We start from the raw sequence: 88,871 nt of genomic DNA, 5'->3' as shown, positions 1-88,871 counted from the left end.
TGCTGTTTTACTGAGTTTCGCACTTTTACTCGTGAATTATGCTGTTTTACTCGTGAATTCCACTTATCCACTTTTGCACGGGTAAGGGCGAAAATAAAAAGCAACCTGCATTAGGCTGCTCTTTTCGGCTCTAAATTATACCCACCATAAATCAGTTGGACTTTCGTTGATGAGTACAGTTTTCAGATTGGTTACGGCCCGTTGGAATCCTTCTTCAACTGACATCAGCGGATCTTCGTGTTCGATGCTGACGACGTAATCGTAACCGTATGTGCGAAGGGCGCTCATGATGTCGGACCACTCTTGCAGGCTGTGGCCGCATCCTACAGAGCGGAAGTTCCAGGCACGGCTCTGGATATTGCCATAAGGCTGCATGTCGGTCAATCCATACATATTGATGTTATCCTGATCCAGGTATGTGTCTTTTGCGTGGAAGTGGTAGATTGCTCCCGCTTTCCCTAGGATTTTGATGGCTCCGACTGGTTCGATGCCCTGCCACCAAAGATGGCTTGGATCAAGGTTGGCGCCTATTGCATCGGATGTAGCTTCCCGCAGTTTTAACAAGGTGTAGGGTGTGTGGACGAGAAAGCCCCCATGCAGTTCAAGGCCGATTTTTATATTGTGTTCATCGGCAATGGCGGCCACTTTCTTCCAATAGGGGATCAATTTTTCTTCCCATTGCCATTTCAGCACATCTGTATACTCATTCGGCCATGGGGCTACGGGCCAGTTTGGATATTTAGCTCCTTCGTGATCACCCGCTGTACCAGAAAAGGTATTGACGACCGGGACGTTCAGTAAGGATGCAAGTTTGATTGTTTTGATCAGTGTTTCATCACTTTCTTTAGCGAAGGTTTCATCAGGAGAGATTGGATTGCCATGGCAGCTGAATGCACTGATCGTTAACCCTCTTGTTTGAACGGCTTCGAGGTATTTTTGGCGCTTTTCTTCACTTTCGAGCAGTTCATCGAGTGGACAATGGATATTCCCTGGATACCCGCCTGTACCGATTTCAACTGTTTTTAATCCGGAATCCGCGACATAATCAAGCATATCCTCGAATGATTTTTGAGCAAATAGCACTGTAAAGACCCCTAATTTCACATGCCCCACCTCACCTTTTCATTAATTTATGCTCATGACCTTCCCACTTGCCGAGCTTTGATAGATGGCTTCGATTATTTTCGAAACTTTCATGGCTTCCGATGGTTTTACCAATGGTTCCGCTAACCCCAGGCAGCTGTTGATAAAGTTCTCTGCCTGTTGCAGGTCTGGTGTATCCTCTCCTGGCATCCATACAGCCTCACTGTTTAAAAGCATGCCGTGCTTAGCCTGATTCAAGACCAGCGGAAATACATCAAGTCCGCCCTGCGTTCCGGATAAACTCAAAACAGTTGCTTCTTCACGGATATTCGCGGCCCAAGATGTTTCGAATAATAGAGATGCTCCGTTGGCAAATTTGATATATGCCGTGGCATGGTCATCCACTTCAAATACCGAGGCATCGAAATTGCCCCATAAATTGACCTGATCGACACCCTTACTGACATAATTATATGTCGAACCTACGATTTCAATCGGTTCTGGGTCATCCATCAGCCATAATGCCAAATCGAGCAAATGGCAGCCGTAATCGATCACGCTTCCCCCGCCTTGCAATTCCTTGCTTGTAAAAACTCCCCAGCCAGGGACTTTGCGCCGCCTGATTGCCTGTACACGCGCTACATACGGTTCACCGATTTCACCGGCCTGAATCATTTTCTTTGCAGCCTGGGCTTCCTTCATGAAGCGGTAATGATAGGCAGTCGATAACACTTTACCGGATATGTTCGCAGCCTCGGTTATCGCTAAACATTCCTCGGTTGTAATGGCCATCGGCTTTTCGCATAACACATGTACACCCGCTTGCAGGGCAGCAATGGAAATCTCAGCGTGAAACTTGTTTGGCGTTGCGATTGTAACAGCATCCACTTCAGCAAACATTTCTTCATAATTCGTGAAAACCTTCTCGATATGAAATTCCCGCGCCACTTCCCGCGCCTTCATTTCATCTATATCCTGAATGGCGTATAAAACCACTTTATCTTGAAATTTTTGAAAAGCTGGGATATGCCTTTTTTGGGCAATTCCGCCAGCACCGATAATACCCATTTTTAATTTGTACATGATGACTTTTAACCCCTTTATAAGCGGATGATTTTTCGGGATGCATTTGATTCCATCGCGCCAAGAATGACTTTTAATGATTTTAACCCTTCAACTCCTGAGACAAGAGGCTCCTCATTGTCCACCACACATTTTACAAAGTGGCTGATCACTTCGGAATCATGCTGTCCTTCTGAGTCATTAGTCTGGATGCTTCCTAATTGGATGGTTTCTGTCTTTCCATTATCATGATGGATGATCAGTGAGTATTTCGGATCGTCTTCAAGGCGCAATACCGCTTTTTCCGCATAAATGACGGTAGAATTGTCTTCTTTTGCATAAGACCAGCTGGCGGTAAGAGTTCCGATGATACCGTTCTCCGTCCGGAGGATACAGGCCGCACTATCATCAACGTCCGTGTTTTTCTTGGCAGTCGTTTCCACAAAGGCTCCCACTTCAACAAATTCTTCTCCAAGGATATACCGTAATAAATCAGCTTTATGAACGCCTAAATCGCCCATTGCACCAATGACCGCCTGATCTTTTTTAAAAAACCAGCTTTCCAGTCCGTCCACGCTCCAGGTTTCCGGCCCGGAATGTCCAAAAGCCGTCCGGAAGCTATAGATCTTCCCTAGCTCCCCGCTCTCAATAAGCTGTTTCGCTTTTTGATGAGAGGGAACAAATCGCTGATTATGGCCAATCATTAGTATTTTGCCGCTTTTCGCTGCTGCTTCATTCATTTTTTCAGCGTCTGCTAAAGAAGTAGCCATTGGTTTCTCACATAGGACATGCTTACCCGCTTCCAAGGCCGCAACCGTGATGCGTGCATGCAGGTAATTCGGTGTACACACACTGATCGCTTCAATCTCCTCATTCTTCAAAAGTTCTATATAATCAGTATATGCTTGCGCTCCATACCTTTGTGCTGCTGCATTCGCCCGGTCCGGCACAATATCACAAACGGCAATGATCTCCGTTTCCTGATGTGATTCATACTCCGGAAAATGCCTGTTTTTTGCGATACTCCCGCATCCAATGACTCCTACCTTCACTATGCCCATTTTGTTCTCTCCTTCACTTCAGCTCTTTGGATGAGATGGATTCCAACGGTTCGGCTTTACCATAGTTCGTTGCGATTCCGAATTCCGGCTTGACCCAATCAACGGCATTTTTAATCACACGTTGAATCTCCGGATTATGGTAGGTAGGATATGTTTCATGTCCTGGACGGAAATAGAAAATCCTCCCTTTACCCCGCTGATACGTGCAACCGCTTCTGAATATCTCCCCGCCTTCAAACCAACTGACGAATATTAATTGATCTGGTGCAGGAATATCAAAATGTTCCCCGTACATCTCTTCCTTTTCAAGCTCGATATATTCTCCGATTCCATCAACGATAGGGTGACTAGGATCGACTACCCAAAGCCGTTCCCTTTCATCCGCCACCCGCCATTTCAAATCACAAGTCGTTCCCATCAATCGTTTGAAGATCTTTGAAAAATGACCAGAATGGAGGACGATGAGACCCATTCCCTCAAGTACTCGCTTGTGAACCCTTGCAATGATTTCATCCTGAACTACATCATGTGCAACATGACCCCACCAAAGCAGTACATCGGTTCGTTCCAGTACTTCCTCGGTTAATCCGTGCTCTTCTTCATCGAGAGTAGCGGTCCTCACTTCGACCTGTTCACTTTGTAAAAAGCCGGCAATTGCACCATGGATGCCATCCGGATATACTTTTGCTACTTCAGGCTTTGTTTTCTCGTGGCGAAACTCATTCCATACAAGGACTCTCATGAACAACCTCCTCCATTCAAGAATTTCACGGCAACTTGTTTTGATGTTTAACTATTACCTCTTTATTCAAAACGCAAACGTTTGCGTTAGGGATGATCAAAATATAAGAACATACTTATCGACCTTAGAAAGTATGAATTTTCAAAAATAATAGTGATAATCTATATTGTAAATTTATGTTAGCAAAAATCAAGCTTTAATTGGTAAAACATTTCTACAATTTTCATTTAATTTCCTTTTCAGCAACAAAATGCGACTCCCGCTTTATGATTTTGGTAGGAATGCTGATGCTCTTTTCCATCATTTCCGGATTCGCAATAAGATCGAAAACGCATTTTGCGGCTTCATACCCTAACTGATACGTATGGATATCAACCGTTGTCAGCGGGGTACTTAAAAATTCTATGAATTCTGAGTGGTTAAAACAGACGACGCTTATTTGCTGCGGCACTTTCAAGTTCTTTTCGGCTAACACTCCAAGTAAGAGCACACCCAATAAAAGATCCATAACCAAAAAAGCGGTTGGTGCCTCCTTCAATTCCAGCAATTCGTCAATCGCCTTTATTCCATCCGTTCGATTTAAAGGAATCAATTTGATATATTCCTGTCGCACATCCACCTCGGCCTGTTCCATCGCTTGTTGAAAGCCTGTCAAGCGGTCCTGGATCACTTCAAACTCGGGGCTGCCTCCTAAAAAGGCGATTCGCTCATGTCCAAGATTGATTACAAACTCCGATACTTCCCTGGCCGCTTGAACATTATCGTTATCAATGAATGTGATACCGCTCATGTTCGTACTTGGCTTCCCGATCAAAACGAACGGGAAGCCCTGCTTCAATAAATACGGCACCACTTTATCGTCCTTTTTAGAGTACAAAACAATCATGCCATCCACTCTTCTGCCCTGGACCATTTTCACGACATCCTCAAAGATGGCATCCTCCGTCTCGCCGGTAGTCAGAGAAAGACTGTACCCTTCTTTATTACAGAAATCTCCGATGCCCCGGATCACTTCGGGAAAAAAGGGATTATAAAGTGATTCCCTTGCCGAACTTTTCATGACGATCCCAATGGCCTTAGTTGACTTCGTGACTAAGTTCCGGGCATTTTCATTCATATGATAGCCCATTTCCTTTAATACCTTGCGTACCTTGCGCTTGGTCTTTTCACTGATTGTCGGGCTGTTATGGATTACACGCGATACCGTTGATGGAGCGACATTTGCTTTTTTGGCAACGTCTTTTATAGTAACAGACAAATTCATCAACACTCCTCGTTCACCGCACATGGTTTAATATTCCCTATATTTAAATAGTTATTTAACGGCTCCATCTGCAATTCCTTTAATAATTTGCCTCTGAGCAAAAAAGTACGCAATGATGACTGGAATGATGGATAAAGTAAGTCCAGCCAAGGCGAGATGCCATTGCTTCGTATATTGTCCGAAGAAGAAGAATAATTTAAGTGGAATGGTCTCCGATCCCGCGCCGCCAATAACAAGGGATGGCAGCAAATAGTCGTTCCATATCCAAATGACATTCAAGATCCCAACAGTAATGGACATCGGCTTTAATAATGGAAATATGATATACCAAAATACTTGAAATCGGTTTGCACCATCAATCTTTGCTGCCTCATCTAGTGAGAGGGGAATCCCTTTTAAGGTACCATGATATAGGAATATGGATAGACTGCAGCCAAAACCTAAATACATGAAAATCAGTCCAGCCTTGTTCAGCATCCCAAGCTGTCCGAATTGGGCAACGAGCGGTATCATCACAGACTGAAACGGGATCAGCATGGCTGCTACGAACACAAAGAAAAGCAGGGAACTTATTTTACTTTTATTTCGGGAAAGAGCGTATGCTGCCATCGCAGAAAAAATGATGATGATGACTACACTGACGCCCGATATCAATAAAGAATTGAATAAAGTCCGGAGGAAATCCAATTGCTCGAAAGCTTGAGTGAAGTTTTCCAATGTCCAGGTTTCAGGCAGTCCCAATGTATCGGCAAATATATCCCGTTTCATTTTAAAAGCATTAACAAGCATTAAATAAAACGGAGTGAGCCATAATATGGCCAAAATGAATCCGATGAATCCAATCAGCCACAATTTCCATTTTCCCTTCATTACAGCTCAACCTCCCGTTTTTTATTGAAATAGACTTGTGTCAGCGAAACGACCGCCACGATTACGAAAAAGATAACGGCTTTTGCCTGTGCATATGCCATATCGTTTTCGGTGAAGGCGGATTTTACAATGTTCATCGCAACCATTTCAGTTGAATTATAGGGAGCTCCATTCGTCAAGGAAAGGTTTTGATCGTAGATCTTGAACGAGTGGGAAAGCGTCAAAAACAAACTGACGGTAAAAGCAGGTGCCACTAGCGGAAAAATTATATGGCGAAAGCGCTGGAAACTGTTAGCTCCGTCAATTTTTGCCGCTTCGATCAAGTCTTCAGGAACTGCCTGCAGATAGGCGATATAAATGATCATGATATATCCGGCCATTTGCCAGGACGTTAAAATGATCAATCCCCAAAAACCTGTATCAGTCGTCGATAACCAACCATTAAATGCTTCGATCCCCGTCAAGTCACCAATCGCACCGAAGACCTTAATAAAAATGAACTGCCAAATAAAGCCGAGTATCAAGCCGCCAATTAAATTGGGCATAAAGAAAACTGTCCGCAATATGTTGCTTGATTTAATTTTCGAAGTCACGATGAGAGCCAAACTTAATCCGATGATATTAATTACCACAATTGCCGCTACGGAAAATTTAATCGTGAACCAAAATGTATCAAGGAACCCTTTATCCGTAAACAAGTCTATATAATTCTTAAAACCGATGAAATCCGGTGTCCCTAAACCGTTCCAATTCGTAAAGGAATAATAAAATCCGTAGATGAGTGGCACGATCACAACCAAAATGAGTGCAGCAAGAACAGGTGTCAAAAACAGCCAATATGCGGCATCCCGATTTCTCAACGAAACCGACCTCCTTGAAATGATTTAATAGTTAATGGGTTAGATCATGACTGGGTTATTTGATGAATCCCTTAGCGGCTTTTCTATAATAAGGAACAACCAATCGACACGTTTTTCTTGCCGATTGGTCACTTGCATTCCCCAACACTTATTTGCTATGAATCTTCTCCCAATTTTCAATGTTCTGTTGGACAAGTTCCTCCCAAGTCAATTTACCAGTTACGTATTTTTGGACACTTGCACCAAGATCATCATTCCAACCGACCGGATATCCATTAAACACCCATCCAATCGTATTTCCTTCTTGAGAGTATTTATAAATTTCTTTTGAAATTGGATCGGCAATTTTTTCTACATCATATCCTTCATAAGCAGGAATGAATTTAAAATCTTCCAAAACGGCTTTTTTCCCTGCTTCGGATGTATACATCCAGTCCAGGAACTTCTTCGCTGCTTCCTGTACCTTTTCATCCGATTTCTTGTTCACTGCCCAATAGTTCGGTACACCGACCGGCATGCCTGCATTGTCTCCATTTGGAATCGGGATGATGCCAATTCCCTTTTCAGCTAACTCAGGATCCATATCATAGACTGTGTTATACACCCAGTTACCTTGCTGAATGATCGCAACCTTTTCAAGCGAGAACAGCTCCTCCACTTGTTGGGAGTAATCAAGACTTGCTGTCGGCTGGACGGAATACTCATTTTGGATATCGACCAATTGTTTAAACTTGTCACCATCCGTGAATTTAACCGTTGGTGCCTTACTTGCTTCTAACACATTCCCATCAAACTCCGGTGATAAGAATACATTGGATAAATGGTTTCCTGTCACCCACTTCTCTTTGACCGGATAAGCGAAAACTGCATCGATTTTCAATTTGTCTTTTTGTGAATCGATTTTCTTAACTGCCGCCTCTAAGGCTTCATAACTTGTAATTTCATCAGGATTGATTCCGGCTTCTTTAAATATCCGTTTGTTATAAATCAAGCCGTATCCTTCCTGGTTAAATGGAAGTCCAAGGACTTGCCCGTCCTCTTCCACGCCATCCAAAGTACCGTCAAGTGCTGCAGCAGCAGCCTTCGTGTCCTTTAAATCTGTTAATCTATCTTTATATTGTGCGACATCTACCGGCCCGCCAATGTTAAACACCGCTGGCTCCTCACCTGAAGCGAACTTTGCCGTAATGGCTGATTTATAATCATTTCCGCCGCCGACTGTCGATACCTTGATCTTCACATTTGGATTTTCTTTTTCATATTGTTTTGCCAATGTCTCGAATTGCGACTTGAATTCTACCTTGAATTGAAATATATCCAGCGTCACGACATCCTTTGAGTCGCTGTTTCCGCCAGTTGAAGAAGAGCATCCAGCCAAAATCACACTAAAAATCAATAAAACAGTAAGAATTCCCCCGTACCATTTTTTACGCTTCATGCCTACCCACTCTCCCTTTTTCTCATAATATTCATGCAATTTTAAGAAAACGTTTGCATAAAATTAGTAAAATAAAAGCCATTCATTCTATAAAATTCATAGTCTATCGTACTTCTTTTACATCACCTCCTCACAAAAACATTGCAAACGTTTACATTTATGCGCTTTATATTACCACCAAATTCCATACTTTACAATAAAATTGTAGTATATTGTAAAAAAAGGATGTTAAGAACTCTCTTAAACTAATTATATGATTCAGAAACCTTTGATTATTCCTTTATCCGATTATTTATTGTACGGGCATTTTCATTCCCGGCATTATACGAAAAAAGGGAAACCCGTCGGTCCCCTTCTTTTCACTTCAATATCATCTTCACATTGGAAGGACCGTATTCATCCTTCAATTCATAATATTTATCGCTTGCTTGTCCAAATTCCTTAAACACACCGCTAATGATCAATTCATTCGTTTCCTTATCAACGACACTGTACTTGATATTGCTTTTCCCAAACTTTCTGTCATCCACTTTTAAAAGGATCATCTTGGACACCTCCACATTTAATGGCTGCACTCCTCAGGGTGTGTGGTTTCTTACTTACATAATATAACAAATTATTCAGAATTTATAGATTTTTCGCCATGCAAAATAAAAAAGCCTAATTAGGCTTTTTCATTTCGCTTATACATTATTACCATCAGGACTTCGAGATATCCAGGAAACCTTCACCGAATACGTCCCGAACATCATGTATGGCTATAAAAGCATTGCTATCCGTTGACTGCACTATTCTCTTTAACTTCAGTACCTCTTGCTTACTTATAACGATATATAAAATATCCTTGGATTCTTTTGTATAGTATCCATGACCACTAAAAACAGTGACCCCCCGGTCCATCAATTCGGTTACTTGTTTTGCAATCTGGTCCGCTTCTTTTGAAATGATGGTGATCGCTTTTTTCGGATTCAATCCCTCAATGATGAATTCCATCGTTTTTGTTCCAATATAAAGCATTAGTATAGTGAGCATCAGACCTTCTGCGCCAATGATGAAATAAGATGAGAACGCAACGATTAAATCGAAAAACAGAAGTCCGTAGCTTAAGCTCCATCCCAAATACTTATTCGTAATTCGGGCAAGGATCGTCGTACCGGCAGTAGTGCCTCCAACACGAATGATCATGCCAATTCCTGCACCGGCAAAAACCCCGCCAAATATCGCATTGATGACCAATTCATCTGAAGATATCGTCCAGCTTTCGGTTAAATGGAGGAAAAGTGAATTAAAGGCAACGGCTACGATTGTATATACCGTTGTCATTTTCGACAAAAATTTATAACCGACAATGAGCAGGACAGCGTTAATGATCAAACTTAACAGTCCTGGAGACCATTCAAAAAGATAAAACAGAATGATGGTTATCCCTGTGACTCCTCCCTCACCAAGCTCATTGGGAATGACGAAAAGATTTATTGCCAAAGCGAAAATAAAAGCTCCTATTAATATAAAGAAAACATCCAAAGAAATCTTTTTCATATTTATACCCTTCCTTTATGTAATGGTTAATGTGAATTCTGTTAAATTTCACTGCTCTATAGTAACATGGAATCCCATTTAATCCTTCAAAGATTTGAAGGTTTAACAAAAAGACTACCTTGGAAGTTAGATTATCTTCAATGAATGAGCTTAATACATATTTTTATACATTAACTTAACAAAACCACCGCTGCCCGATTCTCCTTAAACTGATTTTTCTGGTTAGATTCATGTTCCTGGCTGGTATCTAAATAATCCACCAGCCTTTTCCGACCCTTGAATTCTCCCAAATTAATGGAGCATTACTTTATTCTCATGCTCGTTTTCAAAGCTTGACAGTTTCATTGAGTCATGATTAGAATAATTTATATGTTAACCTACAGTTAATTTTAGTTGACATATAAAAAAGGAGAATGGCCATGCACAGTGAAAAACGTTTACCATGTTGGGAAGAAAAAATAAAAAAAGAACTGGCTCATTTAGAAGAGATTTCGCAAAAGCGTGAACTCGTATCAACCGAATGTGCCGAGCAGCCTTGGCTTACGATCAACGGGTGCAGGATGCTTAATCTAGCTTCTAATAACTATTTAGGATATGCAGGAGATGAGCGGCTGAAAAAGGCTATGGTTGATGCCGTACATACATATGGTGCAGGAGCAACGGCTTCACGTTTAATTGTTGGCAATCATCCTCTTTATGAGCAGGCGGAACAAGCTCTTGTCAATTGGAAGAAGGCTGAAGCAGGACTCATCATCAACAGTGGTTATAACGCGAACCTTGGAATAATCTCCACCCTGCTGTCCCGTAACGATATTATTTATAGCGATAAATTGAATCATGCAAGCATTGTCGATGGAGCTCTTTTAAGCAGAGCAAAGCATGTACGCTATCGTCATAATGATTTAGATCATTTAGAAGCATTTTTGAAAAAATCACCGATTGAAGCACGTAAATTAATCGTGACGGATACGGTCTTCAGCATGGATGGTGACTTCGCTTATCTAGAAGACCTAGTTCGGTTAAAGGAACGTTATAACGCAATGTTAATGACAGATGAAGCACATGGAAGCGGCATTTACGGTAAAAACGGTGAAGGCTATGCCGGTCATCTCCATCTTCAAAATAAAATAGATATCCAAATGGGAACATTCAGTAAAGCGCTTGGTTCATTCGGGGCCTATGTTGTCGGGAAAGAATGGCTCATCGACTATTTAAAAAATCGCATGCGCGGATTCATCTATTCAACTGCACTTCCCCCTGCCATACTCGGTGCTATAAAAACAGCGATTGAACTTGTACAGCAAGAACCAGAACGCCGCTCACTGCTCCAAACACATTCAGAATACTTTAGAGAAGAACTCACAAATTACGGGTTTAACATTTGCGGAAGCCGATCACAAATTGTTCCTATCGTCATCGGGGAAAACGAAAAAGCGATGGAATTTGCTGCACGTTTGCAAAAAGAAGGAATTGCTGCTATTGCTGTCAGGCCGCCGACCGTTCCTGAAAATGAAGCGAGAATCCGGTTTACCGTAACAGCTCTCCACGATAAAAAAGATCTTGATTGGGCAGTTCAAAAAGTTTCGATCATTGGAAAAGAAATGGGTGTTGTTGAATGAAGCAGCCGAATTTAGTCGTGCTTCCTGGCTGGGGAATGGAAAAAGAGGCGTTTCAACCGTTAATCAAACCGCTGTCAGAACTATTTCACCTTTCATTTATAGATTGGAGAGATATGAAGGCACTAAATGACTTTGAAGAACGGGTCATAAACACAATCGCTTCCATCGATGGTCCTGTTTATTTATTGGGCTGGTCATTAGGATCACTAGTATCACTTGAACTTTCAAGTTCTTTTCGAGAAAGAATAAAAGGTTTTATCCTTTTTGGCGCAACAAGTCGGTTCACTACAGGAGAAAATTATTCATTTGGCTGGGATCCGCGAATGGTCGAGCGCATGAAGAAAAAACTGACGCGCAATAAAGAGAAGACTTTGACTTCCTTCTATGAAGCGATGTTTTCCGATGCTGAAAAAGAAGCAGGTTTTTATCATCAATTCACCAAGACCAGTCAAAGCGAGTTTCATGGAGATGATGTGTTTTCGCTTCTGATTGGATTGGATTATTTACTTCAGAAAGATGCTCGAGCAAGACTCGACCGGATTGAAGTCCCCTTTTTAATGCTTCATGGGAGGGAAGACAAAATTTGTCCACTTGAAGCCTCATCTTTCATTAAAGAAAAGTTGGGCGGGAAAGCCGAGGTTCGTATTATCGAAGGTGCTGGTCATATTCCATTTTTCACAAAACCAAAGGAATGTATGGAGCATATAAAAACATTTATTCAAAAGGAGTACGTCCATGATAGATAAACGATTGTTAAGCAAGCGATTCAGTGAACACGCGCAAACATATGATGCGTATGCAAATGTTCAAAAAAACATGGCAAAGCAATTAGTGGATTTGCTTCCTCAAAAAAACACCAATCATAAAATCAATATTCTTGAAATCGGCTGCGGCACCGGTTACTTAACCAGGTTACTCGTCAAAACATTCCCTAATGCCGCCATTACGGCTGTTGATTTGGCACCCGGTATGGTTGAAGTGGCAAAAGGATTGACAAAGGAAGACCGTGTTACATTTTTATGTACGGACATCGAAGAAATGGCACTAAATGAAAATTACGACTTGATTATTTCCAATGCAACGTTTCAATGGCTGAATGATCTTCCTGCAACCCTTGAAAAACTTTTTACACGATTAACGGCGGAAGGAAGCCTGATATTTTCAACGTTCGGAATAGATACCTTTCAAGAGCTTCATAGATCATATGAACAAGCGAAAGAAAAGCTTCAACTTTCCATGGATAGTTCACCAGGCCAAACGTTTTACACTCTGGAAGAATTATCCCAAGTTTGCGAAGCAGCAATCCCCTATTCAGCAGCAGCTCCAATCGAGATTACAAAAATAGAACAGCTTAAACTGGAGTACTTTCAGACAGTACGTGAATTTTTCACTTCAATCAAAAAGATTGGCGCTGCTAACAGCAACAAAGAAAACTACTGCCAGCGCCCTTCCTTTTTTCGAGAGTTAATCAACATATACGACACAGAATACCGAAATGATTCAGGTGTGAAAGCAACCTATCACTGTTTGTTCTTTAAAATAAAAAAACATGATTAATCCGAGAATAACCATCTGGGATACAATCGCAAATCGTTTATATAAAGTAACGACTAGTATCCCATCCGCTTACTGTCGGTTATCCATCCCCTTCAAGCAATTCAGGCCGCCGCAACTCCTAATTCCTTTGGAGAGGCGGCGGCCTTTTTACGTATAAATTCATCCAAATACCTTGCCATCCGTAATATTGACCACTCGATCACATAAATCCAACATTCTTTCATCATGCGTTACCATGATGGCCGCTTTATTTCTTGATTTCACCTCATGTGCAAGCATTTCAACAACATCCCTGCCTCTTTTGGAATCAAGACTTGCGGTCGGTTCATCCGCTAAAATGATTTCTGGATCATTCATCAGCGAACGGGCGATTGCTACACGCTGCCGTTCACCGCCCGACAGTGCTTCGGGCAGGTGATCTGTCCGATGTCCAAGTCCAAGGTGGCTAAGCAATTCGTCCGCTTTTTTCACAGTTGCTTTATCTCGCTTGCCCATCAATTCGGAAAGCAGCAGGAGCTGATCTCGTACGGAGAGATATGGCACAAGATTCGACGATTGGAATACAAACCCGATCTTTTCAAGGCGCACCCGAGTCAATTCTTTTGGGGATAGTGTTGTAATATCCTCACCATTCAGCAGTAAGCGGCCTTTGCTCGGGGATAGTAAAGCACCTGCTATCGAAAGAAAAGTACTTTTTCCTGAACCTGAAGGACCGACGATGGCGACGAATTCCCCCGCTCTCACATTCAGGGAAATATCATCAAGGGCTTTCACCTTATTATCGCCTTCCCCATAAACCTTACTGACGTTTTCAAATAATAGTTTATCCCCCATCATGATACCCTCCCTATTGCTTCGATCGCATCTATCTTCGCTACTCGGTATAGTGATAGCAGCGAACCCAATACGGATACAGCCAAAAGTAATACGGAATATTTAATGACCAAATCGGCACTCAATTCAAATGGCATTCCTTCTGGCATGATTAAAGTGACGCCGAATGTCAGGGCAACACTGATGGCTATGCATGTCACGGCAAGCAGCATTACTTGACCAACGATGCTTTTTGCCAGGTAGCCCGTATTGGCCCCCAGTGCTTTAAGGACTCCAAATTGATTCGTCTTCTGCAAAGTAATCACATAAAAGAATACGGCCAAAACGAAAGCTGCAATGACAAACAAAAAGGCAATCATCATCGTCAATGTCCCCTGTTCCTCCTTGAACCCTGGTATACTCTGAAGTGATTCTTCTTTAGAAATGAGCGTTACACCTTCAGGCAATGATTCACGTACATTCTCTTCTGACTTCGAATCCATTTGCACGGCTATTGCGCTGATTGAGTCTTTACCTTGATTTTTCAATCCAGGATTAATCTCCTGCCACCCCTTAACATTCATGTAAACTGCCGGTGTATGGCTGTAAGACTGCTTTTCAGTAAAACCAACAATGGTGAAAACCTTACCTGATAGGTCATCTTTAAGTGAATCACCCAATTTATAACCGACTTCTTTTAAAGAACGATCTGCAACGACTTCACCTTGTTTCTTATTGTCATAGCTCGTTCCTTCTATGACCTTCGGTGCTAAAATCCCACTGGCATTAGTCGCAAAAATCGTGACATCCGTTTTCTCCGAAGAGCCGATTTTATTCAATGTGATCATCATTTGCCCAAGTCCTTCGGCTGCTTTAACATCCGATATAGCCCGGATTTCATCCAGCTTTTCCATCGATATGATCGATCGATTCAATTTATTTTTAGAGTCATGCTCCATGACGAAATAGTCAGCCTTCATGTTTTGTATGGATGAAGCATTATCTGATGAAAGTCCATTAGCTAATCCTGAAATGATAAAGACAAGCAAAGCGACCAATATCATGATCAGTCCAATCAGCAGATAACGTAACTTTGAATGCTTTAGTTCACGTATTGCCAAAAACATCATTTCATCTCCCTTTTCTTTTGTTTACCAATCAAGTCCTGCTTCAATCGGTATGACTCGATTGTAAACACTCAATATGAATGGAAGATGAACAACTGATTACATAAAGGGCAGCCGTATATAAAAAGTGGTCCCTTTACCAAGTTCACTTTGGACTTCAATCGTTCCTCCATGAAGATCAACCGTCTTTTTCGTGATCGAAAGTCCTAATCCGCTGCCTGTTTCACTCCTGTTCCTCACTTTGTCGACTTTATAAAAGCGATCAAGGATAAAAGGGAGGTCTTCTTCTGGAATACCGATGCCCGTATCCGCGATCATCACTTCAACAGTACTGCCTATACTTTTAATCCGAATATGGATCGAACTGCCGCTTTCCGAGTATTTAATGCTATTGGTTATCAAATTCGTCCAAACTTGATTTAAAAGTTTCTCATCTGCAGAAATGACGATTGACGGCAAATCCATTTCGATCACCATATCTTTTTCCCGCCAATTCCATTCCAGCATGAACAACACCTGCCGGATTTGCTGCGCTAAATCAAACTTTGACCGCTGCAGTGGATCTTCTACCTTATCCAACGAAGCAAGCATGAGCAGCTGTTTGCTTAACGACGACATGCGCCTGCTTTCTTTTTCAATGATGGACAAGTACTGATTTCTTTGTTCTTTTGTTAATTCCTCCGATTGGAGGGTTTGGGAAAAACCTTGGATGGATGCAAGTGGAGATTGAATTTCATGAGATACATTCGATACGAACTCCTGCCTCATATCATCCAACCGCTGTATGCTTTGAGTCATTTTCGAGAAATGCTGGGCCAAATCCCCTATTTCATCGCTTCGGGTGACATTCAATTCACTACTATAATCCCCATCGGCGATTCTTTTTGCAGCTTCCGTTAATTTCGTAATTGGCTTAACGATGAAGCGTGTATTAATGATCACAAATAAAAAACTAAGAAGTAGCGTCAGTACGAGCAAAACTGCAAGGAAAAAGCGAAATTCGCCAAACTGCAGCTCTATATTGGGCCTTACAAACAATGCATGCTTTTCGCCATTCACGTTAATCGGGACCCCAATGCTATTAATTAATACATCTTCAAAAAAACCGGTAATAAACAACCCATTATTATAATTGGCGATCCCTTGATAGGTATTTCCATTCAAAACTTCGGAAATCGTGTCGCGGTCCAAACTCGTATCCCGAAACGGCTCACCATATAAAGTTCCTTCACCCTGTTCATTAAATAGATACATTTGATAGTGCAAACCTGCAATATGATTTAAATACGCATCAATATCCTGATCAGGATTCTCCTCATATAAGGAGACGATCTCATTTGCGACTTTGCTTATCTTCTCACCATTGTTGGGTTTTTGAACCTGATGATAATAAACATTGGAAATTAAAAAAGCGATGACACTGGCAAGCACCATGATCAAAATGGTTTGAATAACTATCCTGAAATAAAGTGTTTTCACTTCTTGTTGACCTCCAGTTTATAACCTAAGCCACGGACAGTCGTTATGACAAAGTCATCGGTCCGGCCGGCAAAACGTTCCCTCAACCGTTTAATATGGACATCGACCGTTCGATCATCCCCTGCAAAATCGGCACCCCAAACCAGTTCAATAAGCTGCTCACGCGTAAAGACCTGATCAGGAAAACTCCCCAGCTGGGCCAGCAGCTCAAATTCCTTAAGCGGCAGGAGCAGCGTATTCCCCTTTATTCGCACTTCGTAACTTTTACGGTCAATCACCGTTTGATTCAATGAGATGGATTCAGAATTCACCATACGGTATCTTCGCAATAGCGCTTTTATTCGAAATAGAAGCTCCCTTGGCTCAAATGGCTTCACGAGGTAATCATCCGTACCCGCAAAGTACCCCTTTTCCTTATCGATAAGTTGATCTTTAGCTGTCAATAAAATGACGGGCAGATCATATTGATCCCGGATTTCCTTACAAAGATCCAGTCCGTTTTTATACGGCATCATTATATCGACAACAGCCAGATGGATCCGTTCCTTCTCCAGTAACAAGGAAGCTTCATTACCGTCCTTCGCTTCCGATACCATGTACCCTTCCTTTTCCAAGTGAAATTTAAGCAACTCCCGAATATGCCGATCATCATCCGCAATTAATATATGTATCAAAGAAACCACATCTCCACTTCTTTTATAGCCCTGGCTAAACATACAATAGCAATAATTAAACCTGTAAAACAACAAATACTAATTCAATTTCCGGTTCCTTATAAACTAGTTTGCCACTAATTTCGATTCATATTGAAATGCTTTATAAAGTGTCATTACTTAATAAGTGTTTTCCCATTCTCAAATAAATGAACTTACTGCCTTTGTTGGGAGTATTTTTTTGAACTACCTGCTATACTACTACTAGATAAAAGTAAGACATTAAACATATGGATGATTCGTTAATAGTAATTGAATTTCATTTTAAGGATGAGAGAATATAATGTCACCAAAAATAAAATCGTCAAGAAAAATAGCTAGATATTCACTAATTATCATGGGGGCGGGTTATATTGCAACCACTCCATTTCAAGGTTCATTGCCTTTAGATTTATTAAATGGAGGGTTTGAAGCTGGTTTAGTCGGCGGATTGGCAGACTGGTTTGCAGTCACTGCATTATTCCGCCATCCGCTTGGATTACCAATCCCCCATACAGCGCTTTTGCCCAACAATCGTAAAAGAATGACAAATGCACTTGTATCGATGTTAAAAAACGACTGGCTTTCTAAGGAAAGCATTCAGGACAAAGTAAAGCATATTCCATTTACTGAAAAATTGATCCCTATTTTAGGAAAAGAGATTGAAAGTGATACTTTTAGAAAAGTCCTGATTAAACTGATCAAGCAAATGATTGGTTATATAGATATAGAAAAGATTACACCTTTCGTTGCAAAAAAAATTAAAGCATCACTTTCTAGCATAGACATGAGCAAGATTCTACATTTAGTAAGTTCAGAGTTACTTAACGAAGAATTTGATAAGAAGGCTTTGGATCATGTTTTGAAAAAAGCGGAAGATTGGTTAGGAAAAAAAGAAACCAGTCACCGACTTGGCACTGTTTCCATGGATGTACTCAGCAAGATTGAACTGGAAGGTATGCTTCAGTTCGCCGTTAAATCCATTCAAAGTCTACTTAACGAAGAGAAACTTGGGAATATCATCCAAAACCTGCTATTAAGTGTCGTAAATAATTTACAAAACGAGAAAGAACCAAATAGAGAGGCTTTAATCTTATATATCAGGAAAGAGATACAAGGCATTAACCATAACCGGGAACTGTTAGAAGGAGTTGAAAAATGGAAAAAACAACTTCTGACAAAATGGGAGCCCGAAGCGACAATAGAGGGAAGCCTAAAACAAATTCAACAAGAAGCATTGGATTTCGTCGAAGATGAACATTTCATGGATACTTACCTGACTCCAATGATTCATCATATACTGGACAATATTAAGGAAAATAGCACCCGCATCGATCAATGGATACAGAAACAAATTACTGTTCTCATTGAAAAAAATCATACGCAAATCGGCAATCTTGTACAAGAAAATTTAGATAAGCTAGACAATGAAACGCTGATTGATATGATGGAAAATGGTGTAGGAAAAGATTTACAATGGATTCGTGTGAACGGAGCGGTCTGCGGTTTTATCATAGGGCTTATCCTAACAGGTGTACAGGCTCTGCTTAGGCTATTATAATCCAGCCACCTTCGGGCGATTTGGTAACGGCAGGATACTGTTGTTACCAAATCAACTGGGACTGATTCGTTTTTCTGAAAATGAAGAGATAAACAAAAAGCCAGCCAAGGTTTTCATGAAACACCTCGGCTAGCTTTTCCTTTTTATCAATAGACTTAGATTACAGGTACACATATAAATCAAAGCTCCACTTAAAGCAGGGCTTCAATTAACTAAGGGTTGGATTGCTGATCACTAAGCCAGCCATCAATATGATCCAAATTAAAAATCAGCAAATTATCGATGGGTCTGAGGTGGGGTATCTTTTTATTCAATATTAGATCATTGATTTCCTCTTCCGTAATTGGATAATTTACCGACTCAAAGTAAATCATCAAACTTTTTATACCATAGGCTTTCCTCATTTAATCACCTCCCACCAAATTCTCCTTATTCAATATAAAGAAAACTTAGTGCTAGATATTAAATGGAAGACCGCTTAATACTATATACCCACTTTTTGAAGAAATAATCGCTTTTACTTTATGTAGGCGCTTTAAATCAGGAAATTAATCTAATATATAGGGTTTCCTCTCCTCGATTATTTTCACTTCATCCCATTCCACAGATTTGGAGTACATAAATTTATCTGTTCGTTCAAACCCCATCTTTTTAGCAAGTTCAGTGTTTGTTGTATCCAACAATACTTTTCCAGTTCTTCTTTCTTCAGATGCTGTAAAGAACTCTCCCTTATATATTGCCTTCGAATTTATCTTAAATAAATTTTCTACCTCTTCTACAGAAACATTTTTTATATAGATATTTTCATCTAAATGTTTGAAACCTTGAGATAGATCAGCATGCTTATTACTTATTAACCTTATAGACTTATCTTCCAGTAGACTAAAACTATACTCGCTACCATTATGTATTGCATACTTTCCTTTTCTTATCATAGGTTCCTCCAGATAAGTATTTATCATCAAAATTAAATTGCATTCATATACTATTCAACTTTATTATATAGTCTCTAACTTCTCCCCTAGGTATAACCTTCCTGCTTTCAGGTAAATCTTCAAATATTAATAGTGGTTTTTTCACCTCAATAATCGATTCTATGTCGTTAAGAGGCACGTCCTTTTTAAAAACAAATTGCTCTTGCTTTTCGAATTCATAGCAGTCTACATCATTACTATCCATACTAAATAACGAAATCTCATTTTCATCCAAGATATGCCTGCCTAATGAATATGGCTCAAACTCTTTACCTTTGTAAGCTACCAAAAACTTTAGTTCATAAACTAAATCAACTTCTTCTTTAGTCACATCCTTGATAAATAGATTTGTCTTATTCCCTGTTTGATCAAAAACTTCACGAAATCCTTGTTCAGGTTCATGGGTTCTTAGTCTTAACCTGTCGTTACGGATATTTAAGAGGTAATCCTTATGATTATATATGGCATATTTCACCTTTAGCTTCACCTCGTCTAACTTGATCTTATTTAATATTTTATAATGTCACTTGTATTGAAGAATGAATATTAATTCAGAAGTTCCAAAATTGTTTTATAAAAATATTCACATGCATCATCTTCTGTATCAAATTTCTTTAAATTTGATTTCAACCCACGTTCACTATAATAGACTTCCAAAATATTATCTCTTTTATTTAAGTAAAGTACCTCATTATGTAGTCCACCATTAAGGCTATATAGATTTTTGGAACATTATCTTTAATTAATAATTTCTCCAATTCCAACTTTTTCAAATTAATTCCCTTCCCGTCTAATTATGTACATTTTCTTTTATATACTTAACCTCAAGAAATATATAATCCGAGTTATCTTCTTACACGATTCAGATATACACCTTTTTCTTTTTATCTTTTAAAATATAGTATGCTGATTCCTGCATCACATGACCTTGGATCATACCATTGCGTAATCTTACCCCATTCAAAAACATTTTCAGACAATATACCATCTGGATACCCAATTTTCTCTGTAAGCCATGCACCATGCTGAGATAGTTTTTCTTCATAGTCCCATTGGTTAATGGATGGATCATTTACTTTCAAATAAACTCCCGATATTAAATTATTTTCAAATGATAATCGGACATTAAAATATTTGCTACCTAATTTAGGTGCCTTTAAAAACCTTAAAGATTCATTATGACTATCAAGGGTTATAGATTTAAACATACTTGAAGATTCTTTTGTTTTTATATCATCCAATTTACAGTTAGGAAAAATAAAAACACCTTCTATTTCCAACTCTCCCTTTTTCAGATTACTCATCCCTTAATCCCCTTCTGTATCCTTTAAAAAAATTCAAAATTTTTTGATCTGTAATCTTTTTCTTAAGTTAATTTAAATCTTTCATTTTGATAACACTTGTATCCTGTATCTCTTCGTAAGTCTTACTAATTGTAACGATTTATTTTTAATCAAACGAAAACAGTTTTCGCTCTTCTATTATTTCAACTTCATCTAAATTTACATTTTTAGAATAAAGATATTTATCTGTACGTTTAAAGCCATATCTTTCAGCTAGTTTTAAATGAGGAGTTGATAGAAGAATTTTTCCATTCTCGCCATTAGAAGCTCCAAACAACTCTCCTTTATATTTTGCAAAAGAATGAATTAAAAATAGCTTTTCTACTTCATTTAAGGAAATAACTTTTGTATAAATATTATCTTTATAATGGGTAAATCCATAATTCATGTCTTCCTTGTTATTGCTTATTAGTTCTATAAATCCTTTGCTTTTAGATTCTATGAATCTATACTCTTTCCCATTATAGATCGTATACTCACCTTTTCTTATCATTTTCCCACTCCATTATTTAATTTTCCATCACCAATAATAAACTGCTTCGCTTCCCGTTTAACATAGCATATACTGGATACTGGACATAAAAAACCCCTATAAAAGTCTTTTATAGGGGTTTTTTTATAGTTAATATGGGTGATTTACATCAATCTCCATACTTTTCTTTAATGGCTTTATCTGCACAAAAACTATGGAATTGGTTGATTAATTCATCAATATCTTCTTTTCTGATGATTTTCTCAAGCCATTCTTTAGGAATGTCGTCCATTTTATAGTACATACCTGCCATTGTCCCTGTAATGGCACCTACTGTATCCGTATCATCCCCTAGATTCACTGCTGTTAAAACGGCATCGCTAAACGAATTTGAATTTCCTAAACACCAAATGGCTGCTTCCAACGTATGAACGACATAACCATCTGACTGAATTTCTTCTTGTGGTAATGAAAAGAAATCTTCCTCAAAAATCCTTGAATAGGATTGCAGCTCTTTTTGGTATATATGATGTTTATCAAAATTCTCATCAAAAAGTTTTTTTGTTTGTCTTATTGCATCTTCGGGAGAATTATTATAATAAAGTCTAAGTAAAAACTCGACATAAATAATGGAACCTACCACAGAACGCGGATGTGCATGTGTTACTTCCGTATACTTTTTAATGGTTTGGATTTTTTCAATGAAATTAAAGTTATTAAAAAGGATAAATGCCACGGGAGCAACCCTCATCAACGCTCCATTCCCATTATCAAACATGGCATTTCCGCCACATTCTGGCGCTGGGGCTCCATTTTTAAACTTGATTATGGCTTCACTGGTCGTTCTGCCAATATCGAACATTTCATGATGTGGTGTCCAATAACCAGATTCCATATACTGAACGAATTTTTGCATGAGCTCAGCTGAATCGCCTTTTTCAATTAAGTTTTCAATTAAACATAAAGTTAACGAAGTATCATCCGACCAAGTGCCTGGCGGCTGATTATAGGTTCCATATCCCGTTATATCATTAATAGCAAAAGTTCCTCTTTTTTTAAATTCAACTGGAACACCAAGCAAGTCTCCAACAATACCGCCATACAGGCTTGGTAATACTCTTTTCTTAATGGCTAAACTCATAAACATCTTGTTATCGTCTTCCCATCTGTCTACCATTCTTCTGCCTGTCATTCTTTACACCTACTTTTTGTTTAAGTACCATTTTGTCTGCTTCTGTACTCCTTGCTTAATTAATTGTGCTTCTATACTAACACTATAATATTTTTCCATTTAATCACAAAGGAAAATCATAAAGTATTTCAAATTAATTGCTTATATTTCACATACAAAAATTTATACTGTCAATGTCATAAAAAAACCTTGAAAGGCATAAAGCCAATCAAGGTCTAAGTTAAGGCATAAAGTTAACTCTAGTTAATTTTGTAACAACTATTTTTATAATAATTCTTTATTTAATTTTTCAGCTTTATGTAACTCTCCTAATAGTGGATTTTGATAGTCACTATAACTATCCATATAAGCCCTTATGCCACCAATTATATTTAATTCTCTAATATCTTTATTATTCTCCAATACTGTCAATGCATTCTTATATCTTTTATATATAAGTTGTAAAACTCCACTAGTAATTTCATTATAATAATCATTTTCAAGATTATTTATTACAACTTTTATTTGGTTGATTAACTGTTTTTTCTTATCCATTTTATCCCCCTATCTACTTGGAACCCCTCTAATTTCCTTTATCCATTCTGAAGACCACCCTTGGGGTAATAGTATTTGATCTCCATCACCTTCTAGTAATGCTCCTGATTTTGTATATTGCTTTTCAACTCTACCTATATTTAAAACTTGTCCCTTCGGTACTTCTATAACAGCTTCATATTGTCTAGAATTTTTCCAATCAGGTACTAATGCAGTATTTATTTTTGCATTTATTCTATTTCCAGCTGGACTAGTAGTGACAAATGCTCCATTAACTTTTGCTCCACCACCATAAGTTCTATAAAATGTAATATTTTCTTCTGTAATTACAGTTCTATAAATACCATCAGTAAATGATTCACTTATCCAATCAGGTAAATCTACTTTTTCAATTACTTTAACCTTTTCATCGATATTCGTTGAATATTTACCAAAGGTTTCAACTTTACCCGTACCCTTAGGAATACTCTCCCCAGAAACACCCTCTACTTTGCTATCCTTCACCGTAAATTTCTGATAGGCTTCCTTAATTGTCTGCTTTTCCATCATAACTTGGCGAAGGGTTTGTCCTCCTGCAAGGGATACTTGTTCCATACTTATCCGTTTAGGGATTTCTTTTTTACCGATTTGTTCACCTATATTTTTTAACGTGTTTTTTCCTGATCTCGCTATGTCAGTTATTGTAGTTTTTGCGTACTGAACCTGCTTTTGCGCAAATTCCTTACTGTAAGGGACGAACTTTGTACTACTTGCTACTTTATCGGCAACCTTCGCCGCACCTGCCACACCGCCGATGCCAAGTGCCATCAACAGCCCGTTCTGGCGCTGTTCCTCGGTTAACTGGTTGCCGAACATGTCTTTGCCGGTGGCTGCTTCGCCGAGGCCGTTGGCTGCGAGGAGTCCATATATTCCGTATTCGGTTTTCTGGAGGAGGCTAAAGCCTTTTGTCGTTTTATAGGCATCGAGCGCGTGGTCCGCTGCGTTGAGCCCTTTGGCCGTTTTGTATAGGGCGCTGCCGCCTTTGATGGCCCGGCCGGCCCAGCCGACGACGGGGATGAATCCAGCGGCTGCCATGGCGCCGGCGGCGATTCGTTCAGCATCGGACAGCTTGCGGCCCGTTACTGGATCGACTCCGGTTGAGGCCCTGATTGAATCATAATATCCCGTGAATTCCCCTGTAAAGGTTTTTGTCGTATCCCAGGCTTTTTCGTACCATGGACGATTTTCGAGTTCTTCCATTTCCTGTTCGATTTTCCGGGCTTCTGCTTGTTCCTTTTTGAAGGTTTGATAGTCTTTCATCTGACCGGCGACTTCATCCTTTACTTGATAGACGTCACTGCTCTTGAATGCCGATTGGTTGAATGTCATCGGCGAAATGTTGCCGTCCTGTTTGGTCGCATCAAGCAAGGCACGGAAGAGGCCAACGGCCACGTTTTCCTGCCCGATGGACACATCATATTCCTCGACCAATTGCCGGTCGACATTCTCGACCTTTGTCACGGTGTCATCCAGCCTGTGCCCGGCCAGCGTGATTTTTTCATTAAAGTCCTTTTGGTCGAACATATCAAGAGTCAGGATATCGTCAATGCTGCTCAGGATCCTTTGAAGATCGTTCGCTTGTTGATCAACAAGCGACTTCGCTTGGTTGATGCCGTTTGAGACTTCGCCATCTAAAAAGGGGACCTCGACCACCGTATTTCCGGAGAGGTCCGCTTCTTCCAGACTGGCCGGTATGCCTTCCAAAAAACTGATCTGGGTCGTGAATAGTTCCATCCAGGCGTCCGCCACCTCGATTTGTGCTTCATAGAAGCTTTTGATGGCGGTAGCACCGGCTCCCTGGAACTCGTCATCCAGGCCGACGATGCCCTGAAATTCCTTTTTCAGGGCTGTGACTTCCTTCTTTAGTTCTTCATATTGCTTGGCGCGCGACTTGGTTGCGGCCGTCAATGTCTCGGCTTCATATATCTTCATCGCTGATACCCATGTGAAGACGTATGGGCGATGGCTTCATCCTGTTCTTTTAATAAGTCAATGTTGGCACGGGTATCTTCCACATTTTTCTGGACGATTTTGATATATTGCTCGAAGACCTTCTCCAGGTTCGTTTCGCGGTCGATCCATTTCGAAGTGAATTCCAATTTATTGTTGCCAAGCTCGCCTGCCGGCAAATTTCCAAGCGTGACTGTACCAAGTGCCGTCTTCACTTGATCGACTTGCTTCGTTACGGCAGGATGATTCAGTTTGATTGTCGTCATTAAAACAACCACCCTTTTAAATATGATATTTTGCTTTCCAATTGATCTATGACGGCTTCTCCTTTGCCTAAAAGAACATCCGCTTCATGTGCTATCGTACCTGCTGCACTCAGAGCCTTTTTCTCTATATTAAGCATTATGATTTTACCGTCGATTTTCTCTTGATAGTCATCATAATCATCATGAATGATCGTTGACATTGCCTTGTATGCATCACTGCGTGCATCTTGAAAGTCTTCTGCACGGTTTCCCGTCCAGCTTTTTGCCAAGTCCGGATTTTTAATTTTATCTATTTCCCCAAGACAAGCATTCTGTTCTTCTTTGATTTGTCTTTTTGCCTGCTCCAAACGATTGATTTTTTCATTCACATCGGAAGTTTTACTAGAGAGGGCAGAGTGAATTTCACTCAATGAATTTGCATACACCTAAAAAATCACCTCAAACATACTATTCTCATTATGTAGACTGTCATATTTTTCATAATTTTTATTATAAGGATTATAGTCTTAGAGTTAAATAGGGATAAATAAGCTATTTATGCTACGGAATTAGGAAATTCAGCCCGCACACTCCAATTCCAAATTAGACTTTTTACCCTCGCATTTCCATTTTTAAACATAAAGAAAGGGTGCAGGCTGCACCCTCTGAATATTTACTGCATTATTTGAATTCCTTTTCGCCAAATAAATGCGGAACTTTCACCTTTTTCCCTTTTTTATGATTGAAATCAGGTTTTTTAGCTTCGATTTTTGCTTGGTCATAGACAGCTGTGCCGACAATTTCAGCAACATCTTGAAGCTTTTCTTTTGAGATTTTATCAATGGTATCATCAGGAGTATGATACCAGGGCTCTGATGGACTGTGGATGAATAAAGCAGCGGGTATTCCAGCCTCAGCAAATGACACATGGTCACTTCTGCCGCCTTGTCCATATGGAGTCGGCTCACCATTCAGTCTTGTACTTGATGCCTGGGCCAGCTCGGTTACAAGGTTCATTTCTCCATCATTAGTCAAAATGACCAAATCTCCGGCATCCCTGCTTCCCACCATATCGAGATTGAAGTTTGCAATGGTCCGCTTGATATCATCATCAGGGAGATTGCTCACATAATGCTGCGATCCCAACAATCCATTTTCCTCTGCCCCAAAGGTGACGAAGCGAATTTCCGTATCTGTAGGAAGATTCTTCAGAACACGGGCAAGTTCAAGGGTGACGGATGTTCCAGATGCATCATCATTCGCTCCGGGTGCCCCCGCGACGGAATCATGATGTCCGGTAATATAAATGATATCGCTCTTTTTTGCTTTATTGTTCTTTGTTGCTTTTTTCGTTGCCACTACATTATAAGAGGTTTTTTCTCCTGAATGGGCTCCTTCAATTTTTAATGATGCTGTCAATTTGACTCCATCATTCAATTTTTCCAAAAGGGCTTCTCCATCCTTTTTGGTGATCGTGACGGATGGAATAAACTTGTCATTATCCTCTCCGAGTGTCCCGTTTAATTCCCCATCTGCATTATTGAATAGGATGACGCCCGCTGCCCCTTTTTCCGCTGCATTCAATACTTTCTCTGCAAAAGTGAGGTTCCCTCTTTGTATAAGGGCAATCTTCCCTGCAACATCGGTTTGCTCAAGCTCTTCTTTTGTTCCTAAACCGGCATATACAACGTCACCGGACAGGTCCCCATTAACTGAATAGGTTAAATGATTCACTTGGATTTCCCCATCAAATCCGGCAACGGATAGCTCGACCAGATTTGGGTCTGTATAAGATAAAAAACTGAACTCTTCGATATCGGCATTATAGCCATAAGATTGGAATTGCTTTTTGATGAATTGGACGGCTTTATACTCAGAATCCGTACCGGCTACCCGAGGTGTTTGTGAGAGGTATTCAATATTCTTGTAGATTTTATCGGCATCGATTCTTTTAATGACTTGCTTGTCCGTGGATGGCTCAGATATCACCGGCGATGAATGCGGCGCTGCTAAAGCGGTGGTTGTCCCGGCTGTCCCGAGTGTCAATGCTGTAATTAATGTTAACGACAGAAATTGTTTTTTCATAGATTGCCTCCCAGTTTAATAGTTTCTACCATGATTTTACAATATATTAAAAATGCTAACTAGGTAGGTTTATCCCTATTCATGCATGTCTAAAGTAACGAATTTACAAATACAAGAAATAATCAGGTGATTTGACCTGTATCAAAAGTCCTTCTTCATTCGATATTTTGTCATATTATATAAAAATACCTGTAATCCAAACAGGATTTTCGCACTTTTTCGGGAAAATAATACAGAAGATATTGAATTTTTACAGAGAGAAGGCGCAAAGATGTCGATAACTAAATTCGTGATGCCGGAAGTGATTTTCGGTAAAGGTTCGATTGAACAAGCCGGTGAGTCCTGCTTGCGGCTGGGTGCCAAAAAGGCGCTGATCGTAAGCGACTCCGGGGTGGCCAATGCTGGCTGGTTGGATAAAGTCATTGAATCCTGCCAAGATGCAGGCCTTGCTTTTGCTACCTTCATTGAAATGACGACCAATCCGAAGGACAGGGAGATCGAAGCCGGCTGTTTGGCATTTAAAGAACAAGAATGTGATGCCATCATCGGTTTGGGCGGAGGCAGTGCTTTGGATGTTGCCAAAGGGGTAGCCCTTTTAGTAACGAATGGCGGCATCATCAGTGATTATGAAGGTGTTGATAAAGTCCACTCTCCCCTCCCTCCCATGGTGATGATCATGACCACTGCAGGATCGGGTTCGGAAGTATCCCAGTTTTCGGTGATCGTCGATTCATTCCGCGAGAAAAAAATGACGATCATTTCAAAATCACTCGTCCCCGATATTGCAATAGTCGATCCTGCCACCTTAACCACCTTGGGACCGGATTTGACCGCAGCTACCGGAATGGATGTGTTAACCCACGCCATTGAATCCTATGTTTCAATCGCTGCGACACCTTTGACCGATGTACAAGCTAAAAACGCGCTTTCCATCGTTTCCCGCCACTTACGCCCCTCTGTTGCATCCAGGCATAATGAAGAAGCAAAAAAAGCGATGGCGATGGCAAGCCTGCAGGCTGGACTGGCTTTTTCCAATGCCATTTTGGGAGCTGCCCATGCCATTTCACATGCCCTAGGCGGCAAGTACCTCCTTCCGCATGGTGAAATCAATGCGATACTCCTTCCCCATGTCATGGATTTCAATCGAATTGCCTCACCAAGGCGATTCAGCGAGATTGCAGACATAATGGGCATCGATACACGGGCATTGACGGAGCAGCAAGCAGGAATGGCTGCCATTCACTTCGTAAGGGAATTATCACAGGACATAGGGGCTCCCAAGAGTTTAAGTGATGTCGGCATTACGAAAGAAATGATAGATTCCATAGGGATGACCGCTCTTGAGGATGCCTGCATGATCACAAACCCCCGTGATATGTCCTTAGAACAGATTAATCAGCTGCTTCTTACAGCCCTATAAGAGGTGAAAAGCATGAACAAACATGAATTGATAGATTTAATGACAGGCGTTAAATCTTCAAAAAAAACGTATTACACGGAACTTAAGAAAACCGTGGATCAGCTGAAGAAGAAGAATATGCAGCTTGAAATCATTAATGACATCACAAAAAATATGAATATGGAAATCGACATCCAAGAGATTCTCCGAAATGTTATTGAAAAACTTAAGCAGCTCATTACCTTCGATGACAGTCATTTTGTCATATTGTATGAGGAAGAACCTGCCCTGCTTCACATCTGCCCTAATGGTCACTGCGATCTTGAAATGGATCCCAAAAACATGTTACACCCTTTTCAGGAATTCTCATCGGCCTTGAAAGAAAAGCAGCCGATTCAGGTGGAAGTTAACCAGTTACCGGACTTCCCAGAAAAGGATCGTCTATTATCCCTTGAGATCGAATCACTTCTATTAGTCCCTTTATACGGAAAAAGTAAAAAAATCGGAATTTGGACTTTCGGCAGGAAGAAAAAGAAAACATGGCATGAAGATGAACTCGAATTTCTTGAGCAACTATCCAATCAGCTTGCGTTAACTTTGGAGAATGCCCAGCTTTATAAGGAAGTTCTTCATTCCAAACAGGAGTGGGAGGATACATTCAAAGCAGTTGAAGATATGATCATCGTCTTCGATCACAAAGGAACGGTCTATCAATCCAATGATTCAGCCAGGGGCTTTTCCAACTTGGTTCCTTTAATTGAAAAATCGCAAAATCTGATTCAAGATACCTTTTCATTTAATAAGCCAGGGTTTCAGGAAATACTCCTTCATGATACCATCTTGGAAATGCATGCTTACCCAATACAGAATAAGGAGCATCAAGTATATGGGGTCATTGCTTATTATAAAAATGTCACCGAAAGAAGACAGATGGAAGTCCAGCTATTACATGCCGGTAAACTTGGGGCGATTGGTGAAATGGCAGCTGGGATTGCCCATGAGTTGAATAGCCCATTAACGGCCATTCTTGGTAACTCGCAAATTTTATTACGGAAAACCCCACAGGACAATCCGGATTATATGCTATTGGACGACATTAAGATTTGCGGGGACCGATGCAGGCAAATCGTGAAAAGCCTGCTTACCTTTTCTAGGCAGGATGAGTATAGGTTCCACTATTACTCTATTAACGAGGCCATTCACCAGGTTCTGAACCTATTGAAGTTCCAACTTGGGAAGAAGCAAATCTCCCTCCATCTTAGCCTTCAGGAAGACCTTCCTTTCATAAAGGGCAGCCAGCCGCAGATCGAACAGATCATCATCAACTTGCTATTGAATGCCAAGGACGCATTGGATGAGTCCGCGCAAACGGAAAAATTGATTTCGATCGCTACCTATTCAGAAAACAAGTTCATGGTGGTTCAGGTGACTGATAACGGAACGGGGATTGAACAAGAACGCCTGCCCTTCATATTCCATCCCTTTCATACGACTAAAGACCGTGAAAAAGGTACAGGTTTGGGGCTGTCTGTAAGCCTTGGCATCGCCAAGGACCATGGCGGAAAGATCGACGTTTTGAGCATACCAGGACATGGAAGCACTTTTTTTCTAAGGCTTCCTATACAAGGAGAGGAAAGGGGATGATAAGGTGATTCATTTACTTGTGGTAGACGATGAGAAAGAGGTTGGGACTTTTCTATCCCGGCTTTTTACGATGAAAGGTTACCTCGTACAAGTTGTGAATAGCGGGAAGGAGTTTCATGAAATCGACTGGAATCAGCAGCGTTTTGATGTCGCAATGATAGATTTGAAGCTTCCGGATTGCGATGGACTTTCCCTCCTGCAGCATCTAAAACAACTGCAGCCGCGTTGCAAGGTACTGATCATGACCGGATACAGCACCGTCAAGACCGCCGTTGATGCCATGAAACTCGGCGCTAGTGATTACATGGAAAAACCCTTCGTGGATATTGAAGTACTGGAAAGGCAGATTGATAACCTATTGAATGAAAATGAAGCTTTGAACCAGCATTTCATCCATAAGCTTGCCGAGGATTCAGGACTCATTGTCGGTGAAAGTCCTTTAATGAAGAATTTGATTGAAACGTCCTTCAAGGTTGCCCAAAAATCCGTCAATGTATTAATCGAAGGAGAAACCGGAAGCGGGAAAGAAGTGCTTTCACGCTTCATCCACATAGCCAGCCCCCGAAACCATGAACCTTTTATCGGCATCAATTGCGGAGCGATCTCTGAATCCCTGCTTGAAAGCGAATTATTCGGTCATGAAAAGGGCGCTTTCACCGGAGCGACCCAGCTGCGAAAGGGTTTTTTCGAAATTGCTGGGAACGGGACGCTTTTCCTTGATGAAATTGCGGATGCAAGTCCGGCCATTCAAGTCAAATTGCTTCGGGTTTTGGAAACGCGGGAATTCATGCGGGTTGGCAGCAGCGTGACATTACGGACGAACGCCCGGTTAGTGGCGGCCTCCAATGAAAACCTGCAAAAGGCAGTGGACAAGAATAAATTTCGGGAAGACCTATTTTACCGACTGAACGTCGTGACTCTGGATATCCCGCCATTAAGGAGCCGAAAAGAGGATATTCCGTTGCTTGTCCGACACTTGGTTGAGAGAAATGGTCATGGAGATATCTCATTTTCCAATGAAGCCATTGAAAAATTACAGCAATACAACTGGCCAGGCAACATACGCGAACTATCTAATGTGGTCTTGCGCACGCTAACTCTTGCAGACAATAAGTCAGTAATAACCGCCAATGATATCTCACTATCCAACAGCCAGATCACACCTGACAAAAATGTGTCACCTGAGATACAGTCAACAGAAAACCTTCTTGAAGAGTGGCGAAAAAGGCTGGTGGCTGATTTTAATGAGAAGGATGAACTGATGCTTGAAGAAATCCTTACCGAAATCAAACAGCTTCAATCAACAATTGGAAAGGAGCTCGTCATGCAGGCACTGCAAAAAACCTACGGCAACCGGAATGAAGCTGCCAAACGCTTGCAAATATCCATAAGGAAATTGCGCTATATATTAAATGAGAAGAGCCAGACATAATAAAAAGGAGGATGCTCCGTTCCAGGGCTTCCTCCTCTGTTCCTATTCTAGCGTCAATACGATGCGGCCGTTGATTTCTCCGTTTTCCATCATTGAAAACACGTCATTGATTTCATCAAGCTTTCTTGTTTCAATATTCGTTCTGACTTTACCCTCAGCCGCAAATTGAACAGCTTCCTGTAAATCTTTTCTCGTCCCGACGATGGACCCTTTTACAGTCACCCCATTTAACACTGTATCAAAAATCGGGATTGGAAGTTCATCATTCGGCAATCCGACTACGACAAGTGTGCCGCCCCTCTTGACTGAACTGTAAGCCTGTTCGAATGCTTTTTTCGTAACCGCCACAGAAATGGATGCCTGCACGCCGCCAACCTTATCCTTAATGGCCTGTACAGGATCGGTCTTAAGCCCATTAACCGTGTAATCCGCCCCCAGTTCCGTTGCCAGATCAAGCTTATCATCTTGAATATCGACAGCAATGACATTAAAGCCCATCGCTTTTGCGTATTGCAGGGCAACATGCCCCAATCCGCCAATTCCATAAATCGCTACCCAATCACCAGGTTTTGCTTCTGATACCTTAAGCGCCTTATAAGTCGTTACACCTGCACAGAAAATCGGTGAAATCTCCGCAAAATCAAGCCCTTCAGGAACCTTCACCACATATTTGGCTGGTGCTTTACAATATTCCGCATATCCGCCGTCCACGGAATAGCCTGCATTCAATTGGTCCAAGCAAAGCGTTTCCCTGCCGGTCAGACAATATTCACAATCGCCGCAGGCCGAATAAAGCCAAGGGATCCCAACACGGTCACCCACTTTCAAGGAAGTTACGCCTTCCGCCACCTTTTCTATAATGCCAACACCCTCATGTCCCGGGATAAGCGGAAGCTTGGGTTTTACCGGCCAATCACCATGTGCAGCATGTAAATCGGTATGACACACGCCACAGGCCTTAATTTTCACTAATATCTCACCATATTCCAATTCTGGGATCGGTACTTCCTTAATCTCAAGTTTTTGGTTAAATTCATTGACGACCGCCGCTTTCATTGTCTTGACCTGTTGTTTTGCATTTACAGTGCTTGCCCCTTGTTTTACATTCATGATTACTATTCCTCCCTTAATCTAGTGGATATTATTTCTTGCTACTACTTATACAAGATGCAAGTGCCATGCCACTGCAAAAAGGCCAAGAAGACAGCATTAACAAAAAAAAGTGCCGAAAGATCGGCCCATTTGGACGAAATAACGGCTCAAGTTGGACGAAATCCGGTTTGTATATTGCAGGAAAAATGGTTCACCCTATAAATAGGAGGTGTCTAAAACATGGACCAATTTGAAGAAGCCTATGAGTCATATAAGCAGCAGGGAACACCGCAAGCAAACCAAAGTGATTCAGCAGCAGGAAAAGAAGAAATCATCGCCGTAAGGAAAAATGAAGAGGACAATATTATCGCCATCAAGACGGACTCCGGCCGTGAACTCGACTACCCCACAGCCCTTGCGGAAGCCAAAGCTGGCAACCTGGCCAACGTTGACGTCTTTCATAAATATGGTCGTGACATATTACGGAGTGAGCCCGATGGAATAAAAGAAAATAACCTGGATCAACTGCCGGAGTTTTGAGTTATTCGGGGAGACTGCCTGATACGGGCAGTTTTTTTCTATCTGATGCGCAAAAAAAAAGAACCAGCATGATTAGCCGGATCTCATTTTTCATAAGGATAGGATTCAGAGATTTCGAGCAGTCGGCCGCAGGACTCGACAACCTCGATGATTTCCATCCATGACATGTCCAGACCCAGTTCATTAGCATGGGAAATCTTATCCCGTAATTTTCGGATGGCATTCGCATCCTTCTTCCCTTTACTTTTGGAAGGGATTTGGAAGAAGTGCCTCAATTCTTTATCTTTATGTATAATATCGAATTTATCACTGATTTGCAGGCACTCTATTATATTGATATCCTCATTTTTATCGATTCTCCTTTTATATAGTTCGGTTGCCTTCTCTAAACGGTCTTCGCTGATCATTGGATACCAGCTGCCATCGCCGAATCTATCCAGGATGATATCGCTCATCCTCATCTCCAATAAGGTAATATATCCGAATATCAACATTCTGATCGGAGGCTTTTGGAGGTCAGCATGGGTAATCAACATTTTAATTGAATTATTCTCTAATACGAACACCCTTGTCTTATTCTTAAAAATATGGAGAAGCTGGATCAAAGGGGTTGAATTCGAAACCATTTCCCTTGGTGAGAAGTTTCTCATATATTCAGAAATACTTCCCTCACCTAGTTCTTGCCTTTCTATATATCCGATGATTTCCCCTTGATCTTGGACTGCCAATATATCAAAATTCTTTTTTTTCATTGCTTTCTGGATATCCAGCGCCAGATCATTTTTATGGCAAAACTCAAGCTCCTGGGCAATGCTCTTAACCGTTATATTTTCTTCATAAAGAGTTTTAAGACTCAGATAGCTGCCATTGCTTTTTCTTTCGCTTCCATTTAACATCTTTCAACCTCCGATCAGGAACACTTTCTGCCCGTTTTCAATAATAGAAATGAATGCGGCCCCCCGCAAATAAAGTTCACTTTAGTGGACTCCATCCCATTCAACAAATGCCATCAACTGCATTTCCAGCCTCCGTTTCCACATTCCCCTTTTCTTCCCACCCCTTACAAACATCCACCCAATCCTTGGCACCTGAATATTCAAATAATTCAGCGAGTTTAAGTTCTATTGCAGAGTTTGAACTGCCGCAAGCCGGAAACAATGACTCGAAGCGCTTCATCGATACATCAAGAAAAACAGCTAAATCGTTTGCCAGGCCAAACGGGCAAACGCCTCCGATTGCATGGCCGGTCTGTGCAAGCACTTCATCAGGTGAAAGCATTCGTGCCTTGAAACCGAACGTCTGACGAAATTTCTTATTATCCACTTTCGCGTCCCCTGCGGCAACGACCAAAATCGCGTGTTCACCTTCCCCTTTAAAGGAAAGGGTCTTGGCAATCCGCGCTGGGATAACACCGATGGTTTCCGCTGCTTCAATTACCGTGGCACTAGATGTTTCGAACTCCTTTACGTCGCCTTCCCGATTCCATTGTTTAAAATGGCTTTTGACACTTTCGATCGACATATTAATATTCACTCCTTTTTATGTACATATTGAAATAATATCATCCTTCATTGCAATAATTCAAAATCCAATTGTGCTGCTTCATCTGATTGGAAACCTATAATTAAAACCATTCTTTACAAATTGACGAAACAAGCTTACATGGGCTACTATTAATCATCGGGTAAACGCCTGCACGTGGTTCGTAACCATCCCACGATAAAAAACTAGGGAGAGAGTAAAATGAATGTTCGTACACTCGTGATAAACGGGTTATTGGCTGCCTTGTATGTGGCGGTCTCATTGGTGTTTAAACCAATAGCTTTTGAGATGTTCCAATTCCGTGTACCGGAAATGTTGAATCATCTGATTGTATTCAATAAAAAGTATATCTACGGTATCGTTGGAGGAGTCTTCATATCGAATCTGCTCTTTTCGCCGATGGTGCCATATGATTTGATTTTTGGGGTGGGCCAATCCCTGCTCGCCTTATTGCTTGTCATTTATGTTTCTCGTTTCATAAAAGGCATTAAAGGACGTATGGTCGCTACGATTATCTTTTTCACGTTCACAATGTTTTTAATTGCAATTGAACTGAACCTTGCCTTTGGCTTGCCATTCTGGCTAAGCTGGATGACTACAGCTGTCGGTGAGTTCGTTGTCCTTTTGATTGGAGCGCCAATCATTTATGGAATGAACAAAAGAATTCAGTTTGAAAAGTGGCTTTAAAAGGAATCTTCGCGCCGTTAAGCCACTATAATGGAAAAGAGCTGTCTGCATGATGCGGCAGCTCTTTTTTTTCACCATTGAACTCGAAAATGATAAACTATTAGTAAGAATGGTGGTGGCCCTTTGAAAAAAGTCCTGACCCTAATCGGTCTACTTGTAATCGCAATTTTTATATACTCTAATGCAGAACTGTTCACTTTGGTTTGGAAAAGTGATTTGGATTCTGTTATTGGCATATTGAAGGAAAATCTCTTGCTTACATTTATTGTGACATTCGTATTGATGTTTGTACAAAATTCTTTTACAATCATCCCCTTAATTTTGCTCCTGACCATCAATGTCACGATATTCGGATTCATATATGGCTATCTATGGAGTTGGTTTACAAGTGTTGTTGCCTCAGGATTCATTTTTTATGCAGCAAGAAACTGGTTTCAGGAGCTTCTTTTAAAGAAGATTGGTGAAAAGTGGCAAGAATCTGTAGTGGAGCATGGCTTCATGTACGTGTTTACAGGCAGGATTTTCCCGCTTATCCCCACAAGCTTAATTAACTTGGCAGCCGGAGTCAGCACCGTCACTTTCAAAGACTATTTATTGGCGACGGCACTTGGCAACCTTATATACTTTTTCTTCCTATCACTGATTCCTTATGGACTGCTATCTGTCGAAATGAACCAATATACGCTAGCTGCTCTTGCACTCCTTTTCTTACTATTCTTCATGGTCTATAAGCGTGCAAAAAAGAAGAAGAAACTAACCTTCTTCAGAAAAAACAGGTGACCACATTGGCCCCTGTTTTTTTATTTAGAGATTCTGCATATATTTTTTTCCGATAGTTTGTTAAAATGTGTATGTATTTTTACCTTTGAAATGTCTTAAAAACAGGGAGAATCTCCATGTCCAAACGCTCCATCTTAGCAATATATATCCTATCCGGGATTCTTACATTAGTCGTATTCGACTATTTTTTAACTACAAATATCCATAATAAAGAGGTCTTCATTCAACTCCAAAGGGCGGAAGGCATTGTTTTCCTTTTATCAATAGGCTTAATTCTATATCTTTATTTAGCTAAAAAGGAAGAATTCAAACGATTAAAAGAGGCGGAACAGCGTCGGCGCACACTCATCAATTCAATGGTGGATTTCGTTAATTTCAAGGATGGGGATGGCCGATGGCTTGAATCCAATACCTTCGGGCTGCAATTATTTCAATTGGAGCATGTAGATTATAAGGGAAAAAGAGACAGTGAGCTCGCAGAATACACCGAATTTTATAAAGAATCGTTGATCTACTGTGAAATTTCCGATGAAGAAACGTGGGTAAAGGGGGAAATTACTAGGTGCGAGGAAATCATCCCTCTTCCCGATGGCAATCACAAGACCTTTGATACGATTAAAGTTCCCCTGTTCAATGAAGATGGTTCACGTAAAGGCTTAGTCGTCATTGGCAGGGATATATCTGAAAGAGTTGTCGCGGAGAATCAATTATTTGATAGCGAACAACGCTATAAATCATTGTTTGAGCACAACCCTTATCCAATGCTGATGCTTGATTTAAATGGAATGATCACGACCGTGAATCCAAGGTTTGAAACGGTAACAGGCTTTCAACAGGAAGAAATACATGGCGCTTCATTCATTAATTTGAATTTTTCAGCAGAAGACGCGGAATTGATCCGTACATCATGCCAATATGTCATGGAAAACCAAAAGGGGATCAAAAAAGGGAAAGATATAGAATTCCTGACGAAGTACGGGAAGTCCATCTTACTTTCTTGTACATTTGTCCCGATGATGGTTGGCGAGGATTTAGTCGGAATCATTACTTATGCTAAAGAAGTCACTCAAATTCGAGAAACCGAAGCACGCTTAAGAAGAACCGAAAAATTATCGATAGTCGGCGAACTTGCCGCAAGTGTAGCCCACGAGGTACGAAATCCGCTGACTTCTTTAAAAGGTTTCGTCCAACTGCTTAAAAAGAGCGACCATCCCTATGAACAATACTACACGATCATGTTAAGTGAATTGGACCGGATTAATCTTATTGTAAGCGAATTACTCGTTCTGGCAAAACCACAGGAACTTCCATTCAGCAAACATCAAATCATCGACCTGATGAATGATGTCAAAACCTTGTTGAAACCAGAGGCGGACTCGTACCCCACCAAAATATCAATATCTGTCAAAAATGAAATACCGCTTCTATTATGTGAGGGAAACCAATTAAAACAAGTTTTCATAAACATGCTCAAGAATTCCATGGAGGCATCCGCCGACCACATTTGGATTGATTTTGAACGAATGAACAATAACCTTTCCATCACCATCAAAGATAACGGTAGCGGAATAGAAAAAAACCGCATAAAACATCTTGGAGAGCCTTTCTATTCTTCAAAAGAAAAAGGAACCGGATTAGGACTGACAGTCAGTTGCCGAATCATTGAGGCGCATCGGGGAAAGGTCCGGTTTAACAGTGAACTGAACCAAGGAACTGAGGTCCAAATCATTTTGCCCATAAAAATATGAACTTCGAGGACAAGCCTGAACCTTGTCCTTTTTTTGCAGGATTCAAAACCATCCTATTTTATCAGAGAGGTGAAGAATTCCTTTATATTCCCAAAGAATGAAACCGTCTCAACAGGTTGTTTCCCATTAGTCTGACCTTCTGAATCATTGGATGTTTCGCTCTCCGTCATACCAGCTGTACTCGTTTGCGCTGCCTCAACTTCCACCTCTTTTGTTTTGACATCATCCATGGTTTCTTCCTCATCCATTTCAACATCCATGTTCTTTTCGAAAACAAGGACGTAAGTACGACGCTCCCCATCCTTTGAAACGGTAACGGAAATGGCCGTTTTCGCTTTATCCTTGATCTTCACTTTTGCACTGCTCGCACCGTCATATTCAATCGTTGCTCCGCTGGCATTTGTCGTTGCATTCAATTCGACTGAAGAAATATCATTATCGACCTCGATATGATAGGTATGCTCATTAGATTCAAAAGATTTGTTCCATACGCCGGATGACACCGTCAGACTGTTCAACACTGGTCCATTATTGCCTTCCTCGCCTAAAGAATCTGCGGACGTTACTTTCTCAACAGAATCCGTTTTCACTTTTTGTGTTGAAATACTTTCATTTTGCTGTGCATTCGTTACTTCACTGACACCACCGCTTGGCTTTTGATTATTGGAGGATTCCGCTGATGTTAAAGATGTTTTACTCCCCTTATCCGAGGATCCTGCTGATGGTAAAGATGATTTATTCCCCTTATCCGAGGAAGGATGGGCTTTACTCGTTCCTGTTGAAGGCTCCTTTTGGACTTCATCCTCTTTTGGAGCAGCTTTCGATTCCGTTTCCTTAGCTGCGGCTGCAGCCCGTGTAATCGTAAGTGTATATGTTTTTTCATTTCCATTTTCTGCTGTAACGGTTATCTTCACCGTGGTCTTACCGACTGGAAGGGTAACCTTTACACCTGCACTGGTTGCATCCTTTCCATTCACCTTTACAATTGCCTTACTGTTACTCAATGTCGGAGTTACCGTAACCGACTGGACTTCATTTTCAACTGAAGCATGATAAGCTGTCACTTTAGAATCGAATGTTAATGAGCCTTTTGATAATCCAATCGATGTTAAAAGGTTATCATCACTTTCATGTTTTTCGACCTTGAGAGTATAGGTTACGGTTTCATTTTCCCCATCGCTGACGGTGATTACAAACGTATTCATGCCAGTGTGAAGTGTTAAATCCTTCAATTTACCATCCGTCATTTTGACACCATTCACATATATGGCTGCATTCTCGTTAGGGCTTGCTGCAAGCAAGGTGATCTTTTCCACATCATTCCCCACTGTTGAACTATAGTCGTGTACATCTTCTGTAAACTTTTGATCCAATGCCATACCCTCTATCTCTAGCTTTGAAAGACTATTTACCGTTTGTGCCTCTTCCAAAATGACAGAAGTGCCTTCCGCAGCTTCTGTCGCTGGCATATAAGTGGATGTTCCCATCCCCACAAGGGAACCAACCAAGATCACCTTCACACTTGTTTCTTTTAATCCCTTCTTCATCAAAACCTATCCCTCCAAATTCCTTAAACATGATAGGCTCAGATTACTAAAGGAACCTTAATTATTTCTTAATGGAGTTTATATCAAAAGGAGGATGCCTATTTGGTATAAACTTTATGCAAAGTGGAATTCCCACCACTTATTTATGGCTATACTGGAATGGAAGGCAAAACTAAAACTTATTGTTCTCATTTTCTAGCGAACCTCTTAAACTGCCTTTAGATAACTAAATTATTTTCACTGTTTTTTCACATTTTCCTTTTATAATGGGCTTACATAATCGGATGAAAGGATGATGGCACACCAAGATGAAAAAATATTTATGGCTGGTAGTCAGCCTATTCAGTTTGCTTTTATACCCGGCAATGGCTTCTGGTCATGCTACAGTAATCAGCTCTAATCCTAGCCAGAATGAAGCGATGGATACTCTTCCTGAAAAGATCACCATTCAATTCAGCGAGAATATACAACCAGCTTTTCATTCGCTTGAGGTATTCAGCCAAGATGGAGACAAAATTCAAACTCAAGACAGTACAATCTCTGAACAGAGTGAAAAAATACTGGAAGCTAAGTGGAAGGGCACGATCGATGAAGGGATTTACTATATTAAATGGAGAGTGGTTTCGAGTGATGGCCATCCTATTGAAGGAACTATCCCCTTTCAATTCGGAGATTCGGCAGGCCTATCAGATCAAAATAATTCCGAAGTGAATGAAAGTTTTCCGAATTCCATCAACGTTATTCTGCAAAGTCTACAATACATATGCTTCGCTGCCCTTACCGGAATCCTATTTTTCAGATTATCGCTAATGAAGGATTTTCGACTTTTTGAAGCAAGCAGAAGAACCCGTCTATACCTTTGGCTTTCATATGCTGGTTTAGCATTTTCCATCTTCTGCAGTCTGCCTTTAAGAGTTACGATCGATGCTGGCGTAGGTTGGACCGATGCATTTAATGTTAGTTATATAAAGGAAGTATTGAATGCTACAAACTTTGGGACGATCTGGATCATGGAAATTCTAATATTGCTCCTTCTATTTTTAGTAATTTATTTCATGCTCGAGAACTCATTGAATAAATCACTACCTTTCATTTCATTCATCATAATTGCCAGCTTGATGATTTGTAAGGCATTCACCGGACATACAGCAGCCGTTCCTAATCAGGCACTGGCCGTTTTGATGGATTTCCTTCATTTATTGTCCATGGCTTTATGGCTCGGCGGCCTTATGGCCTTATTGGTGATTTTGCCTGGGCTTGCAGATCGGCAGTCAGTCCAAGAAGATAAGAAAACCTTTTACTGGTCGATCATTCAAAGGTTTTCCAAATGGGCATTTCTGTTTGTAATCATCCTGATTATTAGCGGAATATATAGCAGTTTACAGCATGTACCAACTATCCATTCAATGTTTAACACAACATATGGCCAATTGATACTAGCGAAAATCGGTCTCATGTTAATCATGATTGTTTTAGGCGGCTTTCATTTTCTCAGAGGGAAAAAGCAAACGAAAAAACTTGGTTATAGTGTGGGGATGGAGTTTGGTTTAGGAATCGTCATCCTTCTCGTTGCAGCTTTATTAACAAATGTCCAAACTGCCATGTCTTCTCCCGGCCCCATTGAAAAAACGTTACGGACTGAAGAAAATAACGAGGTTACATTAATGGTGACGCCCAATGAAGTCGGGGATAACCTGATTCAAGTAAATCTATCCAAGGAAGGCAAGCCAATTGCTGAAATAGAGCAGCTTACGATCACGATGCAGCCATTGGATACGACACGCGGTGAAATAAAGCTGCAAATGAAGGAGAAAAACACAGGGACATTTACATCAAAGTCTATATTAACCATGCCAGGAAAGTGGAATATCCATGTTCATGGATTGACTGAAAGCCTGGATTCAATCAATGCTGATTTTATAATTTTCATAGGGAATTCATAATAGGAGGGATTTATACAAATGAAAAACATATCAAAGCTACTTATTTTTACATTTGCTTCATTATTCATTTTTTCCGGTTCAGCATATGCTCACGTTACGGTCAAGCCAAGTTCATCTGCACCTGAGGCGTGGGAAACTTATACAATTAAAGTACCCGTAGAAAAAGAAACTGCCACTACAAAGGTGACTTTAAAAGTACCTGAAGGGGTTACTTTTGAAAGCTATCAGCCTGTACCGGGATGGAAAGTAACGACAGAAGGTGACAAAGATGGACATGTAAAAACGGTAACTTGGGCAGCAACTGACAAAGGAATAGCTGCTGGACAATTCCAGCAATTCTCTTTCGTAGCACAAAATCCTAAAGAAGAAACGAAAGTTGCCTGGGATGCATTTCAATATTACGAAGATGGTGAAATTGTTGAATGGAGCGGTGAAGAAGGCTCAGACCTACCGCATTCTGTAACGGAAATCACGGTTGCACCCAAGGCTGATGCTTCACCTGCGGACCATGGTCACGAAGATGAAGCTGACACTAATGATTCCATGACACCTGACAATTCAAAGGATGCAGCAACAACAGAAGGTGATGGCAACCAAACGCTGATCATTACCCTGGCTGTCATATCATTAATTCTTTCCATTGTAGCGCTTTTTGCAGCTCTAAGGAAAAATAAAAAATAATCATTATGGAAGGTGCCCCAAAAATTTCTTAGGGCACCTTTTTTCTCTAATATTCCATGACCACCGATTTACTCGGTAGCTTTAGATTTTCTGATTCTATCGTAATCTTAATCGATTTTTCAGCTCTTTGTTCCGTAATCGTTAAGTTAAGCAGTCCATTTCCCTGCGCTTTTTTGCTTATTCCCAGATCTTCCGTACTTTTCACCAGCTGTGCATATAATTCCGCTTCAGTTAAATTGCGCTCAAATTCTTTTTCAGCAATCACTTTCAAGAGGGCTGCCGCACCGCTTACATGAGGCGTAGCCATTGACGTTCCGCTCAACCTGGCATATTTATTTCCTGGATACGTAGAGAGAATATCAACCCCTGGCGCCACCAAGTCAATTTCATCATTTGAATTTGAAAAATCCGCTAAATTTCTGCTTAAATCCACAGCCCCCACTTCCACTACCTCGGGATATGCTCCTGGATAATCCAATTCATCCGTTTCATGACGCCCATCACCGCTATTTCCAGCTGCACAAACAACAAGGATATCGTTCTGAAGTGCCTTTTGAATGAGTTTGTGTTCAGTCTCATCGGGAGGTCCGCCAAGCGAAAGTGAAATAACCGAAACCTTTTCTTCATTTGGTCCCCGCCAATTGATGGCATACTCTAGAGCACCATTAATCCAATCAATGTCGCCTTGTCCTTGACCATTTAGGGCCTTTAACGCTAATATGCTTGCTTTCGGAGCCACTCCCACTACACCAGCATTATTAATGGCAGCAACAACCGTACCGCTAACATGTGTCCCATGTCCGTTATCATCTTGATAATCCCCGGTATTGGTAAAATCCTTCCCGCCAATGATTCTTTCCTTGAGGTCTGGATGTCCCTTGTCTATGCCTGTATCAATGACGGCAACTACCACGCCCTCACCATAGCTGCTTTTTTCCCAAATTGCCGGTGCTTTCACAAGCTCGACACCCTCAGGAATCTTCTCTTTCACCGTTTCCATTACTTCAAGAACTTTGTAAGGTATTAATCTTTTTTCTCTTGTCATTTGATTACCCCTTCCTTCGTTCAATAAGTTAAACTGCCATCAGTGTAGGGATTTTCATCCCGTCTGGTTGCCGTCTACCGTTGAAAGAGATGAGATCAAAAAACTCTTCTCTCTTATATATACCAGATTTATGAAAATAAAAAAGAAGTTTTCGGAAAATTCCGTCTAAATAACTAGTTTTTATTTCTTTTTGTGTTATTATCTGGTACTCTTATTATAGAACAAATGTTCGTTTTATGCTACACTTATTTCTCATTTTTTTCCCAAGCACGCACTTTTCCAATAAAAAAGAAGCGACTCCGAATCGAGTCAGCTTCCAAGATGTTAAGCTGCACCGCAGCATTTTTTGTATTTTTTCCCGCTTCCGCATGGACAAGGCTCATTTCTGCCAATGACCGGTTCTGCATGAACATGCGGCATTTTAGCTGCCTTTGCACTTTCCGTGATAATTTGCGTGCCTTTTTCCTTCATTTGCTGATACCGCTGTTTAAATAACTCCATTACATCTTTACTGTACTTCAGCGTATCTTCCGCGATATCCATCGCCTTTTGCTTCGAAATATTATAATCCTCCAGGACGAATTGATTATCCCCGAAAGAAACCCTCACTCCAAAATGCTGTCCCGCCTGTTTATTGCCTTTAAGCTCCTCAACGAATTCAAGGTATACTTCCTGGCAATCACAAGTCTGATGCATGCAATAATAATCATATATCCAATACGATTTATCTTCGTATTTACTTTTTAAAGCAATGCCATCCTCAACGCCAAATACATCCAAATATTTTATCGCTTTTCCATCGAGTATCTCAAATGGATCAATCGTTCTCATCTATAGACACATCCTAATTCATCAAAATTTATTCTTCCTTTGTATTGTACAACCTAATTCACCAATCGTCACTTGAAACGAAGCCTGACAAAGTCAAATCCCTTTCAGTAAAAACATAATTAAAGAAGCCTTATTGAAGGCAATAAAAAAAGCTGCATCAGTGTCTATAAACTGATGCAGCCCCTAATCCTCATCCGATCCATGTGGTCAATTCGTCAATCGGTGTTTTCTTAGCAGGTTTCGGCTCCATGTCAGGATAACCCAAGTATATGAAAGCCAACACCTCTCCCTTAGAGGATAAATTGAAAAATTCACGGACTTTGTCATGATAAGTTATTTTCCCCGTTCTCCATACTGCTCCCAAACCTAGAGAATGTGCTGCAAGAAGCATATTTTGGATGGCACTGTTCACAGCCGCATATTCTTCTGCGACGAGGACATTATTCTTATCACTAGGCTCTATGCCCACTGCGATGATGACTGGAGCCCTTAATGGATTCTTTTTTTGCCTTTCGAGCTTGCTGATTAAACTTTCAGGGGTATCATCAGCATTTTCGATTCTTGTTATTTCTTCGAATACCTGCCCAAGTTTATTTCTTCCTTCCCCTGTCAAAACAAAAAAACGCCAAGGCTCCGTCCGATGATGATTAGGTGCATATGTTCCGGCTTCAATGATTTGCTCGATCATTTCTTTAGGAACCGGATCCTGCTTAACGATTCCAATGCTTCTTCTCGTTTTTATAGCCTCGATAGTCTCCATGTTATCTCCCCTTATCCCTTTATCTCTAATAGTTTCTGCTTCAGTTCATTTTCCATTGACGCCAATTCCTGTTCAGCTTGACGGCGTTTATGCCTGCCTTCTTCTTGAATCCGCATGGTCTCCTCAAGCGTGGATATCAAGTTAGCTTGCGTTTTCTTTAATGTTTCGATATCGACAAGTCCGCGCTCATTTTCTTTTGCGGTTTCAATGGTATTCGTTTTCAGCATCTCGGAGTTCTTCAATAACAAGTCATTTGTAGTCTTGGAAACCTGTTTTTGGGCTTCTACAGCATGCCTTTGCCTGATTAGGGTCAGTGCAATCGCAACCTGGTTTTTCCAAAGTGGGATGGCTGTCATGATCGAAGATTGGATTTTTTCGACTAGTGCCTGATTCGTGTTTTGGATCAGCCTGATTTGCGGTGCGCTTTGAATCGTGATTTCACGGCTCAACTTCAAATCATGAAGCCTTTTATCCAACCGTTCAGCAAATTGCAGCATATCATTTACTTCTTGAAACTTCATTTGATCATTACTTGATTCAGCGGACTTCCTTAGCTCCGGAATCGTTTTCTCATGGATTTCTTCGAGTTTGATTTCCCCAGCTGCAATATAGACATTCAATGCTTGAAAATATTCCTTATTCGTTTCATATAGCTTTTCGAGAATTACGATATCCGATAACAGGATATTCTTGCTCCGATCGAGTTTTACACTGATTCGGTCGATTTGGGCACCGGTTTTTTGATACTTGGATAGCACCTCCTGTACAGATCCCGAGAGCTTCCCGAACATACGCGCAAAAAATGAGGGCTTATCCGGTTTTAACTCATCCGGGCTGAGTTCGTTTAACTTTTTCATTAAATCATTGATAATGCTGCCCACTTCACCCACATCTTTTTTCTGGACATGCTCAAGCATGGAATTAGAAAAGGTCAGGAGCTTTGATTGGGCGGGTGTACCATAGGATATCATTGCCTGATGATTCGTTGGTTCGATTTGTTCGGCAAGCTGATAAGCTTTTGCCCTGTTCTCTTCAGGAATGACATCAATCAGTTTAACCGGTTTCGCTTCCTGGGAAGATACTTTCTCAAGCTCCTGCACCCCATCAAATGGATTGGCTAAAAGGTCATCGATCAAACTGGAGTTATTCGTTTTATTCAACAGGTTTGGATCATTGTTATTCATTTTAACCTCCTGCTTTCATCAATTACTTGTGACTCTTTTCTAGTTTTAATGGATTGCTTAGCAACATCCAATTCGAAGTTAAGGTCATCGATATCATCGGCAATCACTTTATATAAATCCTTTTCTATCGTATTAGTAAGTTCCTTTAAAGTTTTACGAGTCTCCGTTAAAGAAAGTTCGAGTTCCCTATTCTTTTTTGGCTGCTGTGCTAGAAAAACATATTTCTCCGCAAGCTCCATGGCAGAATCCAGATGGGAGTAATAAAACTGTTCCGCTTGATAAAACCGCTTCGGTTCTTTTTTTGTCAGACTGTATATTTTCCTGATCATTTTAATCATCTCTTTCCTCTGTTTAAAAGAAGAGATATGCCTGACCGAGATTAGTGCTTTTTGCACCCGCCATATCTTCGGTTTTGCTTCAATTAAATTTTTCTTTATATATTGATATTCTTTTCTCGTCAATTCATGTTTTTTGAGGTATCTTGATGAAAAATATACGGAACTCAGCCAGTATGCAAGTACCCCTCCTGCTAAAGATATGACAACGGACAGGGCAAACGGTTGATTCAATACGAAATAGCTAATCATCCAAACTGGCAAAACCATTGGAAATGCAATCAATATTGGAACAAAATCAGCAACAAATCGATTCATTATCATTACACTCCTGACTTTCACTCTTTTCTTTATATACGGATTATCCTTGGAATTGGTTTCAAGATGAAAAAAAGAATTTCTCCTATCCTAAACGATATAGGAACCGGATGATTTCTGCAAATTTATTGAAATTTTTTCTGTGAATTCCTTCTTCTTCCCATTCATATGGGCTAACGCCTAGTCACTTCACCGGAACTGACATAAGTTATAGGGTATCCATCCTGATTTTAAAAAGGAGAGTTGACCATGAATTCATACGGATTTTATCCTTATCCACAACAAAACGGAAATCATCAGTACTTTGAACCAAATTTTAACCCATACTTCCAACAGCCTGAACGATTTGATTATATGCCACAGCAAGATTGGAACTTTCAGCAGGTACAAGAAAATCCATATAGCCAGGTGCCAGACCAATTCGATATTGAAAGGCAGCCTCAACAACTTGAAAGAAGAATCCGGGAACTTGAGCGTCAAAACGAGCGTCAAACGAGGGAACTCAATCGGCAGAACCAAGAAATTACGCGGATAAATCGTGAAGTGAACCGCATTAACCAGGAAATCACCAGGCTAAGTCAAGCGGACCAGCGACATACGAATAGGTTAAACAGACTGAATCAAAGACTTCGGGCCGTGGAAAGAAACCTTAATATCCCCTTCACCGCAACAGATGATGGTTTTTAATGAAGGAAATAGCCGGAGCTCATTGTGAGCTCCCGCTTTTTCATTTAAGATTTAATCAAACGATTGATTAATCTTTAAAGGTTCACCAAACCCTTGTCCAGAGTTACAAAGCTTTACGATTTTCACTATTTGTCATATACACAATTGTTTTCGCCGCCTTAAATATGAATCCTGCTACTTGCTTTAAAAAAGTATTTACACAATACTGATCTGCAGAATAAAAAATAGGAATCTGCCATTTTCCCGCGGAATTTATCAAGTTATTTATAAGAAAATGACTGTTTCACATACTTTGTTGCTATTTACCAAGTAGTGAGGTGTGGTTGATTTCCCCTCCAGATGCTCGCTTTCCGCGGGGCGGGCGGTGAGCCTCCTCGGCGTAAACGCCTGTAGGGTCTCACCTGTCCCGCCGCTCCGGAGTCTCACACTTCCGCTCCAATCAACCTTAGATAGTTTCGTTTTAAAAACAACAATCTTTACGAAAAGAGCCAAGAAAATAAAAGAGCGGGAGTCATATTTACACTCCTGCTCTTTCTAATTTACGACATGATCCGTTTCAACTTTTCGTTTCTAGATTCCTGTTCCTCCTGGGTAGACAAGTCATACTTCTTCAATAGATGAAAAAGTTCATTCAATGTTTCCTGCGAATTCCCTTTTTCAAGATATCGATCTAATGTTTGACTCAATTGTGTTGGTAAAAATGCCTTTTGGCTCTCAAATTTTAGCCTGACATCTTGCTGCGAATGATTAAGATTGCATACACCCATTTAAAAATTCACCTCTTACTTGATTTTACCATTGTATTATAGATATTACCTTGTCAATTCTTCATCCTGCTTATAGTAATCCTCGACCTTGATGAACTCCGGCGAGGTATGTGTGGCCATGATGCCATGATAACTGATATCCAACCCAAGTTCTTCTTCTTCTTCAGTCGATCTTATCGGCAGCCAAACATTTATAACTTTAAAAACAAGCCAAGTCACTGAAAAGCCCCAGGTGCATAACACCACTAATCCTAATATTTGAACTCCGAGCAAATGCCATCCCCCGCCGGCAAACAATCCGTTTCCAGTGGAGAAAAGCCCTACCGCTATCGTCCCCCACATTCCTGATGCCGCATGAACAGGAAAGGCACCGACCGGATCATCGATTTTCCGGGCTTCCAACCAATTTGTCGCAGCTAACATCAACATTCCAGAAACTGCTCCAATCAGCAACGCCGCCAAATCACTAACGAATGCACATCCAGCTGTAATCCCGACAAGACCAGCAAGTGAGCCATTGATGACGGAAGGTGCATCCGAGCGTCCATATCTAAACAGTGTATAAAGCAGGGTAACCGCTCCCCCTGATGCAGCTGAGAGCATCGTGACAATGGCAATATGTCCAATTCGGACATCTGTAGCTTGCAAGGTGCTTCCTGCATTAAATCCAAACCAGCCAAACCATAAAAGGAATGCCCCGACAGATGCCAAGGGGAGATTACTCGGCAGCGAAATGGAGCTGGTCCCCCTTGAAGTGAATTTACCTGCTCTCGGCCCGATAACAATGGCAGCCGCAAGTGCTGAAAAACCGCCTAGTGCATGAATGACAGCAGACCCTGCGAAGTCCTGCATGCCCATCCTACTTAACCATCCGCCACCCCATACCCAGTGACCGGCAATCGGATAGATGAATGCTGTCATCATTACGACAAAAATAAGATACGCCCGAAAATTGATCCTTTCCGCAACTGCTCCCGAAACGATGGAAATGACGGCGATTACGAATGCCCCTTGAAATAACCAATATGCATCCATGGAAATCGTAAGGTCGATGTGCGACAAATCACCTTTCAGCAGAAAGCCACTTGCCCCGATGATTCCAAATACATCCTTTCCATACATTAAGCCAAAACCAACGATGAAATAACAAAGCGTTCCGATCGTAATATCGGCAAAAACCTTCATGATGATGTTCACATTATTTTTCGTACGGACGAACCCTGCCTCCAATAAGGCAAACCCGCCCTCCATCAATAGTATCATGGCTGCTGTAAGAACCACCCAAATCGTATCCAAGCCTGCGTTTAACGTTTCTAGAGTCATCTCGGCGTTCCCTCCGCTTTCTGCCAGGCCATTATTTCTTTAATGATGTCTGATGGTAAATTCATTTCCCTTTTTTCTGGTTCAGCCTCAAGTAAACCAATCACCTCATCCAAAAAAGCGACCCGCTGTTTTATTTTCTCGATTTGTTTATATCTATCTTTCACATTCACCAAATGTTCAACCGCCTGGTGATGACTTGGGGCACGCCCTGTAAAAAAACGTTTAAATGGTGACAGGGATTGATACCAAGCTTCCTCAGCTCGTCGTTTTTGCTCATATTTATGAATTTTTCCTTTGATTGATTCAATTTCCGACTCCTGTTTACTTTTGTGGAATAGCAGTCCTTTTATCACTTCTTCAGATGAAATTTCAATAACTACCCTACTATATAAATCGTCCATAATATAAATGTAATATCACCTCACGTAATCACGTTATGTTTCATTACATTATATTTAAAATTCTGAATTCGGTCAATAATTAAACAATAAAAACGATTCGTACATTGAAAAAGGAGGATTAAAACAATGCCTGTTTCCATCCCATTAATCAAACGTTTGATTAAGAAGCTAGTCACTTGATTTCACTCATAGATATATTTGGAAGGTATAGATAATCATTTTTTCCCCACTCTAATAAGGCAGTTAAAAAACTAGGGGGTTCATATATGACAGTTATAAACGATGTCAAAACAACTATAGCAGGGTTAAAAAGCGCTCAGGCGAGCTTTGAAACCTTCGCCCTTTCTACAGATAATGAGCAAGCCAAACAATTGTATCAACAAGCTGCCCAACAAACACAAACGATTGTCGACAGCATCACTCCTCGCATTGAAGAGATTCAAAACGAGGAGCCTCAATATAAACAATGATCATCCATATAAAAAAGGTTGGTTAAAGCAACCAGCCTTTTTTATATCTTTCCATAACCAAGAATAAAATTTTCATTCCTTTTTCTATATCAAAAAATAATGTAGAACAAAATCTTTAAGCCAATCACAAACTACCAAAGGGTTACATACTTGACTTGAACTGCGGATGAAAAAGCTGTAATTCTTAAATTATGAACGACTGCCACTTGAAAATCATCGTAGAAGATCGTTTTTGAGAATTACGAATGTCCTGGACTTCAGAAAGACTTTTGACGCCGAATGATGTGATACAAGGATGTTAAATGATAAAAAGTAAAAGCTGACTGCTTTATCTCCGGATTTTATTTGACCGAATTGGCCGCTTTGTTACTTTCAGGTTGCGGTGAAAGGTTTCCTTTAGGTAATGGCTGTACTATATTCAAATCGGCTGAAGGATTTTTATGTTATTCCTTTGTTTAATCTTACTGACAATACTCATACAATGGGGTGGTTTAATAATGCTTACGGGGCATCGCACATGGGTGTTTGATCAAAAGCCTGTCATCGTCTCCACAGGAACCGTTGGCGGTCCATTTGAAGCAGACGGTTTGCTTGCGGATGATTTCGATCTTCTCCATTCCGATTTATGGATCAATCAAGATACCTATGAAAAAGCACATAAAGTCTTATTGGAAGAAGCGAGTACAAAAGCAATCGAGAAGGCGGGCCTTCAAAAGGAACAGATACAATTTTTCCTTGGAGGCGACCTAATCAATCAAATAACCCCTACCAGTTTTGCCTGTCGAACGCTTGGAACACCTTATCTCGGCTTATTTGGTGCCTGTTCCACCTCCATGGAGGGACTGGCTCTTGGTGCATACCTTGTCAATACCAAAGGAGCAGAGTACTTATTGACAGGAGCATCAAGTCATAACGCCGCAGTAGAAAAGCAATTTCGCTACCCAACTGAATACGGAGGGCAAAAACCTCCGACAGCCCAATGGACCGTTACGGGGGCTGGCGTGGCTTTATTAAGCAGTGCCGGTGAAGGCCCAAGGGTAACTTCAGCTACGATAGGCCGTGTCATCGACATGGGATTGACCGACCCTTTCAATATGGGCGGTGCCATGGCTCCGGCCGCTGTAGATACGATTGAAGCGCATCTTAGAGAAAGAAACATCGACCCATCCTATTATGATTTGATAGTGACCGGGGATTTAGGAAAGATCGGACATGAAGTTTCTCTGGCATTATTTAAAAAACATGGCACGCCGATTATAGAAGAGCAATATAAAGATTGCGGTTTAATGATATACAGGGATGGTCAGCCGGTCCTGGCCGGGGCAAGCGGCCCTGGATGTTCCGCAACCGTCGTTTATGGTCATTTATTGAATCGCATGAAAAAAGGAGAAATAAAACGATTGCTCGTCGTGGCTACCGGTGCCTTGCTATCTCCCCTATCCTTTCAACAAAGCGAGACGATCCCATGCATCGCCCATGCCGTATCGATTGAATATGACGGAGAAGCACAAAACTAAGGTTTGATATTTGAACACACTCCTGCTCATTTCTTGGCTGCGGAGGTTGTTTCCGTAGCCCTAGCGGATGTGAAAAAGCATCGATAGATTGGTTGTTGCCGCTGGCATGTTTGAAGCAACCAGTGCCTGGATAACAGGCGCTCATGGTTCCGAGTCATTATTCCAGACTACTTAAAAAAGATAAGGAGGATGCTGCATGACGATAGCTTCCAATGTCAAACAATGTGTCTCTAGCTTAAAAGGAGTTGAAGCAGGCTTATCCAGCTTAGCACTCCGGACGCAAGATGATGAATCTAAACGTATTTTGCATGAAACGATGCTGGTGGTGAATGAAGTCAGGAAGGATGTACAAAAGCGCGTGGGCGAGTTAGAACGGGAAGAACCACAATATAAAGGTTTTTAATAACCATAATCAAGCAGGAGGTGTTTGGTAATGCCGGATTGGATAGAAATTCTTTTACGCTCATTTTTCTTTTTAATTGTTCTTTTTTTGATCACTAAAGTGTTAGGAAAAAAACAATTGTCCCAGCTTTCCTTTTTTGAGTATGTAACAGGCATAACCATTGGTAATGTTGGGGCAGAATTAGCTACAAAAGTGGAGGGCAATATTATACATGGCGTACTATCCATTCTCGTTTTTGCCATAGCACCTTTCATTGCAGGATTAATATCCTTGAAAAGTAAAACTTTCCGTGATCTTATTGAAGGAAAAGCATCGGTATTCATCAAAGATGGTAAAGTCATGGAAGATAATTTAAAAAAAGAGAAATATACCATTGATGAATTACTGGGATTGCTCCGAAAAAAGGATGTCTTCGATATTTCTGAAGTTGAGTTTGCCTTATTGGAAGCCAATGGGGATTTTTCCGTAATGTTAAAGAAGCAAAATCAACCTGTAACACCTAAGGACCTTAATCTGCCAGTGGCTGCTGTAAAGGAGCCACAAACCATCATCATGGACGGCCTAATACTTGATGAACCACTATCCACGATTGGCCTGAACCGAAATTGGCTTCATACTGAACTGGATAAGTTGGGGGTAATCCTCGAAAATGTTTTTCTTGGTCAAGCCAATTCTAACGGAGAATTAACTGTGGATCTTTTTGATGATAAACTTAAAGTTCCTTCTCCTCAGGAAAAACCTCTTATGCTCGCGACCTTGAAAAAGTGCCAAGCGGACTTGGAGTTGTTTGCACTTGGAACTGAATCAAAAGAAGCTAAAGAGATGTTTAGCAAAAATAGCGAAAAGCTGCAAAAGGCAATAGATAACGTAGCCCATATCTTAAGGAACTGATTATATATTCATTCCCTCACTTTCATAAGCGATGTGACCAGTCCAATGATGACGATCGTCACACATGAAAAAAGAAAAATTTCGATACCTAAGGTGAATGCTGCAGCTGAAATGATTAGTGTATCTATGACGATAATCGCCAAAGCGATATCCATGGAGGTGGATTTAGAGATGATTTTGGCTAGCATATCCGTCCCCCCGCTGCTTGTCTCATATCGAAGCATGAGTCCTATGCCCATTCCTATGATGACACCGCCAATCAAAGAGCTTGTCAGTATTGAAATGGAAAAAACCTTTTTCAATGGATTAAGCCAGTCCATAAAAAGGGATGTCAAAAGCAATCCGTGAACGCTGCTATAGAAAAAAGGGCGTTCATAATACCAGGCATATAAAAATATAGGAATGCTAAGGACCAACATGGATAATCCCGTTTGAAAACTAAAGAAATAATGAAGGATGAGTGCAATCCCAATTACGCCGCCATCTATTAAATGATGAGGAACCAAAAATCCATTAATTCCAATGCCCACCAAAAAGCTACCAACAATAACAGCCACCGCTTTTTGAAAATTAATAAAATCACCTTGCCTCCCAATCCATATATTTCTTAATATATGTCCAAGTAAGAGCGTCAAGAATAAACTTGCAAAAAAAAATCCCCCTCCCTTTCCCTCAATTTAACTACGTGAAAAAGGTCCCGGTCATTTAGACCAGGACCAACAGTTTGTTGACAAAGGGGTTCGGGAACTTATCTTTCTTCAAATATTCTCCCGAAAACAACCTGACCCAAAGCAGCCCTGCAACTCCTTTAGGCTGGTCTCCTTTCTAACTGTAGTAACTAAGTTGATTGGACAGACTCCTGCTGGAAAATCCCACCTAGTAAAACCCCTCAGGGGCATGCCGAGGGACGACCGCCCGCAGAGAGCGAGTGGGTGGATCGGAAGTCCATCCATATTGTACAAACATAAAAAATGCGGGCCCAGCCAATTAGACCGGGCCCACATTCAATCATTTCAACTCTAATAACACTACATTTTCAACATGTGTCGTCATTGGGAACATATCGACAGGCTGGATATCAACTGCTTTATATCCGCCTTCTTCCAAGATATGAAGATCACGTGCTAGAGTACCTGGGTTGCATGATACGTATACGACTTTATTAGGCTTCATCTCGATGATCGTATTAAGAAGGGATTCTTCACAACCTTTGCGTGGCGGATCCACCACGATGACATCAGCAGTGTTGCCCTTTTGATACCATTCAGCAATAACGTTACCTGCATCGCCGACCATGAATTCTGCATTTGAGATTTCATTCAATTCAGCGTTGCGCCGTGCGTCTTCGATCGCTTCTTCGACCACTTCGACACCGATTACTTTTTTCGCTTTTTTAGCTAAAAATAATGAGATGGTCCCAATGCCGCAATAGGCATCTATCACCGTTTCTTCACCAGTCAGCCCTGCATAGTCAAGAGCTTTATCATAAAGGACCTTCGTTTGATCTGGATTGATTTGGTAGAAGGATTTTGCTGATATCGCAAATTTCACATCACCGATCATATCATGTATCACTTCGTCGCCCCATAGCACAGTCATTTTATCGCCTAAGATAACATTCGTTTTCTTGGAATTCACGTTTTGAACAATGGATTTAACTTGTGGAAGACGTTCAACGATTTCCTTCACGATGGTTTCGATGAAAGGGATACTTTTCGTTCTAGTAACAAGAACAATCATTAATTCCCCTGTTTGCTTGCCATAACGAGCCATGATGTGCCGCAATACACCTTTATGTGCCTCTTCATTGTAAGCGGGAATACCAAGTTTACTGAAAATCTCTTTAACGACTTGAACGGATTCATTAATCACTTCATTTTGGATAATGCTTTCTTTCGTTTCAACGATTTCATGTGTCCGCGGTTTGAAGAACCCTGCTATTAGCTTGCCATCCTTTTCACCAACAGGCACTTGCGCTTTATTGCGATAATGGGTTGGATTCTCCATCCCTATGATCGGATGAACCTTCACATCCTCAAGTTTCCCAATGCGTGTCATCACTTCACGTACTTGCTTTTCCTTGAATTCCAACTGTCCTTCATAGCTCATATGCTGCAGCTGACAACCACCATACTTATGGTAGTCTTCAGTCGTGACCTCAACCCGGTATGGACTGTTTTCGATAATCTCCATCAAGCGTCCGAAGCCATAACCCTTATTAGCCTTCATCACTTTGATTTTTGCTTTTTCACCTGGAAGGGAGCCCTGAACAAAGATCGGGTAGCCATCGACTTTAGCGACGCCAGCTCCTTCATGTGTTAAATCTTCAAATAAAACCTCTACTATATCATTTTTAGCAACTGGTGCTGTTTTTTTCATATCATCTTCTCTTTTCTTTTTTATGCTAGCCTGTATTTTACCACAATAGAGGCCTTGCCACAAAACCACTCACCAATTTACCCTGGTTTTCATAAAAATATAGTGGAAGGAATTACGGATTTTTCATAGTTCCATGAATAAAAGTTCAAGAAAAAAAGAAAAATAAGGAAAAACAAAAGAGGTGAGGAAATGGGTTTATTTAACTCTATATCGGCCTGGAATGCTACAAGGATAGAAAAACATCGAGCGAGTATGGAGGAAAAAGGCCTCTGTCCGGATTGTTACGGACGTGGATACAGCTCCTTCGTACCTACGGAATATCATTTTTCCGATATACACGACTGTCCCGGCTGTAATGGCACCGGAGCTTACGCTGATTGGGCCGCCATGAATGGGCAGCAAATGTAATCGCATACAATGCCAAAATTCAAAGAACTAAAAAGGACCCCCTGTTAAACAGGAGGTTCTTCTATTTCCTTTACCATATAGCGAAATTCATGGCCGCTAATCGAAATGGTTTTCATTTCTATATATCCTAATCTGCCATAGAGACGATTCGCCGCTACATTTTCATTTTCAACGACTAAAGAAATTCTTGGATACCCCTTATGTTTAGCGTATTCCTCCACATATTGAATCAGTGCACTGCCAATTCCTCTTCCTTGAAAATTCGGGTCGACGGATACTGTATCCAAATAAAAGTCTCTCATTTCCGCTTCCTTATCGAGCGTAACGCTTGGGTCTTTCATTTTCATTCTTAATTGTTTCACTATCGGTTCATCCAAGCTTTCGGCATCCTTGCCATGGTAAGCGATGATCAATCCAGATACTTGTCCATCATGTTCACTGACAAGCGTATTTTCATAGCTGACCCGATTCCCACTTTTCCTGAACAAATCGGCAAGAACGGAAAGTATTCTTTCTTCTTCCGTTTCACCTGTCAAAACCTCTGCAATTTCCTTAATCGCTAACCGGGTCAATATGGCTGCCTTGTCCGCATCCTCCGGTGTCGCTTTCCTGATATACATGTTGCAATTCTCCTTGCTTCATTAAACTGAAAAGGCCACCAGATTCAGTGGCCTTTTCAACCTATTTATTTGCCGGATCATCCGGCAGTAGTCCTTGCGGGATGAATACATCAAAATGGCGATACTGATTGACGAATTCAGCTGGGGCCATCCCGCCAAATTCCCCATCCAAATTAAGCATCATATCCTTTTTGGCCTGTACTTTAATTCGATTGGCTTTTTCATAAATGACGTTTTTATCATGGATATGCTCACCGCGCATTGCCAATGTTGCGACACGGACAATATCAGCCAGGTTTGCCTTTTTTAAAATAAGCAACGTGAACATACCATCATTCAAAGAGGCGTCAGGGGCCAGTTTCTCGAAGCCGCCGACCGAATTCGTGTTAGCCACCAAGAAAAGCATGATCTCCCCTTCAAAAAGCTTTCCATCATATTCAATAGAAACTTCCGTCGGCTTAATTGAAGGAAGCATTTCAATTCCTTTAATATAGTACGCTAGCTGACCAAGCATCGTTTTCAGCTTGATCGGCACATCGTAGGTCAATTCGGTCAATCTGCCCCCGCCAGCAATATTGATAAAATACTTATCGTTCATTTTCCCGATGTCGATCGGCATCGTATGCCCGCCGGCAATAATTTCGGCTGCCCCTTCGATCGACTTCGGTAAATGCAGCGCCCGCGCGAAATCATTGGTCGTTCCCGTCGGGATGATTCCTAGTTTCGGACGTTTCTCTGCAGTGGCCAGTCCATTAACAACCTCATAAATCGTACCGTCGCCCCCTGCTGCAATAACTACCTCATAGCCGCGTTCAATCGCTATCTTTGCCGCTTTCGTCGCATCCCCAGCACCGGTCGTCGCATGTGCAGAAGCTTCATAACCAGCTTCTTCAAGCTTCGCTAGCACACCTGGCAGGCTCTTCTTAATGGCTTCCCGGCCCGAAGTCGGGTTGTAAATCAACCTTGCTCTTTTCATTTCCCATCATCCTTATACATATTGATTCCATAATTTACATCTTAATCCTTCGTTACATGAAAAGCAATATTCGAAAAAAAGAGGACCGTATTTCGGTCCATATCTTTTACATTTTACTAGAAATCTTATCAGGGAAAATTATAATGCTTTTTACAATTTTATTCTAGTAAATGATTTCAATCATGGATATTGAACGTTCACGTTAAATGTATCGGTAACCGTTAAAGTATGTTTCCCATCACCATTATTGAATATCCCATTCTTTTTTACAATGCCTTCATCACTTGTTCCTTTTTTCACTTCAGTCATCTTCCAGCCACTCTCGGGGCCTTCAAGTTCCTCGATTCCTCTAGCATCTATCTTGATATCACTATTATCCTGAAGGACTACACTTAGATTTCCGCTGTCCTTCACACTCCAGTCATTCAAGAGCTTTCTAGGCTTCAAGACAAGATCGGTACTTTGACCGTCTATCTCCACTGCCAACTCAGCAGGAATTATAAGGGTTGCCTTAAGATTCCTTGTACCACTGTCCAAAAGTCCATTTTGACTCGGTAAATCCTTGAAGCTAATATAAAGAGTATCACCATTTCTTTCAACAAGTAAATAATCTTCCGCATTGTTCAACAATGAATCATCATCTTCCATTACCCGCTCACCATATGTTCCAAAAACGGACACTTCTTCGTCCTTACCACTTTCAATTGTCAATGGGTATGGGCCAGGGTCCAGGACAACTCTCTGTATGCCTTTTCCTGCCTTTTGATTGAAACCAGGCAAATTGACCGTTTTCTCTTCACTATTCACGGCAGCCCTAACTTGATCCATCAATCCGCTTGATGTAAGCAGAATTAAAACTATTCCCGTCGTTCCAAGCAATCCCACGAAAAGAATGCTAAGAATATCATACTTCACAAAAGAACTTTCTTTTCTGGAAAAATAAATATAGAAGAGAATCTCTGCACCCAAGATAATGAACAGCAACGGCCACCATGATAGCAGAATCGTCGTCAAATTCATATCCGCAATTTGAGAAACGAGTAAAACAAAACCCAAACCAACCAGGGAGATCCCCATTGAAATCGTTCCGACTCTCCATGTTCTCATTTTGTCTCCTCCTTGACGCTCCCTTTTTTACTTCCCGACAGCAATTTGATTCCTCCGCCTATTAGAAGGATGCATACAAGGCCTTTTTGAAAATAATCCCTAAACCAATATTCCAAGTTGCTTCCAATCCATTCATCTAAATGGGGAGCGATGGCCGGGACGATCATATTACTGGCCAAGAAATAGATTCCAATTCCCACCAAACCCAACCCTAACCATTTTTGATGATTGACCATTCCTGAAATGATGGGCGTATCTTCTACTGGACCCTCTTCCATTTTTGATGCTTTTTGCAATCCATCAAAAAAACTATAAAACCAGATAATCGGAATAAGGAAGAAGAAGAAACCCAACCGGAGTAAATCCAGTATGTAAATGGCGAATAAAAAGCCGGCCATCAATTGAATCCCGCGTTTTTGCAGCCCCAAATATAAGTGACCTGCACCAGGGAAAATAGCGAATAAAGTCGCGACCGCTTTACTCTTCTTCCCGGATTCCCGTCTCTCCTCGAAATCTTCCAAAACGGTCCGATCGATAAGCTCCTCACCTCTTTGCTTTTTATTCAGCTGTTGAACAGAATCAAAAAAGCTGTAAATCCAGATAACAGGCAATAGTGCCATGAATATTAACAGGCCTTCCATTTGTGTCATCACACTGATGAATATCACCATGATGCCAAAGCCTAAAAAGCTGATGAGAAAAATGAGCCCACGGTTCATGAGGCCTAGATGAAAATGCCCTAACCCAGGAACGAATGAAAGGATGATTACATAAAACCTTTCCGCTTCCGGCTGATTTGCCATTCCCTCCATACCCTCTTCACTTTTAGGATTCCTCAGTGAGGTGACCACCAAATCAAATATACTGATGAAATAAAACACCATTCCAATAACGGAAAATGCCAGAAACGCATCCGATTGACTGATCAACGAAAGAAAAAGACCTCCAAGCCCCAATCCAGCTGTGGCAAGAAAATAAAATAGCCCTTTATATTGCCTTCCTAGGTAAAAATGTCCGAAACCTGGCAGAAAGGATAATAAAAAAGCTAATACCGGACTTTTATTCATTTCTAAACCCCTCCTTATTTTTCTTTTCGATTGTATCCATCCAAGTAAATGTTTTATCAATAAGGTCCTCGGTCAAGGACTGCGTTTTCTTATCACTGCTTGATTCCACAGAATCCACGTATTCTGTCAATGATTGAAATACCCCGCCTGCCATTAATAAAATCGTAAATCCGGCCGCAATCAGGTAATGTCTTGTGATTGTCCGAAGTGACTTCTCTTTTCGGTGTGGCCAAGACTCTTCAACAGAGCCGCCTTTCAATCGGCTAATCGAGTCCATGACTGGACCTGCAATATCAAATACTTCAAAGTCCAGACTTGTTTCTTCTTTTTCCATCGCTTCCATATAGACGGACAAACACTTGTCACAAGAGTATAGATGATTTTCATATTCAATTTTTAAAGCCTCTGGTATTTCATCTGCCAAATATGCAACCCATTGTGCCTCTGAAACATGATTCATGAAAAATCCTCCTCTTTCCAATGTTTTCTCATCCAATTTCTTGCCCGATATAGCTTTACTTCCACAGATTTCACTTGAATCTGCTGTTCCTCTGCAATTTGCTTGAATGTCTTTTCCTTTATGTAATAGCCATATACAACGTCCCGATATCCCTCTGGAAGGTCATTCAGCTTCCGTAATACTTGCTTTCGCCTTTCATTCCGAAAAAATACTGCCTCGACATCATCCGTTAAGCCCAAATTAACTTCCGATGAATGTTCGTCCTGTAATTCTTCCTTTTGGCGTTCCCTCTTTCTCTTTAGATCGATTGCATGATTGACGGCAATTCGGGTAATCCAAGTTTTGAAGCCTTGGTTCTTATATTGAGGAAGAGAAGTGTAGATTTTGATAAAGACTTCCTGGGTAACATCTTCTGCATCCTTTTGATTCCGCAAGACGGAATAGACGGTTCTATAAATCGTCTGTTTATAAGTTTCAATCAACATTCGGAATGCATGATCATTCCCAGCCCTTACCTTCTCAACTAACTCATCGGACACTTCTCTTCCCCCTTTCCTGATAAACATTCATGTAATAGACGACACAAAAAGGAGTTACCCCTACAGATAACTCAAAGTTATTTTTCCGCTTATTATTTTTCTCAGTAAACTCTTTCCTTAATCAAGAGAAAACCGTACCACTTTAAAAGTGATACGGTCAACATTAACGTTTATTGATTTCTTCCACCAAAATTTTATTAACAAGTTGTGGATTGGCTTGTCCTTTTGTCGCTTTCATAATCTGCCCGACAAGGAAGCCGATTGCCTTTTGTTTACCGGCTTTAAAATCTTCAATGGATTGCGGGTTATTATTCAAAGCTTCTTCAACGGCTGTACGCAATGCGCCTTCGTCGGAAATTTGGACTAATCCCTTCTCCTTGACGATCGTTTCAGCATCCCCGCCGTTTTCAATCAATTCTTTGAAAACCTTTTTAGCGATTTTAGACGAAATCGTGCCATCTTCAATCAGCTTGATCATTCCAGCCAATGATTCAGCAGTCAATTTGACATCATGCAGCTCTTTGCCTTCTGCATTCAAGAAAGCGGAAACCTCACCCATGATCCAGTTAGATGCTAGTTTTGCATCGGCACCTGAAGCAACTGTCGCTTCAAAGAAATCCGCACTTTCTTTCGTTACCGTTAAAACGGCTGCATCATATTCAGGTAAGCCAAATTCTTCGACATAGCGTTTTTTCCGGGCATCCGGAAGTTCCGGAATTTCGGCAGCGATACGAGCTTTCCATTCTTCATCAATATGGATCGTCAATAAGTCCGGTTCCGGGAAATAACGGTAATCATCGGAGCCTTCCTTAATTCGCATTAGTACGGTTCTGCCTGTAGCTTCGTCGAACCGGCGAGTTTCCTGTTCGATTATGCCGCCTTCATTCAAGATTTCCGCTTGTCGGATTTCTTCATGCTCCAACCCTTTACGAACGAAGTTGAATGAATTCAAGTTTTTCAATTCGGTTTTCGTACCGAATTCCTTTTGGCCAACAGGTTTCAAGGAAATGTTAGCATCACAACGAAGTGATCCTTCTTCCATTTTACAATCGGAAACGCCCGTGTATTGAATGATGGATTTCAGCTTTTCCAAATAAGCATACGCTTCTTCCGGGGAAGTGATATCCGGTTCGGATACGATTTCAACAAGAGGCGTACCTTGGCGGTTATAATCGCAAAGCGAATAGTTCCCTTTATGTGTCAGCTTTCCAGCATCCTCTTCCATATGAATGCGGGTAATGCCAATTTTCTTTTTCTTGCCGCCCACTTCGATTTCAATCCAACCATGTTCACCGATCGGTTGATCGAACTGTGAAATTTGGTATGCTTTAGGATTGTCCGGGTAAAAATAGTTTTTCCGGTCGAATTTCGTAACTTCCGCCACTTCGCAATTCAGGGCAATTGCAGCCTTCATTGCAAAATCAACAGCCTTTTTATTGACGACAGGCAATACACCTGGGTAGCCTAGGTCAATTACAGTCGTGTTACTATTTGGAGCGGCACCAAAATGATTTGGGCTCGCTGAGAAAATTTTAGAATCCGTTTTTAATTCTACGTGTACTTCTAGACCAATCACCGTTTCAAAGTCCATTATTTTCACCCCTTACAGCTTAGGAAATTGTTTATGAAAATCTGTTGCTTGCTCAAATGCGTGAGCCGCGCGGTAAATCGTGCTTTCATCAAAATGCTTCCCAATCATTTGCAGTCCAAGCGGAAGACCATTCGCTGCGAATCCACATGGCACGGATATACCCGGTACGCCAGCAAGATTGACTGGAATCGTCAGGATATCATTCGCATACATCGTTAATGGATCGTCGACTTTTTCACCAATTTTAAATGCAGGCGTAGGTGTAGTCGGCCCAACGATGACATCGTATTTTTCAAAGACATCTTCAAAGTCTTTTTTGATTAATGTACGTACTTTTTGAGCCTTTTTATAATAAGCATCATAATAACCGGAACTTAAGGAGAACGTTCCAAGCATGATACGGCGTTTCACTTCGTCACCGAATCCTTCTGCACGGGTTTGCTTATACATTTCTATAAGAGTTTCTGCATTATCTGTCCGATGTCCGTAACGCACACCGTCAAAACGTGAAAGGTTAGCCGAAGCTTCCGATGAAGATAGCAGATAATAGGCAGCTAAAGCATATTTGGAATGCGGCAAGGAAACCTCTTCCCATTGAGCTCCAAGACCCTCTAATACTTTTAACGCTTCAAGTACGGAATTACGCGCTTCTTCACCAACGCCTTCACCAAGGTATTCTTTAGGCACAGCTATTTTCAATCCTCGAACATCGCCTGTTAATGAATTCACAAAATTCGGCACGTCAACATTAGCAGAGGTCGAATCCATTGGATCTACTCCTGAGATCGCTTCAAGCAAATAAGCGTTATCTTCAACAGTTCTTGTAACAGGTCCGATTTGGTCCAATGAAGACGCAAATGCTACAAGTCCGAATCGGGAAACCCGGCCATATGTAGGTTTTAAGCCGACGACACCGCAATATGCCGCTGGTTGGCGGATCGATCCACCCGTATCGGAACCTAAAGAGAATAGGACTTCACCGGAAGCGACAGATGCAGCTGAACCACCCGAAGAACCGCCTGGCACATATTCCGTGTTCCAAGGGTTGCGTGTTGCTTGAAATGCGGAGTTCTCATTGGAAGAACCCATCGCAAACTCATCCATATTCAATTTACCGATCGTAACCGTTTCTGCCTTCTGTAGCTTTTGAACAACGGTTGCATCATAGATTGGATCAAAGTTCTCCAAAATTTTGCTCGCGCAAGTCGTACGTAAATTTTTAGTGACGATATTATCCTTCACTCCGATTGGCATACCAAATAAAGCGCCTTCGTTCTCGCCTTTTACCAATTGATCATCCAAACGTTTTGCTTGATTGCGGGCGTTTTCTTCATCAAGTGTCAAAAATGCCTTCACCTTGTCCTCTACCTGTCCGATTCGCTTATACGATTCGTCCACAAGATCAGTGACACTTATCTCTTTCTTATGTAATCGTTCATGAAGCTCAGAAACCTTTTGTTCGAACAACGACATCATTGTCCCTCCTTATTCAATTATTGATGGTACACGGATATATCCTTCTTTGCTATCCGGTGCATTTTTAACTACTTCTTCTACTGGCAATCCCGGTTTTGCGACATCTTCGCGCATAACATTCTTCATATCCAAAACGTGAGAAGTCGGGTTTACTTGATCCGTATCAAGCTCATTCAACTGCTCCGCGAATGAAATCATTTGGTCAAGCTGATGCTGAAACTGTTTTGCTTCTTCCTCCGTAATGGCCAAACGGGCCAAATGGGCAACGTGTTTAACTTGTTCCATAGAAATACGTGACATTCTCTTCACCTCCGAAAAAATATCCAAATCGACTGAATTTCGTCGCTTTTCTCCATATAATCATCGTTTAAATCATATCAAACTATTGCACAGTAAAGCAACAAGAGATACAATGTCGAAATTCAATTATTTCTTAAGGAAAAAGAGATATTTTCCGGGAAATATGGGAAAGTTGCCGGAATTTCCGGGGAAATGACAATAAGACTATTAAAATTCGACAAATGTTGCCTTTTTAAAGAACTTGTTCCCTAAGATGGAAGGGTTTACTTTCCATTATATATCTTTGTGTATTGTTATTTTGACATTCACAAGAAATAGATTCCAGTCGAAAAAAGGATGAAGCCGCTAAGCTTCATCCTTTTTTCATTCGTATATATGAACGGTTGGTTCGTCTTGATTCGCTTCACGGACTATGAGCGCTTCAGGTCCATTTACAGACGTAATGGATACCTGTACGGCAATATAGTTCGGGAAACGTTCCATTATGAGCCCAGCAACATATTGGGTAAAGCCTATCGCTTCCGAGTTCCCATAAAATTGAATGGGGATATCGATGTTCAGGCTTTGCAATTGATCATCCATATAGAACGCCCTGCCGATGACTCCGTTAAAGTTAGGGAAGTATTCTTCGACATCTTCTTTAAAGTTCGTGAAAGTATTGACGTCATCACGGTTTTTCTTTTCAGCAGCAGCAGAAGGAAATAGGAAATACTCTTCGTCCAAGTTCGTCCATTTTCCAATATTGTTAGAGTTTTTATCGATATTTGTATAGGAAATGAAATTCCCAGGGACTACTGAAGATTTTTCATTTTGCTCGAATAAGGCAATCGTAATCGGAACATTTTTCAGCTTGTCCATTTTACGCAGCCTCTTTAAGACTTCTGCAGCAATTTTTTCCCCTTCTTGCTTTAGCTTTTTACTATCGATTGTCTTTTCATAGGTGGCACCGAATGCCTCTTTTTGATAGTAATGCACTGAATTCAACGCAAGACCTATTACAACCCCGCCTAGGCTCACTGAATTATCTTTTGTTTTTACCAAGTAATTATGTTCTAAAATATGGGCAAGATAGATTGGATTGTCTTTATTCCGCTTATCAATGTCACCTTTGCCTGGATCAACCGGATTCAAGCCAACATTGTCTGAAGCTTTCTTTTTCTTTTCTTTCAACTGACTATCGGTATATTTTCTGTTCAGCCAGGAAGATATGGTGGAGCTATCCAGCATTTGCCCCTCTTGAAACAGGTAATCTTCCGGGTCGAACTGGGTTTGCGCCAACCGCATCAATCCATTTTCGAATTCTTCAATGTCGTATCTGGTATTTAGATTGGATACGACCAAACCGCGTGCTTTTGATGGTTCAAACGGTAGGATTGTTTGATAATATTCTTCCGAAATTTTATACTTCGGAATAATTGCCGTTTCTTTTTTGTCTTTGGAGTCTTGAACTACCTCTTGCTTATCCTCGAAACTAGGCGCACATCCAGCAAGAAGCAGTATAAGAATCATCCCCAAAATGGAGTGTTTCCTCATAGCTACACCTCTTATTTATTTAGTTCCTCAATCAGTCTCTCTTCATCCCATACCATGACGCCTAGGCTTTCAGCTTTTTCCAGTTTGGAACCGGCATCTTCACCAGCTACGACCAAATCGGTTTTCTTGCTGACACTTCCAGCAACGTTAGCTCCTAGCGCCTCTAATTTCTCTTTAGCTTCGTTACGTGTTAACTGATGCAGTTTTCCCGTTAAAACGACTGTTTTACCAGCAAAAACGGAGTCGATATCTTCTATAGCAACAGCTCTTTGCCCTTTGAAAGTAAGATTCACACCGGCTGCATCCAACTCATTCAATAAAGCATGGACTTCTTCCAATTCAAAATAAGCTACGATGGAATCAGCCATCTTATCGCCTATTTCATTAATGGCCGTTAGTTCTTCACGGCTCGCCTTGCTTAAGGCTTCCATCGTCCCGAATTCCCTCGCAAGCGTCTTGGCAGCTTTTGAACCAACATGGCGAATACCCAGCCCGAATAGTAATTTTTCCAACGAGTTGGCTTTCGAAGCTTCGATCGCTTGAAGAAGTTTAGTGACAGATTTATCCCCCATCCTTTCCAAAGCAATCAGTTGATCGTATGTAAGCTTATAAATATCAGCCACATCTTGTATGAGTTCTTCTTTAAATAACAAGCTAATCACTTTTTCACCAAGACTGTCTATATTCATTGCTGTACGGGAAACAAAGTGAATCAAGCCTTCCCGTATTTGTGCAGGACACTTCGGGTTGATGCAGCGTAAAGCAACCTCCCCGTCCAGCCGGACAAGTTCACTGCTGCACTCAGGGCACTCAGTCGGCATCTGAAACTCGACTTCTTCCCCTGTACGGCGCTCTGCCAGTACATTGACTACCTCTGGAATGATATCACCCGCTTTTTTCACAACCACTTGATCTCCGATTCTGATGTCCTTTTCACGGATTAAGTCTTCGTTGTGAAGTGAAGCTCGCTGCACAGTCGTACCTGCTACCCGGACGGGATCCAAAACGGCAGTCGGAGTCAATACACCCGTACGGCCCACATTCAGCTCGATATCCCTTAGGGTTGTAATGACTTCTTCAGCTGGGAATTTATAAGCAATGGCCCATCGCGGACTTTTTGCAGTAAAACCTAATTCATCCTGCTGTTCAAGGGAATCCACCTTTACGACAATTCCATCAATATCATAGGCTAAGTTTGGACGTTGTTCCGTCCATTCTACTATATAGGCCAGTACTTCCTCTATATTCGAGCATGTTTTTCTTTCCCGGTTCGTCTTAAACCCGAGACGATCCAATAAATCCAGACCCTCGCTATGGGAACGGACCCCCGTTTCCCCCAAATCGGCAATCGCATAAAGGAAAATATCCAAGTTCCGTTTCGCAGCAAGTTTCGGATCAAGCTGCCTTAACGAGCCGGCAGCGGCATTTCGCGGGTTTGCAAATGGTTCCTCACCGCGTTCTTCCTTAGCCTTGTTTAATGACTCGAATGATCTTTTTGGCATGAATGCCTCACCGCGCACTTCTATGGCGACCGGCTCCCGTAACTTCAATGGGATCGACTTGATCGTTTTCAAATTAGCGGTAATATCTTCACCGATCGTTCCGTCTCCACGGGTTGCCCCTCTTACGAAATATCCATTCTCATATTGAAGTGTGACGGCAAGTCCGTCAATTTTCAATTCACATACATAGGAAAAATTGTCACCTACAGATTGTCTGACCTTTCTGTCGAAATCCCGCAAGTCACTTTCGTTGAAGGCATTGCCTAAACTAAGCATCGGAGTGGTATGCTCCACCTTTTCAAACATATCCAAAATGGCGCCACCGACCCGTTGTGTCGGTGAGTCCGCCGTTTGCAGTTCCGGAAATTTCTCCTCATACCCAATAAGTTCACGTAGCAGCCGATCATATTCAGCATCAGGTACTGATGGCTGGTCCATCACATAATATTCATAGCTGTATTGGTTCAATAACGTTTGCAGTTCCAGAACTTTCTTCTCTGCAGCTTGTAAGTCCATACGTTCAATCCTTTCTAAAGAAGACTCCACCGCACTTCTGATAGAAGAGCGGTGTCTAAAGTCAGATATCCCTATTCTTTACCAGCAGGAGCATATTAATAGCTTATGCTTTTTCAACTGGTGCAAATTTCGCCAATAGGCGTTTGATGCCGATTGGACTTGGAAAGGCAATATCCAATTCCTTTCCTTCGCCTTCCCCTTTTACGCTCACCACGGTTCCTATACCCCATTTTTTATGGGAGGCACGGTCACCGACAGCCCAGCCGATTTCTTCACCGCCCGTTGCGGATGGTGCAGAAACAGCTTTTCCAAAGGCAGGCACTTTTCTTGTTGAAGCCGTTGAAGGAGACCCGGTCCTCGAAGAGCTGAAAGGCGTTTGCCTAGCCCTAGGAGCAGGTTTCGGTTTTAGGTCTTCTAGAAGTTCCTCTGGTATTTCACTGATGAAACGTGAAACGGGATTCATGCTCGTCCGTCCATACAATGTCCGCATTTGGGCATTGCTTATGAATAGTTCATTTTCGGCCCTCGTAATTCCCACATAAGCCAGACGGCGTTCTTCTTCCATCTCCTCTTCATCCATAAGCGAGCGGCTGTGAGGGAAAACCCCTTCTTCAAGGCCCAATAGAAAGACTACCGGATATTCAAGTCCCTTCGCTGAATGCAATGTCATCAACGTTACCGTATTTGTAGCTTCTTCGGTATTCTCGTCAAGTTGGTCTATATCGGCAACCAACGCCAGGTCAGTCAAAAAGCCCACCAATGATTTGTCCTCGCTGTTATCTTCGAATGCTTTCGTAACAGATAAAAACTCATCTATATTTTCAAGCCGGCTTTGTGATTCAATCGTTTTTTCTGCCTGCAGCATCTCACGGTAACCGGTTTTCTCGATGACTTCCTCCACAAGTTCAGTCACGGATAAGTACTCCTGCTGATTTGTATAATTAGTGATCAGCGTATGGAATTCCCTTGCCGCTTTGGTGGCCTTCCCGCTTATCCCTGCCATTTCCACAGACTCCAGTGCTTTATATATGGAAACATCATATTGATCTGCATAATCTGCCACTTTGTCCATCGAAGTTGCGCCAATTCCGCGTTTTGGCACATTGATTACACGGCGAAGGCTGATGTCATCATCAGGGTTCGCAATAAGTCGAAGATAGGCAAGTAAATCCTTAATCTCTTTACGGTCATAGAACTTAGTGCCCCCGACTATTGCATAATTAATATTGGATTTAAGCAGAACTTCCTCCATGACACGTGATTGTGCATTCGTTCTGTAAAGTATTGCTATATCTGAATACTTCCTGCTGCCGTCCTGAACTAACTCATTTATCTTTCCGGCTACGAATTGCGCTTCCCCTTGTTCATTATCCGCACGGTAATAGAATATCTTATTGCCATCTGCATTCTCGGTCCAAAGATTTTTCGGCTTACGGTTTTGATTGTTATCGATGACCTTATTCGCTGCTGCAAGGATTTTTTTCGTCGAGCGGTAATTCTGTTCAAGGAAAATCATGTTGGCATTCGGATAATCTTTTTCAAATGAAAGGATATTCGCAATATCCGCACCGCGCCAACGATAGATCGATTGATCGGAATCCCCGACAACACAGAGATTACGGAAGCGTGAAGCCAATAATTTAACAAGCATGTATTGAGCCCTGTTCGTATCTTGGTACTCATCAACATGAATGTATTGAAATTTACGCTGATAATATTCAAGCACCTCAGGTACGAGCTGGAACAATTGAATCGTCATCATGATCAAATCATCGAAATCGAGCGCTGAGTTTTTGCGCAGCCGTTTTTGGTATTCCGTATAAACATCGGCCGTTACTTTAGTGAAGTAATCAGACGCCGTCTTCAGGTACTCTTCCGGCCCGACCAATTCATTTTTCGCTGAACTGATGCTGCCCAAAATGGCACGATAATCATATTTCTTTGTATCCATATTACGGTCTTTCATGATTTGTTTTATGACCGATTGTTGATCCGTCGTATCCAATATCGAGAAGTTCCTATTAAATCCGATACGGTCGATATCTCTTCGTAGAATACGGACACACATCGAGTGGAAAGTCGAAATCCAGATATCTTCGGATGCACCGCCAAGTATGGCACGGATCCTCTCCTTCATCTCACGTGCCGCTTTGTTGGTGAACGTGATTGCAAGGATGTTCCAAGGCGCTATTTCCTTCTCGACCATCAAGTAAGCTATTCGGTGAGTCAGCACACGCGTCTTTCCACTTCCTGCCCCAGCCATGATTAAAAGTGGACCATCTGTTGCTTTCACTGCTTTTTGTTGCTGTTCATTCAAACCAATTAATAATTTTTCCGCTAAATATTGCATTATCACACCACCTATACGAACATTCGTTTCTGTTTTAGTATACTATATTTCTTACATGTTTTCATTTCACTGCCGTAACTGTTGCAAGGGCCACTTTTAAATCTTCATAAATCACATTGCCGACAACGATGACATCCGCAATCTTGGACATCTCTTTGGCCTGCTCAACCGATTTTATCCCACCGCCATAGAATAGTATGGTATCTTCCAAACTCTCTTTGGCCGCTTCCACCATCTGGACATCGCCATAATCACCGCTGTATTCCAAATAAAAGATCGGCAGGTTGAACATCTTTTCCGCCATCATCGCGTATGCACCCACATCATCCATATCCAAATCAGTATTGGCTTTCGTCAATTGGGCCGCCTTGCACTCAGGGTTCAGGATACAGTACCCTTCAACGAAAATTTCATCCCAATTCAAAAGGTAACCGTATTCCTTGACTGCTTGCTGATGTAATTTCATCATCCAATCCGGGTTGGTGCTATTCAGGACACTCGGAATGAAATATAAATCAAACCCTGGCGTCACCGTTTCAACTGAAGAAATTTCCATCACACATGGGACCGTATATCGCCTGACACGTGCCATTAAATGAAGCACATTCTCAAGCGTGATACCATCCGTTCCCCCGACCATGATTGCATCAGTACCGGATTCACAGACTTTCTCAAGGGCCTCATCACTTATTTCTTTATTTGGATCGAGTTTGAAAACATGTTTCCACTCGCGAAAATCGTACATTATAATCCTCCATTCACACTTCCCATTACACCATTATAGCATTAAGATTTTTCATTAAAAAAGAGAAGTATCGATAAAATGTTATTACCAAATGGAACCTTTTAATCTAAAATCCAATATAACATGGATACGGCTGAAAGACAGCCGGCAATGAGCGTGCTGGACACAAAATAAAAAGCCGGGAAATGAATTCCCCAGCTTTTTATTATAATCGAAAGAATTAAGATTCAGTTGTTTCCTCTACATTATCCTTAATACGGTTCAGAGCCATGGAATAAGCATCATTTCCGTAATTCAAGCAGCGTTTGACCCTGGAAATCGTAGCCGTGCTTGCACCTGTTTCCGTTTCGATTTTATGATAGGTTTTTCCTTCTTCAAGCATGCGGGCTACTTCAAGACGCTGTGCCAATGAGGAAATTTCATTAACTGTGCATAGATCATCAAAAAATCGATAGCATTCGTCCAAATCACGCAAGGAAAGGATCGACTTGAACAGCTGATCCGTTTCTTTTCCTCTTAACTTATCAATTTGCATGTTACTCCCCCTCAATTTCATGGGTATCAAAATGAGACGTCTCCTACTAAACCAGGTTCATCCGGAATAATATTGATCCAAGTTTTCCCTGGAATCAACCCTACCTCTTTATCGTTTTTCACTGGTGTAATACGACCATCCTTATTCACCCATTCTACTTCATTCGCTTTTCCTTTTTGAAGTAAATAACCATTTCCGCCACTTTTCAAGTCGATTTTTCGACGCCCTTTGTCGTCGATCACTTGATGAGCAGCCTCAATGATCAATATATTATCCAGTAAAATAGGTTTATTCGATTTATGCTCGACTGTTTGCTCTCCATTCGAATAACGTTTATATTTCTCTTCCGTGGCTTCGTATTCATACTGTACATCATACTCGTCTGATCCGTAGGAAACCTCGGTTTTCAATGCCGGTTCCCCTTGAAGTCCAGCTGCCTCTTCCTTTGTAAGGAAAGCATAAGGCTTCGGTGCACCATTCAACTCATAACCCTTTTCCTTTGCACCTTTTTCGATATCCTCAAAGGAGGTGTAGGAATTATGCGGTGCTTTTCGATCTGCCGAACGTTGAAACAAAGTACCATCATAATATAATCCGTTCAAGTTATCAATATACCCTCTGTCCAGCATGGTCTTTGCCTCGGGGCTATACCCATGACAGACATAGATGCAATCAAGGCCTTTAGCCAATTCGATATAATAGTCCCTTGCACTCCGAATCGGACCGATTTGACTAGGCATTTCACTTTGGAAGATAGCTAAAAATCTGGTTATGTCACCTTCTGCGAGCATTTCGTAAACCATATCGGCTTCTGAGAGGCCCGATTGCGGGCGTGCTTCCGGATGATTATTAATCATCACTGCTGCAGCCCTTCGCTCACTGCCTGCTTCGGTGGCCATACCTGTAAGTGGAAACTCATTGGAAGGTTCATTTTTCACATCTGTATTTTTGATGACAGCTTGGTCTTTCGGCTTACTGTCATCCGATGCAGGATCCTCTTTCGTCGAACAGCCTGCCAGCAGTAAAATAGCAATAACAATGAAAAGAACTCTCTTAAAATTCATCTTTCCACTCCTCTGATTTATTAGCCATTTCTTCTCTTATATTTTAACGCATTATAGTAGGAAAGAGTATAGTTTTATTCATTACATCATATACTCCTCGCTGGGTCAGCCTTATATATGGCAGATGGGTTGTCGAAAAGAATGAAAGGGTATACACAGGATCGGCGAAGCGATAACCTCTCTCCCGCAGCAAATGTTTCAATTCATTTTCTTCTTTTATCAATTCAGGAACCTCCTTGGTCGACATGACTCCCTTTAATTTCAGAGGAAGTTCATGAATCACCTTGCCTTGTTCCGTCAAAATGATTCCACCGCCAATTTCCTTTAGCCGGTTAAATGCCAAATGCATATCCTTTTTCCTTTTACCGATCAGTATGATATCACCTGTATTTGTATAAGAGCCAGCAAAGCCACACAATTTGTCCGCAAACCCTTTTAATATCGTATTGATGCGCCATTTCCCTTCCCGGTCGATTAGCATGAAAAAACATTCATCATCCTCAAAGTTCAGTTCTTCATGCCCAACATCATTGGCAAGGGAGTACGGTTTCGTAATTACATTATTAACCAATTCTATCCCGAACGGCATGGAAAATTCAAAATCTTCCTTTAAACTGAGATCCCAATCAAGATCGAGCGGTTTAAAATCGAAATCACTCCATTCGATTTCCTGTTTATCCGGAATGATCTCACCATCCCTTTTCACCCATTTCCCTTTCGCCATTACCGAAACCGGAGCGGGTTCCTTTACATCGGTCAGGAAGTTGATGTTCGCCACCCTCCCTGTGGCAATATTGCCATGAAGGTATTCAATGTTATAATATCGTGCGATGTTGATGGTCGCCATATTGTAGGCATCGATGACCGGAACGCCATGCTCTATCGCTATTTTGATCAAGCAGTCTATGAAACCACCTTCATAAAAGGACGGCGGTGATCCATCTGTCGTATAAAAGAATTTGTCATAATGATCAATGTCCAGTTCATGGATTTCCTGTATCAGCTTTGGTAAATCCGGACGGATCGAAGAATGTCTTAACGATACATAATAGCCCTGCAGCAAGCGTGACATGACTTCATCACCTGTCATTGCCTCATGATCACAATCGGCGCCGAACAAGGTCATTTTTGCTAAAGTCTTCTCCGAAGCACCTGGAAAGTGTCCTTCTATTTTCTTCCTCATTCTCTTGGCTTCCTGAATCCAGTGCAACATCATGTCATCCCCATCGAGAAGCTTCGGCCATCCAGTTAGTTCCCCGCCCTGTAATACGGCATCATGCTCCAGCCATGATTTGACGGCCCCATGGGAAAAGACCATATCTTCATCAATCAATTCCGTTTGTCCGTCAAAACGGCTCCACCAATACATTGTTACAGGAATGTTACGTAATTCTTTCAAAAGAGAAAACGCTTTCTTTTTATCTAACTGCAATAGAAACGGCAAGTTATCATTGATCAATGTCGTTGTGCCAAAATGAGATGCATAACGTGAAAAAGAAAGGGGATTATATAATTGAGAAGGGTGTGAATGCGGCTCAATATAACCCGGGACCAAGTACTGGTTTGTACAGTCGACCATCTCACAGCGGTCTATATTATCAGGAAGCTTATCGCCAACATATATGATGCGATCTTCATATATCCATATATTCGCTTTTACCCATTTTCGTAAAGCCTGATTTAAATAAGTCGTATTTTTTAGCAGAATGTGTGGTGCCCTATTGCCATCCAGCACATCTATATGTTCTCTTAGATGTTTATTTTTCCATCTATAGCGCTGTTCAAGCATAAACATTCCCCCATAAGTTATTAGAAACAGTGTATGAAAAAAACCATTTTCAATCCAATTTTATTTCATAGTAACATACTTGCCCCATTTGAACAGTAATGTTATCCAGATTATTGTTAAATTTTTGTGAAGGGATCGATTTTATATGAAGTTTAAACAAAATATCAGTATAATAAATGCTTTAATGCGAATTACTTGTGGTTTTACATTTCTAACATGGGCTACGGCTAAAATGGTGAAAAAACCATGGAAAAACCAATCTTATATAATCGTGGCCATGCTTTCCGCCATGAAAATAGGTGAAGGAATCCTCCGTTATTGTCCTGTCGTCGATGCGATGGAAAACGGACAAAACTTGATGACAAAAGAACCAAAACAGGAAAATGAATCGAATCAATCTGATTCATATTAAGTCTTATAGAAGAAGCTGACTCCGCTTAGAGTCAGCTTCTTTATATTATGATGAAAAATTGTATTTTATTGCTCGGTAGCCAATATCCGTTCGCCAAAATAAACCGTCTTTCTCAATATGCCCTAACTCTTTATATACTTCAGCTTGCGCAGAGGCCAAATCTTTCCCTTTTGCAGCAACCAGAAGTACACGTCCGCCATTCGAGATGAAGTTCCCTTCATTATTGAGAGCCGTTCCAGCATGATAAACATGGGCTTTCGGATCAATCTTTTCCAAGCCTTTAATGATAGATCCCTTTTTATATTCCCCTGGATATCCATCAGCTGCGACGACCACTCCGAGAACGGCTTCTTCATGCCATTCAAGTTGTAAATCCTCTCCAGAAAGAACCGCTTCAAGCGTATCTACGAAGTCTGTCTTTAGACGAGGTAAAACGACTTGCGTTTCCGGATCGCCAAAACGGGCATTGAACTCAATGACTTTTGTGCCTTTTTCAGTGGCGATCAACCCGGCATATAATATTCCTGTAAAACTCCGATTCTCAGAAATCATCGCATTTACCGTGGGTTTAAGAATCGTTTCGACTGCAGTCTGGATCATTTCATCGGATATTTGCGGTACCGGTGAATATGCACCCATTCCACCTGTGTTCGGACCCTGATCTCCATCAAAAACCCGCTTATGGTCTTGAGCAATGACCATCGGATACACTTTTTCCCCATTAACGAATGCCATCAATGAAAACTCCTCGCCATCAAGGAATTCCTCAATAACGACTTTGGCAGATGCTTCCCCGAACTTTGCTCCGACTAGCATATCATGGATGGCGTCTAACGCCTCTTCCATCGTCATAGCAACTACGACACCTTTTCCTGCTGCCAAACCATCCGCTTTTATGACAATGGGGGCACCCATTTTTTCGATATATGCTTTTGCTGAATCATAATCAGAAAAAGTTTCATATTCCGCTGTCGGAATGCTGTAGTTCTTCATTAAATCTTTAGCAAAGGATTTACTTCCCTCGATGACTGCAGCACGGCCATTAGGGCCAAATACCTGTAATCCTGCCTCCGTAAAATCATCTGCAAGTCCATTCAACAATGGGGTTTCGGGCCCGATCACCGTTAATGAAACAGCATTCTTTTTTGCAAAGGCAACCAAATCCCCATGATTGTTTTCATCAATTGGTACAAGAGTCGCTACATCGGTCATCCCTGGATTTCCCGGTGCTGCAAAAACGGTCCCAACCCGTTTACTTTCAAATAGTTTGCGGGCTATGGCATGCTCCCTGCCGCCCCGGCCAATTACTAGTACATTCATTATCGCACCTCGTTTTTGATTAATGTTTAAAGTGACGAATTCCTGTAAACACCATTGTAATCCCATATTCATCAGCTTTCTTGATCGAATCCTCATCTTTAACAGATCCACCAGGCTGAATGATTGCCGTGACGCCCGCTTTTGCTGCCGCTTCTACAGTATCATCCATTGGGAAGAATGCATCTGATGCCAATGCACTTCCTGTCGCTCTTTCCCCAGCTTGTTCCAGAGCAATTTTTGCAGCTCCCACACGGTTCATTTGACCTGCGCCAACACCTAATGTCATTTGATCGTTACAAACCACAATTGCATTCGACTTGACATGTTTCACGATTTTCCAGCCAAGTTCCATGGCTTTCCACTCTTCAGGTGTAGGCTCACGTTTCGTTGCCACTTTTACCTCTGCATCCTTTAAGCTATGTGCGTCCCGATCTTGAATAAGCAATCCGCCTTCAATGGATGTCAATTTACGTTCAGGCTTTTTAACCGCGTCAAAATCGATCGTTAATAAACGTAGGTTTTTCTTGCTTGTCAATACTTCCACTGCCTCTTGTGTAAACCCAGGGGCAATGATGATTTCAAGGAAAATTTCATGAAGCCTTTCCGCAGTCGCTTTATCGACTTCACGGTTCAAAGCGATGATCCCACCAAAAATGGAAGTGGCATCTGCCTCATATGCTTTTTCATATGCTTCCAAAATAGTCGCACCGACGCCGACGCCGCAAGGATTCATATGTTTGACTGCAACTGCAGCAGGCTCATTGAATTCTTTTACGATTTGAAGTGCTGCATCAGCATCATTGATGTTGTTGTATGATAGTTCTTTTCCATGTAATTGCTTCGCTTCTGCAATTGAGAAAACGGAACCAAGCGGTTTTTTATAGAATGCGGCTTTTTGATGAGGATTTTCCCCATAACGAAGCGACTGTTTCAATTCATAGGTAACAGTCAATGATTCAGGATTTTCTTCATCGGCAAGCTCTGTCATATACTCTGAAATAACGGCATCATATGCTGCTGTATGACGGAAAACTTTTGCAGCCAGTCGGCGATTCGTGGTTTTTGTTACCCCGCCGTTTTGTTTCAGCTCAGCCAATACGGTAGGATAATCATTGGAATCAACGATAACAGTCACATATTCGTGGTTTTTAGCAGAAGAACGAAGCATTGTCGGTCCACCGATATCGATGTTTTCAATAGCATCTTCCACAGTGACTTCCGGTTTGGAAATAGTCGCTTGGAATGGATATAGGTTTACACAGACAAGTTGAATGGGTTCAATGTTATGCTCAGCAAGCTGTGCTGCGTGACCTTTGTCATCATGTTTTGCCAACACTGCTCCATGGACATTCGGGTGAAGCGTTTTAACACGTCCATCCAAAATTTCTGGGAAACCGGTGACGTCACTGATTCCAATTACCTCAATACCATTTTCCTGAAGCGTTTTTTTGGTACCGCCTGTAGAAATGATTTCAAAACCTGCTTCAATTAAACCTTGAGCAAATTCTACGATACCTGTTTTATCCGATACACTAATTAATGCGCGTTTCTTCATGTTATGTTGGTCCCTCCATTAAGTAAGTTTCTTGTGGCATAGCTCCTGCAAAACTGATGGATACAGGTCATGCTCCATTTCCTGTATCCTTTTTTGAAGGATGTCTCTCGTATCCCCTTCAAGAATCGGCACTGTTTTTTGGGCAATGACCGGTCCTGTGTCCATTCCATCATCAACATAATGAACGGTTACCCCCGTTTCCTTCACTCCGGCATCAAAAGCCTGGCCAATTGCATCCTTGCCTGGAAAACTTGGCAGAAGTGAAGGGTGGATATTCACAATCCTCTGTGAATACTTTTGTAATAATGTCGGACCGATCAAACGCATATAACCAGCAAGAATGATGAACTCTATCTCATACTGGCGAAGTTTTTCCAGGATTTCCGATTCATATTCAGTCTTGTTGGAGTAATTCTTTGCTGAAAAGGAGAAAGAGTCAATATTCTCAAGCTTTGCTCTCTCAAGCACATATGCGTCTTCACGATCGCATACGACAAGACAGATTTCCGCCTCCAACTTTCCACTTTTTATTGCTTCAGCAATTGATTGAAAATTACTACCGTTACCTGATGCAAAGACAGCAAGGCGTCTCATTATTTGAACGACACTCCATTTCCATCCACGATCGTTCCAATAATTGAGGCTTCTTCACCGCAAGACTTTAGGTGGGCTAGCACATCCGATGCCACTTCTTTTTTGACGACAGCCGTCATCCCAATACCCATATTGAAGATATTGAACATTTCCTCTCTTACAAGGTTCCCTTTTTCTTCAAGGAATGAAAATATAGTTGGAATTTCCCAGCTTCCAAGCTCGATTTCAACACCGCATCCTTCAGGAAGGATACGCGGAATATTCTCGATGAATCCTCCACCGGTGATATGGGCAAGACCATTAACCTCAAATTTTTCCAACGTCGATAAAACGGACTTCACATAGATCTTTGTCGGTTTTAATAATTCCTCACCCAACTTGCAATCCAGTTCCGGTACGAAGTCATGAAGCCCCATGCCTGAGTCTTCAAGAAGGATTTTACGAACAAGTGAATACCCATTACTGTGGATGCCGCTTGAAGCGAGTCCAATAACGACGTCACCAGCCGAAATCGCTTCACCTGTAATCAGACGTGATTTTTCAACGGCACCTACAGTAAAGCCTGCCACATCGTATTCTTCCGTCTCGTACATGCCTGGCATTTCAGCCGTTTCTCCGCCGATTAAAGCACAGCCCGCCTGCTCACAGCCATCTGCAATTCCTTTAACGATCATTTCAATTCGTTCAGGATCTGCTTTACCGCAGGCAATATAATCTAAAAAGTATAAAGGTGCAGCACCTTGAACGACAACATCATTGACGCACATAGCTACACAATCCACTCCAATTGTATCGTGTTTATCCATCATGAACGCTAATAAAAGTTTTGTACCCACTCCATCCGTACCAGAAATGAGCACAGGTTCTTTAAGGTTCAAGGAAGATAAATCAAACATGCCGCCGAAACCGCCCAGACCATTCATTACTTCTGGACGAAATGTGCGCTTTACATGTTTTTTCATTCGATTTACCGCTTCATAACCAGCCTCAATATCCACACCAGCCTGTTTATATGCATTAGCCATTTGAAATCCTCCTCCGAAAATCAATCATCATTGCCGACTTGATTAACATTTTGTTTTTTCTCGTTCGTATTCAAAAATTTCAGTCGGATAATTTCCGGTGAAACAAGCTAGGCATGAACCGCGCGTTTCTCCAGGAAACGGTCGTCCAATTGCTTCGACCATACCTTCGACACTTAAAAAAGTTAAGGAATCAGCTTCAATGATTTCCCTTATTTCCTCCACCGATTTTGAGCTTGCAATCAGTTCTTCCTTTTTAGACGTGTCTATGCCATAAAAACATGGATTCTTGATCGGTGGTGAGCTGATAACTACATGCACTTCTTTCGCTCCGGCATCTTTTAACATGCGGACAATCCTTCTGCTCGTTGTCCCACGGACGATTGAATCATCAACCATTATGACCCGCTTGCCTTCCACTACCCCTCTTACAGGTGATAGTTTCATCTTTACGCCTTGTTCACGCAGACTTTGTGATGGCTGAATGAAAGTCCGTCCAACATAACGATTCTTTATTAAGCCCATTTCATAAGGAATGCCTGCAGCTTCAGCATAGCCAATCGCTGCCGAGATGCTGGAATCAGGTACACCTGTAACTACGTCTGCTTCAATTTTGGTTTCGAGTGCCATTTGCTTACCAAGGTTTTTCCGTGCTGTATGAACATTGATACCATCAATGTTGCTATCCGGACGGGAAAAATACACGTACTCCATCGTGCACATTGCCTGTTGGCTGGAAAGCGAAAAGTATTCGGATGTGATTCCCTCATCATTAATGACAACGAGTTCACCTGGCTCAATATCCCGGATGAATTCTGCACCTACAATATCAAGTGCACATGTTTCAGATGCAGCGAAATATGCATCGCCTATTTTCCCCAATGAAAGTGGACGGAAGCCATGCGGATCTCTTGCCATGATCATTTGGGTTTCGGTCATGATGACAAAGGCATAGGCTCCCTTTAGCATACTTAAACTGTTCTTCACGGACTCTCTTACATCCGAGTAGCCGGAGCGTTTAATCAGATGTGCCAGAACTTCCGTATCAGAGGTCGTTTGAAAAATGCTTCCTTGTCCTTCAAGCTGTGCTTTTAATTGATGGGCATTGACGATATTCCCATTATGGGCAAGGGCCAGCCCTCCTGTATGCGAATTGAACAGGAAAGGCTGAACATTTTGATACCCGCCGCCGCCTGCCGTTGTATAACGGACATGGCCGATTGCCGCTTTACCGCTACCGGAAAGTGCCTGCATTTTTTCCGCAGTGAATATCTCTGTGACAAGTCCTTCGCCCTTAGAGATGGACATCTGCTCACCATCCGTCACGACGATGCCCGCTCCCTCTTGACCACGATGTTGCAAGCTATGCAAACCGTAGTAAGCAAGCTGTGCTGCATCGGGATGTCCCCAAACTCCAACAACACCACACTCTTCGTTTAGGCTTCTTATTTCAGCAAGCATGGTATGGCTCCCTTCCAAGCTGTTTGTAAATCTTCAACGTCCGCTTCCAATACTTTGCTATCACTTGTTGCCACGACTAATTTATTATCAGCGGTTACTGAGCCTATGCAAATCGCATCTTCAACCAGTGCTTCAAATGCCGTTTGGTTTTCAGGACTGATGGACAGTAGGAATCGTGATTGCGTTTCACTGAATAATTCAGATACCGGTTCACCGGATATATTCACTTTAGCCCCAAGTTTACTAGCTGAGAATAAAGATTCAGCTAAAGCCACTGCCAAACCGCCTTCCGAAAGGTCATGGGCAGATGCAACAAGTCCTTTTTGGATTGCAGTCAGAATTTGCTGCTGACGTTTTTGTTCAAGGTCCAAATCAAGTTCTGGAGCGCGTCCAAAGATTTTACCCTCGAGCATTTTCTGTAATTCACTGCCACCGAATTCCACTTTCGCTTCACCGACCACGTAAATCAAATCGGATTCATTTTTAAATGTTTGTGTTGTGATGTGCTTAAGGTCATTGACTAGACCAACCATTCCAACTACAGGCGTCGGATAAATCGCTTCACCATTCGTTTCATTATAAAGGGAAACATTTCCTCCGATTACAGGAGTGCTTAAGCTTCTGCAAGCTTCACTCATACCGTCTGCCGCTTTTTCCAGTTGCCAGAATATTTCTGGTTTTTCTGGATTCCCAAAATTCAAGCAATCCGTAATCGCTAAAGGTTCCGCACCCGAGCAAATGATGTTACGTGCTGCTTCAGCCACAGCGATTTTGCCGCCTGTTTCAGGATCTAAATAAATAAAGCGGGAGTTACAATCCGTCGTCATGGCAAGGGCTTTATTCGTACCACGTACACGCACTACCGCTGCATCCGATCCAGGTGAGACGACTGTATTCGTGCGGACCATGTAATCATACTGGTCGTAGACCCATTCCTTACTCGAAATTGTCGGTTGTTTCAATAGTGATACCAATGTTTCTTTATAATCTTCAATGACTGGCACTTCTGCCGTCATGCTTTGGAAGTCACGGAAATATTGCGGCTCTGCAGATGGCTTGTGATAAATAGGAGCTTCTTCAGCCAATGCATCAACCGGAACCTCAGCAACGATTTCACCTTGATGGGAAAGGGTTAGGTTTTTATCATCCGTTACTTCACCAACAGCAACCGCTTCTAGGTCATATTTCGTAAACAAGTCGACGATTTCCTGTTCGCGTCCTTTAGTGACAACGATCAGCATCCGCTCTTGTGATTCAGAAAGCATCATTTCATATGCTGTCATTCCCGTTTCACGCTGCGGTACCAAATCCAGGTTCATTTTTATTCCTGAGCCAGCTTTACTCGCCATCTCGGCAGATGAGCTTGTAAGACCTGCTGCTCCCATATCCTGAATGCCAACAAGGGCATCATTTTGAATCAATTCAAGGCATGCCTCCAAAAGCAGTTTCTCCATGAATGGATCGCCTACTTGTACGGCAGGCCGTTTCTCTTCCGAAGACTCTGATAGCTCTTCAGATGCAAATGTTGCTCCATGAATGCCATCACGTCCAGTTTTGGCACCCACATACATCACTGTGTTGCCCACTCCATGCGCTTGGCCCTTTTTAATGTCCTTATGATCGATCAAACCGACACACATTGCATTGACAAGAGGATTTCCTTCATACGATGGATCAAATTGAATTTCTCCGCCGACAGTTGGAATTCCGATACAATTCCCGTATCCTGCAATCCCTGCAACCACTTCTTTAAATAAATATTTCACGCGATCATTGTCTAGCTCACCGAAGCGAAGTGAGTTCAACATCGCGATCGGACGTGCTCCCATGGAGAAAACATCACGGATAATTCCGCCGACACCGGTAGCAGCACCTTGATAAGGCTCTATTGCCGAAGGGTGGTTATGACTTTCAATTTTAAAAACGACAGCCTGATCGTCACCGATATCAACGATACCTGCTCCTTCACCAGGACCTTGTAGCACTTTCTCCCCTGTAATCGGGAATTTCCTTAAGATGGGTTTTGAATTTTTGTAGGAACAATGCTCTGACCACATAACCGAAAACAAACCAGTTTCCGTATAATTCGGCAGTCTGCCTAAGATTTTCTCCACCATTGCAAATTCATCATCGGATAGTCCCATTGTTGCGTACAATCGATCCGATTTAATTTTTTCCGGACTTGGTTCAAGCTGTAATAACATGTGATTCCCTCCAGTTTTTTACGATGGATTGAAAAATCTTTAAGCCGTCTTTACTGCCAAGCAGCGAATCAACAGCACGTTCGGGATGAGGCATCATTCCGAGGACATTTCCTTGTTCATTTGTAATTCCCGCTATTTGCTCCAAGCTTCCGTTTGGATTTTCACCATCATACGTGAACAAGATGCGGTTATTTTGTTTTAATTCAGCCAATGTTTCATCATCGCAGTAGTAATTCCCTTCACCATGTGCCACAGGGATCGTAATCGTTTCATTTAATTCATATCCTGTCGTGAACATCGATTGGTTATTTTCAACCTTCAGTTCTACATTGCGGCAAATGAATTTCAAGCCTTCATTACGGCGCATCGCTCCAGGTAAAAGTCCTGCTTCAAGTAAAATCTGAAAACCATTGCAGACACCCAAGACAGGCTTTCCTGCTTGTGCCGCTTTTACGACTTCAGCCATTACATTCGAAAAGCGTGCAATTGCTCCAGAGCGTAAATAGTCTCCATAAGAGAAACCTCCAGGAAGGAGAATCCCATCATACTGAGCTAGATTGTCTGTAGAGTGCCAAACATACTCCACTTCTTCCCCCAGTGCATCCTTTATCGCATGGTACATATCGACATCACAATTGGAGCCAGGGAAAACTATGACAGCAAATTTCATTGGGTGATAACCTCCTCAACATCATAACGGTAAGCTTCAATTACCGTATTGGCCAATAGTTTTTCACACATTTCCTTCACAAGTTGATCTAAATCACGATCCGTATCCTTAATTGTAAGTTCAATGTATTTCCCCACTCGAACATCACTGACTTCGTTATATGTCAAGCTATGAAGTGATTGTTGCACTGCTGCTCCCTGTGGATCTAATACACTTTCGCGTAGTGTGATATATACCTTAACCTTATACATGTTGAGTGCCCTCCAACTTTGCTAGTATTTTTTCGTAAGCATCTGTTAAACTTCCTAAATCACGGCGAAATACATCTTTGTCTAATTTTTCGTTCGTGTTAATATCCCATAATCGGCAGGTATCAGGTGAAATTTCATCTGCCAGCAGAATGTCTCCATTCGGGGTTTTGCCGAACTCTAATTTAAAATCAATCAATTTAATGTCCAACTCTTTAAAGAAAGACGTTAAGACGATACTTATTTCTTGTGCCTTTTCTTTTAAAATCGCTACATCTTCCTTGCTTGCAAGTTCCAATTCTTCAATATGGTCTTCCGTTAACAGAGGATCGCCGAGCTCGTCGTCTTTATAGTAAAACTCAATCAGCGTTTTCTTGAGCGGCTGGCCTTCTTCAATGCCAGTCCTTTTAGAAAAACTGCCGGCAGCCGTATTTCTGACAACGACTTCTAGCGGAATGATGGATACCCTTTTGACTAGCTGCTCCCGTTCGGAAAGCATTTCAATAAAATGGGACGGGATATTCTCTTGGGCAAGCTTTGAAAATAGTAAGCTAGTAATTTGATTATTCAACTTACCTTTTCCTGCAATCTCTGACTTCTTCTCACCATTGAATGCCGTTGCCGAATCCTTGTATTCCACCCATACTATTTCACTGTTGTCCGTTGCAAAAATCTGTTTCGCTTTTCCTTCATACAACAATTCTCGTTTTTCCATCTGTCCAGACCCCCACATTGTGAATATTACGAATCTTCCTGCCATTGATCAGGCTTGGCAAACATATCACCATTAAAGGTGCATGTTTGCCGCCTTCACTTTTATAAACCTAAACGATCAAAGATTACATCAACATTTTTCAGGTGATGTGTAGGATCGAAACAATCATCAAGTTCTTCTTTCGTAAGCAAGCTTGTGATTTTATCATCCTTTTCGATCAGGCTTCTGAATGGAACCTGAAGCTCCCATGCTTCCATCGCTTTCGGCTGAACCGTATCATAAGCTTCTTCACGGACAAGTCCTTTATCGATAAGGGATAGCAGCACACGTTGTGAGAAAATCAATCCCAGCGTACGGTCCATATTGCGTTTCATATTTTCTGGATAAACGGTCAAGTTCTTCACTATGTTGCTGAAACGGTTCAGCATATAGTTTAATGCGATCGTTGCATCCGGCAAGATGATGCGCTCAGCAGAAGAATGCGAAATGTCACGCTCATGCCATAATGGCACATTCTCATATGCTGTCATCATGTAACCGCGGATTACACGAGCCATACCCGTCATATTTTCAGAACCGATTGGATTCCGTTTATGAGGCATTGCAGAAGATCCTTTTTGTCCTTTTGCAAAGAATTCTTCCACTTCGCGTGTTTCACTTTTTTGCAAGCCGCGAATTTCCACTGCAAACTTTTCAATAGATGTCGCAATTAAAGCCAATGTACTCATATAATGTGCATGGCGATCGCGTTGCAATGTTTGTGTTGAGATTGGCGCTGCTTCAAGGCCAAGCTTTTCACAAACGAATTTTTCAACGAACGGGTCGATGTTTGCGTAAGTTCCGACAGCCCCAGAGATTTTTCCAACCTCTATGTTCTTTCTTGCTTCTTCAAAACGTTCGACATTGCGTTTCATTTCTTGATACCAAAGTGCCAGTTTCAACCCAAATGTGGTCGGTTCCGCATGAACTCCATGTGTACGTCCCATTTGAACCGTGTATTTATGTTCCTTCGCTTTGTTTTTCAGGATCTCCACGAAGTTATTTAAATCCTTGGCAAGGATCTCATTCGCCTGCTTTATCACATATGAAAGAGCTGTATCCACCACATCAGTGGAAGTCAGTCCGTAATGGACCCATTTCCGTTCTTCACCCAACGTTTCGGAAACCGCACGTGTAAAAGCAACAACATCATGGCGTGTATCTTTTTCGATTTCATTGATACGGTCGACATTGAATGTAGCATTTTCGCGAAGAAGCTTCACATCTTCTTTTGGAATGACACCTAGCTCTGACCATGCTTCACAAGCTAAGATTTCAACTTCCAACCACGCATTAAAGCGGTTCTTTTCTGTCCAAATGTTTCCCATCTCTGGGCGGGTATAACGTTCAATCATTTTACTTCCTCCGTTTCAACCTGTTGATTCCATATTTTGCTTCGATCACTTTCCAAAAGAGCTTCCTCAATCGTTGGACGTAAAATATTCACATGACCCATTTTCCGCTTAAGCTTGGCTTCTTTCTTACCGTAAAGGTGAACCTTCCAATCTGAAAGCGTCGGAATTTCTTCCATCAAGGGTTCGATATGCTCACCAAGGATGTTTATCATTACCACAGGCTTCAATAACGCCGTATTTCCGAGAGGCCAATTGCAGACAGCCCTTATATGCTGTTCAAACTGTGAAGTCTCACATGCCTCCATTGTATAATGGCCTGAGTTATGTGGTCTTGGCGCTAATTCATTAATGATGATATCATCCTGAGCGGTTAAAAACATCTCGACTGCCAATGTCCCCACCAAATCAAGTTTCTCTGCAAGCTGCAAAGCTTCATCAATAGCTTTCCGTTCAGCTTGGATACTGATACGGGCCGGAACAATGCTTTTATGAAGAATGTTTTCAATATGAATGTTTTCCGCAATCGGAAAATGACTTGTCTCGCCATCAGCCTTACGCGTCACGATGATGGATATTTCTTTCACGAAAGGAATCCAGGCTTCCAGCACACATATACCTGTTTTGAGCAGGGATTCAGCCTTTTTGATATCGGCTTCTTCCTTAATGACCAACTGCCCTTTTCCATCATAACCGCCCCGCGTCGTTTTTAACACACTAGGGTACCCTAATTTCTCTATATGAAGGTAAATTTCTGAAATATCCTGTATTTCCTGATATGGAGCAACGGAAGCTCCTGCATCGGATATGGCTTTTTTTTCTGTTAATCTATCCTGTGTCAACTTTAATAATTCTGAGCCCTGTGGAAGAAATGCATGTTGCTTTAACCAATCCAAGGCTTCCGAACTGATATTTTCAAACTCGTATGTTATGACATCACTGACGTCAGCTAACCTTTTCAATGCTTCGATATCATCATAAGCACCGATGATTTCAATATCCGCCACTTGAGCACATGGGCCTTCTGCAGTCGGCTCAAGGACCGCTATCTTAAAGCCCGATGCCTTAGCTGACAAGGCCATCATCCTGCCTAATTGCCCACCGCCGATAATTCCAATGGTCTGTCCCGGTAATATGATTGTATTATTTAAGTTGTTCACTGCTCTGTAACACCTTTTCTCTGGTTTCGTCTCGTAAAGCCTCTAGCCTATCAGCAATGTCAGAATCAAAAGCCGCTAACATTTGAGCCGCTAACAAACCGGCATTGACTGCGCCGGCTTTTCCGATCGCAACCGTTGCAACCGGTACACCACCAGGCATTTGTACAATCGATAATAACGAATCCATCCCATTTAATGCCTTCGACTGTATTGGCACGCCAATCACAGGGACAATCGTTTTAGCGGCGGTCATACCTGGTAGATGTGCAGCCCCGCCTGCTCCGGCGATAATCACTTTAATATCTCTATCTTTTGCACTCTCTGCATATTCAAATAATAAATCCGGCGTCCGGTGGGCGGAAACGACTCTTTTTTCATAGGGGATCTCAAGCTGTTCCAATGATTCACAAGCGTACTTCATCGTTTCCCAATCCGAGACACTACCCATAATAACCCCAACTTGCGGTTTCATATCATCTTTCCCTCCAACACTCATATTATGGCGTCCCGAGTATGCAGACAGACGCTTATCATTTATCTATAACATTATAAATTAAAAAACCGGACAGGTTGCTTCCTCATAGAGAAAGCAACCTGTCCGGAAAAGAAAGCCCTTTTGGAAATACAAAAAGACTTGGCTAGTTTCCGAAATAGTCAGATGCTTTTCTCATAGTCCGATGATTTACGGTCATCAGGTAGAAACTTTTGGGCCATATCCCCATGATTATATGAGATGTATTAATGTAACTTCATCTTACCTTCCGGCCATTTTAATGTCAAGTTAAAATCGAATATTTTTACATGATATTAATTAATCGTTCGTGTTTTACTCAATTAGCTTTGCTTCGAATACAATTTTTCGATTAACTGGCACATAATGGACTTTGCCATTCTCAATTCTCTCGGCAAAGATAGGCTCTTCTGTTCGCCTTACGGGAAAGTAACCTGCCGCTTTAATTCGATCTAAACATGCATCGATCGTCTCTCCCTCGATAACTTCAAACTTTTCCTTACTCTTTTTACTCACAATACCGATCCCTTCATGGTTCTATATTTGTCTGCCTTCTTTCTTACCCATCCAACTTGCATATTATCAATTAAATTCTTCCTAGTATAATGAAAAGAATAAGTAAAGACAAGAATGCACGTAAATAAAATCGATTACTTTATAATGGTAATTCCATAATACCTCAGAATATGATGCCCCTTGTCTTCCGTAAAAACATCAACACTCATATACTGTACATCTCCTTCAATATCCCACCCTTCTCCCCCCCTGAATTACAATCGCTTGATTCATGAAATTCCCTCTGCTCCATGATCGGTACATATTCGTATCTTGCTCCCATGAATTATTTCAATTCAAATTTAGACCGAATAAATAAGCCAGCTGTTGGAATTAATTAGCCTGTAGTTTGATTTATCTGTTAATTCACGTCACTCCTCCCTGAAACTGAAAAATATCGCAATACAAAAAAGACCAGCCGGATGGCTGATCTTTTCAAATGGCTTGGCGGCGTCCTACTCTCACAGGGGGAAACCCCCAACTACCATCGGCGCTGAAGAGCTTAACTGCCGTGTTCGGAATGGGAAC

Annotated in this window: 87 protein-coding genes, 1 rRNA gene, 1 pseudogene and 2 riboswitches; of the genes and pseudogenes, 20 read left to right on the top strand and 69 right to left on the bottom strand. The window is 41.5% G+C overall.

Annotated elements, in window-relative coordinates; all coding sequences use genetic code 11:
* Positions 1-135: 135 nt before the first annotated feature.
* The 10 genes from ACFX4H_RS20980 to ACFX4H_RS20935 all read right to left on the bottom strand — a co-directional run bounded on the left by ACFX4H_RS20980 (position 136) and on the right by ACFX4H_RS20935 (position 9,919).
* Positions 136-1,104, bottom strand: coding sequence for a sugar phosphate isomerase/epimerase family protein (locus ACFX4H_RS20980; protein WP_249597450.1), 969 nt, complete (start codon positions 1,102-1,104; stop codon positions 136-138).
* Positions 1,105-1,125: 21 nt separating this feature from the next.
* Complete coding sequence (locus ACFX4H_RS20975; protein ID WP_034305944.1) at positions 1,126-2,166, bottom strand: Gfo/Idh/MocA family protein; 1,041 nt, start codon at positions 2,164-2,166, stop codon at positions 1,126-1,128.
* Between the two features lie 17 nt (positions 2,167-2,183).
* Positions 2,184-3,206: a Gfo/Idh/MocA family protein gene (locus ACFX4H_RS20970; RefSeq protein ID WP_377436143.1), complete on the bottom strand. Its 1,023-nt coding sequence runs from the start codon at positions 3,204-3,206 to the stop codon at positions 2,184-2,186.
* A 13-nt stretch (positions 3,207-3,219) separates the two neighbouring features.
* Positions 3,220-3,948, bottom strand: a complete 729-nt coding sequence (locus ACFX4H_RS20965; RefSeq protein ID WP_241637301.1) for a ThuA domain-containing protein — start codon at positions 3,946-3,948, stop codon at positions 3,220-3,222.
* Between the two features lie 223 nt (positions 3,949-4,171).
* Positions 4,172-5,206 carry a LacI family DNA-binding transcriptional regulator gene (locus ACFX4H_RS20960; RefSeq protein ID WP_241637302.1) on the bottom strand — a complete coding sequence of 345 codons (1,035 nt, stop codon included), beginning with the start codon at positions 5,204-5,206 and terminating at the stop codon, positions 4,172-4,174.
* A 57-nt stretch (positions 5,207-5,263) separates the two neighbouring features.
* A complete protein-coding gene (locus ACFX4H_RS20955; protein ID WP_034305951.1) occupies positions 5,264-6,082 on the bottom strand; it encodes a carbohydrate ABC transporter permease in 819 nt (272 codons plus the stop codon).
* Positions 6,082-6,942: a carbohydrate ABC transporter permease gene (locus ACFX4H_RS20950; RefSeq protein ID WP_241637303.1), complete on the bottom strand. Its 861-nt coding sequence runs from the start codon at positions 6,940-6,942 to the stop codon at positions 6,082-6,084. Before ACFX4H_RS20950 ends, ACFX4H_RS20955 begins: the two co-directional genes overlap by 1 nt.
* 148 nt (positions 6,943-7,090) lie before the next feature.
* A complete protein-coding gene (locus ACFX4H_RS20945) occupies positions 7,091-8,380 on the bottom strand; it encodes an ABC transporter substrate-binding protein (RefSeq protein WP_048686702.1) in 1,290 nt (429 codons plus the stop codon).
* Between the two features lie 359 nt (positions 8,381-8,739).
* Positions 8,740-8,925, bottom strand: a complete 186-nt coding sequence (locus ACFX4H_RS20940; RefSeq protein WP_034305959.1) for a hypothetical protein — start codon at positions 8,923-8,925, stop codon at positions 8,740-8,742.
* 154 nt (positions 8,926-9,079) lie between these two features.
* Positions 9,080-9,919, bottom strand: a complete 840-nt coding sequence (locus tag ACFX4H_RS20935; protein ID WP_034305961.1) for a YitT family protein — start codon at positions 9,917-9,919, stop codon at positions 9,080-9,082.
* A gap of 419 nt (positions 9,920-10,338) precedes the next feature.
* Between ACFX4H_RS20935 and bioF the strand changes: the two genes are divergently transcribed.
* Genes bioF through bioC form a run of 3 tightly spaced genes read left to right on the top strand, consistent with a single transcriptional unit; the run spans position 10,339 to position 13,095 of the window.
* Complete coding sequence (gene bioF, locus ACFX4H_RS20930) at positions 10,339-11,538, top strand: 8-amino-7-oxononanoate synthase (protein WP_377436142.1); 1,200 nt, start codon at positions 10,339-10,341, stop codon at positions 11,536-11,538.
* Positions 11,535-12,284, top strand: coding sequence for an alpha/beta fold hydrolase (locus tag ACFX4H_RS20925; RefSeq protein ID WP_377436141.1), 750 nt, complete (start codon positions 11,535-11,537; stop codon positions 12,282-12,284). The genes bioF and ACFX4H_RS20925 overlap by 4 nt, the downstream gene beginning before the upstream one ends.
* Complete coding sequence (gene bioC / locus ACFX4H_RS20920; RefSeq protein ID WP_377436140.1) at positions 12,274-13,095, top strand: malonyl-ACP O-methyltransferase BioC; 822 nt, start codon at positions 12,274-12,276, stop codon at positions 13,093-13,095. Before ACFX4H_RS20925 ends, bioC begins: the two co-directional genes overlap by 11 nt.
* Positions 13,096-13,254: 159 nt before the next feature.
* Here bioC and ACFX4H_RS20915 read toward each other — a convergent pair whose 3' ends face one another.
* From ACFX4H_RS20915 to ACFX4H_RS20900, 4 genes are all read right to left on the bottom strand, one after another.
* Entirely contained in the window at positions 13,255-13,932 is a 678-nt protein-coding gene (locus ACFX4H_RS20915; RefSeq protein WP_377436139.1) for an ABC transporter ATP-binding protein, read from the bottom strand.
* Positions 13,929-15,035, bottom strand: a complete 1,107-nt coding sequence (locus ACFX4H_RS20910) for an ABC transporter permease (RefSeq protein WP_377436195.1) — start codon at positions 15,033-15,035, stop codon at positions 13,929-13,931. Before ACFX4H_RS20910 ends, ACFX4H_RS20915 begins: the two co-directional genes overlap by 4 nt.
* A gap of 99 nt (positions 15,036-15,134) precedes the next feature.
* Positions 15,135-16,514 (bottom strand): sensor histidine kinase, encoded by a 1,380-nt coding sequence (locus ACFX4H_RS20905; protein WP_377436138.1) that lies wholly within the window; start codon positions 16,512-16,514, stop codon positions 15,135-15,137.
* A complete protein-coding gene (locus ACFX4H_RS20900; RefSeq protein ID WP_053533625.1) occupies positions 16,511-17,188 on the bottom strand; it encodes a response regulator transcription factor in 678 nt (225 codons plus the stop codon). The genes ACFX4H_RS20905 and ACFX4H_RS20900 overlap by 4 nt, the downstream gene beginning before the upstream one ends.
* Positions 17,189-17,510: 322 nt before the next feature.
* On the opposite strand from ACFX4H_RS20900, the gene ACFX4H_RS20895 reads away from it, so the two are divergent.
* Positions 17,511-18,767 (top strand): DUF445 domain-containing protein, encoded by a 1,257-nt coding sequence (locus tag ACFX4H_RS20895; protein WP_377436137.1) that lies wholly within the window; start codon positions 17,511-17,513, stop codon positions 18,765-18,767.
* A 212-nt stretch (positions 18,768-18,979) separates the two neighbouring features.
* Here the strand turns inward: ACFX4H_RS20895 and ACFX4H_RS20890 are convergent, their stop codons facing one another.
* From ACFX4H_RS20890 to ACFX4H_RS20840, 11 genes are all read right to left on the bottom strand, one after another.
* A complete protein-coding gene (locus ACFX4H_RS20890; RefSeq protein WP_249597443.1) occupies positions 18,980-19,171 on the bottom strand; it encodes a hypothetical protein in 192 nt (63 codons plus the stop codon).
* Positions 19,172-19,315: 144 nt separating this feature from the next.
* Positions 19,316-19,702: a hypothetical protein gene (locus ACFX4H_RS20885; RefSeq protein WP_377436136.1), complete on the bottom strand. Its 387-nt coding sequence runs from the start codon at positions 19,700-19,702 to the stop codon at positions 19,316-19,318.
* A gap of 43 nt (positions 19,703-19,745) precedes the next feature.
* Positions 19,746-20,216 carry a hypothetical protein gene (locus ACFX4H_RS20880; protein WP_034305986.1) on the bottom strand — a complete coding sequence of 157 codons (471 nt, stop codon included), beginning with the start codon at positions 20,214-20,216 and terminating at the stop codon, positions 19,746-19,748.
* Positions 20,217-20,625: 409 nt separating this feature from the next.
* A complete protein-coding gene (locus tag ACFX4H_RS20875) occupies positions 20,626-21,045 on the bottom strand; it encodes a hypothetical protein (protein ID WP_377436135.1) in 420 nt (139 codons plus the stop codon).
* 145 nt (positions 21,046-21,190) lie between these two features.
* Positions 21,191-21,577, bottom strand: a complete 387-nt coding sequence (locus ACFX4H_RS20870; protein ID WP_377436134.1) for a hypothetical protein — start codon at positions 21,575-21,577, stop codon at positions 21,191-21,193.
* 148 nt (positions 21,578-21,725) lie between these two features.
* Positions 21,726-22,748: an ADP-ribosylglycohydrolase family protein gene (locus tag ACFX4H_RS20865; RefSeq protein ID WP_377436133.1), complete on the bottom strand. Its 1,023-nt coding sequence runs from the start codon at positions 22,746-22,748 to the stop codon at positions 21,726-21,728.
* 264 nt (positions 22,749-23,012) lie between these two features.
* Positions 23,013-23,282, bottom strand: coding sequence for a hypothetical protein (locus tag ACFX4H_RS20860; protein WP_076370681.1), 270 nt, complete (start codon positions 23,280-23,282; stop codon positions 23,013-23,015).
* 9 nt (positions 23,283-23,291) lie between these two features.
* On the bottom strand, positions 23,292-25,253 hold the full coding sequence (locus tag ACFX4H_RS20855) for a ribonuclease YeeF family protein (RefSeq protein ID WP_377436132.1): 1,962 nt from the start codon (positions 25,251-25,253) through the stop codon (positions 23,292-23,294).
* Positions 25,250-25,537 carry a YwqI/YxiC family protein gene (locus ACFX4H_RS20850; protein WP_034306007.1) on the bottom strand — a complete coding sequence of 96 codons (288 nt, stop codon included), beginning with the start codon at positions 25,535-25,537 and terminating at the stop codon, positions 25,250-25,252. Before ACFX4H_RS20850 ends, ACFX4H_RS20855 begins: the two co-directional genes overlap by 4 nt.
* Complete coding sequence (locus tag ACFX4H_RS20845) at positions 25,537-25,962, bottom strand: YwqH-like family protein (protein WP_283867018.1); 426 nt, start codon at positions 25,960-25,962, stop codon at positions 25,537-25,539. The genes ACFX4H_RS20850 and ACFX4H_RS20845 overlap by 1 nt, the downstream gene beginning before the upstream one ends.
* A 235-nt stretch (positions 25,963-26,197) precedes the next feature.
* Positions 26,198-27,601, bottom strand: coding sequence for a M28 family peptidase (locus tag ACFX4H_RS20840; protein ID WP_377436131.1), 1,404 nt, complete (start codon positions 27,599-27,601; stop codon positions 26,198-26,200).
* Positions 27,602-27,872: 271 nt separating this feature from the next.
* Here ACFX4H_RS20840 and ACFX4H_RS20835 point away from each other — a divergent pair, with 271 nt between their 5' ends.
* From ACFX4H_RS20835 to ACFX4H_RS20825, 3 genes are read left to right on the top strand one after another with little or no spacing between them, the layout of a single operon-like run.
* Positions 27,873-29,021 (top strand): iron-containing alcohol dehydrogenase, encoded by a 1,149-nt coding sequence (locus ACFX4H_RS20835; RefSeq protein ID WP_377436130.1) that lies wholly within the window; start codon positions 27,873-27,875, stop codon positions 29,019-29,021.
* Positions 29,022-29,033: 12 nt separating this feature from the next.
* A complete protein-coding gene (locus ACFX4H_RS20830; RefSeq protein WP_377436129.1) occupies positions 29,034-30,644 on the top strand; it encodes a GAF domain-containing sensor histidine kinase in 1,611 nt (536 codons plus the stop codon).
* A 4-nt stretch (positions 30,645-30,648) separates the two neighbouring features.
* Entirely contained in the window at positions 30,649-32,076 is a 1,428-nt protein-coding gene (locus tag ACFX4H_RS20825; RefSeq protein WP_249597434.1) for a sigma-54-dependent transcriptional regulator, read from the top strand.
* A gap of 42 nt (positions 32,077-32,118) precedes the next feature.
* Here the strand turns inward: ACFX4H_RS20825 and adhP are convergent, their stop codons facing one another.
* Positions 32,119-33,132, bottom strand: a complete 1,014-nt coding sequence (adhP, locus tag ACFX4H_RS20820) for an alcohol dehydrogenase AdhP (RefSeq protein WP_063592681.1) — start codon at positions 33,130-33,132, stop codon at positions 32,119-32,121.
* Positions 33,133-33,408: 276 nt separating this feature from the next.
* Here adhP and ACFX4H_RS20815 point away from each other — a divergent pair, with 276 nt between their 5' ends.
* Positions 33,409-33,708, top strand: coding sequence for a DUF3892 domain-containing protein (locus tag ACFX4H_RS20815; RefSeq protein WP_034306021.1), 300 nt, complete (start codon positions 33,409-33,411; stop codon positions 33,706-33,708).
* A gap of 83 nt (positions 33,709-33,791) precedes the next feature.
* Here the strand turns inward: ACFX4H_RS20815 and ACFX4H_RS20810 are convergent, their stop codons facing one another.
* Together ACFX4H_RS20810 and ACFX4H_RS20805 are read right to left on the bottom strand one after the other, a co-directional pair.
* The gene (locus tag ACFX4H_RS20810) at positions 33,792-34,604 is read right to left on the bottom strand and encodes a CBS domain-containing protein (protein WP_249597433.1); all 813 of its coding nucleotides are present in this window, start codon (positions 34,602-34,604) and stop codon (positions 33,792-33,794) included.
* 100 nt (positions 34,605-34,704) lie between these two features.
* Entirely contained in the window at positions 34,705-35,229 is a 525-nt protein-coding gene (locus ACFX4H_RS20805) for a YbaK/EbsC family protein (protein ID WP_377436128.1), read from the bottom strand.
* Positions 35,230-35,400: 171 nt separating this feature from the next.
* Positions 35,401-35,445, top strand: a riboswitch (PreQ1 riboswitch).
* Between the two features lie 6 nt (positions 35,446-35,451).
* Here ACFX4H_RS20805 and ACFX4H_RS20800 point away from each other — a divergent pair.
* The 3 genes from ACFX4H_RS20800 (at position 35,452) to ACFX4H_RS20790 (ending at position 38,465) form a co-directional block, all read left to right on the top strand.
* Positions 35,452-35,937 carry a QueT transporter family protein gene (locus ACFX4H_RS20800; protein ID WP_034306030.1) on the top strand — a complete coding sequence of 162 codons (486 nt, stop codon included), beginning with the start codon at positions 35,452-35,454 and terminating at the stop codon, positions 35,935-35,937.
* Between the two features lie 123 nt (positions 35,938-36,060).
* Complete coding sequence (locus tag ACFX4H_RS20795) at positions 36,061-36,717, top strand: TVP38/TMEM64 family protein (protein WP_249597431.1); 657 nt, start codon at positions 36,061-36,063, stop codon at positions 36,715-36,717.
* Between the two features lie 116 nt (positions 36,718-36,833).
* Positions 36,834-38,465 carry a PAS domain S-box protein gene (locus ACFX4H_RS20790; RefSeq protein ID WP_328137217.1) on the top strand — a complete coding sequence of 544 codons (1,632 nt, stop codon included), beginning with the start codon at positions 36,834-36,836 and terminating at the stop codon, positions 38,463-38,465.
* A gap of 53 nt (positions 38,466-38,518) precedes the next feature.
* On the opposite strand, the gene ACFX4H_RS20785 is transcribed toward ACFX4H_RS20790, so the two are convergent.
* Complete coding sequence (locus ACFX4H_RS20785) at positions 38,519-40,012, bottom strand: cadherin-like beta sandwich domain-containing protein (protein WP_377436127.1); 1,494 nt, start codon at positions 40,010-40,012, stop codon at positions 38,519-38,521.
* A 308-nt stretch (positions 40,013-40,320) separates the two neighbouring features.
* Between ACFX4H_RS20785 and ACFX4H_RS20780 the strand changes: the two genes are divergently transcribed.
* Together ACFX4H_RS20780 and ACFX4H_RS20775 are read left to right on the top strand one after the other, a co-directional pair.
* Positions 40,321-41,955 carry a copper resistance CopC/CopD family protein gene (locus ACFX4H_RS20780; protein WP_377436126.1) on the top strand — a complete coding sequence of 545 codons (1,635 nt, stop codon included), beginning with the start codon at positions 40,321-40,323 and terminating at the stop codon, positions 41,953-41,955.
* A gap of 18 nt (positions 41,956-41,973) precedes the next feature.
* Positions 41,974-42,636: a YcnI family copper-binding membrane protein gene (locus tag ACFX4H_RS20775; protein WP_377436125.1), complete on the top strand. Its 663-nt coding sequence runs from the start codon at positions 41,974-41,976 to the stop codon at positions 42,634-42,636.
* Positions 42,637-42,682: 46 nt separating this feature from the next.
* On the opposite strand, the gene ACFX4H_RS20770 is transcribed toward ACFX4H_RS20775, so the two are convergent.
* The 5 genes and pseudogenes from ACFX4H_RS20770 to ACFX4H_RS20750 form a co-directional block, all read right to left on the bottom strand.
* Positions 42,683-43,681, bottom strand: a complete 999-nt coding sequence (locus ACFX4H_RS20770; RefSeq protein WP_063592275.1) for a S8 family peptidase — start codon at positions 43,679-43,681, stop codon at positions 42,683-42,685.
* 324 nt (positions 43,682-44,005) lie between these two features.
* Positions 44,006-44,083: pseudogene (locus ACFX4H_RS26870) on the bottom strand (SEC-C metal-binding domain-containing protein); the annotation flags it as partial.
* Between the two features lie 619 nt (positions 44,084-44,702).
* Positions 44,703-45,272 carry a nitroreductase family protein gene (locus ACFX4H_RS20760; RefSeq protein ID WP_048686185.1) on the bottom strand — a complete coding sequence of 190 codons (570 nt, stop codon included), beginning with the start codon at positions 45,270-45,272 and terminating at the stop codon, positions 44,703-44,705.
* Positions 45,273-45,283: 11 nt separating this feature from the next.
* Positions 45,284-46,456 carry a toxic anion resistance protein gene (locus ACFX4H_RS20755; RefSeq protein WP_377436124.1) on the bottom strand — a complete coding sequence of 391 codons (1,173 nt, stop codon included), beginning with the start codon at positions 46,454-46,456 and terminating at the stop codon, positions 45,284-45,286.
* Entirely contained in the window at positions 46,453-47,109 is a 657-nt protein-coding gene (locus ACFX4H_RS20750) for a 5-bromo-4-chloroindolyl phosphate hydrolysis family protein (protein ID WP_034306048.1), read from the bottom strand. The genes ACFX4H_RS20755 and ACFX4H_RS20750 overlap by 4 nt, the downstream gene beginning before the upstream one ends.
* A gap of 354 nt (positions 47,110-47,463) precedes the next feature.
* Between ACFX4H_RS20750 and ACFX4H_RS20745 the strand changes: the two genes are divergently transcribed.
* Positions 47,464-47,796, top strand: coding sequence for a coiled-coil domain-containing protein (locus ACFX4H_RS20745; RefSeq protein WP_034306570.1), 333 nt, complete (start codon positions 47,464-47,466; stop codon positions 47,794-47,796).
* A 539-nt stretch (positions 47,797-48,335) separates the two neighbouring features.
* On the opposite strand, the gene ACFX4H_RS20740 is transcribed toward ACFX4H_RS20745, so the two are convergent.
* From ACFX4H_RS20740 to ACFX4H_RS20730, 3 genes are read right to left on the bottom strand one after another with little or no spacing between them, the layout of a single operon-like run.
* Positions 48,336-48,563, bottom strand: a complete 228-nt coding sequence (locus ACFX4H_RS20740; RefSeq protein WP_241637331.1) for a group-specific protein — start codon at positions 48,561-48,563, stop codon at positions 48,336-48,338.
* 45 nt (positions 48,564-48,608) lie between these two features.
* Positions 48,609-49,886 (bottom strand): ammonium transporter, encoded by a 1,278-nt coding sequence (locus tag ACFX4H_RS20735; RefSeq protein ID WP_377436123.1) that lies wholly within the window; start codon positions 49,884-49,886, stop codon positions 48,609-48,611.
* A complete protein-coding gene (locus ACFX4H_RS20730) occupies positions 49,883-50,287 on the bottom strand; it encodes a hypothetical protein (protein ID WP_241637333.1) in 405 nt (134 codons plus the stop codon). The genes ACFX4H_RS20735 and ACFX4H_RS20730 overlap by 4 nt, the downstream gene beginning before the upstream one ends.
* 266 nt (positions 50,288-50,553) lie before the next feature.
* Here ACFX4H_RS20730 and ACFX4H_RS20725 point away from each other — a divergent pair, with 266 nt between their 5' ends.
* The 4 genes from ACFX4H_RS20725 to ACFX4H_RS20710 all read left to right on the top strand — a co-directional run bounded on the left by ACFX4H_RS20725 (position 50,554) and on the right by ACFX4H_RS20710 (position 53,568).
* Positions 50,554-50,757 (top strand): DUF1657 domain-containing protein, encoded by a 204-nt coding sequence (locus ACFX4H_RS20725; protein WP_057278507.1) that lies wholly within the window; start codon positions 50,554-50,556, stop codon positions 50,755-50,757.
* 497 nt (positions 50,758-51,254) lie between these two features.
* Positions 51,255-52,274, top strand: coding sequence for a stage V sporulation protein AD (gene spoVAD / locus ACFX4H_RS20720; protein WP_202316204.1), 1,020 nt, complete (start codon positions 51,255-51,257; stop codon positions 52,272-52,274).
* 196 nt (positions 52,275-52,470) lie between these two features.
* On the top strand, positions 52,471-52,677 hold the full coding sequence (locus tag ACFX4H_RS20715; RefSeq protein WP_034306058.1) for a DUF1657 domain-containing protein: 207 nt from the start codon (positions 52,471-52,473) through the stop codon (positions 52,675-52,677).
* Positions 52,678-52,707: 30 nt separating this feature from the next.
* Positions 52,708-53,568, top strand: coding sequence for a DUF421 domain-containing protein (locus tag ACFX4H_RS20710; protein WP_063592282.1), 861 nt, complete (start codon positions 52,708-52,710; stop codon positions 53,566-53,568).
* A gap of 8 nt (positions 53,569-53,576) precedes the next feature.
* On the opposite strand, the gene ACFX4H_RS20705 is transcribed toward ACFX4H_RS20710, so the two are convergent.
* Positions 53,577-54,125 carry a YitT family protein gene (locus tag ACFX4H_RS20705; RefSeq protein WP_308110651.1) on the bottom strand — a complete coding sequence of 183 codons (549 nt, stop codon included), beginning with the start codon at positions 54,123-54,125 and terminating at the stop codon, positions 53,577-53,579.
* 451 nt (positions 54,126-54,576) lie between these two features.
* Positions 54,577-55,947: a 23S rRNA (uracil(1939)-C(5))-methyltransferase RlmD gene (gene rlmD, locus ACFX4H_RS20700; RefSeq protein ID WP_377436122.1), complete on the bottom strand. Its 1,371-nt coding sequence runs from the start codon at positions 55,945-55,947 to the stop codon at positions 54,577-54,579.
* A 189-nt stretch (positions 55,948-56,136) separates the two neighbouring features.
* Between rlmD and ACFX4H_RS20695 the strand changes: the two genes are divergently transcribed.
* Positions 56,137-56,355 (top strand): hypothetical protein, encoded by a 219-nt coding sequence (locus ACFX4H_RS20695; RefSeq protein ID WP_034306063.1) that lies wholly within the window; start codon positions 56,137-56,139, stop codon positions 56,353-56,355.
* A 44-nt stretch (positions 56,356-56,399) separates the two neighbouring features.
* Here ACFX4H_RS20695 and ACFX4H_RS20690 read toward each other — a convergent pair whose 3' ends face one another.
* The 16 genes from ACFX4H_RS20690 to ACFX4H_RS20615 form a co-directional block, all read right to left on the bottom strand.
* Entirely contained in the window at positions 56,400-56,975 is a 576-nt protein-coding gene (locus ACFX4H_RS20690; protein WP_034306065.1) for a GNAT family N-acetyltransferase, read from the bottom strand.
* A gap of 61 nt (positions 56,976-57,036) precedes the next feature.
* Positions 57,037-57,951, bottom strand: a complete 915-nt coding sequence (locus ACFX4H_RS20685) for a diacylglycerol kinase (protein WP_034306067.1) — start codon at positions 57,949-57,951, stop codon at positions 57,037-57,039.
* Between the two features lie 180 nt (positions 57,952-58,131).
* Entirely contained in the window at positions 58,132-59,058 is a 927-nt protein-coding gene (locus tag ACFX4H_RS20680; protein ID WP_377436121.1) for a LiaF transmembrane domain-containing protein, read from the bottom strand.
* Positions 59,055-60,125: a multi-TM2 domain-containing protein gene (locus tag ACFX4H_RS20675; RefSeq protein WP_034306071.1), complete on the bottom strand. Its 1,071-nt coding sequence runs from the start codon at positions 60,123-60,125 to the stop codon at positions 59,055-59,057. The genes ACFX4H_RS20680 and ACFX4H_RS20675 overlap by 4 nt, the downstream gene beginning before the upstream one ends.
* Positions 60,118-60,585: a hypothetical protein gene (locus ACFX4H_RS20670; RefSeq protein WP_377436120.1), complete on the bottom strand. Its 468-nt coding sequence runs from the start codon at positions 60,583-60,585 to the stop codon at positions 60,118-60,120. Before ACFX4H_RS20670 ends, ACFX4H_RS20675 begins: the two co-directional genes overlap by 8 nt.
* Positions 60,582-61,124, bottom strand: a complete 543-nt coding sequence (locus ACFX4H_RS20665; protein WP_034306075.1) for an RNA polymerase sigma factor — start codon at positions 61,122-61,124, stop codon at positions 60,582-60,584. Before ACFX4H_RS20665 ends, ACFX4H_RS20670 begins: the two co-directional genes overlap by 4 nt.
* A 163-nt stretch (positions 61,125-61,287) precedes the next feature.
* A complete protein-coding gene (gene gatB / locus ACFX4H_RS20660) occupies positions 61,288-62,715 on the bottom strand; it encodes an Asp-tRNA(Asn)/Glu-tRNA(Gln) amidotransferase subunit GatB (protein WP_034306078.1) in 1,428 nt (475 codons plus the stop codon).
* Positions 62,716-62,727: 12 nt separating this feature from the next.
* Positions 62,728-64,188 carry an Asp-tRNA(Asn)/Glu-tRNA(Gln) amidotransferase subunit GatA gene (gatA, locus tag ACFX4H_RS20655; protein WP_034306080.1) on the bottom strand — a complete coding sequence of 487 codons (1,461 nt, stop codon included), beginning with the start codon at positions 64,186-64,188 and terminating at the stop codon, positions 62,728-62,730.
* Positions 64,189-64,200: 12 nt separating this feature from the next.
* On the bottom strand, positions 64,201-64,491 hold the full coding sequence (gene gatC, locus ACFX4H_RS20650; RefSeq protein ID WP_034306082.1) for an Asp-tRNA(Asn)/Glu-tRNA(Gln) amidotransferase subunit GatC: 291 nt from the start codon (positions 64,489-64,491) through the stop codon (positions 64,201-64,203).
* A 363-nt stretch (positions 64,492-64,854) separates the two neighbouring features.
* Entirely contained in the window at positions 64,855-66,024 is a 1,170-nt protein-coding gene (locus ACFX4H_RS20645; RefSeq protein ID WP_241637339.1) for a CamS family sex pheromone protein, read from the bottom strand.
* 11 nt (positions 66,025-66,035) lie between these two features.
* Positions 66,036-68,042 (bottom strand): NAD-dependent DNA ligase LigA, encoded by a 2,007-nt coding sequence (gene ligA, locus ACFX4H_RS20640; protein WP_241637340.1) that lies wholly within the window; start codon positions 68,040-68,042, stop codon positions 66,036-66,038.
* Positions 68,043-68,145: 103 nt separating this feature from the next.
* Entirely contained in the window at positions 68,146-70,392 is a 2,247-nt protein-coding gene (gene pcrA / locus ACFX4H_RS20635; RefSeq protein WP_034306090.1) for a DNA helicase PcrA, read from the bottom strand.
* Positions 70,393-70,453: 61 nt separating this feature from the next.
* Positions 70,454-71,137: a heptaprenylglyceryl phosphate synthase gene (gene pcrB, locus ACFX4H_RS20630; RefSeq protein ID WP_034306092.1), complete on the bottom strand. Its 684-nt coding sequence runs from the start codon at positions 71,135-71,137 to the stop codon at positions 70,454-70,456.
* 220 nt (positions 71,138-71,357) lie between these two features.
* A complete protein-coding gene (locus ACFX4H_RS20625) occupies positions 71,358-71,672 on the bottom strand; it encodes a YerC/YecD family TrpR-related protein (RefSeq protein ID WP_034306094.1) in 315 nt (104 codons plus the stop codon).
* Between the two features lie 26 nt (positions 71,673-71,698).
* Positions 71,699-72,736, bottom strand: coding sequence for a DUF3048 domain-containing protein (locus ACFX4H_RS20620; RefSeq protein WP_034306096.1), 1,038 nt, complete (start codon positions 72,734-72,736; stop codon positions 71,699-71,701).
* Between the two features lie 43 nt (positions 72,737-72,779).
* Positions 72,780-74,525, bottom strand: coding sequence for an adenine deaminase C-terminal domain-containing protein (locus ACFX4H_RS20615; protein WP_034306098.1), 1,746 nt, complete (start codon positions 74,523-74,525; stop codon positions 72,780-72,782).
* A gap of 145 nt (positions 74,526-74,670) precedes the next feature.
* On the opposite strand from ACFX4H_RS20615, the gene ACFX4H_RS20610 reads away from it, so the two are divergent.
* Positions 74,671-74,937: a YgaP-like transmembrane domain gene (locus ACFX4H_RS20610; RefSeq protein ID WP_034306101.1), complete on the top strand. Its 267-nt coding sequence runs from the start codon at positions 74,671-74,673 to the stop codon at positions 74,935-74,937.
* Positions 74,938-74,982: 45 nt separating this feature from the next.
* Here the strand turns inward: ACFX4H_RS20610 and purD are convergent, their stop codons facing one another.
* From purD to rrf, 14 genes are all read right to left on the bottom strand, one after another.
* A complete protein-coding gene (gene purD, locus ACFX4H_RS20605; protein WP_063595366.1) occupies positions 74,983-76,257 on the bottom strand; it encodes a phosphoribosylamine--glycine ligase in 1,275 nt (424 codons plus the stop codon).
* Between the two features lie 19 nt (positions 76,258-76,276).
* Positions 76,277-77,812, bottom strand: coding sequence for a bifunctional phosphoribosylaminoimidazolecarboxamide formyltransferase/IMP cyclohydrolase (gene purH / locus ACFX4H_RS20600; RefSeq protein WP_034306107.1), 1,536 nt, complete (start codon positions 77,810-77,812; stop codon positions 76,277-76,279).
* Between the two features lie 18 nt (positions 77,813-77,830).
* Positions 77,831-78,406, bottom strand: coding sequence for a phosphoribosylglycinamide formyltransferase (purN, locus tag ACFX4H_RS20595; RefSeq protein ID WP_034306109.1), 576 nt, complete (start codon positions 78,404-78,406; stop codon positions 77,831-77,833).
* Complete coding sequence (gene purM, locus ACFX4H_RS20590) at positions 78,406-79,431, bottom strand: phosphoribosylformylglycinamidine cyclo-ligase (protein ID WP_377436119.1); 1,026 nt, start codon at positions 79,429-79,431, stop codon at positions 78,406-78,408. Before purM ends, purN begins: the two co-directional genes overlap by 1 nt.
* A 42-nt stretch (positions 79,432-79,473) precedes the next feature.
* Positions 79,474-80,889 carry an amidophosphoribosyltransferase gene (gene purF, locus ACFX4H_RS20585; protein ID WP_034306114.1) on the bottom strand — a complete coding sequence of 472 codons (1,416 nt, stop codon included), beginning with the start codon at positions 80,887-80,889 and terminating at the stop codon, positions 79,474-79,476.
* Positions 80,874-83,093, bottom strand: coding sequence for a phosphoribosylformylglycinamidine synthase subunit PurL (gene purL / locus ACFX4H_RS20580; protein WP_063592292.1), 2,220 nt, complete (start codon positions 83,091-83,093; stop codon positions 80,874-80,876). Before purL ends, purF begins: the two co-directional genes overlap by 16 nt.
* The gene (gene purQ, locus ACFX4H_RS20575; RefSeq protein WP_249597415.1) at positions 83,077-83,763 is read right to left on the bottom strand and encodes a phosphoribosylformylglycinamidine synthase subunit PurQ; all 687 of its coding nucleotides are present in this window, start codon (positions 83,761-83,763) and stop codon (positions 83,077-83,079) included. The genes purL and purQ overlap by 17 nt, the downstream gene beginning before the upstream one ends.
* Positions 83,760-84,014: a phosphoribosylformylglycinamidine synthase subunit PurS gene (gene purS, locus ACFX4H_RS20570; RefSeq protein WP_034306118.1), complete on the bottom strand. Its 255-nt coding sequence runs from the start codon at positions 84,012-84,014 to the stop codon at positions 83,760-83,762. The genes purQ and purS overlap by 4 nt, the downstream gene beginning before the upstream one ends.
* Positions 84,007-84,726 (bottom strand): phosphoribosylaminoimidazolesuccinocarboxamide synthase, encoded by a 720-nt coding sequence (gene purC, locus ACFX4H_RS20565; RefSeq protein WP_048680630.1) that lies wholly within the window; start codon positions 84,724-84,726, stop codon positions 84,007-84,009. Before purC ends, purS begins: the two co-directional genes overlap by 8 nt.
* Positions 84,727-84,827: 101 nt before the next feature.
* The gene (gene purB / locus ACFX4H_RS20560; protein WP_063592293.1) at positions 84,828-86,120 is read right to left on the bottom strand and encodes an adenylosuccinate lyase; all 1,293 of its coding nucleotides are present in this window, start codon (positions 86,118-86,120) and stop codon (positions 84,828-84,830) included.
* On the bottom strand, positions 86,117-87,277 hold the full coding sequence (gene purK, locus ACFX4H_RS20555; protein WP_283866996.1) for a 5-(carboxyamino)imidazole ribonucleotide synthase: 1,161 nt from the start codon (positions 87,275-87,277) through the stop codon (positions 86,117-86,119). Before purK ends, purB begins: the two co-directional genes overlap by 4 nt.
* Positions 87,261-87,749 (bottom strand): 5-(carboxyamino)imidazole ribonucleotide mutase, encoded by a 489-nt coding sequence (gene purE / locus ACFX4H_RS20550; RefSeq protein WP_034306127.1) that lies wholly within the window; start codon positions 87,747-87,749, stop codon positions 87,261-87,263. Before purE ends, purK begins: the two co-directional genes overlap by 17 nt.
* Before the next feature lie 178 nt (positions 87,750-87,927).
* Positions 87,928-88,029, bottom strand: a riboswitch (purine riboswitch).
* 74 nt (positions 88,030-88,103) lie between these two features.
* Entirely contained in the window at positions 88,104-88,304 is a 201-nt protein-coding gene (locus ACFX4H_RS20545; RefSeq protein WP_034306130.1) for an NETI motif-containing protein, read from the bottom strand.
* 481 nt (positions 88,305-88,785) lie between these two features.
* Positions 88,786-88,871 (bottom strand): 5S ribosomal RNA (gene rrf / locus ACFX4H_RS20540); the annotation flags it as partial.

The sequence above is a fragment of the Peribacillus sp. YIM B13477 genome (assembly GCF_042787955.1).
GTDB lineage: Bacteria > Bacillota > Bacilli > Bacillales > DSM-1321 > Peribacillus > Peribacillus frigoritolerans.
This window is presented reverse-complemented; position numbering and strand designations above follow the sequence as displayed.

Excerpts from the sequence above, each read along its gene's own strand:
- ACFX4H_RS20975 (WP_034305944.1), bottom strand. The coding sequence starts at position 2,166 with ATGTACAAATTAAAAATGGGTATTATCGGTGCTGGCGGAATTGCCCAA.
- ACFX4H_RS20970 (WP_377436143.1), bottom strand. The coding sequence starts at position 3,206 with ATGGGCATAGTGAAGGTAGGAGTCATTGGATGCGGGAGTATCGCAAAA.
- ACFX4H_RS20965 (WP_241637301.1), bottom strand. The coding sequence starts at position 3,948 with ATGAGAGTCCTTGTATGGAATGAGTTTCGCCACGAGAAAACAAAGCCT.
- ACFX4H_RS20955 (WP_034305951.1), bottom strand. The coding sequence starts at position 6,082 with ATGAAGGGAAAATGGAAATTGTGGCTGATTGGATTCATCGGATTCATT.
- ACFX4H_RS20945 (WP_048686702.1), bottom strand. The coding sequence starts at position 8,380 with ATGAAGCGTAAAAAATGGTACGGGGGAATTCTTACTGTTTTATTGATT.
- ACFX4H_RS20940 (WP_034305959.1), bottom strand. The coding sequence starts at position 8,925 with ATGATCCTTTTAAAAGTGGATGACAGAAAGTTTGGGAAAAGCAATATC.
- ACFX4H_RS20935 (WP_034305961.1), bottom strand. The coding sequence starts at position 9,919 with ATGAAAAAGATTTCTTTGGATGTTTTCTTTATATTAATAGGAGCTTTT.
- bioF (WP_377436142.1), top strand. The coding sequence starts at position 10,339 with ATGCACAGTGAAAAACGTTTACCATGTTGGGAAGAAAAAATAAAAAAA.
- ACFX4H_RS20925 (WP_377436141.1), top strand. The coding sequence starts at position 11,535 with ATGAAGCAGCCGAATTTAGTCGTGCTTCCTGGCTGGGGAATGGAAAAA.
- bioC (WP_377436140.1), top strand. The coding sequence starts at position 12,274 with ATGATAGATAAACGATTGTTAAGCAAGCGATTCAGTGAACACGCGCAA.
- ACFX4H_RS20915 (WP_377436139.1), bottom strand. The coding sequence starts at position 13,932 with ATGATGGGGGATAAACTATTATTTGAAAACGTCAGTAAGGTTTATGGG.
- ACFX4H_RS20910 (WP_377436195.1), bottom strand. The coding sequence starts at position 15,035 with ATGTTTTTGGCAATACGTGAACTAAAGCATTCAAAGTTACGTTATCTG.
- ACFX4H_RS20895 (WP_377436137.1), top strand. The coding sequence starts at position 17,511 with ATGTCACCAAAAATAAAATCGTCAAGAAAAATAGCTAGATATTCACTA.
- ACFX4H_RS20890 (WP_249597443.1), bottom strand. The coding sequence starts at position 19,171 with ATGAGGAAAGCCTATGGTATAAAAAGTTTGATGATTTACTTTGAGTCG.
- ACFX4H_RS20885 (WP_377436136.1), bottom strand. The coding sequence starts at position 19,702 with ATGATAAGAAAAGGAAAGTATGCAATACATAATGGTAGCGAGTATAGT.
- ACFX4H_RS20875 (WP_377436135.1), bottom strand. The coding sequence starts at position 21,045 with ATGAGTAATCTGAAAAAGGGAGAGTTGGAAATAGAAGGTGTTTTTATT.
- ACFX4H_RS20870 (WP_377436134.1), bottom strand. The coding sequence starts at position 21,577 with ATGATAAGAAAAGGTGAGTATACGATCTATAATGGGAAAGAGTATAGA.
- ACFX4H_RS20865 (WP_377436133.1), bottom strand. The coding sequence starts at position 22,748 with ATGACAGGCAGAAGAATGGTAGACAGATGGGAAGACGATAACAAGATG.
- ACFX4H_RS20860 (WP_076370681.1), bottom strand. The coding sequence starts at position 23,282 with ATGGATAAGAAAAAACAGTTAATCAACCAAATAAAAGTTGTAATAAAT.
- ACFX4H_RS20855 (WP_377436132.1), bottom strand. The coding sequence starts at position 25,253 with ATGAAGATATATGAAGCCGAGACATTGACGGCCGCAACCAAGTCGCGC.
- ACFX4H_RS20850 (WP_034306007.1), bottom strand. The coding sequence starts at position 25,537 with ATGACGACAATCAAACTGAATCATCCTGCCGTAACGAAGCAAGTCGAT.
- ACFX4H_RS20840 (WP_377436131.1), bottom strand. The coding sequence starts at position 27,601 with ATGAAAAAACAATTTCTGTCGTTAACATTAATTACAGCATTGACACTC.
- ACFX4H_RS20835 (WP_377436130.1), top strand. The coding sequence starts at position 27,873 with ATGTCGATAACTAAATTCGTGATGCCGGAAGTGATTTTCGGTAAAGGT.
- ACFX4H_RS20830 (WP_377436129.1), top strand. The coding sequence starts at position 29,034 with ATGAACAAACATGAATTGATAGATTTAATGACAGGCGTTAAATCTTCA.
- adhP (WP_063592681.1), bottom strand. The coding sequence starts at position 33,132 with ATGAAAGCGGCGGTCGTCAATGAATTTAACCAAAAACTTGAGATTAAG.
- ACFX4H_RS20815 (WP_034306021.1), top strand. The coding sequence starts at position 33,409 with ATGGACCAATTTGAAGAAGCCTATGAGTCATATAAGCAGCAGGGAACA.
- ACFX4H_RS20810 (WP_249597433.1), bottom strand. The coding sequence starts at position 34,604 with ATGTTAAATGGAAGCGAAAGAAAAAGCAATGGCAGCTATCTGAGTCTT.
- ACFX4H_RS20805 (WP_377436128.1), bottom strand. The coding sequence starts at position 35,229 with ATGTCGATCGAAAGTGTCAAAAGCCATTTTAAACAATGGAATCGGGAA.
- ACFX4H_RS20800 (WP_034306030.1), top strand. The coding sequence starts at position 35,452 with ATGAATGTTCGTACACTCGTGATAAACGGGTTATTGGCTGCCTTGTAT.
- ACFX4H_RS20790 (WP_328137217.1), top strand. The coding sequence starts at position 36,834 with ATGTCCAAACGCTCCATCTTAGCAATATATATCCTATCCGGGATTCTT.
- ACFX4H_RS20785 (WP_377436127.1), bottom strand. The coding sequence starts at position 40,012 with ATGAAGAAGGGATTAAAAGAAACAAGTGTGAAGGTGATCTTGGTTGGT.
- ACFX4H_RS20780 (WP_377436126.1), top strand. The coding sequence starts at position 40,321 with ATGAAAAAATATTTATGGCTGGTAGTCAGCCTATTCAGTTTGCTTTTA.
- ACFX4H_RS20775 (WP_377436125.1), top strand. The coding sequence starts at position 41,974 with ATGAAAAACATATCAAAGCTACTTATTTTTACATTTGCTTCATTATTC.
- ACFX4H_RS20770 (WP_063592275.1), bottom strand. The coding sequence starts at position 43,681 with ATGACAAGAGAAAAAAGATTAATACCTTACAAAGTTCTTGAAGTAATG.
- ACFX4H_RS20760 (WP_048686185.1), bottom strand. The coding sequence starts at position 45,272 with ATGGAGACTATCGAGGCTATAAAAACGAGAAGAAGCATTGGAATCGTT.
- ACFX4H_RS20755 (WP_377436124.1), bottom strand. The coding sequence starts at position 46,456 with ATGAATAACAATGATCCAAACCTGTTGAATAAAACGAATAACTCCAGT.
- ACFX4H_RS20750 (WP_034306048.1), bottom strand. The coding sequence starts at position 47,109 with ATGAATCGATTTGTTGCTGATTTTGTTCCAATATTGATTGCATTTCCA.
- ACFX4H_RS20745 (WP_034306570.1), top strand. The coding sequence starts at position 47,464 with ATGCCACAGCAAGATTGGAACTTTCAGCAGGTACAAGAAAATCCATAT.
- ACFX4H_RS20740 (WP_241637331.1), bottom strand. The coding sequence starts at position 48,563 with ATGGGTGTATGCAATCTTAATCATTCGCAGCAAGATGTCAGGCTAAAA.
- ACFX4H_RS20735 (WP_377436123.1), bottom strand. The coding sequence starts at position 49,886 with ATGACTCTAGAAACGTTAAACGCAGGCTTGGATACGATTTGGGTGGTT.
- ACFX4H_RS20730 (WP_241637333.1), bottom strand. The coding sequence starts at position 50,287 with ATGGACGATTTATATAGTAGGGTAGTTATTGAAATTTCATCTGAAGAA.
- ACFX4H_RS20725 (WP_057278507.1), top strand. The coding sequence starts at position 50,554 with ATGACAGTTATAAACGATGTCAAAACAACTATAGCAGGGTTAAAAAGC.
- spoVAD (WP_202316204.1), top strand. The coding sequence starts at position 51,255 with ATGCTTACGGGGCATCGCACATGGGTGTTTGATCAAAAGCCTGTCATC.
- ACFX4H_RS20715 (WP_034306058.1), top strand. The coding sequence starts at position 52,471 with ATGACGATAGCTTCCAATGTCAAACAATGTGTCTCTAGCTTAAAAGGA.
- ACFX4H_RS20710 (WP_063592282.1), top strand. The coding sequence starts at position 52,708 with ATGCCGGATTGGATAGAAATTCTTTTACGCTCATTTTTCTTTTTAATT.
- rlmD (WP_377436122.1), bottom strand. The coding sequence starts at position 55,947 with ATGAAAAAAACAGCACCAGTTGCTAAAAATGATATAGTAGAGGTTTTA.
- ACFX4H_RS20695 (WP_034306063.1), top strand. The coding sequence starts at position 56,137 with ATGGGTTTATTTAACTCTATATCGGCCTGGAATGCTACAAGGATAGAA.
- ACFX4H_RS20690 (WP_034306065.1), bottom strand. The coding sequence starts at position 56,975 with ATGTATATCAGGAAAGCGACACCGGAGGATGCGGACAAGGCAGCCATA.
- ACFX4H_RS20685 (WP_034306067.1), bottom strand. The coding sequence starts at position 57,951 with ATGAAAAGAGCAAGGTTGATTTACAACCCGACTTCGGGCCGGGAAGCC.
- ACFX4H_RS20680 (WP_377436121.1), bottom strand. The coding sequence starts at position 59,058 with ATGAGAACATGGAGAGTCGGAACGATTTCAATGGGGATCTCCCTGGTT.
- ACFX4H_RS20675 (WP_034306071.1), bottom strand. The coding sequence starts at position 60,125 with ATGAATAAAAGTCCGGTATTAGCTTTTTTATTATCCTTTCTGCCAGGT.
- ACFX4H_RS20670 (WP_377436120.1), bottom strand. The coding sequence starts at position 60,585 with ATGAATCATGTTTCAGAGGCACAATGGGTTGCATATTTGGCAGATGAA.
- gatB (WP_034306078.1), bottom strand. The coding sequence starts at position 62,715 with ATGGACTTTGAAACGGTGATTGGTCTAGAAGTACACGTAGAATTAAAA.
- gatA (WP_034306080.1), bottom strand. The coding sequence starts at position 64,188 with ATGTCGTTGTTCGAACAAAAGGTTTCTGAGCTTCATGAACGATTACAT.
- gatC (WP_034306082.1), bottom strand. The coding sequence starts at position 64,491 with ATGTCACGTATTTCTATGGAACAAGTTAAACACGTTGCCCATTTGGCC.
- ACFX4H_RS20645 (WP_241637339.1), bottom strand. The coding sequence starts at position 66,024 with ATGAGGAAACACTCCATTTTGGGGATGATTCTTATACTGCTTCTTGCT.
- ligA (WP_241637340.1), bottom strand. The coding sequence starts at position 68,042 with ATGGACTTACAAGCTGCAGAGAAGAAAGTTCTGGAACTGCAAACGTTA.
- pcrA (WP_034306090.1), bottom strand. The coding sequence starts at position 70,392 with ATGCAATATTTAGCGGAAAAATTATTAATTGGTTTGAATGAACAGCAA.
- pcrB (WP_034306092.1), bottom strand. The coding sequence starts at position 71,137 with ATGTACGATTTTCGCGAGTGGAAACATGTTTTCAAACTCGATCCAAAT.
- ACFX4H_RS20625 (WP_034306094.1), bottom strand. The coding sequence starts at position 71,672 with ATGCAAATTGATAAGTTAAGAGGAAAAGAAACGGATCAGCTGTTCAAG.
- ACFX4H_RS20620 (WP_034306096.1), bottom strand. The coding sequence starts at position 72,736 with ATGAATTTTAAGAGAGTTCTTTTCATTGTTATTGCTATTTTACTGCTG.
- ACFX4H_RS20615 (WP_034306098.1), bottom strand. The coding sequence starts at position 74,525 with ATGCTTGAACAGCGCTATAGATGGAAAAATAAACATCTAAGAGAACAT.
- ACFX4H_RS20610 (WP_034306101.1), top strand. The coding sequence starts at position 74,671 with ATGAAGTTTAAACAAAATATCAGTATAATAAATGCTTTAATGCGAATT.
- purD (WP_063595366.1), bottom strand. The coding sequence starts at position 76,257 with ATGAATGTACTAGTAATTGGCCGGGGCGGCAGGGAGCATGCCATAGCC.
- purH (WP_034306107.1), bottom strand. The coding sequence starts at position 77,812 with ATGAAGAAACGCGCATTAATTAGTGTATCGGATAAAACAGGTATCGTA.
- purN (WP_034306109.1), bottom strand. The coding sequence starts at position 78,406 with ATGAGACGCCTTGCTGTCTTTGCATCAGGTAACGGTAGTAATTTTCAA.
- purM (WP_377436119.1), bottom strand. The coding sequence starts at position 79,431 with ATGGCTAATGCATATAAACAGGCTGGTGTGGATATTGAGGCTGGTTAT.
- purF (WP_034306114.1), bottom strand. The coding sequence starts at position 80,889 with ATGCTTGCTGAAATAAGAAGCCTAAACGAAGAGTGTGGTGTTGTTGGA.
- purL (WP_063592292.1), bottom strand. The coding sequence starts at position 83,093 with ATGTTATTACAGCTTGAACCAAGTCCGGAAAAAATTAAATCGGATCGA.
- purQ (WP_249597415.1), bottom strand. The coding sequence starts at position 83,763 with ATGAAATTTGCTGTCATAGTTTTCCCTGGCTCCAATTGTGATGTCGAT.
- purS (WP_034306118.1), bottom strand. The coding sequence starts at position 84,014 with ATGTATAAGGTTAAGGTATATATCACACTACGCGAAAGTGTATTAGAT.
- purC (WP_048680630.1), bottom strand. The coding sequence starts at position 84,726 with ATGGAAAAACGAGAATTGTTGTATGAAGGAAAAGCGAAACAGATTTTT.
- purB (WP_063592293.1), bottom strand. The coding sequence starts at position 86,120 with ATGATTGAACGTTATACCCGCCCAGAGATGGGAAACATTTGGACAGAA.
- purE (WP_034306127.1), bottom strand. The coding sequence starts at position 87,749 with ATGAAACCGCAAGTTGGGGTTATTATGGGTAGTGTCTCGGATTGGGAA.